91 protein-coding genes, 1 tRNA gene and 1 pseudogene are annotated in these 90,027 nt (G+C 69.2%); 39 read left to right on the top strand and 54 right to left on the bottom strand.

What is annotated here, in order from left to right; all coding sequences use genetic code 11:
* Positions 1 to 106: 106 nt before the first annotated feature.
* Positions 107 to 916, bottom strand: coding sequence for a hypothetical protein (locus DJ82_RS09505; RefSeq protein ID WP_094581669.1), 810 nt, complete (start codon positions 914 to 916; stop codon positions 107 to 109).
* A gap of 113 nt (positions 917 to 1,029) precedes the next feature.
* Positions 1,030 to 2,424 (bottom strand): hypothetical protein, encoded by a 1,395-nt coding sequence (locus DJ82_RS09500; RefSeq protein ID WP_094581672.1) that lies wholly within the window; start codon positions 2,422 to 2,424, stop codon positions 1,030 to 1,032.
* Between the two features lie 134 nt (positions 2,425 to 2,558).
* Here DJ82_RS09500 and DJ82_RS09495 point away from each other — a divergent pair, with 134 nt between their 5' ends.
* From DJ82_RS09495 to DJ82_RS09465, 7 genes are all read left to right on the top strand, one after another.
* The gene (locus DJ82_RS09495) at positions 2,559 to 2,942 is read left to right on the top strand and encodes a DUF2249 domain-containing protein (RefSeq protein ID WP_094581668.1); all 384 of its coding nucleotides are present in this window, start codon (positions 2,559 to 2,561) and stop codon (positions 2,940 to 2,942) included.
* Positions 2,939 to 3,514 carry a hypothetical protein gene (locus DJ82_RS09490; RefSeq protein ID WP_176451430.1) on the top strand — a complete coding sequence of 192 codons (576 nt, stop codon included), beginning with the start codon at positions 2,939 to 2,941 and terminating at the stop codon, positions 3,512 to 3,514. Before DJ82_RS09495 ends, DJ82_RS09490 begins: the two co-directional genes overlap by 4 nt.
* A 111-nt stretch (positions 3,515 to 3,625) precedes the next feature.
* Positions 3,626 to 3,847 (top strand): DUF2249 domain-containing protein, encoded by a 222-nt coding sequence (locus DJ82_RS09485; protein WP_094557307.1) that lies wholly within the window; start codon positions 3,626 to 3,628, stop codon positions 3,845 to 3,847.
* A 126-nt stretch (positions 3,848 to 3,973) separates the two neighbouring features.
* Positions 3,974 to 4,525 carry a halocyanin domain-containing protein gene (locus DJ82_RS09480; RefSeq protein ID WP_094581667.1) on the top strand — a complete coding sequence of 184 codons (552 nt, stop codon included), beginning with the start codon at positions 3,974 to 3,976 and terminating at the stop codon, positions 4,523 to 4,525.
* Between the two features lie 213 nt (positions 4,526 to 4,738).
* Complete coding sequence (locus DJ82_RS09475; protein ID WP_094524035.1) at positions 4,739 to 5,413, top strand: helix-turn-helix domain-containing protein; 675 nt, start codon at positions 4,739 to 4,741, stop codon at positions 5,411 to 5,413.
* A 178-nt stretch (positions 5,414 to 5,591) separates the two neighbouring features.
* Positions 5,592 to 5,909, top strand: a complete 318-nt coding sequence (locus DJ82_RS09470; RefSeq protein WP_094581666.1) for a CGCGG family rSAM-modified RiPP protein — start codon at positions 5,592 to 5,594, stop codon at positions 5,907 to 5,909.
* A 118-nt stretch (positions 5,910 to 6,027) separates the two neighbouring features.
* The gene (locus DJ82_RS09465; RefSeq protein ID WP_094581665.1) at positions 6,028 to 7,020 is read left to right on the top strand and encodes a DUF5821 family protein; all 993 of its coding nucleotides are present in this window, start codon (positions 6,028 to 6,030) and stop codon (positions 7,018 to 7,020) included.
* Between the two features lie 44 nt (positions 7,021 to 7,064).
* Here the strand turns inward: DJ82_RS09465 and DJ82_RS09460 are convergent, their stop codons facing one another.
* Positions 7,065 to 8,585 carry an aldehyde dehydrogenase family protein gene (locus tag DJ82_RS09460; RefSeq protein ID WP_094527754.1) on the bottom strand — a complete coding sequence of 507 codons (1,521 nt, stop codon included), beginning with the start codon at positions 8,583 to 8,585 and terminating at the stop codon, positions 7,065 to 7,067.
* A gap of 89 nt (positions 8,586 to 8,674) precedes the next feature.
* Between DJ82_RS09460 and DJ82_RS09455 the strand changes: the two genes are divergently transcribed.
* Positions 8,675 to 9,412 carry a helix-turn-helix domain-containing protein gene (locus DJ82_RS09455; RefSeq protein ID WP_094524039.1) on the top strand — a complete coding sequence of 246 codons (738 nt, stop codon included), beginning with the start codon at positions 8,675 to 8,677 and terminating at the stop codon, positions 9,410 to 9,412.
* A gap of 71 nt (positions 9,413 to 9,483) precedes the next feature.
* Here the strand turns inward: DJ82_RS09455 and DJ82_RS09450 are convergent, their stop codons facing one another.
* Complete coding sequence (locus DJ82_RS09450) at positions 9,484 to 10,374, bottom strand: proline dehydrogenase family protein (RefSeq protein ID WP_094557303.1); 891 nt, start codon at positions 10,372 to 10,374, stop codon at positions 9,484 to 9,486.
* A gap of 182 nt (positions 10,375 to 10,556) precedes the next feature.
* Here DJ82_RS09450 and DJ82_RS09445 point away from each other — a divergent pair, with 182 nt between their 5' ends.
* Genes DJ82_RS09445 through DJ82_RS09425 form a run of 5 tightly spaced genes read left to right on the top strand, consistent with a single transcriptional unit; the run spans position 10,557 to position 15,598 of the window.
* The gene (locus DJ82_RS09445) at positions 10,557 to 11,891 is read left to right on the top strand and encodes an ABC transporter substrate-binding protein (protein WP_094581664.1); all 1,335 of its coding nucleotides are present in this window, start codon (positions 10,557 to 10,559) and stop codon (positions 11,889 to 11,891) included.
* 9 nt (positions 11,892 to 11,900) lie between these two features.
* On the top strand, positions 11,901 to 12,860 hold the full coding sequence (locus DJ82_RS09440; protein ID WP_094524042.1) for a branched-chain amino acid ABC transporter permease: 960 nt from the start codon (positions 11,901 to 11,903) through the stop codon (positions 12,858 to 12,860).
* On the top strand, positions 12,857 to 14,038 hold the full coding sequence (locus tag DJ82_RS09435) for a branched-chain amino acid ABC transporter permease (RefSeq protein ID WP_094581663.1): 1,182 nt from the start codon (positions 12,857 to 12,859) through the stop codon (positions 14,036 to 14,038). The genes DJ82_RS09440 and DJ82_RS09435 overlap by 4 nt, the downstream gene beginning before the upstream one ends.
* Positions 14,031 to 14,819, top strand: coding sequence for an ABC transporter ATP-binding protein (locus DJ82_RS09430; protein WP_094581671.1), 789 nt, complete (start codon positions 14,031 to 14,033; stop codon positions 14,817 to 14,819). Before DJ82_RS09435 ends, DJ82_RS09430 begins: the two co-directional genes overlap by 8 nt.
* Complete coding sequence (locus DJ82_RS09425; RefSeq protein WP_198948050.1) at positions 14,816 to 15,598, top strand: ABC transporter ATP-binding protein; 783 nt, start codon at positions 14,816 to 14,818, stop codon at positions 15,596 to 15,598. Before DJ82_RS09430 ends, DJ82_RS09425 begins: the two co-directional genes overlap by 4 nt.
* A gap of 19 nt (positions 15,599 to 15,617) precedes the next feature.
* Here the strand turns inward: DJ82_RS09425 and DJ82_RS09420 are convergent, their stop codons facing one another.
* Positions 15,618 to 16,415 (bottom strand): RIO1 family regulatory kinase/ATPase, encoded by a 798-nt coding sequence (locus tag DJ82_RS09420; RefSeq protein ID WP_094527750.1) that lies wholly within the window; start codon positions 16,413 to 16,415, stop codon positions 15,618 to 15,620.
* 281 nt (positions 16,416 to 16,696) lie between these two features.
* On the opposite strand from DJ82_RS09420, the gene DJ82_RS09410 reads away from it, so the two are divergent.
* Entirely contained in the window at positions 16,697 to 17,845 is a 1,149-nt protein-coding gene (locus DJ82_RS09410) for an acyl-CoA dehydrogenase family protein (RefSeq protein ID WP_094581662.1), read from the top strand.
* Between the two features lie 62 nt (positions 17,846 to 17,907).
* Here the strand turns inward: DJ82_RS09410 and DJ82_RS09405 are convergent, their stop codons facing one another.
* Entirely contained in the window at positions 17,908 to 19,017 is a 1,110-nt protein-coding gene (locus DJ82_RS09405) for a GTP-binding protein (RefSeq protein WP_094524048.1), read from the bottom strand.
* 162 nt (positions 19,018 to 19,179) lie between these two features.
* Between DJ82_RS09405 and DJ82_RS09400 the strand changes: the two genes are divergently transcribed.
* Complete coding sequence (locus DJ82_RS09400; RefSeq protein WP_094524049.1) at positions 19,180 to 19,380, top strand: hypothetical protein; 201 nt, start codon at positions 19,180 to 19,182, stop codon at positions 19,378 to 19,380.
* Positions 19,381 to 19,483: 103 nt separating this feature from the next.
* Here DJ82_RS09400 and DJ82_RS09395 read toward each other — a convergent pair whose 3' ends face one another.
* On the bottom strand, positions 19,484 to 19,939 hold the full coding sequence (locus DJ82_RS09395) for a hypothetical protein (RefSeq protein ID WP_094581661.1): 456 nt from the start codon (positions 19,937 to 19,939) through the stop codon (positions 19,484 to 19,486).
* 231 nt (positions 19,940 to 20,170) lie between these two features.
* Between DJ82_RS09395 and coxB the strand changes: the two genes are divergently transcribed.
* Both coxB and DJ82_RS09385 read left to right on the top strand, forming a co-directional pair.
* On the top strand, positions 20,171 to 21,019 hold the full coding sequence (gene coxB, locus DJ82_RS09390) for a cytochrome c oxidase subunit II (protein WP_094581660.1): 849 nt from the start codon (positions 20,171 to 20,173) through the stop codon (positions 21,017 to 21,019).
* The gene (locus DJ82_RS09385) at positions 21,016 to 23,514 is read left to right on the top strand and encodes a cbb3-type cytochrome c oxidase subunit I (RefSeq protein WP_094524052.1); all 2,499 of its coding nucleotides are present in this window, start codon (positions 21,016 to 21,018) and stop codon (positions 23,512 to 23,514) included. Before coxB ends, DJ82_RS09385 begins: the two co-directional genes overlap by 4 nt.
* Before the next feature lie 90 nt (positions 23,515 to 23,604).
* On the opposite strand, the gene DJ82_RS09380 is transcribed toward DJ82_RS09385, so the two are convergent.
* A complete protein-coding gene (locus DJ82_RS09380) occupies positions 23,605 to 24,090 on the bottom strand; it encodes a zinc ribbon domain-containing protein (RefSeq protein WP_094581659.1) in 486 nt (161 codons plus the stop codon).
* Between the two features lie 79 nt (positions 24,091 to 24,169).
* Here DJ82_RS09380 and DJ82_RS09375 point away from each other — a divergent pair, with 79 nt between their 5' ends.
* Together DJ82_RS09375 and DJ82_RS09370 are read left to right on the top strand one after the other, a co-directional pair.
* Positions 24,170 to 24,367 carry a hypothetical protein gene (locus DJ82_RS09375; RefSeq protein WP_094581658.1) on the top strand — a complete coding sequence of 66 codons (198 nt, stop codon included), beginning with the start codon at positions 24,170 to 24,172 and terminating at the stop codon, positions 24,365 to 24,367.
* Between the two features lie 22 nt (positions 24,368 to 24,389).
* Entirely contained in the window at positions 24,390 to 25,382 is a 993-nt protein-coding gene (locus DJ82_RS09370) for an NAD-dependent epimerase/dehydratase family protein (RefSeq protein ID WP_094557299.1), read from the top strand.
* Between the two features lie 46 nt (positions 25,383 to 25,428).
* Here DJ82_RS09370 and DJ82_RS09365 read toward each other — a convergent pair whose 3' ends face one another.
* A complete protein-coding gene (locus tag DJ82_RS09365; RefSeq protein WP_094557298.1) occupies positions 25,429 to 26,178 on the bottom strand; it encodes a GNAT family N-acetyltransferase in 750 nt (249 codons plus the stop codon).
* Between the two features lie 159 nt (positions 26,179 to 26,337).
* Positions 26,338 to 26,613, bottom strand: coding sequence for a cytochrome C oxidase subunit IV family protein (locus DJ82_RS09360; protein WP_094524056.1), 276 nt, complete (start codon positions 26,611 to 26,613; stop codon positions 26,338 to 26,340).
* 140 nt (positions 26,614 to 26,753) lie between these two features.
* On the opposite strand from DJ82_RS09360, the gene DJ82_RS09355 reads away from it, so the two are divergent.
* Positions 26,754 to 27,272, top strand: a complete 519-nt coding sequence (locus tag DJ82_RS09355; RefSeq protein WP_094581657.1) for a hypothetical protein — start codon at positions 26,754 to 26,756, stop codon at positions 27,270 to 27,272.
* A 110-nt stretch (positions 27,273 to 27,382) separates the two neighbouring features.
* Here the strand turns inward: DJ82_RS09355 and DJ82_RS09350 are convergent, their stop codons facing one another.
* Positions 27,383 to 27,916 carry a halocyanin domain-containing protein gene (locus tag DJ82_RS09350; protein ID WP_094581656.1) on the bottom strand — a complete coding sequence of 178 codons (534 nt, stop codon included), beginning with the start codon at positions 27,914 to 27,916 and terminating at the stop codon, positions 27,383 to 27,385.
* 148 nt (positions 27,917 to 28,064) lie between these two features.
* Here DJ82_RS09350 and DJ82_RS09345 point away from each other — a divergent pair, with 148 nt between their 5' ends.
* Both DJ82_RS09345 and DJ82_RS09340 read left to right on the top strand, forming a co-directional pair.
* Positions 28,065 to 28,655: a hypothetical protein gene (locus DJ82_RS09345; protein ID WP_094524059.1), complete on the top strand. Its 591-nt coding sequence runs from the start codon at positions 28,065 to 28,067 to the stop codon at positions 28,653 to 28,655.
* Positions 28,656 to 28,741: 86 nt separating this feature from the next.
* Positions 28,742 to 29,923: a redox-regulated ATPase YchF gene (locus tag DJ82_RS09340; protein ID WP_094524060.1), complete on the top strand. Its 1,182-nt coding sequence runs from the start codon at positions 28,742 to 28,744 to the stop codon at positions 29,921 to 29,923.
* A 42-nt stretch (positions 29,924 to 29,965) separates the two neighbouring features.
* Here DJ82_RS09340 and DJ82_RS09335 read toward each other — a convergent pair whose 3' ends face one another.
* Positions 29,966 to 30,415, bottom strand: coding sequence for an N-acetyltransferase (locus DJ82_RS09335; RefSeq protein ID WP_094581655.1), 450 nt, complete (start codon positions 30,413 to 30,415; stop codon positions 29,966 to 29,968).
* A gap of 150 nt (positions 30,416 to 30,565) precedes the next feature.
* Here DJ82_RS09335 and DJ82_RS09330 point away from each other — a divergent pair, with 150 nt between their 5' ends.
* Together DJ82_RS09330 and DJ82_RS09325 are read left to right on the top strand one after the other, a co-directional pair.
* Positions 30,566 to 31,396: an amidohydrolase family protein gene (locus DJ82_RS09330; protein ID WP_094524062.1), complete on the top strand. Its 831-nt coding sequence runs from the start codon at positions 30,566 to 30,568 to the stop codon at positions 31,394 to 31,396.
* Positions 31,397 to 31,436: 40 nt separating this feature from the next.
* Positions 31,437 to 31,952: a DUF371 domain-containing protein gene (locus tag DJ82_RS09325; protein ID WP_094581654.1), complete on the top strand. Its 516-nt coding sequence runs from the start codon at positions 31,437 to 31,439 to the stop codon at positions 31,950 to 31,952.
* 102 nt (positions 31,953 to 32,054) lie between these two features.
* Here the strand turns inward: DJ82_RS09325 and DJ82_RS09320 are convergent, their stop codons facing one another.
* Together DJ82_RS09320 and DJ82_RS09315 are read right to left on the bottom strand one after the other, a co-directional pair.
* Positions 32,055 to 32,402 carry a hypothetical protein gene (locus DJ82_RS09320; protein WP_094557293.1) on the bottom strand — a complete coding sequence of 116 codons (348 nt, stop codon included), beginning with the start codon at positions 32,400 to 32,402 and terminating at the stop codon, positions 32,055 to 32,057.
* A gap of 50 nt (positions 32,403 to 32,452) precedes the next feature.
* Complete coding sequence (locus tag DJ82_RS09315) at positions 32,453 to 33,055, bottom strand: CoA pyrophosphatase (protein WP_094581653.1); 603 nt, start codon at positions 33,053 to 33,055, stop codon at positions 32,453 to 32,455.
* Positions 33,056 to 33,228: 173 nt separating this feature from the next.
* Between DJ82_RS09315 and proS the strand changes: the two genes are divergently transcribed.
* From proS to DJ82_RS09300, 3 genes are all read left to right on the top strand, one after another.
* Positions 33,229 to 34,704 (top strand): proline--tRNA ligase, encoded by a 1,476-nt coding sequence (proS, locus tag DJ82_RS09310; protein WP_094581652.1) that lies wholly within the window; start codon positions 33,229 to 33,231, stop codon positions 34,702 to 34,704.
* A 157-nt stretch (positions 34,705 to 34,861) separates the two neighbouring features.
* Positions 34,862 to 35,977 (top strand): hypothetical protein, encoded by a 1,116-nt coding sequence (locus tag DJ82_RS09305; RefSeq protein ID WP_094581651.1) that lies wholly within the window; start codon positions 34,862 to 34,864, stop codon positions 35,975 to 35,977.
* Positions 35,978 to 36,120: 143 nt separating this feature from the next.
* Positions 36,121 to 37,317 carry a hypothetical protein gene (locus tag DJ82_RS09300; RefSeq protein WP_094581650.1) on the top strand — a complete coding sequence of 399 codons (1,197 nt, stop codon included), beginning with the start codon at positions 36,121 to 36,123 and terminating at the stop codon, positions 37,315 to 37,317.
* Between the two features lie 15 nt (positions 37,318 to 37,332).
* Here the strand turns inward: DJ82_RS09300 and DJ82_RS14565 are convergent, their stop codons facing one another.
* Positions 37,333 to 37,464, bottom strand: coding sequence for a rubrerythrin-like domain-containing protein (locus DJ82_RS14565; protein ID WP_143420533.1), 132 nt, complete (start codon positions 37,462 to 37,464; stop codon positions 37,333 to 37,335).
* A 109-nt stretch (positions 37,465 to 37,573) separates the two neighbouring features.
* On the opposite strand from DJ82_RS14565, the gene DJ82_RS15340 reads away from it, so the two are divergent.
* On the top strand, positions 37,574 to 37,894 hold the full coding sequence (locus tag DJ82_RS15340; RefSeq protein ID WP_241881487.1) for a hypothetical protein: 321 nt from the start codon (positions 37,574 to 37,576) through the stop codon (positions 37,892 to 37,894).
* 31 nt (positions 37,895 to 37,925) lie between these two features.
* Here DJ82_RS15340 and DJ82_RS09290 read toward each other — a convergent pair whose 3' ends face one another.
* The 10 genes from DJ82_RS09290 to DJ82_RS09245 all read right to left on the bottom strand — a co-directional run bounded on the left by DJ82_RS09290 (position 37,926) and on the right by DJ82_RS09245 (position 48,123).
* Positions 37,926 to 39,143 (bottom strand): DCC1-like thiol-disulfide oxidoreductase family protein, encoded by a 1,218-nt coding sequence (locus DJ82_RS09290; RefSeq protein WP_094581648.1) that lies wholly within the window; start codon positions 39,141 to 39,143, stop codon positions 37,926 to 37,928.
* Between the two features lie 2 nt (positions 39,144 to 39,145).
* A complete protein-coding gene (locus DJ82_RS09285; protein ID WP_143420532.1) occupies positions 39,146 to 39,877 on the bottom strand; it encodes a YfhO family protein in 732 nt (243 codons plus the stop codon).
* A gap of 712 nt (positions 39,878 to 40,589) precedes the next feature.
* A tRNA-Thr gene (locus DJ82_RS09280) sits at positions 40,590 to 40,662 on the bottom strand.
* 598 nt (positions 40,663 to 41,260) lie between these two features.
* A complete protein-coding gene (locus tag DJ82_RS09275; protein WP_094522984.1) occupies positions 41,261 to 41,650 on the bottom strand; it encodes a peptide ABC transporter ATP-binding protein in 390 nt (129 codons plus the stop codon).
* Complete coding sequence (locus tag DJ82_RS09270; RefSeq protein ID WP_094522986.1) at positions 41,637 to 41,858, bottom strand: hypothetical protein; 222 nt, start codon at positions 41,856 to 41,858, stop codon at positions 41,637 to 41,639. The genes DJ82_RS09275 and DJ82_RS09270 overlap by 14 nt, the downstream gene beginning before the upstream one ends.
* A gap of 131 nt (positions 41,859 to 41,989) precedes the next feature.
* A complete protein-coding gene (locus DJ82_RS09265) occupies positions 41,990 to 42,979 on the bottom strand; it encodes a class I SAM-dependent methyltransferase family protein (RefSeq protein WP_094581646.1) in 990 nt (329 codons plus the stop codon).
* A gap of 93 nt (positions 42,980 to 43,072) precedes the next feature.
* A complete protein-coding gene (locus DJ82_RS09260; RefSeq protein WP_094581645.1) occupies positions 43,073 to 44,575 on the bottom strand; it encodes an MATE family efflux transporter in 1,503 nt (500 codons plus the stop codon).
* Between the two features lie 104 nt (positions 44,576 to 44,679).
* Entirely contained in the window at positions 44,680 to 45,111 is a 432-nt protein-coding gene (locus DJ82_RS09255) for an EamA family transporter (RefSeq protein ID WP_094522992.1), read from the bottom strand.
* A 58-nt stretch (positions 45,112 to 45,169) separates the two neighbouring features.
* Entirely contained in the window at positions 45,170 to 46,918 is a 1,749-nt protein-coding gene (locus DJ82_RS09250; RefSeq protein WP_094581644.1) for a histidine kinase N-terminal 7TM domain-containing protein, read from the bottom strand.
* Positions 46,919 to 47,004: 86 nt separating this feature from the next.
* The gene (locus DJ82_RS09245; protein WP_094557287.1) at positions 47,005 to 48,123 is read right to left on the bottom strand and encodes a UbiA family prenyltransferase; all 1,119 of its coding nucleotides are present in this window, start codon (positions 48,121 to 48,123) and stop codon (positions 47,005 to 47,007) included.
* 229 nt (positions 48,124 to 48,352) lie between these two features.
* Between DJ82_RS09245 and DJ82_RS09240 the strand changes: the two genes are divergently transcribed.
* On the top strand, positions 48,353 to 49,123 hold the full coding sequence (locus DJ82_RS09240; protein ID WP_094581643.1) for a VOC family protein: 771 nt from the start codon (positions 48,353 to 48,355) through the stop codon (positions 49,121 to 49,123).
* 3 nt (positions 49,124 to 49,126) lie between these two features.
* Here DJ82_RS09240 and DJ82_RS09235 read toward each other — a convergent pair whose 3' ends face one another.
* The 9 genes from DJ82_RS09235 to DJ82_RS09195 all read right to left on the bottom strand — a co-directional run bounded on the left by DJ82_RS09235 (position 49,127) and on the right by DJ82_RS09195 (position 56,772).
* Complete coding sequence (locus DJ82_RS09235; RefSeq protein WP_094581642.1) at positions 49,127 to 51,874, bottom strand: PAS domain S-box protein; 2,748 nt, start codon at positions 51,872 to 51,874, stop codon at positions 49,127 to 49,129.
* 87 nt (positions 51,875 to 51,961) lie between these two features.
* The gene (locus DJ82_RS09230; RefSeq protein ID WP_094581641.1) at positions 51,962 to 52,435 is read right to left on the bottom strand and encodes a Zn-ribbon domain-containing OB-fold protein; all 474 of its coding nucleotides are present in this window, start codon (positions 52,433 to 52,435) and stop codon (positions 51,962 to 51,964) included.
* Positions 52,432 to 53,598, bottom strand: a complete 1,167-nt coding sequence (locus DJ82_RS09225; protein WP_094581640.1) for a thiolase domain-containing protein — start codon at positions 53,596 to 53,598, stop codon at positions 52,432 to 52,434. Before DJ82_RS09225 ends, DJ82_RS09230 begins: the two co-directional genes overlap by 4 nt.
* Before the next feature lie 80 nt (positions 53,599 to 53,678).
* Positions 53,679 to 54,431, bottom strand: a complete 753-nt coding sequence (locus DJ82_RS09220) for a proteasome assembly chaperone family protein (protein WP_094581639.1) — start codon at positions 54,429 to 54,431, stop codon at positions 53,679 to 53,681.
* 76 nt (positions 54,432 to 54,507) lie between these two features.
* Positions 54,508 to 54,690 carry an RNA-protein complex protein Nop10 gene (locus DJ82_RS09215; protein ID WP_094581638.1) on the bottom strand — a complete coding sequence of 61 codons (183 nt, stop codon included), beginning with the start codon at positions 54,688 to 54,690 and terminating at the stop codon, positions 54,508 to 54,510.
* 28 nt (positions 54,691 to 54,718) lie between these two features.
* Positions 54,719 to 55,519, bottom strand: a complete 801-nt coding sequence (locus DJ82_RS09210) for a translation initiation factor IF-2 subunit alpha (RefSeq protein ID WP_094581637.1) — start codon at positions 55,517 to 55,519, stop codon at positions 54,719 to 54,721.
* 18 nt (positions 55,520 to 55,537) lie between these two features.
* Positions 55,538 to 55,711, bottom strand: coding sequence for a 30S ribosomal protein S27e (locus DJ82_RS09205; RefSeq protein WP_008004084.1), 174 nt, complete (start codon positions 55,709 to 55,711; stop codon positions 55,538 to 55,540).
* Between the two features lie 2 nt (positions 55,712 to 55,713).
* On the bottom strand, positions 55,714 to 55,995 hold the full coding sequence (locus DJ82_RS09200) for a 50S ribosomal protein L44e (RefSeq protein WP_004595867.1): 282 nt from the start codon (positions 55,993 to 55,995) through the stop codon (positions 55,714 to 55,716).
* Positions 55,996 to 56,076: 81 nt separating this feature from the next.
* Positions 56,077 to 56,772, bottom strand: coding sequence for a cyclase family protein (locus tag DJ82_RS09195; protein ID WP_094581636.1), 696 nt, complete (start codon positions 56,770 to 56,772; stop codon positions 56,077 to 56,079).
* A 203-nt stretch (positions 56,773 to 56,975) separates the two neighbouring features.
* On the opposite strand from DJ82_RS09195, the gene DJ82_RS09190 reads away from it, so the two are divergent.
* Positions 56,976 to 59,147 carry a S9 family peptidase gene (locus tag DJ82_RS09190; RefSeq protein ID WP_094581635.1) on the top strand — a complete coding sequence of 724 codons (2,172 nt, stop codon included), beginning with the start codon at positions 56,976 to 56,978 and terminating at the stop codon, positions 59,145 to 59,147.
* Between the two features lie 36 nt (positions 59,148 to 59,183).
* Here DJ82_RS09190 and mce read toward each other — a convergent pair whose 3' ends face one another.
* Positions 59,184 to 59,567: a methylmalonyl-CoA epimerase gene (mce, locus tag DJ82_RS09185; RefSeq protein WP_094581634.1), complete on the bottom strand. Its 384-nt coding sequence runs from the start codon at positions 59,565 to 59,567 to the stop codon at positions 59,184 to 59,186.
* A 120-nt stretch (positions 59,568 to 59,687) separates the two neighbouring features.
* Between mce and DJ82_RS09180 the strand changes: the two genes are divergently transcribed.
* Positions 59,688 to 60,491 (top strand): formate/nitrite transporter family protein, encoded by an 804-nt coding sequence (locus DJ82_RS09180; RefSeq protein WP_094523017.1) that lies wholly within the window; start codon positions 59,688 to 59,690, stop codon positions 60,489 to 60,491.
* Positions 60,492 to 60,568: 77 nt separating this feature from the next.
* On the top strand, positions 60,569 to 60,883 hold the full coding sequence (locus DJ82_RS09175) for a YbjQ family protein (RefSeq protein WP_094527725.1): 315 nt from the start codon (positions 60,569 to 60,571) through the stop codon (positions 60,881 to 60,883).
* A 9-nt stretch (positions 60,884 to 60,892) separates the two neighbouring features.
* On the opposite strand, the gene DJ82_RS09170 is transcribed toward DJ82_RS09175, so the two are convergent.
* The 4 genes from DJ82_RS09170 to DJ82_RS09155 all read right to left on the bottom strand — a co-directional run bounded on the left by DJ82_RS09170 (position 60,893) and on the right by DJ82_RS09155 (position 65,356).
* Complete coding sequence (locus DJ82_RS09170) at positions 60,893 to 62,569, bottom strand: methylmalonyl-CoA mutase (RefSeq protein WP_094523021.1); 1,677 nt, start codon at positions 62,567 to 62,569, stop codon at positions 60,893 to 60,895.
* A gap of 164 nt (positions 62,570 to 62,733) precedes the next feature.
* Positions 62,734 to 63,888: a DUF63 family protein gene (locus DJ82_RS09165; RefSeq protein ID WP_094581633.1), complete on the bottom strand. Its 1,155-nt coding sequence runs from the start codon at positions 63,886 to 63,888 to the stop codon at positions 62,734 to 62,736.
* Between the two features lie 103 nt (positions 63,889 to 63,991).
* Complete coding sequence (locus tag DJ82_RS09160; RefSeq protein ID WP_094523025.1) at positions 63,992 to 64,441, bottom strand: Lrp/AsnC family transcriptional regulator; 450 nt, start codon at positions 64,439 to 64,441, stop codon at positions 63,992 to 63,994.
* A 150-nt stretch (positions 64,442 to 64,591) separates the two neighbouring features.
* On the bottom strand, positions 64,592 to 65,356 hold the full coding sequence (locus DJ82_RS09155; protein WP_094581632.1) for a phosphopantothenate/pantothenate synthetase: 765 nt from the start codon (positions 65,354 to 65,356) through the stop codon (positions 64,592 to 64,594).
* A 110-nt stretch (positions 65,357 to 65,466) separates the two neighbouring features.
* Here DJ82_RS09155 and DJ82_RS09150 point away from each other — a divergent pair, with 110 nt between their 5' ends.
* Positions 65,467 to 65,703: a hypothetical protein gene (locus tag DJ82_RS09150; RefSeq protein WP_094523029.1), complete on the top strand. Its 237-nt coding sequence runs from the start codon at positions 65,467 to 65,469 to the stop codon at positions 65,701 to 65,703.
* A 68-nt stretch (positions 65,704 to 65,771) separates the two neighbouring features.
* Here DJ82_RS09150 and DJ82_RS09145 read toward each other — a convergent pair whose 3' ends face one another.
* On the bottom strand, positions 65,772 to 67,472 hold the full coding sequence (locus DJ82_RS09145; protein WP_094557278.1) for a methylmalonyl-CoA mutase: 1,701 nt from the start codon (positions 67,470 to 67,472) through the stop codon (positions 65,772 to 65,774).
* Between the two features lie 122 nt (positions 67,473 to 67,594).
* On the opposite strand from DJ82_RS09145, the gene DJ82_RS09140 reads away from it, so the two are divergent.
* Positions 67,595 to 67,951, top strand: a complete 357-nt coding sequence (locus DJ82_RS09140; protein ID WP_094523033.1) for a hypothetical protein — start codon at positions 67,595 to 67,597, stop codon at positions 67,949 to 67,951.
* 58 nt (positions 67,952 to 68,009) lie between these two features.
* On the opposite strand, the gene DJ82_RS09135 is transcribed toward DJ82_RS09140, so the two are convergent.
* The 11 genes and pseudogenes from DJ82_RS09135 to DJ82_RS09085 all read right to left on the bottom strand — a co-directional run bounded on the left by DJ82_RS09135 (position 68,010) and on the right by DJ82_RS09085 (position 80,605).
* Positions 68,010 to 69,704, bottom strand: a complete 1,695-nt coding sequence (locus DJ82_RS09135; protein WP_094523035.1) for a potassium transporter TrkG — start codon at positions 69,702 to 69,704, stop codon at positions 68,010 to 68,012.
* Between the two features lies 1 nt (position 69,705).
* Positions 69,706 to 70,389, bottom strand: a complete 684-nt coding sequence (locus DJ82_RS09130; RefSeq protein ID WP_094523037.1) for a TrkA family potassium uptake protein — start codon at positions 70,387 to 70,389, stop codon at positions 69,706 to 69,708.
* A gap of 68 nt (positions 70,390 to 70,457) precedes the next feature.
* A pseudogene (locus DJ82_RS09125) lies at positions 70,458 to 71,297 on the bottom strand (universal stress protein); the annotation flags it as partial.
* 89 nt (positions 71,298 to 71,386) lie between these two features.
* A complete protein-coding gene (locus DJ82_RS09120; protein ID WP_094527721.1) occupies positions 71,387 to 73,762 on the bottom strand; it encodes an amino acid permease in 2,376 nt (791 codons plus the stop codon).
* Complete coding sequence (locus DJ82_RS09115; protein ID WP_094581631.1) at positions 73,759 to 74,199, bottom strand: universal stress protein; 441 nt, start codon at positions 74,197 to 74,199, stop codon at positions 73,759 to 73,761. Before DJ82_RS09115 ends, DJ82_RS09120 begins: the two co-directional genes overlap by 4 nt.
* 118 nt (positions 74,200 to 74,317) lie before the next feature.
* Complete coding sequence (locus tag DJ82_RS09110) at positions 74,318 to 75,886, bottom strand: TrkH family potassium uptake protein (protein WP_094581630.1); 1,569 nt, start codon at positions 75,884 to 75,886, stop codon at positions 74,318 to 74,320.
* A 106-nt stretch (positions 75,887 to 75,992) separates the two neighbouring features.
* Positions 75,993 to 77,495: a TrkH family potassium uptake protein gene (locus DJ82_RS09105; protein WP_094581629.1), complete on the bottom strand. Its 1,503-nt coding sequence runs from the start codon at positions 77,493 to 77,495 to the stop codon at positions 75,993 to 75,995.
* A 7-nt stretch (positions 77,496 to 77,502) separates the two neighbouring features.
* Positions 77,503 to 78,840: a Trk system potassium transporter TrkA gene (gene trkA / locus DJ82_RS09100; protein ID WP_094581628.1), complete on the bottom strand. Its 1,338-nt coding sequence runs from the start codon at positions 78,838 to 78,840 to the stop codon at positions 77,503 to 77,505.
* Between the two features lie 70 nt (positions 78,841 to 78,910).
* Complete coding sequence (locus tag DJ82_RS09095) at positions 78,911 to 79,828, bottom strand: mechanosensitive ion channel family protein (protein WP_094581627.1); 918 nt, start codon at positions 79,826 to 79,828, stop codon at positions 78,911 to 78,913.
* Positions 79,828 to 80,073, bottom strand: a complete 246-nt coding sequence (locus tag DJ82_RS09090) for a YhbY family RNA-binding protein (protein WP_094523051.1) — start codon at positions 80,071 to 80,073, stop codon at positions 79,828 to 79,830. Before DJ82_RS09090 ends, DJ82_RS09095 begins: the two co-directional genes overlap by 1 nt.
* A gap of 103 nt (positions 80,074 to 80,176) precedes the next feature.
* Positions 80,177 to 80,605, bottom strand: coding sequence for an SHOCT domain-containing protein (locus DJ82_RS09085; protein ID WP_094523053.1), 429 nt, complete (start codon positions 80,603 to 80,605; stop codon positions 80,177 to 80,179).
* A gap of 151 nt (positions 80,606 to 80,756) precedes the next feature.
* Here DJ82_RS09085 and DJ82_RS09080 point away from each other — a divergent pair, with 151 nt between their 5' ends.
* From DJ82_RS09080 to DJ82_RS09070, 3 genes are read left to right on the top strand one after another with little or no spacing between them, the layout of a single operon-like run.
* A complete protein-coding gene (locus DJ82_RS09080; RefSeq protein ID WP_094581626.1) occupies positions 80,757 to 81,821 on the top strand; it encodes a metal ABC transporter substrate-binding protein in 1,065 nt (354 codons plus the stop codon).
* The gene (locus tag DJ82_RS09075; protein WP_094523057.1) at positions 81,818 to 82,573 is read left to right on the top strand and encodes a metal ABC transporter ATP-binding protein; all 756 of its coding nucleotides are present in this window, start codon (positions 81,818 to 81,820) and stop codon (positions 82,571 to 82,573) included. The genes DJ82_RS09080 and DJ82_RS09075 overlap by 4 nt, the downstream gene beginning before the upstream one ends.
* Entirely contained in the window at positions 82,570 to 83,643 is a 1,074-nt protein-coding gene (locus DJ82_RS09070; RefSeq protein WP_094581625.1) for a metal ABC transporter permease, read from the top strand. The genes DJ82_RS09075 and DJ82_RS09070 overlap by 4 nt, the downstream gene beginning before the upstream one ends.
* Here DJ82_RS09070 and DJ82_RS09065 read toward each other — a convergent pair.
* Both DJ82_RS09065 and DJ82_RS09060 read right to left on the bottom strand, forming a co-directional pair.
* Positions 83,640 to 86,138 carry an RND family transporter gene (locus DJ82_RS09065; RefSeq protein WP_094581624.1) on the bottom strand — a complete coding sequence of 833 codons (2,499 nt, stop codon included), beginning with the start codon at positions 86,136 to 86,138 and terminating at the stop codon, positions 83,640 to 83,642. The genes DJ82_RS09070 and DJ82_RS09065 overlap by 4 nt on opposite strands.
* A gap of 69 nt (positions 86,139 to 86,207) precedes the next feature.
* Entirely contained in the window at positions 86,208 to 87,914 is a 1,707-nt protein-coding gene (locus tag DJ82_RS09060; protein WP_094581623.1) for a COG1361 S-layer family protein, read from the bottom strand.
* Between the two features lie 169 nt (positions 87,915 to 88,083).
* Here DJ82_RS09060 and DJ82_RS09055 point away from each other — a divergent pair, with 169 nt between their 5' ends.
* Positions 88,084 to 88,770: a TetR/AcrR family transcriptional regulator gene (locus DJ82_RS09055; protein ID WP_094581622.1), complete on the top strand. Its 687-nt coding sequence runs from the start codon at positions 88,084 to 88,086 to the stop codon at positions 88,768 to 88,770.
* A gap of 75 nt (positions 88,771 to 88,845) precedes the next feature.
* On the opposite strand, the gene DJ82_RS09050 is transcribed toward DJ82_RS09055, so the two are convergent.
* The gene (locus DJ82_RS09050) at positions 88,846 to 89,547 is read right to left on the bottom strand and encodes an HD domain-containing protein (RefSeq protein WP_094523067.1); all 702 of its coding nucleotides are present in this window, start codon (positions 89,545 to 89,547) and stop codon (positions 88,846 to 88,848) included.
* 246 nt (positions 89,548 to 89,793) lie between these two features.
* Here DJ82_RS09050 and DJ82_RS09045 point away from each other — a divergent pair.
* On the top strand, positions 89,794 to 90,027 hold a 234-nt coding region (locus DJ82_RS09045), incomplete at its 3' end, for a cation transporter (RefSeq protein ID WP_158217302.1).

Raw genomic sequence — 90,027 nt, 5'->3', positions numbered from 1 at the left:
ACCCATCCGTCTCGTCGAGCCGCCGCTACGTGACTAAGTTCCAGGCCGCGTCGGTCACGCGCTGTCGTTGGCGCCGTCGGTCACGCGCTGTCGTTGGCGCCGTCGGTCACGCGCTGTCGTTGGCGCCGTCGGCCGAAACGCTGATCCTCCGGGCCGTCTCGACCCACTCGTGGTCCGGGAACGGCTCCGGACGGACGGCGTAGGTGTACCGGGGTTCGCCCTCGGCGTCGAGCGCGAGGTCGAACGCGTAGATGATCCCGTCCTCGACGCCGAGCTCGAGGGAGCCCTCGACGGCCGGGGTGGCCCGCGAGTCCTCGGGCTCCGCGTCCGAGAGCCGGTACGCGACGACGGGGACGCCGTGGTGCGTCGCCGTGCCGACCGCCTCCCAGCCGTACGGCTCGACCATCTCCGTGTGTCGGCCGATGTTCGTGGGAGCGATCTGACCGTACTGCGGGTCGTACCGGTAGTACGCGTCGGTCGCGTCGTGATACGTGAACTGCGGGTCCGACTCCCACTCGTCGCGCGGCTGGTGGTCCGGCAGTCCGTCGGCGGGCTGGACGTACGCGTACGCGTCGCCGTTTCGGTAGTCCTTCGCGCCGTACCACAGCTCGGAGATCACCTCTCCGGTGGACGAGTTCACGTAGTAGTCGCCTTCGACGCGGCGACGGTCGGGCGGCTCGTCGAAGACGATCGCGTACGAGTCCCAGTGGTCCCTCGGCGCGTGCAACGGCGTCTCGTCGTCCGACTCGAGCGTCGTGAAGTCGATACCGTCCGGTCCCGCACCGTCGGGGTACTCCTCCGGGAGCTCCGACTGCCCGTTCGATCCCGACTCGTCGGCTCCCCGTATCCCGTCGGTACAGCCGGCGAGGCACGGGACTCCGACACCGAGTGCTGAGAGGAGGGCACGGCGTTCCATGCCGGAGATATTGTCGTATCAATGAAGTATCTTCCGGACCGCGGCCGCCGGCTGGCGGCTCGCGGGCGAACCGGCCGGCTCCCGGCGCGGTCATCGATCCACTCCCGGCCCGATCATCGGTCGTCGGCGTCTGTCGCCTCCGAGGGCGTCGTCGCCGCCGATCCGACTCCGCCGAATATCGCGGTCCCGCCGTGCCGGACGACGGTCGCGACCATGTTGCCGGCGAACAGCAGCGCGCCGGCGACGACGAGCGCGCCGCCGAGGGGTCGGACGAGGCCCTCGGCGGACCCGCCGACCGCTCCGAGCGACGCGACGGCGGGCGAGACCGCGGCCGCGAGCAGGAGGCCGGCGCCGAGGACGGTCGCGGCGAGGTCGACCGCGGCGACGCGGGCGTGGTAGAGGTCGTCGATGGCGGGGACCCGTTCCAGCCCGACGCGGTCGGCGTATCGGTCGAGCCAGACGATGAAGGGGACGACGTGGTAGAGGCTCCCGACGACGACGAAGCCGACGAGCGCGCCGAGCAGGACGGGACCGACCGCGGGATGCCCGAACCGGACGGCGGGCCCGAGGGGGTCGACGGTCCACGTCGCGGCCGCGGTCGCGCTCCACGCGAGCGTCGCGACGGCGACGACGGCGTACCGCGAGAGCATCGGCGTCGCCGTCGCCGTCGCGTCGCGGAGCCGCCGGAGGAGTATCCCCCCGGCGACCGCCGCGCCGCCCGCGGCGAGCAACCCGCCGGCGGTCGCGAGGGGAGCGACCGCGAACAGCCGCCCGGCGGCGAGCAGGGTCACGCCGGCCGGGTACGCCGCGGTCTCGACGCGCGCGAGCCGGTCCTCGACCGGGAGCGCGTCGGTCTGGGTGAACATCGGGCCGAGCTGGTACAGGGCGCCGAAGACGGTCGTGAGGACGACGCCGAGGACGGCGAGCGTGACGTGCGCGTCGACGACCGCGGTCCGCGAGAGGCCGAGCGGGGCGAGCACGCCCCAGCGGTAGTCGGCCGCGAGGCTCCCCCGGAGGACCGCCGCGAGCGCGAGGAAGCCGAGCGCGAGCGCGAAGTGCCCCTCCGTGACGTCGAGGGGACGGGCGCGCCAAAGGGTCCTCGCGAGGTTATAAACGAACGCGGCGAATCCGAGGAGGATGAGCCCGGCGAATAGCGCCGCGTCGGCCGGCCGGCCGATCCACAGCCCGCCGGCGAACCCGCTCACGCCGACCGCGACGGCGACGAGCTGGAGCGTCGCCAGCCGGTCCGAGTGGAGCTCGACCCCCGACCAGACCGGGACGAACTGGGTCATCGCGCCGAGGACCGTGAGACACACCCACCCGACGAGCAGCAGGTGGGCCGCGGCGATTCGGCCGAGGCCCGCTCCGGCTCCTTCGATCCCGACGACTCGCGTGAGCGCGAGCGCTCCCCCGGCGGCGAGGAACGCCAGCGCGACGAGGAAGTGTCGGAGGGGAATCGTGGTCGGCGGGCGCGTCGAGGTCGTGAGATCGCCGGGGACGCCTCGCATGTCCCCGCGTACGGTCCGCGCGTCCGTGGTCACGTCCCCGAACGCGTTCGGGGGTCCGGCCGCCCATCGACGAACGACGGCCCCCGAACAGGTTCGGGGTAAACGACGGGCGCGCGGAGAACGAACTCAGGTCCATGTCACGGGAGACAGCGGCCCTCGAGGAGACCGACGCGCCGACGGACCGGCCGGTCGAGACGCTCGACGTCGCCGACCTCGGCCCGCCGGAGCCGCTTCGGCGGACGCTCGAACTGCTCGCCGACCTGCCGGCCGAGACCGTTCTCGTCCAGCGCAACGACCGAGTTCCGCAGTTCCTGTTCCCGAAGCTCGACGACCGCGGCTACGCGCACGACGCGGTCGAGACGGACGACGGCGTCGTCACGGCGATTTGGGTCGCGAACGGCGAGGCGGCGACAGACGGCGAGGCGGCGACAGACGGCGAGGCGGCGACAGACGGCGGAGCGACGACGGACGGGGAGACGACGACGGACACTCAGAGCGCCGCGGGGGCCGGCCGATGAGCTTCCTCGGCGGCTCCGAGCCCGAGTTCGACGACGAGAACGAGTTCGTGTCGGAGCACGTCCCGAAGCCGGGCGCCTTCCTCGCGGACCGCGACGTCCTCGCGGGCGAGGACCACGTCGCCGTGCACCGTCACGCCGCGGACGCCTTCGAGGAACACGGCGTGTACGACGCCACGTTCGGCTACAACCTCGCTCGGCTCAACCTCGACCCGCGGCATCCGGACGCCGGATTCCGCTACGCCGAGGAGGCCGACGACCCGACGACGCTCCGCGCCGAGTTCACGCCGACGACGGCGTTCTGTCCGCAGGCGGAGCCGCTGGCGGTGGGCGCCTTCCGCGCGTTCGACGCCGTCGCGGACCACGGCTACGACCTGGTCCGGGTGCGCGTCGACCCCTCGCTCAACGGGAGCGAGGCGGTCAACGACCGGCTCGAACGGCTCGAGTCCGGCGACGGCGAGGTCGGTGACGGCGGGGCGAGTGACGACGACCGGGCCGACGCCGACCCGGCAGGCGTCGATCGAACGGGCGCTCAGGACGACGACGGCGCGGGCGGTCCGACGACCCCCTTCTGAACGCCGCTGGCGGTTTCCGTCGCGGAGTCGAGCGAGACGCCCCGCCGCGGGCCGCGTCGGTCGAACATGTTCCCGCGAACGTGCATGTCGGACCGCCGCGTGCGATCGGATATGAACGACGCCGAATCGGTGCTCGACGTCCGCGAGCGCGACGATCCGCCGTTTCCGGTCATCAGCGACGCGCTCGACGAGCTCGGGCCGGACGAGCGGTTGCGGCTCGTGAACGACTTCGAACCGGCCCCGCTGTACGACGTGCTGGCGGACCGCGGCTTCGAACACGAGACCGAGCGGGTCGCCGCCGACGAGTGGCACGTCACGATAGAGCCCGCCTGAACGGAGGGAGACGCTCGCACCTCCCTCGATCCCTTTTATACTCCGCCCCGAATAGTTCGCCTCCCGACGCCGCGGCACGGGAATTCCCGCCGAAGGTATTCCCCCTACTACCCTACGCCGAAGCGCATGACCCGACGCACACTCGACCGGCGAACGTTCGTTCGAACGACTGCGGCGCTCGGTGTGACCACCGCGCTCGCCGGCTGCGGCGGTAGCGGCGACGGCGGCGAAGGCGGCAGCGGCGGTAGCGGCGGCAGCGACGGAAGTGACGGCAGCGACGGTAGCGACGGAAGTGACGGCAGCGACGGCGGCAGCGGCGACCAGCAGTACCTCTCCGAGGAGCCGGACTACGGCGGCTTCCTCGACGACGCCACCAACTACGAGCGGACGGCCGACATGACGGACGCCGACTCAGTGACCGTCGACGTCGGCGCCGGCGACGGACTGGCGTTCGGCCCGGCGGCGGTCGCGGTATCGTCCGGGACGACCGTCACCTGGGAGTGGACCGGGGAGGGCGGACAGCATAACGTCGCCGGCTCCGACGGTGACTTCGAGAGCGAGACCGTCGGCGAGGCGGGCCACACGTTCGAGCACACCTTCGAGGAGTCCGGCGTGCACGCCTACGTCTGTACCCCCCACGAGGCGGTCGGAATGAAGGGCGCGGTGTACGTGGAGTAACGCCGCGGCGACCGAGCGACGATTCCGACCGACGACTGCGACCGAGCGGCGACCCCGGCCGACGGCCGCGACTGACCGACGACCCGGCCGACGACCGCAACTGACCGACGACCCGGCCGACGATTCCGACCGACGACCGCGACTGACAGACGGCCGCGACTGACCGACGGCCCGGCCGACGACCGCGACCGACCGACGACCGACCACCCACCCATGCCCCAAGCACGCCTCCTCGTCGACCTGCCCGACGGACCGTGGATAGCCGACGTCTCGCGCGAGTTCCCCGACGCGGGGTTCCGCGTGCTCACCGCGGTCCCCGGCGAGAGCGCCGGCTTCGCCTTGGTCAGAGTCAGCGCCCGCGACGTCGACGCGGTCCTGTCGGCGATGGAGTCCCACGACGCGCTGGCCTCGGTGTCGGTGATGGCGCGGGAGGACGGCGTCGCGACCGTCCGGATCGAGACCGACGCGCCGCTGCTGTTGCTGGCCGCGAAGCGCTCCGGGCTCCCGATCGAGATGCCGCTGGACATCGAGGACGGCGTGGCGGAGGTCGAGGTCACCGGCGAACACGAGCGCGTCGCAGAGATGGGCCGGCGGCTGAGCGACCTCGGTCTGGAGTTCGAGGTCGAGCGCGTGCGGCAACGCGTCAACCCCGCTCGCCTGTTGACGGACCGACAGCGGGAACTACTGCTCGCGGCCGTCGACCTCGGCTACTACGACGTGCCGCGCCGAGCCACCCTGACGGAGGTCGCGGAGCACGTCGGCATCGCGAAGTCGACCTGTAGCGAGACGCTCCAGCGCGTCGAGCGGACGGTGGTCCGGGAGTTCGTCGACGACCTGCCCAGTCACCCCGTCGACGAGGAGACGGAGGTCGCGGCCGTCGATCCGTAGACCGGCTCGGCCGGGATCGCGGCCGCACCGTCCGTCGCCCCGGACAATCGCCGACGGCCCCAGACAACTACCGACGGCCCCAGACAACTACCGACGGCCCCAGACAGCTACTCTCGATCCCTGACGACCACCGACCCCTGACGACTACCGACCCCTGACGACCACCGACGACACACCCATGACCGCATCCACCGACGACCACGACCACGACGAGACCGCCGAACCGATCACCGACCGAGTCCACGACAACTCCTGGTCGGCGAACCTGGAGACGCCGAAGTACGCCGGGGCCCCGGAGCTCGCGGTCCGCGACGCGCTCGCGGCGATCGACCACACGACCGCCGGAAACCGCGTCAACCTGGTCACTCACGGCGACCTCGGCCACCCCGAGGAGTTCCTCTACGACGCGCTCCGGGAGGAGCGCGGCGACGTCGACCCGGAGTACGTCGAACGGTGCGGCTGCGGCGGTCACGTCACCCGCGTTGACGTTCCCTGAGACGCGGACGATCGGACGGGGGCGAACGCGGGCCGAACGGACCGATACCTCCCGGCCGGCGGTGCCGAGAGCGGGCATCCGCCGCCATTCTTAATTCGTCCGCGGCGTAGGTGCGGGTGTGTCCACCGAGCCGACGCTGCCGTTCGCTGACGGACCCGAACCGATCGGCGGGTTCGTCGATCCGGTGCTCGTGGACCCGACTCCGTCGCTGTTGACGGCGGTCGTCGAGGCGTACCGCGCGGCGGCGCCGGAGGTCGTCGAGCCGTCCGTCCAGACGCTGCGAGCCGAGGCGTCGGGTGGTGATTCACCGGCCGCGACGGAGGCTCCCGCCGCAACGGGAGACCGCCCCGACCGGTCGGACGCGCTCTCCTCGTCGCTCCCGGCGCTCGCCGTTCTCGCGAGCGACCGCGCGGTCGACGCCGTCACCGACGGATTCCGACCCGCGAGCAGGCTCGCGGCGCTCGCGGAGACGGGCGCGGTGGAGCTCCTGACGCTGACGGAGCCGCAGCCGAACGCGGCGCTCGTCGGTCGGGAAACGGGGTCCGTGCTCGTCGCCGGCGGATACCGAGACGGCGTCGATGCGAGCGCCGACTCGCCGGCGAGGTGGTGTCGCGTGGGCGACGATCCGGCGCTCCGGGAACGCTACGTTCCGCTCGTCGAATCGGCCGAGGAGCGCCGCCTGCGAACGCCGAGCCGCCGGCGGATGCACGAGTCGGTCCGGGAGCGCTGCGGCGTCGCCGTCGCGGACGACGTGGTCCGGGCGATCGACCCCGGAGCCGTCGAGGGCGACGGTGTCGCGGGCGCCGCGGACGCCGCGATCGAACCCGACGGGCCGGACCTGGCCGACGCGCGGCGTCGCGCGTACGTCGTCGGCGTCCGCCACGGCGCGCTCGACCGCGACCTGCGTCGCGCCTGCGAGGAGGCCGGCCTCGGGAGCTCGGCGACGTTCACGCGGATCAAACGGGAACTCCGGGAGGCGGGACTGCTCGCGACGGAGTCGGTCCCGCAGCCGGTCGGCCGACCCCGTGAGCGGCTGGTCGCTCGCGGCGCGCTCGCCGACGCCGACGGTCCGAGCGAGGCCGTCGCCGCGGCGCTGGACGCGGTCGAATAACTGATGAAATGAATAAAACGGATGCGGCGCGGCGGTGACCGGTCTCAGTCGTCCTTCGTCTTGATGTCGGCCGAGAGCCCCTGCGCCATCTCGATCTCCTTCGAGTTGTTCAGGGTCCACGCGGTGCGGTCGGTGACCGCCTCGATGGCCTCTCGGGCGGAGGGGTAGCCGTTGCCGGACTTCTTGACGCCGCCGAAGGGGAGCTGGACCTCGGCGCCGATACAGGGGAGGTTCCCGTACGCCAGCCCGATCTCGGCGCGGTCGCGGTAGTAGTTGATCTGCCGGTAGTCCTCGGAGACGATCGCGCCGGCGAGCCCGTACTCGGTGTCGTTTTGGATCTCGACCGCGCGCTCTATGTCGCCGTCGTACTCGAGGAGGGCGACGTGCGGTCCGAACACCTCCTCGTGGGTACACCGGAGGTCTTCGTCGGGGTCGGCCTCGTAGACGAACGGCCCGATCCAGTGGCCCTCCTCGTGGCCGTCGGGGATCTCGTCGGCGTCGAGGTCGGTGCGGTCGACGAGGACGTTCACGCCCTCATCGCGGGCGAGCTGGTTGTACTCGGCGACCTTCTCGTGGTGCTCCGCCTCGATGAGCGGCCCCATGAACGTGTCCTCCTGGAGCGGGTCGCCGACGGCGACGCTCTCGGCGACCTCGACGAACCGCTCTTTGAACTCGTCGTACACGTCGGTATGGACGATCAGGCGCTCGGAGGAGACGCAGCGCTGGCCGGTGGTCTTGAACGAGGACATCACCGCGGAGTGGACCGCGACGTCGAGGTCCGCCTCCTCCGTGACCACGATCGCGTTCTTGCCGCCCATCTCGCAGGCGGCGCGCTTGCCGGCGACGCCGCCGAGCTTGTCCTGGATCAGGTGGCCGACCTCGGCGGAGCCGGTGAAGATGACCGTCTCGACGTCGTCGTTCTCGACGATCGCGTTGCCGGCGTCGCCGAACCCCTGTACCATGTTGAACACGCCGTCGGGGATCCCGGCGTCGTCGAACATCTCCGCGATGATCTGCGCGCACCACGGGGTCTGCTCGGCCGGCTTGAAGACGACGGTGTTCCCCTCCACCAGCGCGATGGCCATGTGCCAGTAGGGGATGGCGACGGGGAAGTTCCACGGGGTGATACAGCCGGTGACGCCGCGGGGTTTCCGCCGCATGTACGCGTCCTTCGACGGGATCTCCGAGGGGACGATGTCGCCCGACGGGTGGCGGGCGTCGCCCGCGGCCCACTCGACCATGTGCGCGGCCTCGACCACGTCGGCTTTCCCCTCGCTGATCTCCTTCCCGCACTCCTTGGTGACGACCTCGCCCAGTTCGTCGGTTCGCTCGCGCAGCTCGTGGTACACGTCCCAGAGGTACTCTGCGCGCTGGATCCGGGACAGCTCGCGCCACTCGTCGAACGCCTCGTCCGCCGCGTCGACCGCGCGGTCGACGTCCTCGGGGGCGCCGCGCCGGAACTCGCCGAGGGACTCCCCGGTCGCCGGGTTCTCGCTCTCGAACGTCTCCGAGCCCTCGCCCGAGACCCACTCTCCGTCGATGTAGTGTTGATACGGTTGCGCCATGGGCGGTCGTTTCCGCCGCCACGTTCAAATATCCCACCCGACCATGGTCGGCAGAGCCTTTGTGATGCGGTACCATTGAAACGGTACTAATGGCAACGACCGACGCGAACGGGGCGGAGGAGTGGGCCGGGACTCGACTGACGCTCGACCTGTGGCATCCGAACTGCTGGGCGATCGACGCGACGAGCAGCACCGACGGCGGCGTCCTCGCGCACGCCATCTACAACTCGCCGCGGACCGACGCCGACGCGCCGAACTCGGTGAACGGCCTGTTCACCGCGTTCGCCGACACGAACGAGGAGGTCGAGGAACTGCTCGACGCGATCCGCGACTCCGACCGCGCGGGCAACCTCCTCGAACTGAAGGAGCGATTCGGACGCGCGCGGGACGCGCCGGGCAACGTCGTCCGCGAGTTCTTCCTGGAGTACGACCCGGCCGACATGGTGTGTCCGACGCTGCTCGAACACGGCTTCGTTCACAGCGCGCCGGTCCGGATCGAGGACGGCCGCGAGGAGTGGCAGGTGTGTTTCGTCGGCGAGCGCACCGACATCCGGGAGTCGCTCGACGGCGTTCAGGCGGACTCCGGCGCCGAAGTGACCGTGGAGTCGATGTCGTCGTCGGGGTACGCGGGGCGCACGCCCCGCGAGCAGCGGCTCGACACGCTGACGACGACCCAGCGCGAGGTGTACGAACACGCCCGCGAGGCCGGGTACTACGAGTGGCCCCGCGAGGCGTCGACCCGCGAGCTCGCCGAGGAGCTGAGCGTCTCGAAGACGACGCTGCTGGAACACCTCCGGAAGGCGGAGTCGAAGCTGTTGGACCCGTAGCTCGGGCAGACGCTCGCCCGATTCCCGAAGCCCGCTCGGTTCCCGAGGGCCGCTCAGTTTTTGAGGGCCGCTCAGTTCCCGACGATCGCCCGCAGCGCGAACAGCGCGTTCGACTTGCGTTCCCGGATCCGCCGGTAGAAGTAGGAGAACCACTTGGAGCCGTACGGGATGTACTGGTACACCTCCGCGTCGGTGTCGGGGTCGGCCGCGAGCTCGAACTGCGCCGACTCCCGGACGCCGGTCAGCATCTGCACCTCGTAGGGGGTCCCGTGGTCGGCGTACAGCTCCGTCGCGTACTCGATTATCGCCGGGTCGTGGCTCCCGACGGCGACGCCGCCGTCGAACGCCCCGAACATGTACGCGAGGCAGTCGCGGTACGACTCGTCGACGCGGGCCTTCTTTTTATATGACAGCTCGGCGGGTTCGTCGTACGCGCCCTTGACCAGCCGGACCTTCCCGGGGAGGTCGGCGAGCCGTTCGAGGTCGTCCCGAGTCCGCTTCAGGTTCGCCTGCACGCAGACGCCGACGTTGCCGTCCGTCTCGACCGCGTGTCGCTCGAAGGCGTCGAGCGTCACGTCCGTGGTCTCGTGGTCCTCCATATCGATCCAGACGAACGTGCCGCTCTCGTCGCCGTCGGAGCCGTCGTCGCCGTCGGTCGCCGTCGGGGCGTTGGCCGCCTCGACGATGCGCGCGAGGTTCTCCTCGAAGACGCGGTCGCCGACGTCGAGCCCGATCTGGCTCGATTTCACCGAGACGCAGGCGTCGACGTCGCGTTCCGCGATCGCCTCGACGAGGTCGACGTACGCGTCGGCGTCGGCGTCGGCGGGGGGTCGCTCCTCGTAGTGTTCCCCGAGCAGGTTCAGGATGCCGGCCACGCCGCGGTCGTTGAGCCCCTCGACGTGGGCGAGCGCCGCCTCGGGAGTCTCCCCGGCGACAAAGTTACTCGCGATGGGCGGAATCATGTGCAGACAGCGGATCTCCACCCGTATATATGGGCACCCGACCAATTGTTGTGAGGTCCTTGAAAACGAATAAAACGCCGTGACGGACCGCGCGGCGGCCGAGGGGAACATCTGCGGCCGGCCCGACCATGGACGGGCCGGGGTTAAGATACCCGGATGGCAACTGAAATATCAGGTCACATATGTCACGAGATACCACGGACGTGGCGGACCGGCGTACGCTGCTGAAACTGACCGGCGGTGCGGGGCTCCTCGCCCTGTCGGGCTGTCTGAGCACGACCGACGACGGCGGGGACGGGAGCGACGGCTCCGACGGAGGCGACGGCGATGACGGGAGCGACGGCGACGACGGCTCCGACGGCTCCGACGGCTCCGACGGCGACGACGGCGGGGAGTCGATGGATCCGTACGAGATCGGGATGGTCGACTCGCTGACGGGGTCGCTGTCGGCGTTCGGCGAGCGGAACCAGCGCGGCGCCGAGATGGCCTTGAGCCGCGTCAACGACGTCGGCATCGACGGGCGAGAGCTCTCGCTGGCCGTCGAGGACTCCGAGAGCGAGAACCAGGGCGGGATCGCCGCCGCACAGAAGCTCGTCAACCAGGACGGCGTCCCGTTCCTCATCGGCGCGGTCGGCTCGGGCGTCTCGCTCGCCATCTACGAGAGCGTCGTCGAGGGGGCCGACGTCGTCCAATTGAGCCAGAACTCCACCGGCCTCAGCCTCACCGACTTCCCGGGACTGCTCCGGATGTCGCCGTCCGGTCGCAGCCAGTCGCTGGCGCTGTCGAACATCATCGCCGACGACGGGTACGACGAGGTCGCGGTCACCTACGTCAACAACGATTACGGGCAGAGCCTCACCGACGCGTTCGTGAACGCGTACGACGGCGACGTCGTCTACAACAACCCCCACGACCAGGAACAGCAGTCGTACTCCAGCGTCATCTCGGAGATGAACGGCTCCGGCGCGGACGCGTGGCTGTTCATCACGTATCAGGCCGAGTTCGCGACGATGGTCAACGAGGCGTTCTCCTCCGGGTACGAGGCGCAGTTCTACGGCGCCGACTCCGTCTCCGGCGACAGCGTCCTCGAGAACACGCCCGAGGGGAGCATGAACGGCATGAAGATCGTCGTTCCCTCCGCGCCGATCGAGGAGGAGAACTACCAGGAGTTCGCGTCCGCCTTCGAGTCGGAATACGGCCAACAGCCGACGTCGTGGGCGTCGTACGCCTTCGACTGCGTCATCAACGCCGCGCTCGCGATCCAGGCGGCCGACGAGTTCACCGGCGCGGCGCTCCAAGAGACCGTCCGGCGCGTCTCCGGCCCCGAGGGCGAGACGGTGACGTCGTTCGCGGCCGCGAGCGAGATCCTCGCGAACGGCGGCGGGCCGGACGACGTCGACTATCAGGGGGTCAGCGGCCCCATCGACTTCAACGAGGACGGGGACCCGGTCGGCTTCCTGCAGGTCCTCGAGGTCCAAGACCACGCGTACGAAGGCATCGACTTCGTCGAAGGCTAATCCCGACCCATGACCGTCCTCGGATACCTGGCCAACGGGCTGGTGTTCAGCAGCATCATCGTCCTCGGGAGCATCGGGCTGTCGCTCGTGTACAGCATCGCCGACTTCGCGAACTTCGCGCACGGCGACACGATGACCATCGGCGCGTACGCGGCGCTCGTGACGTTCGGCGCCGTCGGCGGGCTCGGCGGCGCGGTGCTCGGGCTCCCGTTCGGCTTCTTCTTCGCGCTCGTCGTCGGGATCGCCGCGGCCGCGGTCGTGGCGGTCGCCACCGAGAAGCTGATCTACGAGCCGCTCGACATCGACTCGATCGGCCTGCTGATCACGTCGATCGGGATCGCGTTCATCTACCGCGCGCTGATCCAGATCCGGTTCGGGTCTGACTTCACGCGGTTCGACATCCGGGCGCAGCGACCGATCGAGTCGCTGGTGCCGTACGGCGTCCGGGTGACGCTCCACGACGTCGCGATCGTCGGCTCGGCGGTGGTGCTCGTCGTCGGGCTCCACGTGCTGCTCCAGTACACCGACCTCGGCCGGAAGATGCGCGCGATGGCCGATAATCCCGACCTCGCGCGGGTCAGCGGGATCCGAACGAAGCGAGTCAAGCTCTGGACGTGGGTCATCGGCGCCGGCCTCGCCGGCGCGGGCGGCGTGTTCCTCGGGCTGTTCAACCAACTCGCGCCGCGGATGGGGTTCAACCTCCTCCTGGTCATCTTCGCCGCGGTGATCCTCGGCGGGATCGGCTCAGTCTACGGCGCGATGGCGGGCGGCTTCCTCATCGGCATGATAAACCAGCTAACGCCGTTCTTCTCCACCGTCGTCGAAGCGCTCCCGATCTGGCCGGGGTGGCTCGCGGCGGCGCTGGAGAGCCTGATTAGCATCGAGTACGCGAACGCCATCGCGTTCGTGATCATGGTCGCGGTGCTGCTCGTCCGGCCGAACGGTATCGCCGGGGAGGCGGCCACATGAGCGCCCTCACCGATCCGAAGGGGGCGATCGCGGAGCTGACCCGCCCGGAGGGGTGGGTGCTCGGCGTCAGCGTCGCGTTCCTGCTGTTCCTGCTCGCCGCGCTGCTCACGGGCGCGCTCGGGCCGACCTACTTCCTGTTCCTCGTCGGACTGGCGGGAATGTACGCGCTGCTGTCGTTCGGGCTGAACGCCCAGTGGGGGTTCACCGGCCTGATCAACTTCAGCGTCGCCGCGTTCTTCGGGATCGGCGCGTACGGCTCCGCGCTGATGACCGCGAGCGGCTCGCCGATCGCGGGCGGGTTCAACCCGCTCGTCGGACTCGCGGTCGCGCTCGTCGTCGCGCTCGCGCTCGCGCTGCTGATCGGGATCCCGACGCTCCGGCTCCGGGCCGACTACCTCGCCATCGCGTCGCTCGGGCTCGCGGAGGTCATGCGGCTGATCGTGCTCAACGAGCGGTGGCTGACGAACGGCAGTGCGGGAGTCCGCGGGATCCCGGGGTTCTTCAAGGGCTGGCCCGTGCTGTCGACGTTCCCGGAGGCGATGCCTGGGCTCCGCCTCGAGATCGTTCCGGGATCGCCCATCTTCCTCGAGGCCTCGTTCTGGCAGGCCCTGCTGAACGTCCTGTTGGTGCTCGCGTTCGCGGGGGCGGTGTACGTAATCCTCCGGCGCGCGCACCGGTCGCCGTGGGGGCGCGTGCTCCGCACGATCCGATCCGACGAGGACCTCGCGCGGGCGCTGGGGAAGAACACGTACTCGTTCAAGATGCAGTCGTTCGTCCTCGGCAGCCTGATCATGGCGCTGGCGGGCGTGTTCTACACGCACCTGAACCTGTACGTCGGCCCGGGCGACCTGGACCCGATCACGACGTTCTACGCGTGGGTCGCCGTGATCTTAGGCGGCAGCGGCTCCAACCGCGGGGCGCTGTTCGGCGGGGTCGTGATCGTCACCATCCGCGAGGGGACGCGCTTCCTGAACGACGTGGCGCTCCCGATCGACCCCGCGCCGCTGCGGCTGCTGCTGATCGGGGTCGTGATCGTCGCCGTCATGCGCTACCGGCCGCAGGGAATCCTGCCGCCGCAGCGCGAGCTGATCTGGCCGAGCGCGGTCGACGGAGGCGGGGCGCCCGAGCCGCCGGACAGCGGCGTCCGGGAGCGCAAGGGAGGTGGGGGCGATGAGTGAGGGCGCCCTCCCCAAGGACGACGCCGTCCTCCGGGTCGACGACCTCCAGAAGTCGTTCGGCGGGCTCGCGGCGACCGACCACGCGACGTTCGCCGTCGAGCGCGGCACGATCACCGGGCTCATCGGCCCGAACGGCGCCGGAAAGTCGACGCTGTTCAACCTCATCTCCGGCTTCTACGAGCCGGACGGCGGGACCGTGGAAGTGAACGGGACCGACGTGACCGGCATGGAGCCGTACCAGGTCGCCGAACACGGGCTCATCCGGACGTTCCAGACCCCGCGCAAGCTGGAGGGGATGACGGTCCGCGAGGCGATGCTGGTCGGCCCGCGGAACCAGCCCGGCGAGTCGTTTCTCAGGCTGTTCGCCTCGCCCGGCTCGGTCGGCGAGAGCGAGTCGGCGAACCTCGCCGACGCGGAGCGGATCCTCGAGGAGTTCGAGATCGACCACCTCGCGGCGCAGCCCGCGACCGACATCTCCGGCGGCCAGATGAAGCTCGTCGAGCTCGCACGCGCGATGCTCGCCGAGCCGGAGGTCCTCCTGCTCGACGAGCCTGTGGCGGGGGTGAACCCGACGCTCGCGAAGAAGCTGAAGTCGCAGATCCGTAGGCTCAACGATCAGGGGACGACGTTCCTGCTCATCGAACACGACATGGAGTTCGTGATGGACCTGGCGGACCCGATCGTCGTCCTCGATCAGGGGCACGTCCTCACCGAGGGGACGCCGGACGGGGTCCGCGGCGACGACCGCGTCATCGACGCGTACCTCGGAGGCGGCGCATGAGCGACGACACCATCGGCCCCGCGGAGGGGGCTCACGGCGGAACCGGGCCCGCGGAAGCGGCCCGCGACGGAACCGATCCCGTGCTCTCGCTGTCGAACGTCGACAGCGGGTACGGCGAAGTGCAGGTGCTCGACGACTGCTCGATCCGGCTCGATCCGGGCGAGATCGTCTGTCTCGTCGGTCCGAACGGGGCCGGGAAGTCGACCGTCCTCAAGACGGCCTTCGGCATGCTGACCCCGTGGGTCGGAAGCGTCGAGTACCACGGCCGCGACATCGGCGGGATGGCGCCCGAGGAGATCGTCCGCGAGGGGATCGGCTACGTCCCGCAGACCGACAACGTGTTCGGCTCGCTGACGATCGACGAGAACCTCCGCATGGGCGGCGTCGCCCGCGACGGCGGGCTCGACGAGGTGATCGCGACGCTGTACGACCGCTTCCCGATCATCGACGAGAAGCGGAACGCGAAGGCGCGGACCCTCTCGGGCGGCCAGCGGCAGGTGCTCGCGTTCGCCCGGGCCTTGGTGATGGAGCCCGACGTGCTCCTCATCGACGAGCCGTCCGCGGGGCTCGCGCCGAACACCGCAGACGACGTGTTCGAGGACGTCCAGGAGGTCAACGACATGGACACGGCGATCCTCATGGTCGAGCAGAACGTGACGAAGGGGCTCGGCATCTCGGACCGCGGCTACGTCCTCGACCAGGGGACCGTCCGGTTCGAGGGCACCCCGGAGGAGCTGTTGAGCGACGACGAGGTCTCGCAGCTGTACCTGGGCGGCTGAACTCCGTCCGGCCTCGTCCCTACGTCGTCCGCTTCTCCAGCTCCCCTTTCAGCTCCGCGGCGTCGAAGTCGTGGTCCGGACGGATCGCGACGAAGTCGAGGAACTGACGGGCGGCGAGCAGCTCGTCGGTCGAGTAGCTCTCGAGCGCGGCGTCTATCGCGTCCGGCGCGCCGATCAGGGGTTCCAGCGCGGCGAGCGCGCTCGCGAGGTCGTACGACCGCGCCGACTCGCGGCCCTCCTCGCTCACGCTCGTCGCGTCGATGACGTACAGGTCGCAGTCCCGCACGAGGACGTTCTCCGCCCGGAGGTCGCCGTGGGCGAGCCCGGCGTCGTGGATCGTCCGGAGCGTCGCGAACAGCTCGGGCGCCAGCCCGGCGACGGCCTCGCGATCGAGCTCGTCGAGCGTCCGGAACTCGGGGAGGTACTCCAGGACGAGGACGCCGAGGTCGCCGACCTCCAGCGCCTCGATCGGCTCCGGGGCGTTGACTCCGAGCTCCCTGACCTCTCGGGTCGCCTCCAGCTCGTGGCGAGCCATCTCGTAGGGGGTCTCGTAGCGCTCGAAGAACCCCTCGGTGCCGGCGGAGACGGCGCCGAGGTTCCGCCCGGTGGTGAACAGCGTGTGGACGAGCGTGTTCTGCTTCGTGATCACCTTCACGAACAGGTCGTCGTCGAGGACCATCGGCGTCGATAGCCAGTTGTCGGCGTCGAGGAACCGGACCCGCATCTCCTCGCGGTCGTACCGGTCCGCCAGCTCTCGGGCGACCCGCTCGATGTCGGGCCAGTCCACGCGACCGCGTACGAGCCGGCGGAGCTCCATGTCAGGACCGAACGCGACGGCGACGCTTAAATCACGTCCTCGGGCGGGATCGCCGCGCGAGCGTCTCGGAGCCGCGGCGGTTCAGGGAGGGGTCCCCGACGCTGACCGCGTCGGGACCGAGGCGGGCCGCTCGGTCGTGGAACAAGTCGTACGGCCGGCACGGGCGCTCGGGAGTCGGCCCGCCGAAGGAGACCGATGGCGGAGAACGGGGACGGTCGAAGCGCCCGCGATCGATCACGGTCGTTCGCATCGTTTATGCCGACGGGTCGCAATTCTTGCCTATGGACTTCGAGCTGCCCGCGGAACACCGGATGATACGCGACACGGTCCGGGAGTTCTGCGAGGAGGAGATCCGGCCGATCGCCCAGGAGATCGAAGACGAGCACCGGTTCCCCGACGAGGTGTTCGCCGACCTGAACGACCTCGACATGATGGGCGTGCCCGTGAGCGAGGAGTACGGCGGGCTCGGCGGCGACCAGCTCATGTACGCCCTCGTCACCGAGGAGATCGGCCGCGTCTCCGGCGGGATCGGCCTCTCGTACGCCGCGCACACCTCTCTCGGCGCGAAGCCGATCGAACTGTTCGGGACGCCGAAACAGAAGGAGGAGTGGCTCCGCCCGCTCGCCGAGGGCGGCGAGATCGGCGCCTGGGCGCTCACGGAGCCCGGGAGCGGCTCCGACGCCTCCGACATGGACACGACCGCCGAGTTCGACGCGGACGCGGGGGAGTACGTGTTGAACGGGACGAAGCAGTTCATCACGAACGCCAACGTGGCCAACAGCGTGCTGGTGAAGGCCGTCACCGACCCGGGCGCCGGCTACGACGGCATCTCGACGTTCATCGTCGACCCGGAGAACGACGACGGCTTCGAGATCACGACGGTCTGGGACAAGATGGGACTTAATTCCTCGCCGACCTGCGAGATACAACTGGACGACGTGCGGATCCCCGAGGACCGCCTGCTCGGGGAGGAGGGAGACGGCTGGACGCAGACGATGAAGACGCTCGACGGCGGCCGGATCTCCATCGCGGCGCTGTCGGTCGGGCTCGCGCAGGGCGCCTACGAGGCCGCGAAGGAGTACGCCGGCGAGCGCGAGCAGTTCGGGAAACCGATCGCGAAGTTCGACGCCATCCGGGACAAGGTCGTCCACATGCACCGCCAGACGGAACGCGCCCGGCTGCTCACGCACAAGGCCGCCGCGAGGTACGACGCCGGCGAGTCCGTCACCCGGGAGTCGGCGCTGGCGAAGCTCGACGCCAGCGAGGCCGCCCGCGAGGTCGCCGAGGAGGCGGTCCAGACGCTCGGCGGGTACGGTTACACCACCGACTTCGCGCCCCAGCGCTTCTACCGCGACGCGAAGCTGATGGAGATCGGCGAGGGGACCAGCGAGATACAGCACGTCGTGCTCGGGCGCGAACTCGGCCTGTAGGTCGCGGTCTCGTGGTCCGCGGGCGTCGGGCGCGACCGGTTCGCGCGTTCACTTCGGCCCGTTCACTTCCGCGCGACGATCCGAAGCACGTCCTCGTCCGCCAGCTCGTGGCTCTTCCCGACCTGTTGGTCGTCGTGTTTCGCGCTCTCGCCGGAGACGCGAGCGAACTTGAACCGCTCCTCGAACTCCCCGCCGATCTTCTGGCAGGCGTCGCCGACCGTGTCGCCCTCGAACAGGATCAGGGGCTCCTCGTAGTCGACGCCGCGACCGGGCTTGTCCATGTAGATCCGGATGAGCCCGAGCTCCTTCCAGAGCCGGTCTTTGAGCCCGTCGAGCCCGAGCTCCTTCTCGGCGGAAATAAAGAGCACGTCGTCGGGGTCGAGGTCGCGCTCGCGGAGCTCCGATTTGACGGTCGGGAGGTAGCTCTTGTCGATGAGGTCGGCCTTGTTCACCGTCACCATCGACGGGAGGTACTCCCGGTTGTCCATCACCGCGTCGATGAGCTCGTCGATGGTCAGGTCGTGGGGGATCGTCACCTTGGCGTTGACGTAGCCGTACTCGCGGAGCACCTGCTTGACGGTCCCCTCGTCGAGGCTCACGTCGTCGCTCATCGTCACTCCGATCCCGTCCTTGTGGGTCTTCCGGATGTTGATGTTCGGCGGCTCCGTGTCGAGGCGGATGTTGGTGGCGTACAGCTCCTCGCGGAGGCGGTCGTACTGCTCGATCTCGAACACCGAGAGCATGAACACCACGAGGTCGGCGGTCCGGACGACCGAGAGGACCTCCTTCCCGCCCCCGCGGCCGCCCGCCGCGCCCTCGATCAGCCCCGGGACGTCGAGGATCTGGATGTTCGCGCCGCGGTACTGTAGCATGCCGGGGTTGACGTCGAGCGTCGTGAACTCGTAGGATCCGACCTCGCTGTCGGCGTTGGTGAGGGCGTTGATGAGGGTGGACTTCCCCACGCTCGGGAACCCGACGAGCGCGACCGTGGCGTCGCCGTGCTTCTCGACCGCGTACCCGTGGCCACCGCCGGCGGAGGACTGGTTCTCCAGCTTCTCCTTCTTCTCCGCGAGCTTCGCCTTCAGGCGCCCGATGTGGGCCTCCGTGGCCTTGTTGTAGGGCGTGTTGGCGATCTCCTCGCGGAGGTCCTCAATCTCCTCTTCCAGTCCCATTGGCGTACAGTCGGCCGTTCGGCTCGTTAAAGGTGTTCCTTCGGCCCGCCTGGGGATCCGACCGCGAACCCGACGCCACCCCGGACCGTGCGAACCCGCCACGATCGTGTCGACGCTTCGACACGGTTATATCCGCGACGTGCGACGAGTCTCGCACGTCGAATGCCCGACCCGTCGAGCCTCCGTGACAGCACCCAGATCGTCCTCCCGTGTCACGCCCTCGAGGGCCTCGGAGAGCGGCTCCGGGAGCGGTTCACCGTGACCGTCGTCGAGGCCGACGGCTACTACCGGATCATCGGTAGCCCCGTCGAAATCAAGGCCGCGAGCGACTTCCTCGCCCGGAACGGCGTCGCGGTCGCGTAGCGCGTCTCCCCGCTGCGGGGCGTGCCCGTGGTCGACGCGAGACGATCGGACGGCCGTGGTCGAAACGAGACGATCGAACGGAAAACGAGGAGCGGAACCGTACTCAGCCGACGACGCCGACGAGGAGCAGGACCGCGATGAGGACGAGGAAGACGAGTCCGGCGGCGAACGAGCCCGCCGCGACGCCGTGTGCGTTGCCGAGCCCGCGCCCCCGGGCACTGAAATAGGCGCCCAGGAAGACGAACCCGGTCACCAGCAGTCCGACCGCGGCGTACGTGACGCCGAGGAGGCTCCCCGAGAGCCCCTCCGGGAGTCCGAAGTCGCCGACCGCCAGCAGGGCGAGTCCGCCCACGCCGACCGCGATGGCGACGAACGCGACGGCCCAGACGACCGGTTTCTGCGAGACGTCCCGGAGCGCCCCGACGACCGCGGCGTATCTGTCGGGCGACGCGTCGGTTCCGGGCGCCGTTCGCTGCGCGCCGACCTTCGCGACGGCGAGGAATGTGGCCGCGACGAGCAGCCCCATTAGTGCCGTGCTCAAGAGCGTGAGTGAGACCATGGTGGGTTTCGTTATTAGGCGGTCCGTTCGCGTGTACAAATAGCCTTCGTATACACGCCCGGGACGACGTGCCGGAACCGCTCGGTCAGGCGCGGATCGACCCGCCGTCACCCTGCGATGTCGACGTCGTCAGGGCGGCTCGGTCGGGCGCGCGAGCTGGCTCTTCCGGTCACGCTACACAAGAGCTAAGTGTGCCATCGCCAAGGGAGAAACAAGAGCAGACAGACGAACATGATAGATCCAATTATCCTGCAACAGGGGAGCGACTGGCGCGCGCAGGCGGAGGTCTTCGACGAGATCTTCTTCGTCTTCCTCGCGCTCGGTACGCTCGTCGGTACGATCGTCGTCGCGTACACGCTGTGGAACGTGTACAAGTACCGCGACGACGGGGGCGAACCGAAAGAGGGCTTCGACGCGCCGACGGTCGGCGAGCTCCCGACGGGACAGGGCGGTCCGAAGGCGAAGAAGCTCTTCCTCTCGTTCGGACTGAGCGCGATCGTCGTCATCAGTCTCGTCGTGTACGCGTACGGGATCCTCCTCTACGTCGAGGAGGGCCCCGACACCGGCGAGGAGGGCGACATCGAGATCCTCGTCGAGGGGTACCAGTTCGGCTGGGAGTACGAGTATCCGAACGGCCACACCACGACCGGCGAGATGATCGTGCCGGCCGACCAGCGGATCGACATCGAGGTGACCTCGCGGGACGTGTGGCACAACTTCGGCTCGTCGGAATTACGGATAAAGTCCGACGCTATCCCCGGAGAGACCAACTCCAACTGGTTCTCCGTGAGCTCCGAAGAGGTTGAGGCGCAGGGCGGCGAAGCGACGTTCAGAGTCGAATGCTTCGAGCTGTGCGGCTCCGGACACTCGGCGATGAAGGGCCAGATCACGGTCCTCCCGCAGGACGAGTGGGAGGAGTGGTACGAGGGCACCGAGGGTGACGACTCCGGGAGCGGCAACGAATCCGCCACCGGCAACGAATCCGCCACCGGCAACGATTCCGCCACCGGCAACGAATCCGCCAGCATCGACGACGCCGTCAGCGTGAGCGGCGCCGTCGCCGGAGGTGTTCCCGTATGAGCGAGCTCCCGCCGACGACTTCGGTCAAGCGCTGGCTCGTGACGACGAATCACAAGGACGTCGGGATTCTGTACACGATCACGGCGCTGTTCTTCCTGCTGTTCGGCGGCGTGCTGGCGCTTCTGATCCGCGTTCAGCTCTGGGACCCGGCGAACCAGGTCCTCTCCGGACTCGCGTACAACGAGGCGGTAACGGCCCACGGGCTGATAATGGTGTTCTGGTTCCTCTCGCCGTTCGCCTTCGGCTTCGCGAACTACTTCGTCCCGCTACAGATCGGCGCCGACGACTTGGCGTTCCCGCGGCTGAACGCGCTCTCGTACTGGATGTACGTCTTCTCCGGCGTACTGCTGGGGATCAGCTTCTTCCAAGGCGGCACGCTGAGCGCCGGTTGGACGATGTACGCCCCGCTCAATATCCCGATGTACACGCCGAGCATCGGGTCGACGGGGGCGGTCCTCGCGCTCGCGGTGTTCATCATCGGAGTCACGGCCTCGTCAGTGAACTTCCTCGTGTCGATCCACCACTCGCGTGCCGAGGGGATGGGAATCATGGATATGCCGATGTTCACGTGGAGCATCCTCGCGACCGTCTGGATGATGCTGTTCGCGTTCGCCGCGATGCTCGCCGCAGGGCTTATTCTCGCCTCCGACCGCGTGCTCGGCTCTGTGTACTTCTCGGCGACCGAGGGCGGCTCCCTCCTGTGGGGGCACCTGTTCTGGTTCTTCGGTCACCCGGAGGTGTACATCGTCTTCTTCCCGGCGCTCGGCGTCATGCTGGAGCTGTTCCAGACGTTCTCCGGTCGCCGGCTCGTCGGGCGGAAGTGGGTCATCATCTCCATCTGTCTCATCTCCGTCCAGTCGTTCCTCGTGTGGATGCACCACATGTTCCTCACGACGATCAACCTGGAGATCAAGACGCTGATGATGGCGACCACCATCGGCATCTCGCTCCCCTTCGACCTCGTCGTGTTCTCGCTGATCTACACGCTGATCAAGGGGCGGATCCAGTTCACGACGCCGTTCCTCTTCGCGTTCGGCGCGCTCCTACTCTTCATCCTCGGTGGCATAACGGGGGTGTTCCTCGGCGCCATCGTGCTCGACTACGAGTTCCGCGGCACCTACTGGGTGGTCGCGCACTTCCACTACGTGATGTTCGGTGGGGCGACGGCGCTGTTCGGCGGGGCCTACTACTGGTTCCCGAAGATCACCGGGAAGATGTACGACGAGCTGCTCGGGAAGCTCCACTTCGTGATCTTCTTCGTCAGTTTCAATATGGTGTACTTCTCGATGTTCCTCGGTTGGGAGACCCCGCGCCGCGTCTTCGAGTACAACCCCGAGTTCCAGACGTTCCACCAGATCGGGACGATCGGGGCGTTCATCCTCGGGTTCTCCTTCTTCATCATGTTCTACAACTTCGCGAAGTCCTACGTCGCGGGCGAGCCCGCCGGCGACAACCCGTGGGACTACTCGCGGACCGCCGAGTGGGCGGTCTCCTCGCCGCCGCCGCTTGAGAACTGGCCGAACCGGCCGTCGTACGCGTCCGGTAAGCTCGAGTTCGTGAAGGACTTCGTCCCCGACGGCGGGCCCGCGGTGAAGACCGACGGCGACGGCAACGCCGCGACCGACGGCGGCGACACGCACTCCGACCACATCAAGGAGTACCCGTACTGGGACAAACACCCGAGCCACGCGAGCATCTGGCCGTTCGCCCTCTCGCTGATGACCGCATTCTTCATGTTCGGGCTCTCCGGGTTCGCCGACGCGGTCACGTTCGTCGTCGGCGAGTCGCTCGCGTCGACGAGCGTCGAGATATCGAACGTCGTGTACCCGGTGTTCATCATCGTCGGCCTCGTCGGGATGATCGCCAGCGGCGTGAAGTGGGGGTTAGAGGACTTCTACGCGCCGCCGAGCGAGTTCGCCGAGCGGTGGCCCTTCAACGGCGTCGAGAAGGTGAAGCTGGGGATGTGGTTCTTCCTGGCATCCGACGTGATCGTCTTCGGCGCGTTCCTCTCGGCGGCCATCTTCGTCCGGTACAACGCCGGGTGGATGACGTGGGAGCCGCTGACGGAGTCGCTCCCCGGCCTGATAAACACGTTCGTGCTGATCACCTCATCGTTCACGGTGATCCTGGCGCTCGTCGCGGCCCACCGGAAGAGCCGGAAGGGCCTGCTGGCCTCGCTCGGCGCGACGATCCTGCTCGGGTTCACCTTCCTGGCAATCAAGCTTTGGGAATGGCACCACGAGGTGTTCGACCGCGGCGTGATGATCGGCTCGAACGCCCACGGCGACCCGATCCAAGCGTCGATCTACTACGTCACCACCGGGCTCCACGGCATCCACGTCGTCGGAGGGCTCCTGATCGCCTGCTTCCTGTTCTACAGGGCCTACCAGGGACACTACATGGAGGACGAGCGGCCGATCGAGTACTTCGGCCTCTACTGGCACTTCGTCGACATCGTCTGGGTGTTTATCTTCCCGCTGTTCTACCTCTTCTGAGGCGGCGTTCGCCGCCGCGTTCCGTTTCCGTCGCTCTCGCTTTTCTCGTTCGACCGCGCCCGATAGCCCGCGCCGTACGCCGCGCGGCTCTCACTCGGGGACCGGCTCGGCACACCACTGACAGAAGTCGAACGACGGGTCGGTCTCGCGGCCGCAGTGCGGACACGACATCGCGTCGGGCTCTCCGTCGCGGTCGGCCGTCGGCTGACCGGAGCTGTCGGGCGGTGCCGCGGCCTCCGTTCGCCCGGAGGAGGCTTCCGGCCGGGCCCGCTCCGCGGCCGCCGAGCGTCGCTCGCGTTCGTGATCGCGGTTGTTCCGAAGCGCGAGGACGTACGCGTCGATCACGCTGGCGGCGACGACGAGCAGTGCCGGCGCGACGTCGGCGACCGGCGGCGCGTCGCCGGCGATGAGTCCCTCCACCGCCGCGTCGGGCACGATAACGACGAGCGTCGCGGTCACCGCGACGTACCACCCGAGCGCGCGCCCCCACCGGCGGAGGTACGCGTGTCCGAGGCCGGAGACGACGAGCGCGAGCACGGCCGCGAGCCACGGTCGGCGTCGACTGCGGTCTGTCATGGGGCGACGTTCGCGCGCCGGGACCGTGTAACTGCCCCTCGCTCGGAGCGTTTATGTGGCCGAGACGCCGAGTCGTGATATGTTCGGACTCCCGGCCGGAGAGTTCCTGATCGGGATCGGGTTCGCGCTGTTCGGGGTCGGCACGTGGTTCCTCGGGCTCGGGATCGCGTACCTGCTCTACCGGCGCTGGCGCGGCGACGGGCCGCGCGCGAACCGCGACGACCGAACTCCGGTCGTCGCCTCCGCACGCCGGGTTCCGGTTCGGTCACGCTTTTGAACTCGCTGGACCGAGAGAGGATATGACCGACACGGCGCTCGTCATCGGCGGCACGCGGTTCATCGGGCGACACACCGTCTCCGATCTGCTCGCGAACGGCTACGAGGTGGCGATGCTGAACCGCGGGAACCACGAGAACCCGTTCTCGGACGACGACCGCGTCACGCACGTCGAGGGCGATCGGACGAACGAGCGCGACCTCCGGACGGCGAAGCTCTCCGCGGAGCCCGAAATCGTGATCGACTGCGTCGCCTACCACCCCGGCGACGTGGAGACCGCGGTCGACGTGTTCGCCGACGTCGACGGCTACGTGTACGTCTCGTCGGGCTCGAGCTACGCCGCCGAGGAGATCCCGAAGCGAGAGGGGGAGACGCCGCTGCACCCGTGCTCCCCCGAACAGGCGGCCGACGAGAGCATGGAGACGTACGGCAACCGGAAGGCCGAAGGCGATCGGACCGTGTTCGACGCCGCCGAGGCGGGAGTCAACGCGACCGCGGTCCGCCCTTGTATCGTCTACGGCCCGTACGACTACACGGAGCGGCTCGACTACTGGATCGACCGCGTCCTCTCGCACGACCGCGTGGTCGTCCCGGGCGACGGCCAGAACCTCTGGCACCGCGCGTACGTCGAAGACGTCGCGAGCGCGCTCCGGATCGCCGCCGAGCGCGGCGAGCCGGGCTCGGCCTACAACGTCGGCGACCGGCGAGCGCTCACCCTCGAAGAGACGCTGGAGGCGATCGCCGAGGCCGCCGGGACCGACTGCGAGGTCGTACCCGCGAGCGGGGACGCGCTCGCGGCCGGCGGGCTCGAACCGGACGACTTCACGCTCTACAGGGAGTACCCGCACCTGCTCGACACGTGCGCGCTCGCCGGTCTCGGCTGGGAGTCGACGCCCGTCGACGAGGCGATGGCGCGGACCGTCGCCGAACACCGGGAGACCGACCGAGACGGAAGCGAGTGGGACCCCGGTCGCGAGGCTGAAGAGCGCGTGTTAGGCGTGAAAGAGACGCTGTAGGTCGGCCGGCTCGTCGCGTACCGATCGGTCGATCGCCGCGCGCGGCTCAGTAGGCGGCGTCCCAGCGCGACGGCTTCCGCCGGTTCCCGCAGTCGCCGCACTCCATGCGGTCCATCGTGTCGATGGCGACGTCCGTTCCCTCGCAGTTCCCGCAGAAGTAGCCGTAGCGCCGCTCCCGCTCGGGGTCGGAGTACGCGACGTAGAAGGGGCCCTCGGAGCCGCGCTCGCTCTCGTCGAAGGCGACGTAAACGGTGTCGCCGGTGCCCGTCTCCACGACGCCCTCGGAGATGCCGGTCAGGCGACTGACCTGTTTGCGGTACTCGCGCTCGTCGAACGTCTCCTCGCCGATCTCCACCCGGCGCTCCCCGACGAGCTCGTACCCCTCGGCCTCGTAGAACGCGGTGCCGGCCTCGTTGGCGACGAGCACGCGCGCCTCGATGCGGTCGACGTCCGCCTCCTGGAGCTCCGCCTCGACGCGTTCGAGGAGCGCGGAGCCGAAGCCGGAGCCGCGGTGGTCGGGGTGGACGTGGAGCCAGTCGATCTCCCCGACCCGCTCGCGGCGGCCGACGACGTAGCTCTCGGCGAACCCGACCACGTCCTCGTCAACGACGGCGACGGGACACACGGTCCCCTCGTCGCCGATGTCCGCGACGAGGTCGTCGGGGTCGTACCACTCGTCGACCGCCTCGGCGAGCAGCGCCTCGTCGACCGCGTGCCCGTAGGAGGCGAGCAGTGATTCGCGGGCGACTTCCCGGATCGCGTCGACGTCGGCTGCGGTGGCGTCGCGGAGTTCCATACTGTACCGTTCGCATACGACTACAAAAAACACGGCCGAACGTGTCAGAACTGCCGGGTCGGTACGGTCGTGACTCGGAGCGGAGAGAACGAGCGCGGCGGCTCGACGGGACGGAGCGGAGCAGAAGCGAGCGTGCCGGGGACCGAAGAGACGGCGGGGTTAAGAGATGGAGTAGGTCGCCGCGGCCATCAGCAGCATCGTGAGCGCGAGCGCGAGCGCCATCACGTAGCTGAGCGAGCGGTTCTCCCACCGGAGGTGCTGGAAGTAGGCGACGATGAGGAGCGTCTTGACGGTCGCGATCACCAGCGTCCCGCCGAGCGCCTGGGCGTACGTGAAGTTGAGGAACTCGGCCTCGAAGAGAACGAAGTTCAGCGTCGCCGCGACCAGGAGCGCGACGTAGATCGCTGTGTACAGTTTGAGCGAGTCGTCCGACATTGCTTGAATGAGCGTTCGGCCGCGTGCTTAAAGAATTAACCATCCGACCGGGCGGCGGCGCGTTCGAGGCCCGCACGACCCCGAAACGCCTTTGGCCTCGACGCGCCGACCTCACGGCGATCACTCCCCGAGGCATCACCGTGGACCCGCTCGAACCGACGGACGACCTGCTCGAATCGCTGTACGTGGTCAACAAGGTCGCGAAACAGTTCGCCGACGAGGCGACGGCCGCCTACGACCGCGGCGACGTCACCGAGAGCAACGTCCGTTCCGCCCGGAAAGACGCTCTCTACCGGACGAAGACGGCTGTCCTTTCACGTATCGTCGCCCACGAGGACGCGCACGTCACCGGCGAGTACCACGCGATCAACGGCGACGTCTGGCTGTTCCTCGCGGTCGGCGACTGGCGCTTCCACCAGCCGCCGCGCGCCATCGGCGGCGACCTCGCCGCCGGGGTCGACCTCGCGAACGCGCCCGACGAGCCGATCGACGCCCCCTACGAGCGCGACTCCGCGGTCGAGCGCTCGGACCGGTCTCTCGAAGACGCCCTCACCGGACTGGCGGAGGCCGGCGTCAACGCGAACGACCACCTCGCTCGCCCGACCGTGACGAGCGAGCACGACCGCATCGTCGACGTGCGCTGGTCGTTCCTCCCGTGAGTCCGACGCCGATGCCGGCGATTCGACCTGACCGGTGCTTCCGCTACGGGTGTCGTCGCCGTCGCGCCTCGGAAAAATCGAACGCCTACTGAGGAGCGCGCAGTGCGGCGTTAGCTCTCGACGACTTCGATGCCGCCGAGCATCCCGACCCCCTCGTGGGGCGTACACTTGTACAGCTGGATGCCGGTGTTGTCGAACGACTGCTCGAAGGTCGTCCCCTCCTCGCTGACCGCGCTCCCGCTGTCGAAGTCGGACTCGGACCCCTCTACGGAGGCGACGTTGTGGGCGCCGCCCTCGCCGGTCCACTCCCAGACGACGGTCGTGCTGGAGGTGATCCGGATCGCCGCCGGGTCGAACGCCAGCCCCTCGCCGGCGCCGACGGAGACGGTGACCTGGTCCTGTCCGGTGTAGTCCGCGATGGTGCCGTCGTACATCCGGGCGTCCGCGAGGTAGTCGTCGATCTCGCTCGGGACGTCGTCGCGCGCCTCCCCGGAGCCGCCCGAGTCGCCGCCGTCGGAGCCGTCTCCGCCGTCGGAGCCGTCTCCGCTGTCCCCTCCGCCGCCGGAACAGCCGGCGATCGTTCCGAGGGCGAGCGCGGCTCCGGTTCCGGCGACGTACCGCCGTCTACTCAGCTTATCAGACATCAGCTTAGATACGCCGTCGAGCCTTACAAACCTCTTGATACACACCGGATCGCCGGAACGGCCGCAGGGGTTAAGTAGCCCCTCTGCCGGTCGGCCGGGACCGCGCCGTCGGCGGATTTATTCCCCGCCGGCGCCCTGAACGGGACGTATGCGGGAAGACGAGCTGGCGACCGCCGTGGTCGACCACTACGCGGCCGCCCACGACGACCTCGAGGTCCGGCTGGAGGAGCCGTACGACGCCGAGGGGCGACGCGGCGTGGTCGACGCGTACGTCCGGCTGCGGACGCCCGAGCGGGTCGACCACGTGATCGAACTCAAGGGCGACGCCGCCGTGCGCCGGGCGACCGGCGCGAACGAGGTCCTGCGGCAGTACCGGCGCATGGAGCGGTACTTCCACGCCGACGAACGGCACGCGATCCGACCGAAGCTGGGCCGCACCGAGCCGGGCGCGCGCTATCTCCTCTGTTTCGCGCCCACGCCGACCTGCGTTCACCACGTCGCCACGCACCGGTCGCTGTACGGGTCGGTCGACGTCGCGGCCCGCGTCGACGACGTCCCGGCGGTCCGCACGGTCGCGTTCCTCACCGGACTCGACGGCGATCCCGCCGACCTCGGGATGGTGTCGGTCAACGGCGACGTCCCGTTCGGCTCCGCGGCGTTCCTCGACGCCGTGCCGCGGGACTCGCGGCTCGCGGAGAGCCTCCGGGGCGTCGACGACGACCTCGTCGAGTTCCCGTGACCCCCGCGCGGTGGTGACGGCGGAGGAACGCCGACCGCGGCGCGTGCGACCGAAAGGCGCTTTTCGCCGCGCCGCGACCCTCGACCATGATCACGGTCGCGTTGGCGGGGAAGCCGAACGCCGGGAAGTCCACGTTCTACACGGCCGCGACGATGGCCGACGTCGACGTCGCGAACTACCCGTTCACGACGATCGACGCGAACCGCGGGGTCACGCACGTCCGGACAGAGTGCCCGTGTCTCGACCGCGAGGAGCGGTGCGGCAACGAGAACTGCCGCGACGGGAAGCGGTACGTCCCCGTCGAGCTCCTCGACGTGGCCGGGCTCGTCCCCGGCGCCCACGAGGGGAAGGGGCTCGGAAATCAGTTCCTCGACGAACTGACGAACGCGGACGTCGTGTTGAACGTCGTCGACGCCTCGGGCGCGACGAACGCGGAGGGCGAACCGGTGGCAGTCGGCTCGCACGACCCCCTCGACGACGTGGACTTCGTCGAAGAGGAGATGGACCTGTGGCTCGCGGGCATCGTCGACCGCAACTGGGAGGGCGTCGAGCGCAAGTCGCGCTCGCCCGACTTCGACCTGGAAGCGTCGATCACGGACCTGTTGACCGGGTTCGGCGCGACCGAACACGACGTGACGGCGGTCCTCCGCGGGCTGGAGTACCCGGACGACCCGAAGGCGTGGACCGGCGAGGACCGCGAGGCGCTCGCGCGGGCGACCCGCCGGCGAACCAAGCCGATCGTCGTCGTCGCGAATAAGATCGACGCCGCGCCCGACGGCGCCCTCGACCGGATCCGCGAGGGAACGGACAAGCCCGTCGTTCCGGCGACGGCGGACGGCGAGCTGGGCCTCCGACGCGCGGCCGAGGCGGGCGTCGTCGACTACGACCCGGGCGACGAGGAGTTCGAGATCCTCGACGAGCTCTCAGACGGGCAGCGGGAGGGGCTCGACGCGATCCGCGGCGTGATGGACGAACACGGCGGCACCGGGGTCCAGACCGCGCTGAACGCCGCCGTCTACGACCTGCTCGATCGCATCACCGTCTACCCGGTGCAGGACGCCTCGAAGTGGACGGACGGGACGGGGAACGTCCTCCCCGACGCGTTCCTCCTCCCGTCGGGGGCGACGCCGCCGGACTTGGCGTACGCGGTCCACACCGATATCGGTGAGGGGTACCTCCACGCGGTCGACGCGCGCTCCTCGCGGCGGATCGGCGAGAGCCACGAGCTGAGCGAGGGCGACGTGATACGGATCGTCAGCACGAACTGAGACCGCCGGGGGCCGCCGTCGGTCTCACTCCACCCGCTGCGCTTACGTCACCTGCTTCGGCTCGAACCCCGCGTCGCGATAGAACCGTCGCGCGCCGTCGTTGTCCCACTCGCAGGAGACGGTGAGGTAGTCGCAGTCGCGGTCGCCAGCCATCGCCCGCACGCGCTCCACGACCGCCGCGCCGTAGCCCCGGTTTCGGTGCTCCTCGTCGACGGCGAGGTTCACGATCTTCAGGTACCGGGACCGCGCTCGGGAGGGACGGTGACCCGTTTCGAGCGTCACGAACCCGACGGTGTCGCCGTCGACGGAGACGAGGTAATCGGTCGTCGACGGGTCCTCGAGGTGCTCGCGAAACCCCTCGTCCGGGACCTCGCTCGCGTCGGCGTATGCGAGTTCGTTCAGCTCCGAGTACGATACCGTCGACGTCGCGAGGTCGTACCACCGCTCGACGAGCGCGTCGAGGTCGCCCTCGGTGGCTTCGACGAGTTCCATGCCGGCCCACCGCGGCGACGGCCCTTCAGTATTGGTCCGGCGCGCGTCGCCGTCGCGTCCGGCGCCCGCGCCGCGGTCCGGTCCGGATTCGCGGAGCGATCCGGCGTGAGACCGACAGGCACATGCGGATCCCCCGAGACGGGCCGATAGATGCTCGGGCTGGAACACGACTTCCGGATCGTCGACACCCGCGCGACGCTGGACCCCGACGAGTCCTCGGTCGCCACGCACGGCCGGGACATCTCCCCCGAGCGGTTGGAGCGCGAGATGCTCCAAGCGGGCGTCGTGCGCGCGGTCGCGAGCCCCGGTCGCCGTTCGCCCGGCCGGAGCTACCTCCGCGCGAACAACGCGGTCGCGCGGCTCTCGATCGACCGGCCGTTCGTCGCGTTCGCCCGGCTCAACGGCCCGCGCGATCCGGGGACCGGCCCCCTTCCGGCGATCCGGAACCTCTACGCCGAGCGCGACGACCACCACGCCCGCCCGGACGACGTCGAGCAGTACTCCTACGACGACCGGTTCCACGGGTTCACGCTCGTCCCCCACGTCGACGGGCTCCCGAACGAGGACGTGTTGCGGCGGCTTGAGGCGGCCGACCTCCCGCTCATCGTCCACGCCGGCAGGGAGTTCCCGCCCGAGGCGGTCGAGCGCGAGCTGCTCGACTACGACCTCCCGGTCGTCCTCGCGAGCTTCGGCGGCTACCCGCTCGACGCCGACCTGATGAACGAGACCCTCGACCTGCTCGACGATCACGACCGGCTCTACGTCGACACGAGCGCCGTGCGCTACCGAGAGGTGCTCGAACGCGGCGTCTTGGAGCACCCGGACCGCGTCCTCTTCGGCTCCGGCGCGCCGGACGTCCACCCGAACGTCGGCGTGATGGAGGTGCTCACGCTCGACGTCTCCGAGGACCTGATGCGCCGCGTGTTCGCGAAGAACCCGGCTCGGCTGATCCCCGCGCTCGCCGAGGGCGCGGACGTCTGAACCGACGGTCACTTGTCGCGGCACCGCCGACCCGACGAGCATGAGCGACGCCGAGAGCGAAATCGACGACGGCGACGACGCCGACGACGACCCCCTTGTCGAGGTCGTTCGCGCGGCCGGCCACGAGCACGTCACCGCCGAGCACGCGAGCACGTTCGAGTTCACGACGGACGACTGGCTCACGCCCGCCGGCGACTGCATCGTCGGCGTCGCGGCCGAACGCGCGCCCCGCGACTTCTCGGCGTCGTTCCGAGAGGCGTGTCGAGACGCGGACGCGACCGTCTCTGCGACGATCGCCGTCGGGGAGCCGGGCGACGAGGCGGTCGACCTCGCGGCCCCGGCGCACGTCGACCGGATCGCCGGACGCGGCGACCCCGACCTGACGCTCCTCGACGACCGCTCGATGGTCGGACGGACGAGCGACTACACCGACGACGAGCGCACGATCCTGGTCGACGGCGACGGGGCGGCCGCCGACCTCGACCGCGACCTCGTCGCCGCGCTCGCCGAGGGCGCGCCGGTCGCGCTGCGGCTGGCCGTCGAACCGGCGGAGTGAGGCGGTGCGAGGCGAGGCGATGCGGACTGAGACGAAGCGATACGGACTGAGACGAAACGAGGCCGAGTTGAGCAGTGAACGCGGGTCCCTCGTCCGGTCCGGTCAGAGCCGGCCGGCGGCGTCGATCAGGTCGGTGGTCGGGAACGGGTCCTCGCGATCGAACGACGCGAAGACGGCCTCGTAGCGCGCCGCGGGCAACACGAGCACGACGACGTTCTCGAAGAACAGCGTCTGGGCCTCGAACTCCTCGTCGATGAGCTCCCTGAACTCGTCGCCGGTGACCTGACTCGCCATGATCAGCCGATACGCAGATTCGAGGTCCCGGTCGGAGTAGCGCGACTCCAAGTCAGCTCGGATGTACTCGACCGTGAAATCGAGGGAGTCGAGAGAGGCTATCACGCGAGCCTCGGCGCCGTCGACGCCGCGGAGGGTCTCCACCAGTTCGGACACACCGGCGGATTTTGCTGGTACGTACTAAAATCGCACGTTCGGGACCGGCCTCAGATCGGGAGCTCCGCGTCCGCTCCGACGACTCGGTCGACCTCCTCGGGGGCGCGCCAGTCGGTCGTGCGCTCCAGCAGCTGCACGACCATCCGACCCGTCACGCCCCAGACGGTGTAGCCGTCGACGTGGAAGAAGTGGACTCGGTGGTCGCCGTACTCCGGGTGGCCGATGCGACGCTCCGACTCGTAGTTCGCGGCGTCGGTCAGCCCGCTTACGGGGAGGACCGCGACCTCGGCCACCTCCGACTCGTCGGGGACGTACTCCCGGTCGGGCGCGACGCCGACGAACGGCCCGATCCGGTAGGCCGAGGAGGTCCGCGTGTCGTCGAGCCGCCCGACGACGTCGACCTCGTCGGGCCGCATCCCGACCTCCTCGTTCGCCTCGCGGAGGGCGGTGTCGGTCAGGGTCCGGTCGATCGGCTCGCGGCCGCCCCCGGGGAAGCTCATCTGCCCCGGGTGTTCCCCGAGGTGTGCGGCGCGCTTCGTGAACAGCAGGTGGGCCTCGCCGCCGCGCTCGACGACGGGCGCCAGCACCGCCGCCTCGCGGCGCGCCCGAGTCACTTTCTCGGGCGTGTACCGACGCAGCCCCGACAGGTCCATACCGGCCGTAGGCGCCGGGAAGGGGTTAACGTTTCTCCGCGTTCCTGCGGTCTGAAACGATCGGCGGCGGCGAGGGAGACGCCGCATTCGGCCCGCCGCGTCCGGCCCATCGCGTCCCAACGGCCCGCACGGCTTCGGACGTTTTAAGCCCGCGACCGACCCTTCACACGACAATGAGCGACGACGACCAAGAACTCGGTATCACCGAGTCCAAGTCACACAACACCGGCGAGTGGTACGCCGAAGTCGTACAGAAGGCCGGGCTGGCCGACTACGGCCCCGACGGGATGAGCGGGTTCATCGTCACCCGGCCGCGCGCGTACGCCGTCTGGGAGCGCCTGCAGGGGTTCCTCGACGCGAAGTTCAAGGAGACCGGCGTCCAGAACGCCTACTTCCCCCTCTTCATTCCCGAGTCGTACCTCGAACGGGAGAAGGACATCGTCGAGGGGTTCGACCCCGAGGTCGCGTGGGTGACCCAGGCGGGCACGAAGGAGCTCGAAGAGCGGCTCGCCGTCCGCCCCACCTCCGAGTCGATCATCACGCCGTACATCAGCCAGTGGGTGCGGAGCCACCGCGACCTCCCGCTGCGCGTGAACCAGTGGTGCTCGGTCGTGCGCTGGGAGGCGACGGAGACGAAGCCGTTCTTCCGCACGAAGGAGTTCCTCTGGCAGGAGGGCCACACCGCGCACGCGACGAGCGAGGACGCGTGGGACGAGACCATGACGCGGCTCGACCAGTACGAGTCCGTCTACGAGGACCTGCTGGCGATGCCCGTCCTGAAGGGACAGAAGCCCGACCACGACAAGTTCCCCGGCGCGGACACGACGACGACCGTCGAGGCGCTGATGCCCGACGGGAAGTCGGTGCAGGGGGCGACCTCCCACCACCTCGGACAGTCGTTCGCGGAGGCGTTCGACATCACCTTCTCCGACGAGGACGAGGAGGAGCGGCTCGCGCACACCACCTCGTGGGGGCTCTCGTGGCGCGCGCTCGGCGCGCTGATCATGACCCACTCCGACGAGCAGGGGCTCGTGCTCCCGCCCGGCGTCGCCCCCGAGCAGGTCGTCGTCGTCCCGATCTGGCAGGAGGACACGAAAGACGACGTACTGGAGTACGCCGAGGGCGTCGCCGACGACCTCGACGCGGCGGTCGTCCGCGTCGAGCTCGACGACCGCGACGAGCGCAACCCCGGCTTCAAGTTCAACGAACACGAGCTCAACGGGATCCCGATCCGGATTGAGATCGGCCCCCACGAGGTCGAGGACGGCGAGCTCACGCTCGTTCACCGCCCCGACGGGGAGAGCGTCGTCGAGGACCGCGAGGGCGTCGTCGACACGGTCCGCGACCACCTCGACGAGGTGTACGCGAAGCTGTACGCGGCCGCGGAGGAGACGCTCGACGGCGAGGTCCGCGAGGCCGAGGACCGCGCCGAGATCCTCGGGACGCTCGGCCAGCACGGCGGCTACGTGAAGACGCCGTGGTGCGGCGACGAGGCCTGCGAGGAGCCGATCAAGGAGCCGATGGCCGCCGAGATCGTGATGGTCCCGTTCGAGGACGACGACCCGCTCGTCGACGGCGAGGGCGACGAGACGTGTGCGATCTGCGGCGAGGACGCCGAACGGACCGCCTACTTCGCGAAGTCGTACTGAGGCGTAGAGCCGACGACGCTCCCCGGCGTCGTCGCCGGTACTCGCACGGTCCGCGAGCCCGCTCGTGAACACCCCGCCGCCGTCCCGCGTTTAATCCGCGTTGATCCGACTTAACGGAGATCGGTTTATATACGGATACGTCGCCTACCGTCAGGTGATGAACCGAGGTATCGCGCTCCTCGTCGTCGCGTTCGCGGTAGTCGGCGTCGTCGGGATCGCCGCGGCCGGCCCGGTCGGGACGGCCGTCGCGCAGGGGGACCCGGGGGCGACGAACGAGACGGCCGAGGGCAACGAGACGGCGAACGTGACCGACATCAGCCCCGGTGAGCGCCTTTCAGGCGTGATAGGGGTCCAGCGGGCCGAGATAGCCGGCGAAGTCGATTCGCGGGCGTTCGAGGTAGCACTCAACCGGACGGAGAACGCTGAGGACCGGGCCGACCTAGTCGAGGAGCGGTTGAACCGGACCGAGGGGCGACTGACCGATATCGAGCGGCGGCAGCGAGAACTCCGCGAGCGCCGCGACGCCGGTGAACTGACTCAAGGCGAGTTCGCCGCGCGGATGGCGGAGCTCGGCGCCCGGGCGGAGACGGTCAAGCGCGAGGCGAACCGAAGCGCCGACGTCGCCCGCGATCCCCCCGAGTCGGTTCGGGCGGACCGCGGCCTCGATGAGGAGCGACTCGGCGAGCTTCGCGAGCGCGCCAACGAGGCGAGCGGCCCGGAGGTCGCGGCGATCGCCCGCGGCGTCGCCGGAAACGACGTCGGTGGGCCGTTGGCGGCCGAGCGACGCGGCCCGCCTGAGAACGCGGGTCCAGAGAGCGATCCGGGTCCCGGTGAGGGGGGCGACGGCGGCGACGGCGTTCCCGGGACCGGTGACGGGACGGCCGGCGAGGGTCCGCCCGACCGCGGCGACGGGAGTGACGCCGACGGCAACGCGACGAACGCGACCGGCGACTCGACGAACGCGGTCGGGACGCCGACGGACGGTTCGGGGAACGCGAACGAGGGGGCCGGTCGCGGTGACGGCGGCGACCGCAGTGACGGTGCGGACGGAGGGAACGCGACCGCTCAGGGCGACGGGGGGTCCGCGCCCGCCGGCGACGACCGCGGCGCCGGCGACGACCGCGGCGCCGGCGACGACCGCGGCGCCGGTAACGACTCAGTCCCCGGTGCCAGCGCCGTGAGCGCCGTCGACGCCGTCGCTGACCGTCTCGCCGGATCGCTGACGGACGGCACCGACTTCTTTCGAGGGGTCGTCGGCGGTGTCGATGGCTGAGTCGCGGCGGCTCCGGCCGCGGTCCGAGGCGACCGAGACGGAGCCGAGCGGCTCCGTCGCGCGCCCGCCGAGCCGCCCGAATCGCGGGCGGTCTCGTTTTGAAGATAGGAAGCGATTTATCCGAGCCTCGTAACTGTCCGCCCGTGCAGCGAACGGTACTCCTTCTCGTCGTCGCGCTCGTCGCCAGCGCCGGCCTCGCGTCGGTCGGGGCCGCACAGACCGGGGCGGGGCTCCCGTCCGGCGGCTTCGATCAGATGGACGTCAGCCCGGACGACGTCCTGATAGCGGTCACAGTCGAACCCGACGGCGACGCGGTCTGGGAGACCCAGTACCGGATCCGCCTCGCGGACGACGACGAGGAGCAGGCCTTCGAGGAGCTCCGCGCCGACGTGGAGTCGGACCCGGACGCGTACACGAGCCGGTTCGGCGAGCGGATGCGCACGACTGCGGGGGCCGCCGAGAACGCGACGGGCCGCGAGATGAACGTCACGAACGTCAGCGTGAGCGCCGAGCGACGCGAACTCCCGCAGTCGTACGGCGTCCTGACGTACCGGTTCGAGTGGAGCAACTTCGCGGCCGTCGACGGCGACCGACTCCTCGTGGGGGACGCCGTCGACGCGCTGTTCCTCGACGAGAGCACGTCGCTCATCGTCTCGTGGGAAGACGGGTACCGACTCGGCGAGGCGTCCCCGACCCCGACGGAGACCCGTGACGACGCCGTCGTCTGGCAGGGGCCGGTCGACTTCACCGAGGGGGAACCGCGCGTGACGATCGAACCGGAGGGACTCGCCGCCGGGCTGCTCCCGTTCGTCGCCCTCGGACTGCTCGTGGCGGTCGTCGCCGTGGTCGGCTACCGCCGCCGCCCGTGGGGGGCGTCGGCTTCGGGCGAGGCGCCGGTGGCGACGTCGAAACCGGCAGAGTCCGGAGCGGCCACTTCGACCGCGGCCGACGGCGCGAGCGTCTCGACCGCGGCCGGATCGGGCGAGAACGACGCGACCGGCGGCCCGGACGCCGAGAAGAGCGAGCCGAGCGCCGCCGCGGACGAGGACGCCGACGTGGCGGCGCCGCCGGTCGACGAGGACCTGCTGAGCAACGAGGAGCAGGTGATCCGACTCGTCGAGGAGAACGGCGGTCGGATGAAACAGAAACGGGTCGCCGAGGAGCTGGACTGGACCGCCGCCAAGACCAGCCAAGTCGTGACGGGGCTTCCGGACGAGGGGGACCTCGACGGGTTCCGGCTCGGCCGCGAGAACGTGCTCTCGCTGCCCGGATACGACGCGGCCGGCGAGGGCGACGCCGCCGGCGACACCGACCGAACAGCGAACGAAGGCGGCGAGTGACGCGTCTCCCCCTCGTCAGAGGTCCCGTGACCGCCCGAGGTGCTTGAGCTCGCCGCCGCACTCACACGTGCCGCCGGAGTCCGTTCGCGCCCCGCATTCGAAACATTCGTACAGTTCTCGTCCGTCGCTCTCTGATTCTGGTCGCATAATAGTGGAAATGGTACCAAGTAACATAGATTCGATCCTATTATTCTTTATAGAATAGTGCATTCTTAACGCGATCGGATGAACGTGCGATCAGATCGCGTTCCGAACCGTGCTCGGCGTCAACGGCCCGCCAATGCGTCGGTTCCGGGTCGCCGCGGAGTTGAGGGCAGACGAACGAACGACCCGGAATCCGTTCCTTTTTCACCCGAATCGACGTATAGAACGTATGGAAATCGGTTTCAATCTCGGAGCGAACGCGCCGACCGGCGTCTTCACCCTCCACGCCGTTGCCGCAGTGTTCTTCCTGTACCTCGGGGTCGTGAACGCGGCCGCCGGCGAATCGCTCGGACTCGCGTTGAACGCCCTCATCGGCGCTATGCTCGTCGCCGCCGGTGTCGTGACGGCACGGATCACCAAACGACGGACCTGAGTCATGGGTCGTTTCCGCTGTTCCGATCATTTCACGCGATGTTTCGGTCGCCCTTTCGCGCGACGTATCCGTAGACTCGAGCGGTGACGTGTTCGACGAACGAAAGACGCATGACCCAAACGATTGGGACGAAACAACGATACTGGTCAAGAAGTTCGCGACCCGCATCGTACCCCTCGTACCGATCACCGTCTCGGAACACGCACACACCACTGGACATATCGATGTCGGTCCGCTGAGCGTACCGACTCGGGGCCTCGCTCTGTGAATAAAATTCTATACTGTCCGAGACGTCGAGAAGCGCAAACGGGGTGAGAGCACGCATACAGGTGCGGCACTGTTCGTCGAACACGACTGTGATCCCTCGGTGCCTGATGAGACGTTTGAATCCGATGTCCCAGCTCGCGAACAGGAGTAGAATGAAGTACACGTCAACGAAGTGAATTCCGAGCAACAGGCGATTGGAGGCGGTGAACGACAGTAGTCCAAGTATTATCGGTGTGATACTGATTTTTGCGAGGACCGCGATGAGGAACCCGAGTTCTAACACTAGCGTTCCGATTCCCGCTGTGCGCGTGAGCAGCGGGTACTCCGCGACGAACTTTAGCGGACCGTCCGGTCGGTACGTGGTGACGATCCGAGCGAGGTTATCAGCGGCCGCGAACTCGAGGCTCGGATTCAGGAGCCCGTCGTGGAACACCTTGTCGTATCCGGCTCCGAAGTAAATAATCGCGATGACGATGAGGCACCACTTGAGCGCAGGCATCCTGTAGGACGCCCCGTCGGATTCGAGACGGTGTCTGAGCGTCTCAAGTGACTCGTGTTTGGTTCGGCGGAAGAAATCGACGGACAGGCCCTCCGAGTCGTGGAACAGCGCGAACAGGATCAGAAAGTAGACGCCGATATAGAGCGCTTCCGTCTCCCCGCTGCCGACGAGCGTCGCTCGAACCACTGCCAGATGAGCCAGAAGAAGTGCGCCGGTGACTGCCGTGAATCGGATCCGATATCCGACGACGAATCCGACGAGGAGACCGATCAGGAGCCACTTTTCGACGGTCAGGATCAATCCAGGTGCAACCGGCGGCACAGCCCAGGCGTACTCCGGAGTCTGGTAATACGGGACCGTGAGGAAGAGCGGCCAGTCATACATGGCCGTCTTCCAGACGAGCCAGAAGCCGGTGATCCCCCGGGCCGCTGTGAGATTTATCGGCGAGTCGCGTTCAGGATCTGAAGCGTAGTTGACGAACATCGTTAGTTCATCCTCGTCGCGTTATCGGCGCCTCGTTCCGGGTACAGCTCCAAAACCAACTCTTCGGACCGGGAGGTGATTTCCGTTCCGTCGGTGGAGGTTACCGTTCGAACTTGATATACGCGGATTCCGACAAACTCAGAGTACCCACTCAACTCCTCCGCCGTCCACCCGCCGGAACTGTGTGCCGGGAAACGGTACAGACGACGGGGATTGTTCCAAACGTCGGACGGTACCGTTCCTCGAGTCGGGTGTCCGCGCTCCACCGCTGTGCGATACGTATTTGTCCGATCGAGTAGCCACCGGGCGATCTCCTGATCCTCCTCGCTCGATTCGTTCGAAACGAGTCGTTCCGCAGGCAGGGGGTAAATACCGTCGTGCGCTAATAGCGCCTTTTCATCGACTTTGATCTCCTGTCCGTTCGCGTCGACGACGCGAATCTCGTACTCGGTCGATTCGATCGGCTTCGGCTCCGAAAACTTATGCCAGTTTATGAACGGGCTGATGGTGATCGGAATGACTGTTTGGAACAGTAAGAGAACGATGAGAAATCCCGCTAAGTACGATTTCGTGACGTATTGCCGGTCAGAGAATATCACTGCCAGCGCGCTCAGTAAGAAGAACCCACAAAACACCATCGGAAGAATCAGCTCTGCGTATGGACGCAGAATCTCAATTAGCCCTGCGATGCCTATCACGATCGGTTGCCCCATGAAAGTGTGAATTGAACTCAAAGTATTTGTTATACACAATTTAATCTTAAATTCTCTGGATAGAGTTCAGATAGGAAAGTGGAGTGAGGCGGTCCGATCTTTGACTGGTCTATGCTTGAGATCGTCCGCCTCAACAACTCTAGCGTGTTCTACGAGCTGTATTCCCGGAGCGAGAGATCACACGCGAGCCTGCAATGAAGCTCGGTATCTGGCTCCGTTTAATCGTGATTTAACTCTCAGACAACGTCTTTATTTCCGATATATCGGGTGGCGGTCGCTGTCTACCTACCGTTCACAGCAGTGTTTCGAAAGGTGATGTATAGCCGGTCTCGTATGCTGATCTGGGTCACATCACGGCTGATGAGACCGCGATCCAAGTTACTGACGACCAGTTCTGGAGGAATGACTGTTTCCAGTCTCGACCAGACGTTTCACGACTCTCACGTAAGTCGATATTGTCGAGAGGGAACTCTGGTTACCAGTCTTAGTCGTCGTTTACCAGCGCTCCGCCGATAGTTTAGACCGGCTGAGAACCGAGTGGGATTGGGTTATGAATTTGATTTAATCGTCTCCTCGGTTCTCATTGGCGGCGTTCGACCACCCAGAACGCACGACGGATTCGGTCCGAAACGTCCGTCTTGGAGCGCGATCAGTACGCCAGCAATAGGCAGTTTCAGACGAGACGCAACAACGGACAGAGTGATGTAGAAAGCATTGAAGCCGTTATTCTCGAAGCCGGAGGAGGGATTTGAACCCCCGACCTATTCCTTACGAAGGAATCGCTCTGCCAGCTGAGCTACCCCGGCGCGCGTCTAACAATTCCCGAACGGCAAAATAAGGGTTCCGAAACGACGACGGCTCGGGGACCGGGCGCGGGCTCGATGCCCTCGACATCTCTCGATCCCCGCGCCCTCAAATTGTTGTCGTTCGTCTCGGTTAAAGTCTAATTCTACCTAGATGCGGCGGTTTCTATCGATACTATCACAGGTGTATAAGGAAAAAACATAAATACTTGTTCAGGTCTTCAGTACAGTGTGGTCGCGCCGCGACGGCGGAGATCGGCTCCGTCGGTGGTGCGTGCCCGGTCGAAGCCCGTGCCGGGTGCCGATACTCTCGTCGGTCGCTTCCCCCACGGCGACCCGACGTGGCGGTCACCACTATCAGCGATCCACCGCGGCCGTCGTCCACCCACGTCTCCGACGTGTCAAGCGCGAAATCGCCTCTGACCTCGACGCTCCGACGGCCGCGAACTCTTGTCATGTGACGGGCCGTGTCGTCCCGACCCGCTCGTTCCCGGGCGGGACGACTGCCGCGCTGTCGGTCAGTCCATCCGGTCTCCTCGGTAGTTATCGGTGTGAGAGCCACTCGGCGAGGGGCGGCGCTCGTCCGACGCTCGCCGCGCCCCTAAGCGAAGAGCCGCCGCGGCTCGCTCGCGATCGCCGAGAGACCGCTCGCGCCGGCCCCGAGAGCGCCCGCGACCCGCACCTCCGCCGGTGCGACGCCGAGCTCGCGGGAGAGGCGCCCCGGGCGCGCGTCCGCGCCGATCACCGCGACCGTCCGACCGCGGACCCGGACCTCGGTCGTGAGGCGCGTCGCGGTCAACAGCGCGGCGGGGGCGCGTGCGTCGCCGTTCTCCGGTAGCCTCCGGACGACCCGGATCGCGTCGCGGACGGTCGGTACCTCGACGAACAGCCGCTCGCCGGTCGAGCGGACGTCGAGATCGACGCCGTCGACGGTGAGCGTGAGGTCCTCCGTGACGACCGAGAGCGGCGCCCTCGCGTCAGTCCCGCTCACGGGTCGTGACCCGCACGGTGCCGTCGAGCCGCCAGTTGGCGTGCTCGACGTCGTCGCCGGTTCCGCTGGGGACGTCGACGCTCATGTCCTCGAACTCGTACACGATCTCTGCGTTGCGGCCGGTCAGCCGGTCGTAGAGCCCGATTGCGAGGTCGGGCCACGTGGTCGTCTCGTCGATGCGCTCCTCCGGGTCGACTGTGTCGCTCATAGTCGATGGATACCACGTACCACAGTACTATAAAATTGTCACTCTGTCGAAACCACCGGCGGCGCTGGCGACGGGGAGTCACCGACACGTGATGACGCCGGCGTCGCAGGCGCGACCGACCGAACCGCGCTTCAGAGCCGCGTCAGCCGGACGTCGAGGCAGACGTTGTACTCGTGGGGCGCGTACGACCGGACGACGCGCTCCGTCTCGATGTCGACCGCGTACTCGTCGCCGGCCGCCTCGCGGATCGCCCGCGCTCCGGGGCCGAACGGGTCGTCCTCGTGCTGAATGTCGTAGTAGTGGACCGCGCAGTCGTCGCCGGCCAGCCGAACGGCGGTGTCGAGGAACGCGTCGGCGGAGTGCGGGAGGTTCATCACCAGCCGGTCGGCCGCGTCGGCGTACTCGTCCGCGATCTCCCGCACGTCGCCGGCGATCGCGGTCACGCGGTCGGCGACCCCGTTCCGGGCCGCGTTCTCGCGGAGGTAGTCGACGGCGCGCTCGTTGAGGTCACAGGCGATCACGTCGGCGCCGCGGGACGCCAACGGCACCGCGTAGGGGCCGACGCCCGCGAACATGTCGACGGCGGTCTCGCCCGCCTCGGCCCGCTCGATCACGCTGTGGCGCTCCGTGGCGAGCCGCGGCGAGAAGTACACCTCGGCGACGTCGAGCAGGAACTCGTGGCCGTACTCGCGGTGGACGGTCTCCGTGCCGTTCCCGGCCAGCACGTCCCACCGCCGGACGCGGAGCTCGCCCTCGATCGGCGACGCGCGGTTGAGCACCGTCTCGCAGGGCACGTCGGAGGCCATCACCGCGTCGGCGATCTCGCGGGCGCGCTCGTCGTCGTCCTCGTCGACGATGACGATGTCGCCGAGGCGCTCCAGCGAGGGCTCGTATCCGAGGACGTCGGTCGGCGTCTGCGGGCGATCGCGCTCGGCGGCGTCGCGCTCGACGACGGACGCGTCGAGGTCGGCAGGCACCGCTTCCGGGTCCGTGACGGGGATGTAGATGGTGTCGCCCTCGACCGCGATCTCGTGGTCGCCGTCGAGGACGCCCGCCTCGGCGAGGCGCTCGCGGACGGCCTCTCCGCGCTCGCGGTCGACGGCGACGCAGGGAACGCTCATTGTCGCGGAGAGGCGGAGCGAGCCATAAACGCTGACGCTTTCGGCCGTCCGGGACGGACGGGCCGACGATCCGGTGCGACCGCGGCGCCGGAGTCAGTCGTCCGCGCGCGCCCCCGGACGATACGCCTCGCTTATCCGCTTCCACTTTCCGGATCGGAACCGCCAGTAGTTGATCGCGGCGGGGATCGTCGTCTCCGCGAGGAACGCCGTGTAGAGGCCCCACAGCCCGATCGCGGGGAGCGCGACCTCCGGGAGCGTGAGCCCGGTCAGGGGCACGTCGAGCGCGGGGGTCACGTCGTTAGCGCCGACGTACGCGAGCGGGATCGAGACGCAGAACATTCCCAGAAACTGGCTCGCGAAGGGGATCTTCGTGTCGCCGGCCGCGTCGAGCGGTCCCGCCGCCCCGCCGGAGACGCCCTGGAACACGACGGCGACGCAGGCGGCGTACACGAGGTTCACGGCGATCGGGACCTCCGGGCTCTGTGGGCTCTCCGCGAACAGCACCACGATGTCGGTCGCGAACGCGGCGATCAGCGCCGCGGAGACGACGTACGTCGCCACGGAGAAGCGGATGATGTCGCGGGCGTACGCCTCCGCCTCCCCGGGGTCCTCGCCGCCGAGTTCCTGTCCGACGAGGCTTGAGGAGGCGAGCCCGAACCCCCAGCCGGGCGTGTTCATGAGCCCCCAGATGCGCCGTGCGATGACGAACGCGGCCACCGTGTTCTCGCCGAACACGTCGAGGATGGCGAGCATCGGGAACTCCGCGGCGGTCCACACGAGGTTGCGCGCGCCGACCGGGAGCCCGATCTCGACGAGGTCGCGGAGCATGTCCGGGTTCAGGTAGGAGCCGAAGGGGTCGATGGCGACCGGGAACTCGCCGATCAGGGGTGCGCTACCGCGCACGATCCCGACGGCGAAGCCGGCGACGGCGAGGACGTTCGAGAGGACGGTACCGACCGCGGCGCCCTCGACCCCCCAGCCGAACCCGAAGATGAACAGCGCGCTGAGGACGATGTTCGCGAGCGCGCCCCCCGCCCGCACCTGCATCGCGGTGTACGCGTCGTCGCAGCCGACCAAGACGCGGCTCCCGACGAGGTTGAGCGTGGCGAACGGCACCCCGAGCCCGACGACGCGGAGGTAGTCGGCCCCGAGCGCGATCGCGGCCTCGTTGCTGCTCAGGACGTCGATGAACGCCGGCGCGTACAGCCAGAACGCCGAGCTGACGGGGAGCGTGACGAGCACGACGAGGAGGACGCTCGACCGCACGGCGTCGCCGAGCTCGCCGTACGCCGCCGCGCCGTACCGCTGGGAGACCAGGGCGATGGTACCGCCGGCGACGCCGCCGCCGATCGCGAACGAGAGCCCCCAGTACGGCCCGGCGAACCCGACGCCGGCGACCGCGCTGGTGCCGACCGCGACGCCAACCATCGCGACGTCGACTGCGTTCTTCGACATTCGAGCGATCCCCGTGACGATCCGCGGCCACGCGAGGTCCGTCGTCCGGACCACCCGGTGGCGGTCGATCAGTCCCGCCCTCGCGAGGGCGAAGCCGATGTACAAGATGAGCGCGCGGAAGGGGTTCGGGAGGCGGACCACTGCGAGTACGCCTCTTTCCCGGTGGGCGCTAAAGGGATTTCGTCACGCGGCGGTCGTTTCCGGATCGGGGGGACTCGACCGCGACGTTGAGGCGGAGACAGATCTCAGGCGCCCGACACGAGGTACACGGCCGCGGCGGCGAAGACGATCCCGACCGCCTTGCGGGCGGTGAACGACTCGCCGAGGAAGAGGAAGCCGATCACAGACGAGAAGACGAGGAACATCGCGAAGATGGGCGTCACGACGCTCACCGGCCCCAACGCGAGCGACCGGTACAGCGCCAGGATGCCGATCCCGAGGAACACTCCGGCCGCGAGCACGTGGAGGATCTTCGGCGACCCGAGGTGGACGGCAAACCCCTGGCCGGTGTACGCGAGCACGCCGACGGCCATGCAGATGAGCAGGGTGTTAGAGACCACGACGGCGACGTCGCTCGGGACCGCGTCCGGTCCCGTGGTCGCGACGCGCATCAGCGGCGAGACGAGCGCGTACGCGCCCATCGCGAGGAGCGCGTAGGGGAGATACGTAGCGTCCATACCGGCGGGTCGACCGTGGCGAACTAGTGCCTACCGACCCGCGGCCGTCGGCCGGCGGCTACCGACCCGTGCCCGCGGAGCCGGCGGACGCGTGGGTCTCGGCGCCGGCCGACTCCTCCCCGCCCGCCGGCGCCGCGTCGCCGGTGGGGACGGAGACCGTGACGGCCGTCCCGCGGGGCTCCCGCTCCGCGAAGGAGACGCTCCCGCCGACCTCGTCGATCCCCCACTTCACGATCCAGAGGCCGATCCCGCTGCCGTGTTCCAGCGGCGTCTCCGTGCCCTGCGCCAAGACCTCGTACTCGGCCGGGTCGATCCCCGGGCCGTCGTCGGCGACGGAGACCTCGACCCAGCCGTTCGCGACGGTCGCCTCGATCCACACGGACGGCGCGTCCGCGTCGTCGTGCTCGACCGCGTTCGAACAGAGGTTCGCCGCGACGACGCGGAGGGTCGACGGAACCGGCACGTCCGGCACGTCCCCGTCGATCGACACCCGAGCGTCTGGGAACTCCTCGCGGAGGTCGGCCGCCGCCTCCTCGACGACCGCGGACAGCGCGACCGGCGGCTCCGGCTCCGAGACCGGGTCGAACAGTTCGCTCGCGGTCCGGGTCCGCTCGCTGAGATCGAGGATCCGCGATGCGCTCTCCTTGACGACCGACAGCGCGCGCTCGTCTCCGGAGTCGGCCGTCAGTCGGTCGGCGTACCCGTGGATCAGGTTCGTCTCGGTCCGGACGTCGTGTCGAAACACCCTGTTGAGCACGTTCAGCCGCTGCTGCTGACCGAGATACTCGCCAACGTCGTGGAAGACCATGAGCCGCCCGACCGCCCGACCGTGGTTGTCGGTCACGCGTCGCACCGTGACCTCGTACGGTCGGCGCCCGTTCCGTCCCACGATCGAGAGGGGCCCGACGTCGCCCCGTTCACCGTCGAGCGTGTCGTAGCGGGGTACGACCGCGCCGGCCGCCTCCCCGACCGCCGTTCGGCGGTCGACCTCGAACACGTCGGCGGCGCTGCGGTTCAGGTCGAGCACGTGGCCCTCGGTGCCGACGACGAACACGGGGTCGTGGAGCTGCTCGAAGACGAGCTGGCGCGCCCGGCGGCGCGGCGCGGGCGTGAGCGTGAGCAGCCGGAACCGCGACAGCGCGAGGAGGTACGCGACCCCGGAGGCCGCGAACGCGACGGGGGTCGGGTCGAGTCCGGGGATGGGGATCGCCCCGGTGAGATAGAGGACGCTGCTCACCCACGGCACCGCCGTCCCCACGAGCAGCGCCGCGCTCTGCCCCCGGAACGGGCGGGCGTCGTCGCGGACGAGCTGGAGGATCGGGACCGACCCGATCAGCCCCATCAGGTAGGTGTAGCCGGCGATGACGTAGTACCAGGGACCGACGTCGACGCGGAGGAACGACCCGACCGCGGTGTCGGCGACCGCGCGGTCGGTGGTGATGAGCCCCAACGGGTCGCCCGTCGCGACCACGAGGACGGTTATCGCCGGTGCGACGCAGGCCGCCGCCACGACGCTCGGCCGCACGTACCGGTCGCGGCCCGTGTACTCCAGCGCGAACAGCAGCCACCCGACCGGGACCACTACCACGCCGACCCACTGCACGTCGTACCAGAGCGCCTTCGCGGCGAGCGTCGACGCCTCTAACTCGAAGACGAGGAACGTCGTCCACCACACCTGCCCGAAGAGGAGCAGCGCGAGCCACGTCGCCCCCGCCTCCGGCCGCTCCCGCCACGCGAGGATCGCCGCGGACATCCCGGTCACGACCGCGGCGAGAAGCGCGATGGAGAGCGGACTCAGCCCGATCACACTTAATTACATGTAAAGGTGATATAAATCATTTTGTTTCCCTGATTCGACATCCGCGCCGCGATCGGGCGGACGGCGGGAGTCGGTCAGCCGACCAGCGACACCCCCGCGATCGCGGCGCCGACGACGAGGTAAGTGCAGTCCGGGGCGACGCCGAGGACCGCGGCGTCGTCGACGCGGCCGGCGAGGGCGGTGACGCAGACCGACGCGACGATGCCGACGCCGAGCGCCCCGACGAGCGGCCACGCGAACAGCCCGGCGACGGCGGCGGCCGTCACGGCGCCCGCGACGATCAGGTCGACGCCGTACAGCACCCGCCGGGTCCGGGCGACGCCGAGCACGACGGGGAGCGTCTCGACGCCGACCGCCGCGTCCGCCTCCACGTCCCGGACGTTCGGGAGTTCGGCGTCGACGAACGACCGGAGGAGGAAGTACGCGAAGACGACCGGGACGGCCGGCCCCACCGCCGCCTCGGCGAACGCGATCGGGAGGAACGTGAGGGCGGTCGCCCACCCCACGGCGACGACGATCGAGTTGACGACGAGCACGTCCTTCAGGCGGGGGACGTAGCTGTGCCCGCCGTCGGTGACCCCCGCATCGACTCGCCCGACGGGCTGGTCGTCGGGCGCGACGCTCGCGAGGACGTCGCCGACGGCCCGGCCGAGGTCGGGCAACCAGTCGGAGGCGTACACGACCCAGAACGCACCGGGGAGCAGCGTGACCGCGAGCGCGACCGGTCCGCCGATGACCGCGAGCGCGACCGCGGTGCCGTACGCGAGCGTGGCGGCGACCATCAGCTGGTCTCCGTAGCGCCGGGCGAGCAGCGCCCGCTGCGGGGTCGAAGCCGCGTCGGCGTCGGCGTCGGCGACGTGGTCGACGGTGTACACCGCGAAGGTGACCAGTGCGACGACCACCGGGGCGGCTGTCGGCCGGACGCCCAGCAGAACGGTCGCGATGAGCGTCTCGACGGCCGCGACGAGCGCGATGAACGGGGCCCCCGACGCGAACGCGCCGAGGAGGCGCGCGGGGTCGGTAGTCGTCCCGACCGCGGCCGGAGACGTGCCTTTCGGCGCCGCTGACTCTCGACGCGGTGGCGTCGACTCCGTCGAGGCGCGCGGCGGCGTCTCGGACGGGAACTGTTCGGTGTGATTCTCCGAGTCGGTGCCGTCGATGAACTCCGACGGCGGATCTGTCCTGTTTGACATTGTTTGCGGCCGGCACCCCGACTGTCGGTGGCACCCGCCAGCTATACTCAAACCACCGAACCTATTTATACATAATAAAATGAATAAACAAACTGATAATAGTGGGCGTTTTATCTCCGACTGAGCCGATTCGATCTCGCGTGCGTCGCCCACCGGTGGATCGGCGGCGTCCCGAGTCCTCCGTGCCCCCTTCAGTACGCTTTTGGGGCGAGCGGCCGATCCGTCCCCTATGGACGGAACCTTCGACCACACGATGATCCGCGTCGAGGACTTAGAGGAGAGCCTCGACTGGTTCCAGACGCACCTGAACTACGAGGAGAAGGGACGCTGGGAGGCGGACACGTTCACCAACGTCTACCTCGGCCCCGAGGACGTCCACGAGGACGGCGCGCTCTTAGAGCTCACCTACAACCACGGCGACCGCACCTACGAGATCGGCGACGCGTGGGGTCACATCGCCGTGCGCGTCCCCGAGGACGCTCTCCAGGAGTCGTACGACCAGCTGATGGCGGAGGGCGTCGAGGACTACCGAGACCCCGAGTCGTGCGGCAACCGCTACGCGTTCGTGAAGGACCCGGACGGCCACGAGATCGAGATCGTCAAGCGCGACTACGGCGAGAAGTGGAGCATCGACCACACGATGATCCGCGTCGAGGACGCCGACGAGGCGCTCGGCTACTGGACCCGCAAGTTCGAGTACACGGAGCAGCCGGGTGGCCGCTGGGAGGCGGACACCTTCTCGAACTACTTCATGGCTCCCGAGGACGCCCCGAAGGAGGCGATGAAGCTGGAGCTCACGTACAACTACGACGGCCGCGAGTACACGATGGGCGACGGCTGGGGCCACCTCTGCGTCCGCGTCGACGACCTCGACGAGGCGTGGGAGACGCTGATGACCCGCGAGGCGCCGGACTACCGCGACCCCGCCTCCTGCGACCACAACTACGCGTTCACGAAGGATCAAGACGGCCACGAGATCGAACTGCTCGTCCGGGAGTAGGCGTCAGCGCCCCTCGTTTCTCGCCGCTCGCTCCGCGACGTCGACGCCGTGCACCTCGAACCGGGCGCCGCCCAGCTCGGGGTCGTCCGTGACCCGCACGTCCCAGCCGTGAGCGGTCGCCACCTGCTCGACGATCCGGAGGCCGAACCCAGTCCCCTCCCGCGAGGTCGAGTAGCCGACGTCGAACACGTCCTCCCGGTCGTCGGGCGGGATTCCGGGCCCGTTGTCTGCGACGAAGAACCCGTCGCCGTCGGTCAGGCCGCCCACCGTGACGGCGACGCGATCGCCGCCGTGCTCGACGCTGTTGCGCATCAGGTTCTCGATCAGCTGTTGCAGCCGGCTCTCGTCGGCGTGCAGCGTCAGGTCGGTCTCGACGGCGAGCGTCGCGTCCGCGGTGTCGACGTTCAGCCAGCAGGACTCGACGACCGCCGCGAAGTCAACGAGCTCCGTGTCGCTCACGCGCTCCCCCTCGCGGGCGAGAGTGAGCAGGTCGCTGATCAGTCCGTCCATCCGTTCATGGGCGCCGGCCGCGGCGTCCAGGTGCGGCGAGTCGCAGTCGTCTCGAGCCAGCTCTACCCGGCCCTGCGCCACGTTGAGCGGGTTTCGGAGGTCGTGGGAGACCACGCTTGCGAACTCCTCCAGCCGGTCGTTCTGCCGTTCTAGCTCCGCGCTCCGCCGGTGGAGCCGCTCGGTACGGGCCTCCGACTGGAACGCCGTCTCCGCGGCGGTCGCGAGGATCTTCGCGAGGAACACGTCGGTCCCGTCGAAGACGCCGGGGTCGGTTTCGCCGATCGATACCGTCCCGTACTCGCCCGCCGGGAGGATCATCAGGCTCCGGAGCCCCGTCCCGTTGTCGACGGCGTCGAGAGTCTCGATGTCGTCGTACACCCGGACCTCGTTCGCCTCGTAGGCCGCCCAGTTGAGGCTCCCGCCGTCGGGCGTGAACACCTCGCGCTCGGGGAGCGTCGCCTCGACGGCCTCCGACACGGCGACCGGGACCAGCCCGCCGGCGTCCTCGTCGTGGATCCGGACGGTCGTCACGGAGAAGCCGAGCACTTCGGCCGCGGCGTCGACGACGCGCTCGGCGATCGCCTCTCGAGAATCCGCGCGGATCAGGTTCCGCGTCGCGTCGTGAAGCCGCTCCAAGCGCGTCTCGCGGTCGACGCGGTCGAGGGCGGCCTCCAGGTGGTTCGCCAGGATCACGGCGATGAGGACGTCCGTGTCGGTGAACGCGTTCGCCGCCGACGCGGAGATGACGAACAGCCCGTGCCCCTCGATCGGGTGGAGCACGAGACTCTCCGCTGGCGTCTCCTCGTCGAGGCGGTCAGACTCGGAGAGCTCGTCGATCGCGAGCGGCTCGTCGCCGCGGTACGCCTCCCACGCGAGGGCCGCGCGCGACCCCGGCGGCCCGCCTCGGTCGTACGACGGCTGCTCGTCGAAGAACATGGGGACCGACTCCGCGAGCGCGATCGGCTCCAGCGCATCTCCGGCGTCGTTCTCTAGGTGGATCCCGCTCAGCTCCGCGCCGATGATCGCCGACGCGGCGTCCACCGCCAGCTGCGTCGTCTCCTCGACCGTGCGGGTGTAGTTGAGGTCCCGCGTCCACTCGCGGAGACGGGCCAGCTTCTCCTCGCGCCCCTTCCGGTCGGAGACGTCCCGCGTGTTGATCACGTACCCGTCGATCCCGCTGTCGTCGAGCCTGTTGCTGCCGACAGACTCCACCCACAGGTAGTCGCCGTCGGCGCGCTCCAGCCGGTGCTCTATCGTCGGATTCTCCGCGTCGCCGGCGATCGACTCCCTGAACCCTTCGAGGACGCGTTGGCGGTCGTCCGGGTGCACGTACTCGAACGCGTCCTCACCGAGGAGGTCCGCCGGCTCGTAGCCGAGGAGCGACTCGACGGACGGGCTCGCGTACTGGAACATCCCGTCCGCGTCGAGCGCCGAGACGATGTCGTTGGAGCGCTCGAGGAACGCGCGATGCCGCTCGCGCTCGGTCACGTCTCGGATGATCCCGACGAACCGGCGCTCACCGTCTTCCTCGAACTCGCCGAAGGAGATCGACAGCGGCACCTCGTGGCCCTCGCGGTGCTGGCCCGGGAACTCGACGGCCGACCAGTCCATCTTCGGGTCACCGCCGGAGACGTACCGTTCGACCCCAGCGGTGTGATCCGCGGCCTTCCGGTCCGGCATCAGCTTCGTCAGCGGTTCTCCCTCCAGCTCGCTCGGCGCGTAGCCGAACAGCCGTTCGACGGCGGGGTTCGCGAACCGGATCTCGCTGTCGGCGTCGATGGTGACGATCGCGTCCATCGAGTTGTCGGTGATCGCGCGCAGGTGCGTCCGGGTCCGTTCGGCCTCGCGCTCGGCGCGGCGCTTCATGACGGCGTCGGTGATCCGGTTCGCGAGGATCTCGTACTGTTCGGTGCCGCCGCCCTTCTGGAGGTAGTCCGTCACCCCGGCGGAGATCGCCTCGCTGGCGACCGTCTCCGACCCCTTTCCGGTGTACAGGACGAAGGGGAGGTCGGGATCGCGCTCCCGGACGCGCTCTAAGAACTCGATCCCGTTCGGCCCGGGCATGTCGTGGTCGGAGACGACGCAGTCGATCTCGCCCTCGCCGAGCCGCTCCATCCCGACCGTCGCGTTCGGGGCGGCCTCGACGGTGATCCGCTCGTCCTCGCGTTCGAGGAACGACCCCGTCACCTCCGCGAGGTCGGCGTCGTCGTCGACGAGGAGGACGCGGATCCGGTCGGTCATTGATCCCGACTACAGGTGACGGGCGTATAACCATTTGGTCGGTCAGCGGAAACATCGTCCGCCCTAGGGCGGGCGGATCCGCGGCTCCTACTCGCCGTCGACCGGCCGGAACGCGACCAGCGGCTCCCCGTCCGTCGCTCGCTCCTCGACGCCGGCCGTCACCGACAGTCCGACCTCGACCGCGTCGCCCTCGGGGTCGACGCCGCGCACGACCCCCGTCGCTCGGACCGGCCCGAGGTCGACGACCGCGGTGACGTACGGGGCGTCGTCCGCGAACCGCGGCGAGGGGACGTGGACGACGCTGAACGTCTCGACGCGCCCGGTCTCCGCGAGCGGTGCCCGGGAGAGCGCGTCCGACCCGCAGTCCGGACAGATCCGCCGCGGCGGGAGCGACCCGTGGCCGTCGGGGCAGACGAGCGCGTACCCCTCGCCCGCCGCGAGCGCGTCGAGCCAGTCGCCGTAATCGGCGTCGGTGACCGGCGTCGGCGCGGGGACGGTCCCGCCGGCGTCGCCGCCGTCGCTCCCCGCGTCGCCGTCCTCGCCCGCGCCGTCGTCGCTCATTCCGCCACCTCCAGCACGTGGACGACCGCGCTGGCGACGGTCCCGCCCGCGTTGTGCGCGACGCCGACCTCGGCGTCGGGGACGTGTTCGCTGTTCGGGTGGTCTCCCCGCAGCAGCCGCGTCAGTTCGGCGATCTGGGACCCGCCGGTCGCCCCGACCGGGTGCCCCTTCGCCTTCAGGCCGCCGGAGAGGTTCACCGGGAGGCCGCCGTCGGCGGTCGTGATCCCCTCGCGGGCCGCGGAAATCCCCTCGCCGGCCTCGAAGAGCCCGAGCGACTCCGTGGCGAGCACCTCGGCGATAGTGAAGCAGTCGTGGACCTCGGCGACGTCGACGTCTTCGGGACCCACGCCCGCGGTCGCGTAGGCGGCGTCGGCGGCGTCGTCGGCGGCCGGCGTCCGAGCGAGGTGTTCGCGGTCGCCGAGCGCCATCCGGTCGGTCCCCTGGCCGGTGCCCGTCACGGCGACGGGGGCGTCCACGTCGTGTTCCGCGGCGTACTCCGCGGAGACGAGCACCAGCGCGCTCGCCCCGTCGGTGATCGGGCAGGCGTCGTAGAGGTGGAGCGGCTCGGCGACCGGCGGGGCGTCCATCGCCTCGTCGACCGACACCTCTCGGCGGTACTGCGCGTACTCGTTCGGGAGCGCGTTCGCGTGGTTCTTCGAGGCGACGTGGGCCAAGTCCCGTCGCTCCCCGCCGTACGCCTCGAAGTAGGCGGTCGCCATCAGGGCGTACGCGCCGGGGAACGTGACGCCCGACCGGACCTCGAAGAGGTCGTCGACGGCCATCGCGAGCCCCTCCGTCACCTCGGCGGTCGGCAGGTTCGTCATGCGCTCCATCCCCCCGGCGAGGACCACGTCGGCGTCGCCCGCGGCGACGGTCCGGACGGCCTCGCGGACGGCGACGCCCGCGGAGGCGCACGCCGACTCGTACCGGGTCGCGGGACAGCGCACGCCGGCGGCCTCGGCCATCAGCGGCGCCTGGTGGCCCTGGTGCTCGGCGAGCGCCCCCATGAAGTTCCCGTAGTTCAGTTCCTCGACGTCCTCTCGCGGGACGCCGGCGTCCTCGAACGCGCGCTCCGCGGCCGTCGCGAAGAGGTCGCGTCCCGCGCGGTCCGCGTGGCTCCCGAAGCGCGTGAGCCCGACTCCGGCGACGCGTGCGTCGGTCATACCTGAACGATAATCGGGGTCCGGTTTATCGCTGCCGGAAGGCGCGGTCGCTCTGTATAAAAAGCCGGTCGGACCGCGTCCTACCCGATGTACCGCAGGTCGTCGTCGGGCACCGCGGGACCGTCCTGCATCTCGCGGATCTTCCCGACCACCTCCTCCATCTCCTCGGCGCGGTCCTCTAAGCTCTCGTAGTCGACCGAGAAGTCGAGGACCGCCTCGAGTGTCTCGAGCACCGCGCGGGCGCTCTTGGGGTCGACGAGGTAGCCGCTCGTCTCGCCCATGAGGCAGGCGGCGTCGAAGCCCCGGCGGCCGCCGAGCCCGAGCACGAGCCCGGAGACGCCGACGATCCCGCCGGCCGGCTCGTCGGGCTGGAACTCGACGCCGGCGTCCTCCAACCCCTCGACGAGGTCGGCGTCGGAGACCGCGCCGAGCACGGTGTACTCCTCGACGAGCTCGCCGGTCGGCACGCCGCCGAGCGCGTACGCCCGCGTCGCGCCGAACTCCTCGGCGACGTCGAGGAACGTCGTCGTGAGCGTGTAGTGCCCCTTGTTCGAGCCGGCCTGGTGGTCGCCGGTCAACACGAGCAGGTCGGCGCCGTCGGTCTCGACGGCGTGGAACTCGGCGCAGGTCAGCTCCGCGACCCCGTTGCCGTCGACGCTCACCTGCGGCGGGAACTCCGTGGTGTACACGCGGCGGACCAGCTCCCCGTCGAACTCCTCTAACAGGTGTTCCGCCGCCAGCTTCCCCACGTGGCCGACGCCCGGAAGCCCCTCGATGAGCACCGGGTCGTCGAGCTCCGGCGTCGCTACCTCGTCGATCTCGATGTCGTCCATACCGGACTAGTCGGGGCGGCGGTCACAAGAGGGTGGCTATTCCGGCGGCGCGAGAGCCGGACGGCCGTCCGACGGCCTACTCCGAGTTCCGCCGCCGCGCCCGCCGCCGGTACTCGCCGTAGGGGTCCTCCGGGCTGAACGGCGCGGGCGCGCTGTTGGCGGTCGGGCCGTCGCAGTCGGGACAGCGGTCGCCGAGCGTGTACACCGGGCGATCGTGGGTCGTCTCCCAGTTCGCGCAGACGCGGATGTCGGATTTCACGGGTGGAAAAGCGGGGACTACCGCCGGGTTACTCGTCGTCCTCGCGGCGCTCGCGGTGGAAGTCGCCGGCGCCGCCGCGTCCCTCGATCTCCTCGCGGGCGCGGGCCGCGGCCGCTTCCAACTGGTCCTCGGCCGTCTTGTAGTCGGGCGCGCGGACCTTGATACGGTACTCGGGCGAGCCGACGTAGCCGACCTCCAAGTCGACGCCGTCCGGGACCTCGCCGTTGCCCTCGGCTGCCTCCAGCGCGGCCTTCACGTCGTCGACGCCGTCGGGGGCCGTTGACTCGAGGTCCACGTAGCCGGTCACCTCGACGTACGGCACCGAGACGTTGTCGCGGGCCGCCTCGACGATCGCCTCGCGGGCGTCGTCGTCGACGTCGACGCCTTCGAGCGCCTCGTCGCCGCTGATGGCCGCCGCCTCGAAGGCGTCGTACAGCGAGTCGTACTCGGCGAGGAGCGCGTTGGCGACCGCGGTGTAGCGGTCGTCGTCGACGTCCTCGCCCAGCGCGATCAGCATCCAGTTGTCGGCCTTCTGCGAGTTCTTCCAGGCCTGTATCTTGTCCTTCCGCTGGTGTTCGTTGACGTCTTTGATCGACAGGTCGATCTGGTTCGCGGACTCGTCGACCTCGAGCACCTTCGCGACGACCGTCTGTCCCTCGCGGACGTGGTCGCGGACGTTCTTGATCCAACCGGAGGCGACCTCGCTGATGTGACAGAGGCCGCGCTTGTCCTCGTACTCGTCGAGGTCGACGAACACGCCGAAGTCGGCGATCTCGTCGACGTCGCCGACCACCAGCTCGCCGGGTTCGGGCCAGCCGCTGTACTTCATACGGGGTGGGTGAGGCGGTTACCGCGCCTCAACGGTTTCGACGATCTCGCCGTGGAGCTCCGCCTCCCCGCCGGTCGGGGTCGCGAGCGTCGTGCCGCAGACCGCGCACGACACCACGGAGGAGGCCTTGCCGAAGACGACCTGTTCGTTCTCGCAGTCGCCGCAGGCGACGCGGTGGAAGCTTCCCGCCATGCTTACTCCTGGAACGTGAGCCGGCCGGCGCGCCATCCCTCACGCATGTGGGCCTTGCCGCAGTCGCCGCAGCGGTACTTCAGGTGGGTCTTCTTGGTCGGCTTGTCGCCACCGGGCACCTTCGAGTACCCGCCGGCGTTGCCGATCGTCGCGAGCGCGCGGCGCCGCTGGCGCGCGTCTCGCTTCATTCCGGTCGCCCGACCCGATCGAACCTTCTCCACTTCGTGCTCGTGGTGCGAGTCACAGTGTGGACAGTACGTGTTGAAACGACGTGGCATCTCCATGGATATCGACCTTGAGTCGCGGTTCGTCGCCGACGCTTAAAACGGGTTTGGTCTGTCTCCCGGCCGGCGATCATCGGTTCCTCACGCCTCCCACTCCGCGACGGCCCGCACCGGCGACCCGTCCCCGCCGCGCAGCCGGAGCGGGAACGCGTACAGCCGGAACCGCGCCGGGAGCCCCTCGAGCCCGCACAGGTTCTCGACGATCGGGAGGCTCTCTTTTAAGAGGACGTCGTGAGCGGGCGTGCCGTCGGGCTCGTCGCTCGCGGGCGCGACGTTCGTCCTCGCCGCGGTCGGCGTCGGATCCGGCCCGAACGCGTCGACGCCGACGCCGACGCCCCGGTCTCGGCACCGCGCCGCGGCCGCCTCGGTCAGGTACGGGTGGTCGCGGTACCGGTCGCTCCCCCAGTGGGCGGCCCAACCGGTCCGCAGGACGAGGAGGTCGACTCCGAGATCGACCGCGTCCCCTCCGTCCCCGAGGAACCTCGCCTCGTTCTCGAGCGCATCGGCCGTGATCGCCTCCCGCGCCCTCAGCGGCCGGAGGTCGACGAGGCGGGCGTCGAACGCGAACCGACCCGGGTCGACCTCCTCGACGGTCGCTCCCTCCGAGAGCGTGTGGCGCGGCGCGTCGAGGTGGGTCCCGGCGTGGGTGCCGGTCCGGAGCTCGCTCGTCGCGTAGCCGTCGGCCTCGTGGGTCGCGTCGGGCGCGAGCGTCACCTCGGGGTCGCCGGGGTAGGTCGGCATCCCCGTCTCGATCGGTCGCGAGAGGTCGCGGAACACGGGTCGGGGTGGGACGCGGCGACGCTTAAAAGGGCGGGCGAACGGGCGCCCGGCCCCGGCGGCACCGTCCGTCGACCGCGGGCTTCGTTTCTCGATCGCGCCGACGCCGTTGTCCGGCCGGTGGCGCCGTTCTCCGACCGCCGGCGCCTCCCCCGACTTCCGCGGCCAGAACGTATTTCCTCCGGCCGCCGTTCGGTGCGTCCATGTCGAAACTGCCGCTCGACGCCTACTACGACCTGACGCAGACCGGCGAGGTCGCCGTCTCTCCCTCCGGTGACCGCGTCGCCTTCACCGCCACCGAGTACGACCAGCGCGAGGACGAGGCCGTGGCCTCGCTGTTCGTCGTCCCGACCGACGGCTCCCGCGAGCCGCACCGCCTGACGAGCGCGTCCGGCGCCTCCGCTCCGGCGTGGGGCCCCGAGGGCGACCGCCTCGCGTTCGTGGCCGCCCGCGACCGCGACGCCGAGCGGCGCGTCGGCTGGCGGGACCGGGAGGAGGAGAGCGACGGAGACGAGGCCGAAACGGCGGACGACGAGAACGGCGCGTCCGGCGACGACGCGTCCGGCGAGGACGACGAGGCGGGCGACGACGAGGGCGAGGGCGCGCCCGGCGACGACGAGCCCAAGCCGCAGGTGTGGCTGTTCGACCTCGCGCTCGGCGGCGACGCGCGGCAGGTCACGGAGCGCGTCGAGGGCGTCGCCGACTTCGACTGGTCGCCGTCGGGCGACCGGCTAGCGATCGAGTCGCGCGACCCGACCGACGAGGAGACCGACTACCTCGACCAAGTGCGCGAGGAGGGCGGGCCGATCGAGACGACCCGCCTCCAGCACAAGCTGAACGGCGTCGGCTGGACCGACGAGGTGACGCCGTACCTGTTCGTCGTCGACCTCGACGATCCCGAGAGCGACCCGCGCCGGCTCGACGACGCGTACGGCGGCGGCGCCTTCCAGGACGTGACCGGGATGGACCCTCACTGGGGCGACGACGGCCGGATCGCGTTCACCTCCTGCCGGCTCGACCGCCCCGACGACACCACGGTCCGCGACGTCTACGCGGTGTCGCCCGAGGGCGGCGACGCCGAGCGGCTCACCGGCGGCGACCGCTCTCACGGCGTCCCGACGTGGCGCCCCGGCGCCGGCGAGCTGGTGACGGTCGCGAGCGACCCCGACGACCCCCCCGCGCCGGCCGAGGTGTACCTCGTCGACGGCGACGCGGACGGCGAGGGGGACGCCGAGAGCGTCGCCTCTCTCACCGTCGACCTCGACCGGACGGTCGCCCGCGGCGGCGCGCCGCGCTGGGTCGACGGCGCGATATACGTCCCGATCGCCGACGAGAGCCACACGCGGCTGGTCCGCGTGGAGACCGACGGCTCCGTCGAACGCGTCTTCGCGGCGCAGGGCCGCGACCGCGCGCTGGCCGGCTTCGACGTCTCGGCCGACGGGTCGACGTCGGTGATGATCCTCTCGGACCCGATCGACGGATCCGACCTGTACGCGGTCGACGTCGACGACCTCGATTCGGAGACGGAACCGAACTCGTTCCTGCGGCTCACCGCGGTCAACGAGTCGCTGATCGACGAGTTCGCGATGCCGGAGGCCACGCGCGTCGGGTGGGAGTCGGACGGCTGGACGCTCGACGGCGTCGTGTATCACGACCCCGAGATCGAGCCGACCGGGGGCGACCACCCGCTCGTGGTCGCGATCCACGGCGGACCGATGTCGTACGACGAGCCCGTGTTCAGCTTCGCGCACGCCGCGCTGACCAGCCGGGGGTACCTCGTGTTCCGACCGAACTACCGCGGGGGCACCTCCCGCGGCCGGGAGTTCACCGCGGAGCTGACCGGCGCCTGGGGAACCGCCGAGGTCGACGACATCGCTGCGGGCGTCGCGTCGCTCGCGGACCGGGGCTGGGTCGACCCCGACCGCGTGTTCGGTCACGGCTTCTCGTACGGCGGGATCGCGCAGGGGTTCCTCGTCACCCGAGAGCCCGACCTCTTCGCCGCCGCCGCGCCGGAGCACGGCATCTACGACCTCCGGTCGGCGTTCGGCACCGACGACACCCATACGTGGTTCGAGGCCGAGTACGGGCTCCCGTGGGAGAACCCGGAGGCGTACGACGCGTCGACCGCGATCCTCGACGCCGGGAGCATCGAGACGCCGCTGCTCGTGATGGCCGGCGGCGAGGACTGGCGGTGCCCGCCCTCCCAGTCCGAGCAGCTGTACGTCGCGGCCCGGAAGCAGGGGGTCGACGCCGAGCTGGTCGTCTACCCGGACGAGCACCACAACATCGGCGACCCGGACCGGGCGATCCACCGGCTGGAGAAGATCCTCGACTGGTACGAGACGCACGACTCGGCGGCGGACGGCGGCGACTGAACCGCGGTCGGCGTCGCCGCAGAGGGGCCTTCGGGCTCAGTGCTCGACGAACTCCACGAGTACCCCGCCCGTCGACCGCGGATGGAGGAACGCGACCTCGTGGCCCCACGCTCCCGGACGCGGCTCCTCGTCGACGAGGTCGACGCCGAGGTCGCGGGCGCGGTCCAGCGCCCCGCGGAGGTCGTCGGTCGCGAGCGCGACGTGGTGGATCCCCGGCCCCTCCCGGTCGAGGTAGCCGGCGATCGCGTCGCCGTCGTCGGGCTCGAGGAGTTCGAAGTAGCCGCCGTCGAGTTCGAGGAAGACGACGTCCATCCCGTCGAACGTCTCCTCGTGCGCGATCGGCGCGTGGAGCAGGCCCTCGAACAGGTCCGCGAGGTCGGCGGCGTCGCGCGTCGCGACGCCGACGTGATCGAATCGCATACGACTCGGATCCGGCGCCGCCGACTTATAAGAACCGAGCGACGGTCGGGTCCCTCGCTCCGCTCACCGGAATCAAAAGGTTTGGGTAGGCCCCGCGGGAATCGAGGATCGACTCTACCAGTGAGCGACTCACAGACCGACGCGGCGACGGAGCAGATGACGTCGCGGAACATCCTCGGCTCGCTGCTCGAGAGCGCGCTCCACGAGATGAATCGGGAGCGCTCGGGGCTGCTGCTCTCCGGGCTGTCGGCGGGGCTCGACATCGGGTTCGGCCCGCTGATGATGGCGGTGATCCTGACGCTCTCGCCGGGGAGCTTCGGCGACCTCGGGACCGAACTGCTGTTGGCGAGCGTCTACTCCATCGGGTTCATGTTCGTCATCCTCGGCCGCTCGGAGCTGTTCACCGAGCACACGACGCTGGCCGTGATCCCGGTGCTCGATCGGCAGGCGTCGGTCAGGCAGTTGGGCCGGCTCTGGGGGTGGGTGTACGTCGGGAACCTCGCCGGCGGTCTGCTGTTCACCCTGCTCGTGACCCTGTTGATGCCGGAGCTCGGCGTCGTCGATCCCGAGTCGTTCGAGACCATCGCCCTGAAGCTCGTCGACCACGACCTCCCGTGGCTGTTCGTCGGCGGGGTCTTCGCCGGCTGGCTAATGGGCCTGCTGGCGTGGCTCGTGACGGCGGCGCAGGAGACGACCGCCCGAATCCTCCTCGTGCTGATCGTCACCGGGACGATCGGACTGCTTCACCTCCCGCACTCGATCGCGGGCAACGTCGAGGTGCTGTTCGGGCTGATCGTCTCGGACGCGATCTCGCTGTCCGACTACGTCGGGTTCCTCGTGCTGTCGACGGTCGGCAACGCCTTCGGCGGCGCGGTGTTCGTCGCGTTGCTGAAGTACGGTCACGTCGTCCGCGGCGCGGACTGAGGACCGGCGGCGCGGCGGTGGCCGGAGCGGTCGACCGTCGTCGAGATTTATACCGGTGGTCGACGAATCGGCCTCACATGGAGCTCTCCAACACCGAATCGATCGCCGGCAAGGAAGTGATCGAGACGCTCGGGCTCGTCCGCGGGAACACGGTCCGCGCCCGCAACGTCGGCCGCGACATCACGCAGGGCCTCCGCAACCTCGCGGGCGGCGAGCTGAAGGGGTACACCGAGCTGATGACTGACGCCCGGGATCAGGCGCAGGACCGCATGATCGAGGAGGCGGAGGCGCTCGGCGCCGACGGCGTGATCAACGTCCGGTACACGACCTCCTCGATCGCCGACAGCGGCGCGGAGATCCTCGCGTACGGGACCGCGGTGCGGCTTCGGTAGGTCGCCGCCCTACCGCCCCGGCTTGTACTCGCCGAACTCGTCGCGGAACACGTCCGATATCTCCTGGACCGTCGCGTACGCCTTCACGGCGTCGACGACGTGCGGCATCACGTTCTCGGTGCCCCGCGCGGCCTCGCGAAGCGACCCGAGCGCGTCCGCCACCGCGTCGTCGTCGCGGTCGGCCTTCACCTCCTGCAGGCGCTCGCGCTGGTTCTGCTCCTGCTCGGGGTCCACCTCTTCGAGGTCCATCTCCGGCTCCTCGTCGACCGCGTACTCGTTGACCCCGACGATGATCCGCTCTCCCTCCTCGACCTCCCGCTGGCGCTCGAAGGCGACGTCCTGTATCTGCCGCTGGACCCACTGGCTCTCGACCGCCTCTAACATTCCGCCGCGGCGGTCGACCTCGTCGAGGATCTCGAACGCCTCCTCCTCGATCCCGTCGGTGAGGCTCTCCACGTAGTACGACCCGGCCAGCGGGTCGATCGTGTCGGCCGCGCCGGACTCGTGAGCGAGGATCTGCTGGGTGCGCAGCGCGGTGCGGACCGACTTCTCGGTGGGGAGCGCGAGCGCCTCGTCTTTCCCGTTGGTGTGGAGGCTCTGGGTCCCTCCCAACACGGCCGCGAGCGCCTGATACGCGACGCGGACGACGTTGTTCTCGATCTGCTGGGCGGTGAGGGTGGAGCCGCCGGTCTGGGTGTGGAACTTGAGCTGTTTCGACTTGGGGTTCTCCGCGTCGAACCGCTCCTCCATGATCTTCGCCCACATGCGCCGGGCGGCGCGGAACTTCGCGGCCTCCTCGAAGACGTTGTTGTGGGCGTTGAAGAAGAAGGAGAGCTGCGGGGCGAACTCGTCGACGTCGAGGCCGGCGTCGATCGCGGCCTGCACGTACTCGATGCCGTCGCCGAGGGTGAACGCGACCTCCTGGGCCGCGGTCGAGCCCGCCTCGCGGATGTGGTACCCCGAGATGGAGATCGTGTTGAAACTAGGGGTCTCCGCGGCGCAGAAGTCGAAGATGTCCGTGATCAGCCGCATCGACTGCTTCGGCGGGTAGATGTAGAGGTTCCGCGCGATGTACTCCTTCATGATGTCGTTCTGAATGGTGCCCCGGAGCTCCTCGCGCGGGACCCCTTGCTCGTCGCCCATCGCGACGTACATCGCGAGGAGGACGGCCGCGGGGGCGTTGATCGTCATCGACGTCGACACCTCGTCCAAGGGGATCCCGTCGAAGACCGTCTCGAAGTCGTCGAGGGTGTCGATGGCGACGCCCGAGCGCCCCACCTCGCCCTCGGCCATCGCGGCGTCGGAGTCGTACCCCATCTGCGTCGGGAGGTCGAACGCCATCGAGAGCCCGGAGGAGCCCTCGTCGATGAGGTAGTTGAACCGCTCGTTCGTCTCCGCGGCGGTGCCCATCCCCGCGTACTGGCGCATCGTCCAGAGCCGGCCGCGGTGCATCGTCGAGTAGACGCCGCGCGTGTACGGCTCCTCGCCCGGGTTCCCGACGTCCTCGCGGTAATCGTGGTCGGGGACGTCGGCGGGGGTGTACAGCGGGTCGACCTCCTGGCCGCCCGTGTCGGTGGTGAACGTCTCCTTGCGCTCCCCGAACCGGTCGACCGTCTCGCCGTAGGTCCCGGACTCCCACGACTCCTTGGCCTCCCGAATCTCGGCCAGTTCCTCAGGATCGTACATTAGTGAACCAGTCGTCCGAACGCGACTTAACCCTTTTCGGGAATGGCGTAACGCCGACAGTTCGACGACGGCGACGGGGCGAGGGAGAACCCCTCCGCCTGCGACCGGGGCGGACCGCCGGCGACGACGCGACCGGCGGGGTCAGACGGGTCGGCCTCCGGTACTCAGACCCCGAAGGTGGCTCGGAGCATGTCCCGCGTCCCGGGTCCGAGCCCGACGGCCAGCACGGTGATGAGCAGCATCAGCGTGTAGCGCGGCGACTCCTCGAACATCTCGCCGTTGAACACCCAGACGACGAACGTCGCGGCCGCGAGCTTGACGAGGAGGAACGGCCACGCGTCGCCGGTGACGGCGAGGACCGAGTCCGGGAGGAGCCGCCCGGTCCAGTTCACGATCAGCGCGTTGACGACGTGTTTCGGCACGAGGTTCGCGGTCCCGGTCAGCGCCGGCATCCAGTTGAGCCCGATCACGTTGGCGACGCCGTCGATCGCGTGGCCCCAGATGATGACGATCCCCGCGGCCCCCGTCCCCTGCCGGACCGTCGGTTCGTACGCGGTCGCGAGCTTCCAGGTGGCCGCCGTCGAGATGGTCGCGAGGAGCAGCGTGAGCGCGAGCACCTGCGGGTAGAACTCGACGTAGTCGGTCGCGGCGGCGAGGTACGAGAGGTAGCCGAGCGAGGCCGCGAGCGCGAGCGTCCCCATCGCGAACAGCGGTCGGGCGTAGTCGTCGACGACCCCGCGGTCCGCCAGCGCGTACGCCGCGATGACGCAGGCGAGGGTGACGCCGAACGCGGTGAAGTAGATGAACGGGCTGATCAGCACCGCGCTCGCGGGGAAGGGGATCAGCGGCTCCGTGCCGGCGCGGACCGCGGCGACCCCCGAGTCCTCGACGGTGCGGAGCGCGCCGCCGAGCAGCATGAACGGGAACAGCGCGTAGAAGAACCGCAGCTCGTCGCCGATATCCAACCGGCGGAGCAGGAAGACGACGCCGATCAGCATCCCGAGCAGAACGACCACGTAGCTCACCGTCGAGACGGTGGTGTACCCCGGGAACGCGACGACTTCCCCAGCGTCGACGGCGGCCTGACACGCGCCCGAGCCCCCGAGCAACTCCGTGCCGCCAGCGTCCCGGACGGCGCACTGCGCCCCCTGCCCGTCGGCGACGACCGGTCCCCAGAAGTACCGCCAGACGAACCGATCGTACACGGCTCGCGGGAAGACGACCGATCCGACCGCGAGCAGGAGCGCGACCCCGCCGACGACCGCCGCCCACGCCCGCTCCGGAGACTGCCTGATCCGTCCGGCGACCGGTGTGCTCATGACTCCCGTTCGGAGTGTTCCCGAGTTGAGCGTTCCGGTCCCGGCTCGACTCGTCGTCGTCCGCGACGGGTCCCGGCGGGCGCGACGCGGCGCGGCGTCCCGCTCAGATCGGCGGGCCGTCGGCCTCGAAGTCGGTGCCGAGGATGATCATGGTCTGCGACCGCGAGAACCCGTCCATCTCCGCTATCTCGTCGAACATCAGATCGCGGAGGCTGTCGGTGTCGGCGGCGACGACGCGCAAGATGACGTCCCACTTGCCGGTCGTCAGGTGGATCTCGCTGACGCCGTCGATGTCGCGGAGCCGGTCGAGCGCGTCCTCCTCGCGTCCCTGCTCGATGCGGAGTCCGACGAACGCGCTGACGCCGTAACCGACGGCCTTGGGGTCGACCTCCGCGTGGTACCCCTCGATGACGCCGGCCTCCTCCATCCGCCCCACTCGGTCGTGGACGGTCGCGCTCGACATGTCGATCCGCCGCGCGATCTCCGAGAACGGCGTCCGAGCGTCCTCTTGGAGGATCCTGAGGATGGCGCGGTCCGTCTCGTCGAGTTCCATGGCCGGGCCTACGTCGGGAGCGGACTTTTCAGTTCCGGCGTTTCGGCGTCGCTACGGGTTGTATTCTCAACACCTCCGGCCACTCGCCGGGCGGCCGATCTCCGCCCGAGGCGATTCGTCTGAGTACGTCTCGGGCGGGATTCCGTCCGATTACGCCTCGGCCGGAGTCTCGAACGACCCCTCTCGGATGGCCGCTTCCGCCGCCGCGAGCGCCTCGTCGGCGTCGAACGCGTCGACGATCTCCCGCAGCTCCTCGTGAGACGCGTCCGCGAGGTCTCGCGCGTGCGACGCGACGTTCGGCACCGCCCGGATCAGGTTGTCGACGATCGGAACGTCCGCGGTCCGCGGCGACCGGCTCCCGGGATTCAGGTCGACCACGATCTCCGTCTTCCCCATCGCGTCGAGCGCCGCCGCGCGGTCGCCGTCCTCCAGCGGGACGACCACGACGTCCGCCGCCTCGATCCCGTCGGCGTCGACGACGCCGCGAGCGTGCGACAGCCCGGGGATCTCCCCGTCGCCGGCCATGCCCTTGACCCGGTCGGCGCCGTGCTCGCGGAGGTGGTCGGCGATGCGCCGGACGCGCTCGTCGGTGTGGTTGAAGAGGTTCACCTCCAGGTCGGCGTCGACCGCCTCGGCGAGCGCGACCGTCTCCGCGGGGGCGAGGGCCGCGACGTTGCCGTTCACCGAGATCACCGGACGGTCGGCCGCCAGCAGGGTCGCCGCGGCGGCGCGCGCGGCGCGGTCGGCGCTCGGGAGGGTCCGCTCGCCGAGGAGGTAGTCGAAGGCCTCCGCGCGTCCCTGGGCGATGAGTCCCTGCTTCGATGTGATCCCCTTCTTCACCCCCTCCTCGATCCGGTGGCGCGTCACGAGCGAGGCGTACCGCGGGTGGTCCTCCGGGACCTCCGTCTCCGTCATACCGGAGCGAGGCGGCGCGCCGATTAAAGTGGACCGTTCGCGGCCACCGTGTGGCTCCGGTACCCGTACGCACAAACGTTAACATGGGTTACTTCGTAGCGCCACACGGGATGGATCGCACTGGCAAGTACACGATCGTGGACGCGTGCAACGACCACGGGGCGATCACGCTCCGTGAATACCCCCGGAACGGGACGCTGTACGTCGTCGAGTACGACGATCCCGACGTGGAGGCCGAGCTGTCGTCGCTCGACGCCGGCACGGTCGTCGAGCTCGACCTGCGGCGCGCTGGTCGCCGGGGCAACGCGTGGTGCGCGGAGTCCGCGCGGCCGGTCGATCCGGCGTAACGCGGCGGATCGATGCGGCTTCGCGCGCGGTCGGTCCGTCCGCTTCGACGTCCCCGCTTTTTCCCCGCTCAGGCCACCCCGATACGCTCGCGGTACGTCCCGTACTCCGCCTCGAACACCGCCATGATCTCGCCCATCGTCGCGTACGCCTTCACCGCCGCGACGATCGCGGGCATCACGTTCTCGCCGGCGTCGACCGCGTCGCGGAGGTCGTCCAAGGCGGCGTCGACCGCGTCGTCGTCGCGCTCCGCCTTCACCGACTCGAGCCGGTCGAGCTGGCGCTCCCGGGTCGTCTCGTCGACCCGGAGCAGGTCCGGCTCCGTGTCCTCTTCGACCTGATAGGCGTTGACGCCGACGACGGTCTCCTCGCCCTCGTCGACCCGCTCTTGGTACTCGTAGGAGGCCTGCTGGATCTCGCGGTGGAAGTACCCCTGCTCGATCCCGGCGAGCACCCCGTCGCGGACCGACCCGTCGCCCATCTCTCGGATCTCTTCGATATACGCGGTCGCCTCCGCCTCCACCTCGTCCGTGAGCGCCTCCACCGCGAAGGAGCCGCCCAGCGGGTCGACGATGTCGGCCGCGCCCGACTCCTCCGCGATGATCTGCTGGGTGCGGAGCGCGACCCGCACGGCCCGCTCGGAGGGGAGCGCCAGCGCCTCGTCGAAGGAGTTGGTGTGGAGGCTCTGGGTTCCCCCCAAGACGCCCGCCAGCGCCTGTAGCGTGACGCGGACGACGTTGTTCAGGGGTTGCTGGGCCGTCAGCGACTGGCCCGCGGTCTGGGTGTGGAACTTCAACTGCTTCGAGGCGTCGGCCTCGGCGCCGTACCACTCGTCCATGATCCGCGCGTAGATCCGACGGGCGGCGCGGAACTTCGCGACCTCCTCGAAGATCGAGTTGTGCGAATTGAAAAAGAAGGAGAGCTGCGGGGCGAACGCGTCGACGTCGAGCCCGCGGTCGAGACACGCCTCGACGTACGCGAACCCGTCGGCGAGGGTGAAGGCGAGCTCCTGGACCGCGGTCGAGCCCGCCTCGCGGATGTGGTACCCCGACACCGAGATCGGTTTGAACGAAGGGGTCTCGTCGACGGCGAACTCGATCGTGTCCGTCACCAGGTCGAGGGAGGGCTCCGGCGGGATCACCCACTCCTTCTGCGCGATGAACTCCTTCAGCATGTCGTTCTGGAGGGTGCCCCGAAGCTCCTCGCGCGGGACCCCTTGCTGGTCCGCGATCGCGACGTACATCGCGTAGATCACCGGCGCGCTGGGATTGATGGTGAAGGAGGTGGACACCTCGCCGACGTCGATCCCGTCGAAGAGGACCTCCATGTCTCGGAGCGTGTCGACGGCGACGCCCTCCTTGCCGACCTCGCCGAGCGACATCGGGTCGTCGGAGTCGAGCCCCATCAGCGACGGCATGTCGAAGGCGGTCGAGAGCCCGGTCTGGCCCTCGTCGATGAGGTAGCGGAAGCGCTCGTTCGTCTCCTCGGCGGTGCCGAACCCCGCGAACTGCCGCATCGTCCACGTCCGGCCGCGGTGCATCGTCGGGTAGACGCCCCGGGTGTACGGCTCCTCGCCGGGGAAGCCGAGGTCCTCGCCGTAGTCGAGGTCGGCCACGTCCGCGGGGGTGTACAGCCGGTCGACCTCGTGGTTCGACACCGTCGCGAACCGCTCGTTCCGCTCGCCGTGCCGGTCGAGGGTCGGGTCGAGCGTCTCCGCCTCCCACGACTCCTTGGCCTCGCGGATTTCGGAGAGCTCCTCGTCGTCGTACATGCCGCCCGCTACCCGCCGGACTCATATAAATATTCATTACAATTTGCCGCGCGGCCGGCCGGATTCGCCGGCGGTCCGAATCGCCACCGACCGTTATGAGGGCTCGGAGTCAATCCCCACCCATGACCGACCCATCGGAGTCCCCGACGCCGCCCGAAGGATTACCGCCGAAGCTCGTCAAGCAGCTGAAAAACTGCACACCGGAGGAGCTCCGTAAGGCGATCGTCCACGCGCAGGAGCTGCTGCACTACCACGAGGAGACGGAGCTCCCGGTCGACGCGGAGGCCGGCGAGGACATCCTGCGCGTCACCGAACACGAGGGATACACCGAAGTCGTGAAACAGTACTCCTGTCAGGAGGGCTGTGACGACTGTCCGCACGGGCCGTACCTCTACCACGTCACCGAAGAGACCCTTCCGAACGGAACTCACGAGACCCACTGGTCGTTCATCGGTCGCGTGAACGCCGATGGGGAGTGACCCCGACCGCGCTGTGGGTTCGATCGCCGTCCGGCGGTGACCGTCGGCGTCGAGCCGGTCACGGGTTCAGCCCCCAGATACCGGCTCGGAGGAACACGAGCACCGGAATGATCTCCAGGCGGCCGATCCACATGTGGAAGAGGAACATCGCCTCCGCCGCCGGCGACATCGACGGGCCGGTGATCCCGGACGAGAGCCCGACGTTCCCCTGTGCGCTCGCGACCTCGAACAGCGCGTCGGCGTAGCCGAACTCCGAGCCGGCGACGTTGACCAGCACGAGGCTCCCGACGACGAGCGCGACGACCCACAGCAGCGTGACGATGGCGGCCTCGCTGAACTCCCGCTCCATCGTCTCGCGGTCCAGCGTGCGGTCGCCGATGCGCGCGGTGACGACGGCGTTGCCCGGGAGGAACACGCGGGAGAACTGCCAGATGATTCCGCGAGCGGCCGTGTACGCACGAATGATCTTGATCCCGCCGACCGTGGACCCGGCGGCGCCGCCGAGCACCATCGCGACGACGACCAACACCTTCGCGCCCGCGACCCAGCTCCCGATCGGCGCCGACTGGAAGCCGGTGGCGGTCAGCGCGCTGATCCACTGGAACGCCGAGTCCCGGACCGCGTCGAGCCCCGCGCCGTCGAGGAGCGGAACCGGGAACGAGAGGAACGACTCCGTCGCGAACGCGCCGGCGGCGACCGGAACGGACGCGGCGTTCTGTATCGCGAGCACGGCGACGCCGGCCCCGAGCAGCGCGAACAGCCACCTGGTCTGGAGGTCTGCGACCAGTTCGCGTACGCTCCGGTCCCTGAGCACGACGTAGTGGACCGGGAACGCGATCGCGCCGAGGACCATGATCGGCAACAGCACGACCTCGACCAGGGGGGAGCCGTACGTCGCGATCGAGTTGTCGGTGACGGAGAACCCGCCCGTCGTCAGGCCGGTCATGGCGTGGTTGAGCGCCTGCCAGGCGATTTCGCCGAGCGAGAGCGACTCGGCGTAGTCGCTCTCGCTCGCTCGGATCGCGACGAACAGCATCGCGAACGCCAGCAGGGTGTAGCCGACCACGAGCTTCCAGACCGTCCGGACCGTCGAGACGACGCTCGGGTGGATCTTCTGCTCCCGGGCCTCGCTCCTGTAGAGCGCGTAGCTCCCGCTTCCCGGACGCGAGAGGATGGAGACGGTGAGGACGATGACGCCGACGCCGCCGACCCACTGGATGAACGACCGCCACCACTGCACTGCCCGCGGCAATGACGGCTCGTGGACGGCCATCGTCAGCCCGCTCCCGGTCCAGCCGCTCATGCTCTCGAAGAGGGCATGCAGGGGGTCGCGGAAGTAGGCGAGACTGGAGACCGTCGTGGTCCCTCCGACGGCGATCGGCTCCCACGAGGCCGTGTCCGCGGCGGCGGGGACGAACGCGTCCATGACGGCGGACGGCGTCAGCCACGCCGTGAGGAACAGCGGGAGCGCCCCGAAGACGGCGACCATGAGCCACCCGCCGGCGGCGATCACCATGCCGTGTTTCATCTTCGGGTCTGGGGCGTCGGCGAACCGCCGATTCGCGAGCCCGCCGACGAGGGCCGTCGCGCCGCCCGCGACGAGGAAGCCGAGGGCGGCGTGAAACTCCCGGAACGCGAGGGCGACGACAACGGTGACCGTCATCAGCCCGGCCTCCATCAGGAGGAGCGAGCCGACGTCGCGGGCGATGACTCCCAGGTCGGTCGGGAGCCGGCCGCCGTTCCGCTCGGACATCTCAGTCGTGGTCCTCCTGGTGGCCGAACACGTCCGTCACCTCTGGCGTCGCGCCCTCTCCCGAGTACACCGTGAGCAGGTCGCCGGCCTCGATACGCGTGTTGCCCCGGGGGGTTATGGGCGTCCCCTCCCCGTCGCGCTCGACGGCGATGATGAGGGTCTCGCCGCCGATGAGATCCGCCTCGTCGGCCTCGCGCAGCGTCTTCCCGGCGATCGGCGCGTCCGGACCGACGGTGATCTCGAACACCTCCGCCTCCTCGCCGATGTGCATGAAGTCGACGACCGACGGTCGGCTCACCGCTCGGTAGAGGTACTCCGCGATCAGACTCTGCGGGTTCTGCATCGTGTTGATGCCGATCTGTTCGAACACGTTCATGTGCTCGGGGTTGTGGACGACCGAGACGATGTTCGGCACCGACAGCTCTTGCGCCAGCAGACAGACCATGATGTTCGTCGCGTCCTGATCCGTCGTCGAAATGAGCGCGTCCGCGCGATCGGCCCCGGCGTCGAGCAGCGTCTCCTTCGAAGTCGCGTCGTCGTTGATGACGAGGCAGTCGTACCCCCGGGACGCCCGCTCCGCCCGTTCCTCGTCGCGCTCGATCACGACGACCTCGTTGCCGCTCTCGGTCGCGAGCTTGACGAGCGGCGTCCCGATATCGCCCGCGCCCACGACGATCAGATACATGTGTCAGCGGTTCAGGAGCGACCACCGAAAGCCTACCGCAATCCGCCGAGAGGCGCGGGACCCCGCCCTCAGCGCCCGCCGAACAGCCGCTCCCACAGCGACCGCGAGGACGGCCGCTCCGCGAGCAGCACCGGGGTGTCGAGCGTCTCTATCGTCTCGAACGCCAGCGACCCGCGGACGATCCGCGAGAGCAGTCCGCGCTCGGTCGCACCGACGATAACGAGGTCGTACTCCTCGCCGACGCGACCGATCGTCTCCTCGACGCCGCCCGTCTCGACGCGCAGTTCCGCGTCGCCGAGGCCGTGGCCCGCCGCCCAGTCGGTGAGGAATTCCCGGCCGGCCGCCTCGTCTCCCGGGTCGACGACGTACAGCAGCGAGACGTCCACGTCGATCTCGTCTCGGAGCGCCCTCGCGACCTCGGCGGAGAGGTCGGAGGAGGGACCGCCGGCGGTCGGCACGAGCACCCTCGAGAGGTCCAGCCGTTCCCCGTCCAAGACGAGGAAGTCGCACGGGAGGTCGTGGGTGAGTTCTTCCAGCGAGCCCTCGGCGCGCCCACCCGCGAACCGCGTCCCGCCGTAGCCCATCACGACGGTGTCGGCGTCGTTCGTCCGCGCGGCGTCGAACACCTCCTCGATCCCGCGGTGCGAGAGGATCGTCTTCGTCTCGATCGGCACGTCGAACGCCTCGGCGTCCGCGGCCGCGGCGGCCAACAGCTCCTCGGACGAGTCGTCGAGCCCGGTCCGGTTCTCGGCCGCCTTCTCCAGCGACGTCTGGTCCGGAACGGTGACGATGTGCGTCGCGAGCACGCGACCGCCCTCGTGGCTCGCGATCGCGCCGGCCAGCGTGACGAGCGCGCTCTCCGTGCGCGGGTTCGACACGGCGACCATCACCGTCGGCCCGTCCTTTCCGGACCCGTTCGCCGTCCCGAACACGGTCGCTATGTCCTCGGGGGGCGCCCGTTCGCTCGTCGGTCCGGTTCGCTCATTTCTCCGTTCGGCTACTCCTCCGTTTGTTCGTCCGCTTCCGCCCGTCCGACCCCGCCGTCACCCCGCGCCTCGGCGGTCGCGTCGCCCGCCTCAGCGGCGTCGGCCGTGACATCGTCAGGGGCGTTCTCCCGTGCCCCGCTCCCGAACAGCCGAGCCCAGACGCCGCGGTCGTCGCGCTTCTCCGCGAGCAGCACGGAACACTCCACGTCTTCGAGCACCTCCAACACGAGCGAGCCGCTCACCAGCCGCGAGAGCAGCCCCTTCTGAGTCGCGCCGATGATAACCATCGTCGCGTCGCGCGCGGCCCGTTCGATCGACTCCTCGATGTCGCCGCTCTCGACGCGGAGCGTCGCGTCGGCGAGGTCGTGCTCGGCGGCCCACCCCATGAGGAAGCGCCGTCCGGCGCTCTCGTCGTCGGCGACGTGCAGCAGCGTGACCTCGCCGTCGAACTCCGTCTGGAGCATCTTGGCGACCGCGCCGGAGAGGTCCGAGGCCGGTCCGCCGGCGGTCGGCACGAGGATCCGCGAGGGGTCGAACCCGCGGTCGCGGAACACGAGGAAGTCCGACGGGAGCGAGTGCGCGAGCTCGTCGACCGCCGTCTCCGCGCGCCCGGGCGACCCGTGCGAGTCCTCGCCCCAGCCCATGACGGTCATGTCGGCGCCGTAGGTCCGGGCCGCGTCGAACACCTCCTCGAACACGCGGTGCGAGAGGACGACGTGCGTCTCCACGTCGACGCCGAACGTCTCGGCGTCTTCACGGGCCTTATCGAGGAGACTGTGCGCCGCATCGTGGGCGCCGCGGTCGCGGGCGGCCTCCAGCGACGTCTGGTCCGGGACGTTCGCGATGTTGACCGCGACGACCGTCCCGTTTCGCTGCTTGGCGATGGCCGACGCGAGCGTGATCAGGTGCTCCTCGGTCGCGGGGTTCGCGAGCGGCACCATCACGCGGTAGTCGTCGCCGCTCGGCTGGACCGACGTGGCCGCCGACACGGCGGCCTTGGGCAGCTCGTCGGAGCGGTCGAGGATCCACGCCCCCAGCACGCCGCGCGCCTCCACCTTCCGGCGGGCGTACAGCAGGTACCAGAGCAGGGCGAAGGCGACGAGGCCGAACGAGATCAGGATGATCGTCGGCTCGATGTAGATGATCAGCGCGAACGACGACAACGTTCCGATGATCGGAACGAACGGATAGAAGGGGACCTCGAAGTCGGGGTCGTACCCCTCGACCCCCGACTCGCGCATCACGATGAGCGCGATGTTGAGCAGGCCGTAGACGATGAGGTGGAGCACGGATCCCATCGTCGACAGCGACTCGACGCCGCCGGCGACGAGGAACACGAGGATGAGCGCGCCTGTGAGCGCGATCGACTTGTACGGGGTGCCGAAGCGATCGTGGATCTCGTTGAGCTTCGGCGTGACGATCTTCTCGCGGCCCATCGCGAAGTTGATCCGCGACGACGAGAGGATCGAGGCGTTCGCCGAGGAGGCGGTCGCGAGCAGGCCGCCGATCAGGAGCATCCCGGCGCCGACGGCGCCCAGCGAGAAGCCGAACACCTGGTAGTTGCCGAAGAGGAGGCGGGCGGCGTCGACCACCGCGGTCTCGTTGTTCGCGACGAGCTCGTTCGGGACCGCCGCGAGCAGCACGACGAGGAACAGCGCGTACACGACCGTGACGATCACGACCGAGCCGAGGACCGCGAGCGGGAGGTTCCGCCCGGGGTTCTTGATCTCCTCGGCGACCGAGGTGATCTGGACGAAGCCGAGGTACGAGACGAAGATGATCCCCGTCACCGGGAGCACCTGGCTCGTCGTCCCCGGCGGCGCGATCGGCCGCAGCGACTCCATGTCGGCGTTCAGCAGCCCGACGACGGTGAAGACGGCGAGGATGCCCAAAAGCGACATGACGATGACGATCTGGAGCCCGCCCGTCTCCTTCGCGCCGAAGTAGTTGACGGCGATGAACAGCAGCGCGCCGGCGAGCCCGATCACTTGGGCGGCCTCCAGCGTCACCGGGCCGAGCCCGACCGGCCCGAGCCCGAGGAGCGCGTTGACGTACTCGCCGAAGCCGTACATGTAGAACGCGGAGGCGAACGCGAGCCCGAGCCAGTTCGCCCACCCGGCGACGGAGCCGAACATGGGCCCGAGCGCCCGGTTGACGTAGAAGTACGCGCCGCCGGACTTCGGCATCGCCGTCCCGAGCTCGGAGGCTGAAAGCGCCGTGAACAGGGCGATGACGCCACCGAGGACGAACGTGAACGCCGCGAGCGGACCGGCCCGCGCGACCGCGGTCCCGGGGAGCACGAAGATGCCGGCCCCGATCATCGTCCCGATCCCGATCGTGAGCGCGGCGAGGGGACCGAGGTCCTTGGCCAGCTCCTCGTCGCTCATTCGGTGGATCCCTCGCGCGGGAGTGCGATGACGGGCACGTGCGACTTCGTCACGAGCTTCACTGAGAGGTCGCCGGAGAGGAACTGGACGAGCCGGTTCCCGCCCCGAGACTGATAGGCGATAGCGCTCGCATCGACCTCGTCGACCGCGTCGAAGATAGCGCCCACGATGTCCCGCGAGTAGGCGGTGTGCTCGCCGGCGTCGGGGAACACCGATCGGACCGCATCGTACGACTCTGCGGCCAGTTCCTCGGACTGTTCGACGGGCGTCTTGTCGGGGACGCCGTCGCCCTTCTCGACGACGTGCAGCGCCGTGACCCGCTCCGGTCGATACGGTTCCAGCGCCAGCGCCGTCGACATCGCGTCCTCCTCGTGAGCCACTGGCAGGAGAACGTGATCGAGTAGGCCTCCTCCCTCCGGTTGGTCGGTGCTCGTCATACCCACATTCATACTCTCGTCAGTTAAGAAGATACGCTCTGCACAACCGAGCAATTAAACGCGGTTAGAAGCTGTTTTCGGCGCTGAAAACGCACCGCTTGTAGTTTTTGACCTCCTGTCACCGGCCGTCCATCGCCGAGATGAACACCGCGAGCACTGGGACGATCTCCAGCCGGCCGATCCACATCAGGAACACCATCAGCAGCTTCGACGTGTCGGGGAAAAAGAGGTAGCTCCCGAACGGGCCGAGCCGACCGAACCCCGGCCCGATATTCCCGATCGTCGCGAGCGAGGCGCTCGTCGACTCCAGCATCGTCAGCTGGATACCGACCCGGGTGGTGTCCAGCGAAAGGAACACCGCCGAGACGCCGAACAGGACGAGGTACAGCAGCGTGAACGCCATGATGCCGCGGATGGCGTCCTCGTCGACGACGCTTCCGCTCAGGCGAACCGGCTGCACGACGTCGGGGTGGGCCGTGGTGAACAGCTCGCGGCGGATCGCCTTCCCGACGATGAGCCACCGGACGATCTTGACGCCCCCGCCGGTCGAGCCGGCGGAACCGCCGATAAACATCGCGAACATCAGGAGGATCTGCGCGTCGGTGTCCCACTGCACGAAGTCGGCAGTCGCGTATCCGGTGGAGTTCAACAGCGACCCGATCTGGAACGCCGCCTGCCGGAGCGAGTTCTCGGTCACCCCCTGCGTCGCACCGCCCAGTTCGATCGGCGGCGCCGCGCCGCGGAACAGCATCACCGCGAGAACGGCCGTCACGACCGCGACGGCGCCGGCGTACGCACGGAATTCCGCGTTCTCCAGCATGACCTCCGCCTCCCCGCGCAGCACGTGCCAGAACAGCGCGAAGTTGACGCCGGCGATGAGCATGAACGGGATGACGACCCACTGCACGATCGCCGAGAACGCCGCGATGCTGTCGGCCTGCGGCGAGAACCCGCCGGTCGGGAGGGTGGTGAACCCGTGGGCGATCGCGTTGAACAGGTTCATGTTCGGCGCCATCCCGGCGAGGTGGAGCCCGTACAGGATGGCGATGTACACCACGGTGAAGCCGAAGTAGATCAGCCAGAGCGCGCGCGCGGTTTCCGCGATCTTCGGCGTGAGCTTCTGGAGTTCGGGGCCGGGCGCCTCCGACTCCATCAGTTGGGCGCCGTTGACGGCGACCTCCGGCAGGATGGCGATCATCAGGACGATGATCCCCATGCCGCCGAGCCACTGCGTGAGCTGTCGCCACATCAGTACGGCGTGGGAGTGGCGGTCGGTGCTGATCTCGCCGAGGACGGTCGCGCCCGTGGTCGTGAACCCGCTCATCGACTCGAACAGGGCGTTGATCACCGACTCCGTGAACGCGCCGACCGACCCGACCTGGAGCCCGATCGTCGACGCCGTCCCGTAGCCGGCGAGCAGGTACGGAACGGTGCCGATCGCCGCGGCCGCGATCCACGCGAGCGAGACGAAAAGCAGCGCCTCCCGGGGCCCGAGGTCCGGGTCCGGGTCGACCCGCTCTACCGCGAACCCGATCGCGGCGACGAGCGCCATCGAGACGAGGAACACCCAGATGTCCTCTCCGTACACGAGCGCCACGACCAGCGGCACCAGCATCGTGACGGCGAGGTACTTGATCCCGACCCCGAGAAGCCCCACGCTCGCCTTCCAGTTGACGCCCCAGGACATGTGTGTTGGATCGCTATTGGAGAGGCCCGTTCGCTGTATTAAACTGTCGAAGGAAAGCCGATCACGGTGGCGTCGCGGGACTGTCGATTCGTCCGCCTGCCGGCTCTCACGACGTCCAGAACGCCTTCGTGAACAGCACGAGTACCGGGATTATCTCGATCCGCCCGATCCACATCAGGACGATCATCACGGCGCGCGTGCTCATCGGGAACGACGCGAACGTCCCGTACGGGCCCGCCTCGCCGAAGGCGGGACCGATGTTGAGGAACGTCGTCGCCGCCGCGCCGAGCGCCTCGAACTCGGTCACCCGGAGACCCGCCCGTTCCGCGTCGACGACGATCACGACGGTGAGCAGGAAGAAGATCACGATGCTCAAGAGGAGGTACGCGTAGATGTCGCGGATCGCCCCCTCGTCGACCGGTTTCCCCGAGACTCGAACCGGCCGAACCGCCTCCGGGTGGATGGCGGTGTAGAGGTTCCGGCGGAACGTCTTCAGCGCGACGAGCCACCGCAGCGACTTGATCGAACAGGTCGTCGAACCGACCATCCCGCCGATGAACATCCCCATGAACAGCATGTGCTTCGCCGCGGGCGCCCACGCCACGTAGTCGGTGCTGGCGTACCCCGTCGTCGTCACGATCGACGCGACGTTGAACACGGCGTGGCGTACCGTTCCCTCCGTGCCGAACGTGACGCTGGGATCGAGGAACAACGCGAAGGCGACGATCGACGCGAGCGTCCCCATCGCGCCGAGGTAGAAGTGGAACTCCTCGTTTTTCAACAGGCGCATCGGCTCTCCGTTGATGGCGAAGTAGATGAGAACGAAGCTCGTCGAGCCGATCACCATGAACGGGACCACCGCCCACTGGATGACCGGGTGAAACGCGCCGACGCTCTGCGGCTCCGGGGAGAACCCTGCGGTCGCGACCGACGTGAACGCGTGCGCCACCGCGTTGTACAGGTCCATCTGCGGGTCGAACGCCAGCCCGAGCAGGAAGTAGACCGCGATCGCGAGCCCCGTGAGCCCGACGTAGATCCCCCAGATGAGCTGCGCGGTCCGGGAGATCTTCGGTGTGAGCTTGTTGACGTCCTGGGTCTGCGACTCCGTCTCCATCAGCTGCGCCCCGCCCACCCCGATCTCGGACAGCACCGCGGTCGCTAGGATCAGGATTCCGAGCCCGCCGAGCCACTGGATCACCTGTCGCCACATCATGACCGAGCGCGAGTGGAGCGAGAAGTCGACGAGGACGGTCGCGCCGGTCGTCGTCAGCCCGCTCATCGCCTCGAACATCGCGTTCACCGGGTGCGCGACCGTCCCGACGCCCGCGACGACGAACGGGATCGCGCCGACCGCGGCGACGAGGAACCAGATCAGCGCCACCGCGAGGAACGCCTCGCGCGGCCCGAGGTCCTCCGCCGGGTCTTGCACCGACCGGAACGAAGCGCCGAGCGCGAGCGAGACCGCGATAGCCGCCACGAACGGGAGCGGCGACTCGCCGTAATAAAACGCGGTCAGCAGCGGGAACGCGAGCGGAACCGGGAGGGCGGCAAGGACGTCGCCGGTGAGACCCAAGCTCGCCCGCCAACCGACCCGGATCCCGGTGGTCACGGACCGCTCACGCCATCGACGCGATCTCGCCCACGGAGTCGGAGTCCACGAGCAGGATCACGTGGTCGCCCGGCCGGAGGACCGTGTCCCCGCGCGGCGTCACGAGCTGGTGATCGCGGGTGATCGCGCCGATGACGAACCGGGCGTCGGTGTCGGCGACGAGCTCCGAGATCGGTCGCCCCACGAGCCCGCATCCCTCGGTGAGCTCCAGCTCGAGGACCTCCGCCTGGTCGTTCTCCAACACGGCGATGTTCTCCGCGACGCTCTCGTAGGTGAACCGCGTGATCTCCTCGGCGGTCACGGTCCGCGGGTTGATCGCGATGTCGATCCCGATCTCCTCGAAGACGGTGACGTAGTCCGGGCTGTCGACGACCGCGATCACGCGGTCGACGCCGAGCCGTTTGGCGAGCACCGACACGAGGAGGTTCTTCTCGTCGGCGCGGAGCGCGGTGACGACGATGTCGGCCTCGTCGACGTGTTCGCGGGAGAGGAACTCCGTGTCGGTCGCGTCGTGTTCCATGACGACCGCCTTCGGAAGCTGCTCGGCGAGCCACCGCGCGCGGTCGGGGTCCTGCTCGATTATCCGGGGTTGCAGTTCTCGCTCCCCGAGGAGACGGGCGGTCTGATACCCGATCTCGCTTCCGCCGACGATCACGATGTCGTCCGCGTCGTCCGGCGTCGTGCGCGGGTCGACGTCGGTCGCGAACGCTTGGACGCTCTCCGGGCTCCCGATTACCACCGCGCGGTCGCCGGCCTTGATCCCGGTGTCGCCGCGCGGGATCGTCAGTTCCCCGTTGCGGAACAGCCCGACGAACGTGAGCGACTCGAAGCGGTCCGCCTCGGCGACGGTCTGCCCGGCCATGGGGCTCTCCTCCGCGATCTCGAACTCGGCCATCTGGACCATCCCGCTCGCGAACGGGTCGACGTCGATCGCGGCCGGGAGCCCGATGACCCGGACGATGTTCTCCGCGGTCAGCAGGTCCGTACACACCATGAAGTCGACGCCGAAGGCGCCCTCGCTCCCCTCCCACGTCCGGAGGAAGTCCGTGCTCTTCACGCGGGCGATGGTGAACCCGTCGCCCAGCGTCTTCGCGGTGCCGCAGGCGACGAGGTTCGTCTGGTCGTTGTCGGTGCAGGCGATGACCATGTCCGCGCGGCCGACCTCCGCCGCCGTCTGGATATCGGAGGTCGTCCCGTCGCCGGCGATGGTGAGCACGTCGATCTCGTACTTGAGCTGTTCCGCGCGGTCCTCGTCGACGTCCACGACGACGACCTCGTGGTCCGACGAGAGGCTCCCAGCGATGCTCGTGCCGACCTCGCCGGCCCCGATAACGACCACATGCATGGACACAACGAGTTACCCGACCCTCAAGTTCGTTACTATCGGTGTCGCCGCGGTCGCCGGGAGGAGCGGGCTACGAGTCCCCGCCGATCCCGGCCTCAGCCGCCCCGCCGAACGACGTGGGGTCCGTCCACTCGTTCCGCCCGGAGACGGTGCGCTGCGGGAACGGGATCGAGATCCCCTCCTCGTCGAACCGCTTCTTGACGGCCTTCACGTAGTCGGCGCGCGCCTTCACGAAGTCCGCCCGCGACGGGTCGTCGATCCAGATCCGCGACTGCAGGCCGACGTACGAGTCGGCGAGTTCCGTCAGTCGGACCGACGGGGCGGGGTCGTCGAGAATGGCGTCGCTCCGCTCCGCCTCCTCGACGATGATGTCGGTCGCCTTCTCGACGTCGTCCTCGTAGTCGATCCCGAAGACGAACTTCAGCCGGAGCGTCTTCTTCGCGACCGGGTTCTTCACCACGTCGCCGGTGAGCACGGCGTTCGGCACCGTGAGAAGTTCGTTGTCGAACGTGCGGACGCGGGTGACTCGAAAGGAGATGTCCTCTACGACCCCCGAGTTCCCCTGCCACTCGATCCAGTCGCCGATGCGGAACGGCTTGTCGGTGTAGATGAACACGCCCGCGACGAAGTTCTTGATCACGTCCTGAAGCGCGAAGCCGATGGCGAGCGTCGCCGCCGCGGCGATCGTCGCCAGCGACCGGAGGAATCCCTGATATCCCGCCGCCCCGAACGCGACCGTGACGCCCGCGAACAGCACGAGGAACGCGACGATCTTCTGGAGCGGTCGCCGCGCGTGCTCGTCGAGGCCCTGCCTGTCGAAGAGCCGCAGCACGAGCGGCGCGATGACCGCCTTATACAGCAGGTACGTCGCGAAAACGACGGCGAGGAAGATCGCGGCGTCGATGACGATCCCGGTCAGCGGCCGCAAAAACGGCTCCAGCGTCCCCGCGACGGCGACGACGTCGCTCGTACCGCCCGCGGCGCTCATCAGTGGAGTACCGCCGTGTTCCCTCGCGTCTCTACGAGTTCGGCGTCGACGGCGTCGGCCAGCTCCGCGGCGAGCTCGTCGGTCGTGGTCCCGCCTCGGGCCGCCCGGAGGAACTTCACCTTCACGAGCTTGGCGTCGTCGAGCTGGTCGGCCGTCTCGTCGACGACGGCGTCGACGCCCTTCTTCCCGACCCAGACGGTGACGTCGAGGTCGTGCGCTTCCTTGCGGAGCTGTTGATCGCTCATACGTCGTTCACTCGGTCGCGGCAGTTGAACCTTGAGGTTCGCGGACGAGGGGGCCGTTCGGGGCCTGCGGGCGACGCTCGCGTCCGGATCGGCCGCGGTCCCCCTACTCGCGTTCGACCTCGCGCGCCGGTTCCCGGGAGCGCTCTCGACGCACGTACTCGGCGGCGTCTTCCGGCGTCTCCGTCTCGAGGAGCCGGTCGAGCTTCCGCTCGAACTGCTCGTCGGTGAGGTCGCCCTCGGCGTACCGGCTCCGGAGCCGGTCGAGCGCGTCCCGCGTGCCCGCCGGCTCCTCGTCGACCGCGTCGCTCTCCGTGGTCCGGTCGACCGCGGGTCCCTCGGCCCGCTCCGCCTCCTCGTCCCCGTCGAACAGCATCCCGACCACCGGCACGACGACGACGTAGCCGAACAGCATGAGCGGGAGCCACCACTCAAAGCCGAGGAACAGCGCCGCCAGCCACGCGCCCGTCACGACCGTGCCCGCGATCTCGCTCGCGTTTCGCTCGAACCGCTCGCGCAGGGAGGACTCCGCCATCGTGGGGGTCCTCTCGGTGTGGCGACTAAATCGTATCGGCGGCGTCGGGACGCTCCGTCGGCGCTTCTCCCGTCCGCGGCTAGAGTTAGACTTGTCTAATCTTTTTCTTAGACCCAAAGCGTATTACGTTCCCACCGACAAACGGCTGGTAATGCGCACCGACACGAACGAGGCCGCGGGCCTCTCTCGACGGCGGTTCGCCGGCATCGGCGCCGGCGTCCTCGCGGGGGGTCTCGCCGGCTGCACGGGAAACGCCGCCGATCCGGGAGACGGCGGCGGCGGAAGCGACGGTGAGGGCGCCGACGCCGGAGAGTACACGGTCGTGGCCTCTTTCTTCACGTTCTACGACTTCGCCGACACGCTCGCCGAGGGGACGGTCCTGAACGTCGAGAACCTCGTGCCGACGGGCCTCCACGGTCACGGCTGGGAGCCGGACCCGTCGATCCAGCGGCGGATCACCGACGCCGACGCCCTGGTCCACGTCGGGCCCGACTTCCAGCCGTGGGTCGACCGCGCGATCGACACGCTGGAAGCGGAGACGACGGAGACGGCCCTTATCAACGCCCGCGCCGGGGTCGAGCTGCTCGACCTCGCCGACTCGCTCACCGAGGACGAGGCGGTCGAGGACGCGAAGGACCCGCACTTCTGGCTCGACCCCCAGCGCGCGAAGGTCGCGGTCGAGAACATCGCGGACGGGCTCGCGGCGCTCGCTCCCGACGACGAGGCGACGATCCGCGAGAACGCCGACGCGATCGACGCGGAGCTCGACGCGCTCGACGATGAGTGGACGGCCGTCTTCGACGCCGCCGAGCGCGACGTGGCGTTCCTCGCCGCACACAACGCCTTCGCCTACGTCTCGGAGCGCTACGGCGCGACGATCGAGCCGCTGGTGGTGAACCTCGCGGCCAGCAACGACGTCCGGCCGGCCGACATGCAGCGGGCGCAGGACACGATCGCCGCCAACGACATCCGACACATCGGCGCGGCCGTGTTCGAGCCGATCCGGCCGGCGAGACAGCTCTTGGAGCAGACCGACGTCGAGGCGTACTTCCCGGTGACGCCGTACGCCGGCACCGCCGAGTCCTGGGTCGAGCGGGGGTGGGGGTACTTCGAGATCGCCCGTCAGGTGAACCTGCCCACCTTCCGGATCCTCCTCGGTCTCGACGACCCCGAGGACGTGACGTTCGCCGACTACGGCCGGAACTTCGAGCCATGAGCGGTGACACCCCCCTCGTCGACGTCCGCGGGCTGACGTTCGGCTACGCCGCGACGCCGGTCGTCGAGGACGTGGACCTGCGGGTCGACCGCGGCGAGTACGTCGGGATCGTCGGGCCGAACGGCTCCGGGAAGAGCACCCTGCTCCGCCTCCTTCTGGGCCTCCACGAGCCCGACGCGGGGTCGGCCGAGCTGCTCGGTCACCCCGCCCGGGCGTTCGCGGAGCGCGAGCGCGTCGGCTACGTCGCGCAGGACGTGACCGAAGACGAGAAGCGCATGCCGATCACCGTGAGCGAAGTCGTCCTCATGGGGCGGTTCCCGCACGCCGGCTTCGGCCGGGTGACCGCCGCCGACCGCGACCGCGTCCGCGACGCCCTGGCGACGGTCGGCATCGAACACCTCGCCGACCGGAAGATCACCGCGCTCTCGGGCGGGCAGCGCCAGCGGACGTACATCGCGCGGGCGCTCGCCGGCGAGGCCGAACTGCTCGTCCTGGACGAGCCCACCGTCGGCGTCGACGCCGAGTCGGTCGACGCCTTCTTCGACCTGCTCGACGAGCTCGTCGACGACGGGATCACCGTCCTCCTCGTCGAACACGACATCGGCGCCGTCATCGAGCACGCCTCGCGGGTCGTCTGTCTCAACCGCGAGGTGTACTTCGACGGCGAGCCGGCCGCGTTCGCCGAGAGCGACGCGCTCGACCGCGCGTACGGGACGAACGTCCGCCGCGAGGAAGGGGGGATCGTCACGTGACCCCCGCCGGTTCCGCGTCCGTCGCGTCGGCGGCGTCGCCCGACGCCGTCGTCCCGCTCCTCTCCGCGCCGTACGACCTCCTCTCGCGGCTCGTCGGCCTGTGGAGCGACGGGCTCGGCTGGGTCGGCGACCGGCTCGGGATCGCGATGCTGGAGTACGTCTTCATGCACCACGCGTTCCTCGTCGGCGCGCTCATCGCCGTGATGGCGCCGCTGATCGGCACCTTCCTCGTCCACCGGCAGCTCGCGCTCATCGGCGACGCGCTCGCCCACACCGCGTTCGCGGGCGTCGCCGTCGGGCTGTTCGTCAACTCGCTGCTCGGGACCGGGATCTCGCCGTACGTCACCGCGATCGTCGTCGCCGTGATCGCCGCCCTGGCGATCGAGCTGATCGCCGAGACCACCGACGCGTACAACGACGTGTCGATGGCGATCGTGCTCTCGACCGGGTTCGCGCTCGGCGCGGTCCTCATCAGCCTGAACACCGGCGGGCTCGCGGTCGGGATCAACCAGTACCTGTTCGGGAACCTCTCGACGGTCTCGCGGGAGAACGCGGTCCTGCTGGTCGTGCTCTTCGCGATCGTCTCGCTGGTCGTCACGGTCACGTACAAGCAGCTGCTGTACGTCACGTTCGACGAGACGGCCGCCCGCGTCGCCGGGATCAACGTCCCCTGGTACAACCGCCTGATGACGACCCTGACCGCCCTCGTCGTCGTCGGCGCGATGCAGATCATGGGCGTCATCCTCGTCGCGGCGATGCTCGTCGTCCCCGTCGCGGCCGCCGCCCAGCTCGCACGCGGCTTCCGCGAGGCGCTGCTCGCGTCGGTCGTACTGGCGCAGATCGCCGTGGTCGCCGGGATCACGCTGTCGTTCAACTACAACACGACCGCCGGTGGCACGATCGTTCTCGTCGCCGTCGGCGTGTACATCGTCGCGGTGCTCGCCGGGAAGGTCCAGTCGCGGCGGGCGGGCGACGAGGCCCCCGAGCGCGTCGACGGCGCCGAGCGGGCGACGGGCGAGGGCACCGACGTCGGCGGCGACGACGTCGCCGGAGCAGAGTCGACCGACTAGTCGGCCCGCTCCGTCGGCTCGTCGCGGAGGGTCCCGTCGAGCCCGAGACCGACGCGGTCGCCGTACCGGCTCCAGACGACCACCAGCGACGGGACGAGCAGGATCGAACAGAGGTACGCGTACAGCACGCCGAGCGCGAGCAGCACGCCGAAGTCCCGCAGGAGCGGGATCACGGCGAGCCACAGGACGCCGAGCCCGCAGACGGTCGTGAGCATGCTCCCGGTGAGCGCGCCGCCCGTGCCCGCGATTGTGATGTCGAGCGCGTCCTCGACCGCGTTTCCGGCCTTGAACTCGTCGACGAACCGGTGAACGAAGTGGACGGTGTAGTCCACGCCGAGTCCGATCGAGACCGAGAGGATCGGCGCGTTGATCGGCGTCAAGGGGATGTCGAACAGCCGCATCGAACCCACGAGCAGGCCGACCGTGACGAGGACGGGCACGAGGTTGAGCAGGCCGTACACGGCCTTCCCCTCCAAGTAGGCGTAAGAGAGCGCGAGGAACACGGCCGTGAGCACGAACGCGGCGATCAGGCTCCGGATCGCGGACTCGGTCAGCCGGTCGATCACGGCCTCGTTGACGACGAGGTCGCCCGTCGGAACCGCCTGCAAGGGAGTGCGCTCCGCGAGCGCCCGGACGCCGGCCACCGCTTCCGAGTCGTCGGCGCCGGGGCGGATCGTGTAATCTATCCGCGCGCTCCCGCGGTCGGCGGCGAGGTACCCGCGCGCCCGGTCCCGGTCGGGCGAGTCGAGCAGCGCGTCGTACACCTCGTCGACGTTGCGGTCGGGGACGCCCGTCCCGAGCCGGTCGTTGCGGTCCACGAGCGCGCCGAACTCTGGATCGCGCGCCGCCCGGTCCTCGATGACGGTCACGACGCTCGTGGAGGCGGCCCGGCGCTCGTCGGTCGTCTCGAAGGCGTCCGGCGGATCGCGCGTTGTCCGGTCGATCAGCTCCAGGGCGTCGTCGTCGCGCACGGACTGGTCGACGTACAGGGTCACGCTCCCGACGAAGCTCTGCTCGAACTCCTCCTCGAACAGCGTGAGCACCCGGAGGAAGGTGTAGTCGGTCGGCGCGAGCGGCTCCGGCAGGTTCGAGTACGTCTCCAGCCGGTCCTCGTCTGGGAAGAACGCCTCCTCCGAGAACTCGGTGTTCACGCCGGTCCCGTACGCGCCCCCGACCGCGCCGCCGACGAACAGGACGGCGACGACCGCCACGGGCGCGACCTTCGAGAGGTCGACCCCGACGCGGAGCACGCGCCCGAGCCGCGAGCCGCCCGACCCGAGCGGCGTCGTGCCGAACGCCGGGATCGGCAGCCGCTCGCGCCAGCGGTCGACCACCACCTTCGTCGCCGGGAGAAAGACGCCGAACACCGTGAGCGTGAACGTGATCCCCGCCGCGGCGACGAGCCCGAAGCCCCGGTTAGGCTCGAAGGGACTCACGAGGTTCGAGGCGAGCCCGAACACCGTGGTGATCGTGACCAGCAGGAAGGCGATCAACAGCTGATCGGTCGTGGTCCGCATCGCCGCCGCGATCGAGAGCCCCTCGCCGCGCTCCTCCCGGTAGCGGTTGACGATGTGGATCCCGAAATCGATCCCGACCGCGAGCAGCAGCGGGAAGACGGTAATAAGGGAGTCGGAGAAGGGGATCCCCGCGTATCCCATGAACCCGAAGGTCCACAGGAGCGACATGAGCAGGGCGGCGAGGCCGATCCCCATGTCGATCGGGTCGCGGTAGGCGAACACGAGGAAGCCCAATATCAGGAGCAGCGCCGCGGGGAACACGATGACCGCGGTGTCGGTCAGCAGCGCCGTGACCTCCGACTGGAGGATCCCGTCGCCGAAGAGGACCGCGTTCTCGCCGGCCTCGTTGCCCGGCACCGAGTCGACCACGTCGACGCTCCGCGTCTGTAGCTCTGTCACTCGGGCCGTCGTGGCCGCCTCGGGCAGGTCGTAGGTGACACCGACGATGGCGGCCCCGGCTCGCTGGGCTGTCGGGTTGTAGTCGACAGACACCTGCGCCGCGACGGCGCCGGACGCGTCGGCGTCGGCGATGGCCGTCCGCAGCTCGCTCGGCGTCGCCTCCGCGACCGCGTCGCGGCGCTCGCCCGGCGTCTCCGCGGTCGGGTCCAACCGTCGGGCGACCGCGTCGGCGTGGCTCGTCGTCGAGCTCACTCTCAGGGTCGACCGCGACTCCAGCCGCTCCTGAGTCTCTAGGACCCGTATCAGCGCCGATCGCGAGAGCACGTTGTCGCCGGTGACGATCACCTGCGCCGACGTCGCCGACCCGCCGATCGACGTCTCGAACTCCTCGTCGATGTCGTCGAGCGCGCGCTGGGCGGGGATGTCCTGCGTGAACTGGTCGGCGCCGGCCGAGGTGGTGATCCCCCCCACCCCGCCGACGGCGACGACGCTGATCAGGAGGAAGACGGCGATCACCGCCACCGGTCGCTCCGTGACGAGCTCGTCGACCCGCTCGACGAGCCGGTCGGCCGCGGTCACCGTCGCCTCCGTCGACTCAGGGCCCCCCGGTCGCTCGGAGACGCGCGGGCATTGGTGTCGCCCATCCGGTCACCGCCGCCGGTACCGGACGAGCGCTCCCGCGCCGGCGACCACGACGAGGAGGCCGACGGCGAGCGGTAGGAGTGGGAGCCCGCCGTCGTCGGTCGGTTCGGTCACCTCGACGGGGTACTGGGTGACGTCCGATATCCGGTCGTTACCGCGCTCGTCGTCGTAGCGGAAGTCCAGCTCGATCGGGTGGGTCTCGACGGTCGCCCCAGGCGCGGCCGCCACGTCGAAGGCAATCTCGGTCGACTCGCCGGGCGCCAGCTCGTCGACGAACGCCTCGTCGTCGGGGGCCGACAGCGGGCTGTCGGCGTACAGCCCGGCGTTGATCGACGAGAGCGTCTCCGGGCGCTGATTCGTGATCTCGAAGGTGATCCGCCGGGTTTCGCCCGCCGGGACGGTCGCGTTGTCGGCGGCGAGCTCGAACTCGGGCTGCCGCGGCGCGACCTCGATCCGCCGGGTCTCCTCGACCGCGATGGCCGAGTCGCCGTTCGTGTACTCGGTGGTGAACCGGAACTGCCGGGGGCCGGGGTCGGCGCTCCCGCTCACCTGGGCGTCGAACGAGAAGTCGACGGACTCGCCCGCCGGGATCTCCGGGAGGGCGTACCGCCGCTCGCCGACCGTCACCCGGTCGCTCTGCGGGTCGGCGACGAGCACCGCGTCGTCGACGTCGAGCGGCCCCTCGTTGGTGAGCGTCCCGCTGACGCTCCCGGAGTAGCCGACCTCCAGGCTCCCCTCCACGCCGTCGATCGAGAACGACTGCTCGGAGATCGGCACCACGCCGGCCCGGGACGCGGGAGAGGTCTCGTCGATCCCGTCCGCGTCGCGGTAGTCGACGGTGGAGACGAGCGCGTACGCCCCGCCGCCGAAGTCGGGCGAGACCGTCGACTCGAACGTCACCGTTCGGTTCTCGCCGGGCGCCCAGTCGCCGACGAACGACTCGGCGCTCCCGTCGCTTCCGATGACGGCCTCGCTCCCGGTCGTCGTTCCGGTGACGACCGCGTCGCGAGCGACCTCGTCGCCGACGTTCCGCATGGTTGCGGTGACCTCGCCGCCCCCGCCGACCTGCGCCTCGGTGCCGGTCTCGACGATCGCGAAGCGCGCGCCGTCGTCGACGACGATCGTGACGTCGAACCGGTCGGTACCGCGCCGGTCCTTGTGGTCGTTGAACTCGGGGATGATCTCGAAGGTGTACCGGTAGCGGGCCGTCACCTCGACCTCGTAGGAGCCGTCCGGCACGTCGTCGGGGACCGTCACCTCGAGCGGGACCTGCACGGGGCTCGCGTCGGTCCGCACGTCGCCGACGACCGTCCGGCCGTCGCCGACCTCGATCGGCACGTCGCCGTCGTCGACCGAGAGCGTGAGTCCGCGCGCCGTCGTCACCCGCGGGTCGAGCTGGTTGCCGAACTCCATCTCGCCGGTGTTGAGGACGTCCAGCGTCACCGTCGATTCCGCGCCGCTCGGCACCGTCCGCTGGGAGGCGAACAGATCGAGCGCGGGCGAGCCGCGGATCTGGCGCTCCGTCGTCTGCGCGGCGATACCGCCGTCCGCCGTCGGACCGACCGCGGCGGTCCGCGCGCCGTCGACGTCCTGCCCGGCCGTGGAAGCCTGTCCGACCGGCGCCGCGGCCCCGGCGAACGCGGCGGCGCCGACGAGGGCCGTGACCGCGACGACCGCGAGAGCGATCGCGCCCGCCCGCGCTGGCCGGCTCATCTCTCGCCTCCGCCGTTTCTCCCATCGACCGCGTGGGGGCGCCGAATCGGGGACCGACCGCCGGACGCGTCGCGTCGAGTCATACGGTCGTGTGGGTCGCTCCCGTGTTAAGCGTGTTGAATGAACGTTCAATCAGGAGCGTTTTGTGCGTGGCCGCGGTGGACTCACCATGCACGACCCGTTCGCGGAGCCCGCCGACACTCGCCAGGCCATCTTGGGGGCGGCGTTCCGCGCGCTCTGCGAGCACGGGTACGCCGACCTCACGATCAGCCGGATCGGCGAGGAGTTCGACAAGAGCCCGTCGCTCGTCTATCACCACTACGACGGGAAAGACGAGCTGCTCGTCGATCTCCTCGGGTTCCTGCTCGACGGGTTCGAGGCGTCGGTGTCGGCGGGCGAGTTCGACTTGACGCCCCACGAACGGCTCGACATCTACCTCTCGGCGACGACCGATCGCGGCTCCGTCGACGACGAGCACGCGCCGGACGCGCAGTTCCTGACCGTCATCGTCGAGCTCCGAGCGCAGGCCGCCAGCGACGGCGCCTACCGCGACCACTTCGACCGCAGCGACCGCGTGTTCGAGGCGTTCCTCGAACGGACCGTCCGCGAGGCGGCGGCGGAGATCGACGGCGGCACCGACGTCGACGCCGACCGCGACGGGGACGATTCGACCGCTCCGCGCGGCGACGCGTCCGCGATACCCCCCATCGAGGTGGCCTCGACGCTTCAGACGCTCGCGACCGGGGGAATGCTCCGCTGGGCGACGACCGCCGACCGGGACTGGACCGACGACACCCGTCGCGGCGCCCGTCGATATCTGGAGGCGATGCTCCCGCGGGTCGACGTCGAGGGGTGAGCCTGGAGCGAAGCCGGGGCTGACCGGGAACGACCTCTCGGGGGATAGGTGGCCCGCGAACGAGGAGTCCGGCGGTCAGCGTTCGGTGACGCCTTCGACGTCCATCCGCGTGACCTCCTCTTCGAGCCACTCTTTCAGCCACTTCACGCGCTTGATGCGCTGGTGGGCGATGCTCTCGGCGCTGTCGGAGACGACGCGCTCGGTGTGGTCGTGGGCGCGCTGGAGGACCCGGTCGACCATCTTCGCGGCGTCCATGTGCGTGCGGGACTCGTACCCCATCCGCAGCAGCATCAGCACGGCGCCGTTGGCGCCGACCTTGTCCAGCACGTCGGCCTCGATCAGACACCGACTCTCCAGCGGCACGTCCGCCAGATCGCCCGTGTACGAGTGGTCGACGACCGCTCCGCACACCTCCTCGATGAACGACTCGGGGTAGTTGCCGCGGCTCTGGAGATACTCTCGAGCGACCCGCGCGCCGGCCTCGGCGTGCACGTCCTGTTCCGCCTCAAGCTTCGCGACGTCGTGGAACACCGCGGCCACGCGGACCACGTCGACGTCGGCTCCCTCCGCCTCGGCTATCTCGGTCGCGAGGTCGACGACGTTGACGATGTGGTTGAACCGGTACTCCGCGGAGTGCCAGGGGTACCAGCGCATCCGCCCGCCGTCCTCCTCGCTCTCGACGCTGGCCGCGAGGTAATCCCTCACAAACCCCATCATCTCCTCGAAGTCCTCGTCGCTCACCTCCGTTTCCTTAATCTCGACGCCCACGGAGACCACCCCGGGCGAAAAACTCGTGATTCATTATCGGTACCGAGGAGCGTTTCGTTCTTAGTCGTTACGACGGGGGGCGATCGGCGCCGCTCGGGCCCGACGCGTCGGCCGCCGGCGGTCTCGGCGCTCTGGCCGTCCGCGGACTCGCGGCGCGCTCGCGGCACCCCCGCACTCCGTCCGTGCCCCCGGAGGAAGTGACCCGCCGGGCGACGCGGCGAGGCTCTTAAGAACGGCCGGCGACGACCCGAACGTATGTGGCGCCCCTGGGGTGACGGCGAGAAGGCCCGCTTCCAGCGGGCCGCAGGGGTGAACATCTTCGGCAACGCGCTGAAGATCGCGGTCGTCGGCGCGACCGGACTGGCCTTCGGCAGCGTCGCGCTCCTCGCCGACGCCGCGCACTCGGTCGCCGACCTCGTCGCCAGCGCGGTCGTGTTCGTTTGGGGGGGCTCCCGGTACGACGCCGCCGACGAGACGCACCCGCACGGC

The organism is Halorubrum sp. Ib24, from assembly GCF_002252745.1.
GTDB lineage: Archaea > Halobacteriota > Halobacteria > Halobacteriales > Haloferacaceae > Halorubrum.
Note: the sequence above shows the minus strand (reverse complement) of the source record. Positions and strands in the feature narration are given on the sequence as shown.

Excerpts from the sequence above, each read along its gene's own strand:
- DJ82_RS09505 (WP_094581669.1), bottom strand. The coding sequence starts at position 916 with ATGGAACGCCGTGCCCTCCTCTCAGCACTCGGTGTCGGAGTCCCGTGC.
- DJ82_RS09500 (WP_094581672.1), bottom strand. The coding sequence starts at position 2,424 with ATGCGAGGCGTCCCCGGCGATCTCACGACCTCGACGCGCCCGCCGACC.
- DJ82_RS09495 (WP_094581668.1), top strand. The coding sequence starts at position 2,559 with ATGTCACGGGAGACAGCGGCCCTCGAGGAGACCGACGCGCCGACGGAC.
- DJ82_RS09490 (WP_176451430.1), top strand. The coding sequence starts at position 2,939 with ATGAGCTTCCTCGGCGGCTCCGAGCCCGAGTTCGACGACGAGAACGAG.
- DJ82_RS09485 (WP_094557307.1), top strand. The coding sequence starts at position 3,626 with ATGAACGACGCCGAATCGGTGCTCGACGTCCGCGAGCGCGACGATCCG.
- DJ82_RS09480 (WP_094581667.1), top strand. The coding sequence starts at position 3,974 with ATGACCCGACGCACACTCGACCGGCGAACGTTCGTTCGAACGACTGCG.
- DJ82_RS09475 (WP_094524035.1), top strand. The coding sequence starts at position 4,739 with ATGCCCCAAGCACGCCTCCTCGTCGACCTGCCCGACGGACCGTGGATA.
- DJ82_RS09470 (WP_094581666.1), top strand. The coding sequence starts at position 5,592 with ATGACCGCATCCACCGACGACCACGACCACGACGAGACCGCCGAACCG.
- DJ82_RS09460 (WP_094527754.1), bottom strand. The coding sequence starts at position 8,585 with ATGGCGCAACCGTATCAACACTACATCGACGGAGAGTGGGTCTCGGGC.
- DJ82_RS09455 (WP_094524039.1), top strand. The coding sequence starts at position 8,675 with ATGGCAACGACCGACGCGAACGGGGCGGAGGAGTGGGCCGGGACTCGA.
- DJ82_RS09450 (WP_094557303.1), bottom strand. The coding sequence starts at position 10,374 with ATGATTCCGCCCATCGCGAGTAACTTTGTCGCCGGGGAGACTCCCGAG.
- DJ82_RS09445 (WP_094581664.1), top strand. The coding sequence starts at position 10,557 with ATGTCACGAGATACCACGGACGTGGCGGACCGGCGTACGCTGCTGAAA.
- DJ82_RS09440 (WP_094524042.1), top strand. The coding sequence starts at position 11,901 with ATGACCGTCCTCGGATACCTGGCCAACGGGCTGGTGTTCAGCAGCATC.
- DJ82_RS09435 (WP_094581663.1), top strand. The coding sequence starts at position 12,857 with ATGAGCGCCCTCACCGATCCGAAGGGGGCGATCGCGGAGCTGACCCGC.
- DJ82_RS09430 (WP_094581671.1), top strand. The coding sequence starts at position 14,031 with ATGAGTGAGGGCGCCCTCCCCAAGGACGACGCCGTCCTCCGGGTCGAC.
- DJ82_RS09425 (WP_198948050.1), top strand. The coding sequence starts at position 14,816 with ATGAGCGACGACACCATCGGCCCCGCGGAGGGGGCTCACGGCGGAACC.
- DJ82_RS09420 (WP_094527750.1), bottom strand. The coding sequence starts at position 16,415 with ATGGAGCTCCGCCGGCTCGTACGCGGTCGCGTGGACTGGCCCGACATC.
- DJ82_RS09410 (WP_094581662.1), top strand. The coding sequence starts at position 16,697 with ATGGACTTCGAGCTGCCCGCGGAACACCGGATGATACGCGACACGGTC.
- DJ82_RS09405 (WP_094524048.1), bottom strand. The coding sequence starts at position 19,017 with ATGGGACTGGAAGAGGAGATTGAGGACCTCCGCGAGGAGATCGCCAAC.
- DJ82_RS09400 (WP_094524049.1), top strand. The coding sequence starts at position 19,180 with ATGCCCGACCCGTCGAGCCTCCGTGACAGCACCCAGATCGTCCTCCCG.
- DJ82_RS09395 (WP_094581661.1), bottom strand. The coding sequence starts at position 19,939 with ATGGTCTCACTCACGCTCTTGAGCACGGCACTAATGGGGCTGCTCGTC.
- coxB (WP_094581660.1), top strand. The coding sequence starts at position 20,171 with ATGATAGATCCAATTATCCTGCAACAGGGGAGCGACTGGCGCGCGCAG.
- DJ82_RS09385 (WP_094524052.1), top strand. The coding sequence starts at position 21,016 with ATGAGCGAGCTCCCGCCGACGACTTCGGTCAAGCGCTGGCTCGTGACG.
- DJ82_RS09380 (WP_094581659.1), bottom strand. The coding sequence starts at position 24,090 with ATGACAGACCGCAGTCGACGCCGACCGTGGCTCGCGGCCGTGCTCGCG.
- DJ82_RS09375 (WP_094581658.1), top strand. The coding sequence starts at position 24,170 with ATGTTCGGACTCCCGGCCGGAGAGTTCCTGATCGGGATCGGGTTCGCG.
- DJ82_RS09370 (WP_094557299.1), top strand. The coding sequence starts at position 24,390 with ATGACCGACACGGCGCTCGTCATCGGCGGCACGCGGTTCATCGGGCGA.
- DJ82_RS09365 (WP_094557298.1), bottom strand. The coding sequence starts at position 26,178 with ATGGAACTCCGCGACGCCACCGCAGCCGACGTCGACGCGATCCGGGAA.
- DJ82_RS09360 (WP_094524056.1), bottom strand. The coding sequence starts at position 26,613 with ATGTCGGACGACTCGCTCAAACTGTACACAGCGATCTACGTCGCGCTC.
- DJ82_RS09350 (WP_094581656.1), bottom strand. The coding sequence starts at position 27,916 with ATGTCTGATAAGCTGAGTAGACGGCGGTACGTCGCCGGAACCGGAGCC.
- DJ82_RS09345 (WP_094524059.1), top strand. The coding sequence starts at position 28,065 with ATGCGGGAAGACGAGCTGGCGACCGCCGTGGTCGACCACTACGCGGCC.
- DJ82_RS09340 (WP_094524060.1), top strand. The coding sequence starts at position 28,742 with ATGATCACGGTCGCGTTGGCGGGGAAGCCGAACGCCGGGAAGTCCACG.
- DJ82_RS09335 (WP_094581655.1), bottom strand. The coding sequence starts at position 30,415 with ATGGAACTCGTCGAAGCCACCGAGGGCGACCTCGACGCGCTCGTCGAG.
- DJ82_RS09330 (WP_094524062.1), top strand. The coding sequence starts at position 30,566 with ATGCTCGGGCTGGAACACGACTTCCGGATCGTCGACACCCGCGCGACG.
- DJ82_RS09325 (WP_094581654.1), top strand. The coding sequence starts at position 31,437 with ATGAGCGACGCCGAGAGCGAAATCGACGACGGCGACGACGCCGACGAC.
- DJ82_RS09315 (WP_094581653.1), bottom strand. The coding sequence starts at position 33,055 with ATGGACCTGTCGGGGCTGCGTCGGTACACGCCCGAGAAAGTGACTCGG.
- proS (WP_094581652.1), top strand. The coding sequence starts at position 33,229 with ATGAGCGACGACGACCAAGAACTCGGTATCACCGAGTCCAAGTCACAC.
- DJ82_RS09305 (WP_094581651.1), top strand. The coding sequence starts at position 34,862 with ATGAACCGAGGTATCGCGCTCCTCGTCGTCGCGTTCGCGGTAGTCGGC.
- DJ82_RS14565 (WP_143420533.1), bottom strand. The coding sequence starts at position 37,464 with ATGCGACCAGAATCAGAGAGCGACGGACGAGAACTGTACGAATGTTTC.
- DJ82_RS09290 (WP_094581648.1), bottom strand. The coding sequence starts at position 39,143 with ATGTTCGTCAACTACGCTTCAGATCCTGAACGCGACTCGCCGATAAAT.
- DJ82_RS09270 (WP_094522986.1), bottom strand. The coding sequence starts at position 41,858 with ATGAGCGACACAGTCGACCCGGAGGAGCGCATCGACGAGACGACCACG.
- DJ82_RS09265 (WP_094581646.1), bottom strand. The coding sequence starts at position 42,979 with ATGAGCGTTCCCTGCGTCGCCGTCGACCGCGAGCGCGGAGAGGCCGTC.
- DJ82_RS09255 (WP_094522992.1), bottom strand. The coding sequence starts at position 45,111 with ATGGACGCTACGTATCTCCCCTACGCGCTCCTCGCGATGGGCGCGTAC.
- DJ82_RS09245 (WP_094557287.1), bottom strand. The coding sequence starts at position 48,123 with ATGTCAAACAGGACAGATCCGCCGTCGGAGTTCATCGACGGCACCGAC.
- DJ82_RS09240 (WP_094581643.1), top strand. The coding sequence starts at position 48,353 with ATGGACGGAACCTTCGACCACACGATGATCCGCGTCGAGGACTTAGAG.
- DJ82_RS09235 (WP_094581642.1), bottom strand. The coding sequence starts at position 51,874 with ATGACCGACCGGATCCGCGTCCTCCTCGTCGACGACGACGCCGACCTC.
- DJ82_RS09230 (WP_094581641.1), bottom strand. The coding sequence starts at position 52,435 with ATGAGCGACGACGGCGCGGGCGAGGACGGCGACGCGGGGAGCGACGGC.
- DJ82_RS09225 (WP_094581640.1), bottom strand. The coding sequence starts at position 53,598 with ATGACCGACGCACGCGTCGCCGGAGTCGGGCTCACGCGCTTCGGGAGC.
- DJ82_RS09220 (WP_094581639.1), bottom strand. The coding sequence starts at position 54,431 with ATGGACGACATCGAGATCGACGAGGTAGCGACGCCGGAGCTCGACGAC.
- DJ82_RS09210 (WP_094581637.1), bottom strand. The coding sequence starts at position 55,519 with ATGAAGTACAGCGGCTGGCCCGAACCCGGCGAGCTGGTGGTCGGCGAC.
- DJ82_RS09205 (WP_008004084.1), bottom strand. The coding sequence starts at position 55,711 with ATGGCGGGAAGCTTCCACCGCGTCGCCTGCGGCGACTGCGAGAACGAA.
- DJ82_RS09200 (WP_004595867.1), bottom strand. The coding sequence starts at position 55,995 with ATGGAGATGCCACGTCGTTTCAACACGTACTGTCCACACTGTGACTCG.
- DJ82_RS09190 (WP_094581635.1), top strand. The coding sequence starts at position 56,976 with ATGTCGAAACTGCCGCTCGACGCCTACTACGACCTGACGCAGACCGGC.
- mce (WP_094581634.1), bottom strand. The coding sequence starts at position 59,567 with ATGCGATTCGATCACGTCGGCGTCGCGACGCGCGACGCCGCCGACCTC.
- DJ82_RS09175 (WP_094527725.1), top strand. The coding sequence starts at position 60,569 with ATGGAGCTCTCCAACACCGAATCGATCGCCGGCAAGGAAGTGATCGAG.
- DJ82_RS09170 (WP_094523021.1), bottom strand. The coding sequence starts at position 62,569 with ATGTACGATCCTGAGGAACTGGCCGAGATTCGGGAGGCCAAGGAGTCG.
- DJ82_RS09165 (WP_094581633.1), bottom strand. The coding sequence starts at position 63,888 with ATGAGCACACCGGTCGCCGGACGGATCAGGCAGTCTCCGGAGCGGGCG.
- DJ82_RS09160 (WP_094523025.1), bottom strand. The coding sequence starts at position 64,441 with ATGGAACTCGACGAGACGGACCGCGCCATCCTCAGGATCCTCCAAGAG.
- DJ82_RS09155 (WP_094581632.1), bottom strand. The coding sequence starts at position 65,356 with ATGACGGAGACGGAGGTCCCGGAGGACCACCCGCGGTACGCCTCGCTC.
- DJ82_RS09150 (WP_094523029.1), top strand. The coding sequence starts at position 65,467 with ATGGATCGCACTGGCAAGTACACGATCGTGGACGCGTGCAACGACCAC.
- DJ82_RS09145 (WP_094557278.1), bottom strand. The coding sequence starts at position 67,472 with ATGTACGACGACGAGGAGCTCTCCGAAATCCGCGAGGCCAAGGAGTCG.
- DJ82_RS09140 (WP_094523033.1), top strand. The coding sequence starts at position 67,595 with ATGACCGACCCATCGGAGTCCCCGACGCCGCCCGAAGGATTACCGCCG.
- DJ82_RS09135 (WP_094523035.1), bottom strand. The coding sequence starts at position 69,704 with ATGTCCGAGCGGAACGGCGGCCGGCTCCCGACCGACCTGGGAGTCATC.
- DJ82_RS09130 (WP_094523037.1), bottom strand. The coding sequence starts at position 70,389 with ATGTATCTGATCGTCGTGGGCGCGGGCGATATCGGGACGCCGCTCGTC.
- DJ82_RS09120 (WP_094527721.1), bottom strand. The coding sequence starts at position 73,762 with ATGAGCGACGAGGAGCTGGCCAAGGACCTCGGTCCCCTCGCCGCGCTC.
- DJ82_RS09115 (WP_094581631.1), bottom strand. The coding sequence starts at position 74,199 with ATGACGAGCACCGACCAACCGGAGGGAGGAGGCCTACTCGATCACGTT.
- DJ82_RS09110 (WP_094581630.1), bottom strand. The coding sequence starts at position 75,886 with ATGTCCTGGGGCGTCAACTGGAAGGCGAGCGTGGGGCTTCTCGGGGTC.
- trkA (WP_094581628.1), bottom strand. The coding sequence starts at position 78,840 with ATGCATGTGGTCGTTATCGGGGCCGGCGAGGTCGGCACGAGCATCGCT.
- DJ82_RS09095 (WP_094581627.1), bottom strand. The coding sequence starts at position 79,828 with ATGAGCGCCGCGGGCGGTACGAGCGACGTCGTCGCCGTCGCGGGGACG.
- DJ82_RS09090 (WP_094523051.1), bottom strand. The coding sequence starts at position 80,073 with ATGAGCGATCAACAGCTCCGCAAGGAAGCGCACGACCTCGACGTCACC.
- DJ82_RS09085 (WP_094523053.1), bottom strand. The coding sequence starts at position 80,605 with ATGGCGGAGTCCTCCCTGCGCGAGCGGTTCGAGCGAAACGCGAGCGAG.
- DJ82_RS09080 (WP_094581626.1), top strand. The coding sequence starts at position 80,757 with ATGCGCACCGACACGAACGAGGCCGCGGGCCTCTCTCGACGGCGGTTC.
- DJ82_RS09075 (WP_094523057.1), top strand. The coding sequence starts at position 81,818 with ATGAGCGGTGACACCCCCCTCGTCGACGTCCGCGGGCTGACGTTCGGC.
- DJ82_RS09060 (WP_094581623.1), bottom strand. The coding sequence starts at position 87,914 with ATGAGCCGGCCAGCGCGGGCGGGCGCGATCGCTCTCGCGGTCGTCGCG.
- DJ82_RS09055 (WP_094581622.1), top strand. The coding sequence starts at position 88,084 with ATGCACGACCCGTTCGCGGAGCCCGCCGACACTCGCCAGGCCATCTTG.